Consider the following 113459-nt stretch of genomic DNA (forward strand, 5'->3'; position numbering starts at 1 on the left):
GGCCTTCCAGCCGTCCTGTCCGGCCACCACGGCGACGTCGTGAATGTGGGCGAACGACAGTGCGGCGGCGATGAGCGCCTGTACGAGCACCGCGTCGACGCGGGCCAGTTGGGCGCGCATGGTGGCTCCTTCCGGGTTCAGGCATGGGAGGGGTAGGGACGTGGCGCGAGGCGGTCACGCCGACCGTGGAAGCGGGGTGTCAGTCCGTGACGGGGCGCGCTGGACGACAGGGGCCGAGGTCTCGACAGGCGGTACGGGGACGTCGGGCCGGAAGGGCTTCAGCGCGGGCAGCTCGGGCACCAGGTGAGCCGTCTCCCAGCAGACGTCGGCGGCGTCGCCGAGGGAGAGGTACGGGGTGCGGATACGCGACCAGCCGCCGGAGGTGTCCCCCGCGACGGCGAGACCGGGACGCTCAGGGGCGATGGCGCAGGCGGCCAGCACCGCTTCCGGCGCGATGTCGCCGAGGGCCATCTTCGCGGAGGCTTCGTCATTGACGCGGTGGCAGACGCGGCCGGTCAACTGGGCCCGGAGCATGGTCGCGCCCTTGCCCAGCTCAGCGCCGAAGCGCTGCCCGCACACCTCCAGGTAGATACCGGCCGCGCGGCCGAGCTGGGCGAGGCGGATGAGCTGGGTGACCATCTCGTCGCGCCGTTCCTCGTCCTTGCGGGTGGCGGTCAGGAAGAGCTCTGCCACCTCGTCGACGAACAGGACGATGGGCACGGGCCGTTCGCTCTCGGGCAGACCCCAGATGTCGGAGGTGATCTCTTCGTCAGGGAGATCGGGGGCGATGCCTTGCCTGGCCTTGATCAGGTCGTATCGGTCCTCCATTTCCTTGATCAGGACGGGCAGCAGTTCGGCGGCTTCGTCGGGATCGGTGGCGAGGGCCGACAGACGCGGGGCGAACGGGGCGAGCTCGACCCCGCGCTTGCAGTCGATGCCGACGAGAGCGACGTTCTGACGGGCGAGTCCGGTGACCAGGTGCCGGAGGTACATGGACTTGCCCGACAGCGTCGCGCCGAGGGTGAGTTGGTGGGGAACAGTCCGGTAGTCGCGTACGAAGGGCATGGCGTCCTCCCGCAGTGCGACCGGCACTTTGAGGAAGCCGCCCTCGACCTTGTGGGGCATCCGTACCTTGCGCAGGACGTCGAAGCCGACGAGCCGCAGTTCGACGACACCCGGCTTGACGGTGGAGACGTACACGGCGTGGACGCCCCAGACATGCCGCAGCCGCTCGGCCGAGGCGGCGACGCCGGCCGGTTCCTGCCCCGGAGCGAGGCGGAGCCGGAGCCGTAAGCCGGTGGTGGTCGGCCGGATGATGCCCCCACGGGGAGGCACCGGCCGGACCTCACGGCGGGTGGTGGCTTTGACGGCGAGGATCCGCAGCCGGGAGGGGGCGACGGTCAGGCCGCACGCTTCCATGACCGAGGCGTACGAGCTGAGGAGGCGGACTGTCGATATCGGACCACCGACCGCCGACCAGTAGAGACCCGGGTGGTTGGCCCGGGCGTAGGCAGCCCCGCCGCCGAGCGCGGCGACAGGACCACCCACCTCCAGGAGCGTCGTCAGGTCGGACATCAGGCCGAGGCCCCCATGGCGGCCGGGAAGGCGGCCGGTGTGACGGCGGCGGCGCGGTAGGCGATGCCGTGACGCTGCTGCCCGTTGAACACGGACTCCCACGGCCGGGCGATGAGCCCCGGCAGCGAGACCGGCGCCCCAAGGTTCAGCCCCTCGGAGACACCGCCTTCCGGGACGGTGACCTTGATGAGCGAGGACTCCCCGTCCTCGATGTAGACGACGCCGATGGTCATCAGCGCCTCACCGCTGACGGCGTCTTTGGCGATCTCGCCGGTCTGACGGTCGCGGACCTTCGGCTCAGGGGCTTCCGTCAGGAGGACGGTCGCGGCGGAGGTCTCAACACGGACGCAAGGTTGCGTTCCTGTCTACTCGTCTATACGAGATGCGATCTGCGAACCCATTCCTCGGGCTCACGACGATCACCTTGCCACACGGCTTGCCCACTCGTCTATACGAGTAAGCGAGTTGGGGTGTACGAGTTCGAGAAGCGTGCCGGCCACTGTCAGACCCATCCGTCAGAATCCCGCCATGCTGATAGCGACAAACGCCAACGGCCTCGTGGTGAAGCGCCCCTCGAAGCCGGCCATCGGGACGATGCTCGCCAACTTGCAACGCGGCATGGAGCACATGGTGCTTGAGCGGCAGGAAGAGGACCTCACGGGAGACTGGTACATCCAGGTCCTGTTCCGCGCCAACAACACCTACCAGCTGGAGTACAGGGACGGCGTCCCTGCCGAGCACTACCAGACGCAGACCGTCTCGCAGGAGAAGGTGCGGGAGGCGCTCATCGGCTGGGCGACCGGCAAGCCGGACTGGCGCGAGGGCTTCATGTGGAGCAACGTCGGCGACATGTTCACGCCGGAGGCCTAGCACCCCACCGACACCGGTCACGCGATCACGTCGCCGGGAGCTGGTACGCCAGGACGTAGGCGTCCGCCGCCATGACCGTGTCGCAGACCTCGACGGGTCGCTTTTCGGTGTCGAAGGCGGTCCGGATCAGGTGGATCACGGGCACGCCGGCCGCCAGTCGTAGCGTGCGCACCTCGTCCGGCGAGGGCATCCGAGCGCGGATCTCTTCCTCGAAGTGGTCGAGGCGGTGGCCCAGCTCTTCGAGTCGGGCATAGATGCCGCCGGGGCCGGGGTTGGGTTCGGCGATCTGCGTGCCGCGGGCGATGTCGAGCGGCAGGTAAGACGTGGCGAACTCGACCGGACGCCCGTCGAGGAGGTAGCGGCGCCGACGTGCGAGGACCCGCCGCACGGACCCGAGCTGCGTGGAGATGTCCTGGCTGGCCTTCTCCTCCTTCACCTCAAGGCTGTCGACCTGGGGGTGGCTGCCGGCCGCGTCGGCTTCGACGATGAACGCGGACTTCCCCTGCTCCCGATGACGACGGGCGAACCGGTCCGAGGCGAGACGCCGCACGGGAGGACGGGGCCGGACAAAGACGCCCTTGCCGTGCTCGGCGTGGACGAGGCCTTCCCCCTGGAGGATGGAGAAGGAGTTGCGGACCGTCATCCGGGAGACCCCGTAGTGGTCGACGAGCTCCGCTTCCGAGGGCAGCTTCTCGCCCTCCCGGAATCGCCCACGGTCGATGGCCTCACGCAGCTGGTCGGCGATCTGCCGGAAGACCGCACGATCACTCGTGGGGTCGAGATCACCGAGCAGGCCCGAAGAAAGAGGGCTCACGTGTGTACTCCTTTAGGTATCTAGACGAGTGGGCGAGTGCTTGTTGCTACGGTGGAGAGCCTAGCCATCCGAGAGGGCCGAGGAACGTGAGCACAGAACGCCCGCACTCCGTGAGCGTGGCCGGGGTCGTCGTCGACGCCCAGGGCCGGGCCCTCCTGATCCAGCGCCGGGACAACGGTCACTGGGAACCGCCGGGCGGCATCCTCGAACGCGAGGAGACCGTTCCCGAAGCCCTTCAGCGCGAAGTCCTCGAAGAGACCGGCATCAAGATCGCGCTTCCCGCGACCCTCACCGGCGTCTACAAGAACATGACGGGCCTGATCGTCTCGCTGGTCTTCCGCTGCGAGGCAGCCGACGGCACGCCGACCACCGGCGACGAGACGCGCGCCCTGCGTTGGGTAACCCGTGAAGAAGTCTCCGAACTCGCCGACGAGGCGTACGCGATCCGCGTCATAGACGCACTCCACGCAGCGTCCCCGCCGGCCATCCGCGCCCACGACGGCGTGAAACTCGTCTAGTCCGCACCCGCTGCACATGGCGGCCTACCAGCATGAAGAACTTGTATGCACGAGTATACGAGTACTACCCGGGTCTGGGGACTGTCTTGCCCAGGTTTCCCGGAAGAGGTCAGCCGTGCCCGGCGCTGGACACGCGACATCCTGCGCGGCTCCCCTTTTGCCGAAGACGCCGAACTGATCGTGAGCGAGCTGAGCGCAAACGCGATCCTCCACACGGCCAGCGGCCTGGAGTTCGGCAGCTTCCACCTGGCCGTCGCCGTCTCGGCCCAGGTGGTCGCGGTCTCGGTCACGGATGACGGAGGCACGGGCACAGCCCCCAAGGTCGAGCACCAGGACCAGGACGCTGAGCATGGCCGGGGTCTGGGCATGGTCAGCGCGATCGCGCACCGGGTCGTGATCCACGACAGCGACGGCGGCCATACAGTCACCGCGGAGCTCTTCACGGACGTACGCCGAGGAGGCCACCCATGCTGAGGACGACGACCAGCCCGGGCTTCTGGTGCGAGTGCTGGACGGAGAAGCTCGGCGGGCAGCATCCGCCGGCGCTCTTCGGATCCTTCGACGCCTACTCGGCGGTCGAGGCGAACAACTGGGTGGCGACGATCCTGCGCACCATCTCACCGGCCCTCAACACGGCAGCTTCCACAGAAGCGTGGACGCGACTCCACGACGACCGCATCGACACGAGACGAGCCCTCTTGCGCCGGGAGCCCTGGACTGTGTCCATCACCCACGTCAGCACGCGCATCACATGGACGGTCCGACCAGCGCTCTTCCTGCCGATGGCACACCGCAGAATCAGTGAACTTCCCTCGTGCGCGTACGACTTCAAGCCTCATAGCTCCCGGGCGGCTGACTGAGTTACAACTTTCTCTACTGGTTCAAGGCGGCTCGCTCCGCTCCCCGCACGCGGCCCGGCCCCCGGCCGGGCCTGCGCTCCTGCCTCCGTCCCGCTCCAGCCCGGCCGGCGCCCGTGCCGCGCACACAGCAATCAGCCACCTGATGCCAGAGAAGGGGTACGTCGTGGCTGAGGCGGTCGGTTCCACGGCTTTCGGCAGCCACTTTGGCGCGATCCTCGAAGCCGCTCCACCGACCTCAGGGACTGCCGCACACCGAACTACGGGCTAACGGTGCAGGCTGCGATCAAAGACAACCTTGCTGGTCAAGTTCGAGACAGCACCGCCATGGAAGTTATATATTGCGTCAGCCTAAGCGTTGTCCCGTAAATGATCTTTGACGTGCCGGATGACCTGCGGTTCCTCCGTCACCCGGCAAGGGTGAGGTTGTGCAGGCGGGCAATGCCGAGCATGGCGTGGTGGACGCCGTCGCCCTTGAGGCGGCAGTCACGCAGGATCTTCCAGGTCTTCATGCGGGCGAAGGCGTGCTCGACACGGGCGCGGACTTTGCGGTGGGAGGCGTTGTGTTCCTCTTTCCAGTCGGGGAGTTCGGCCTGGCCGCGTTCGCGGCGGTGTGGGATGACCAGGCCGGTGCCGCGGTAGCCGCCGTCCGCGATGACGGTGGTCTTGCCGACGGCGTCCTTCGCGCCGGACAGTTCCCATGCCTTGCAGTCGTTGCGGTTGCCGGGCAACGGGCGGCCGACGGCGACGACGAGCCGGGTGTCGGCGTCGATGACGACCTGGTGGTTGGTGGAGTAGCGGTAGTTCTTCGACTGCTCGGCGATGCTGTGGTCGCGGGTGGGGACCAGGGTGCCGTCCACGATCAGCACGGTGTCCTTGCGGAACCGTGTGCGCGGCTGGAGGGCGAGCGCGGGTCCGAGGTGGTCGATGATGCGGTCGGCTGCGGACTTGGACACCCCGAACAGCGGCGCCAGTTGGCGCAGCGTGAGGTTGGTCCGCCAGTAGGCGGCGACCAGGAGCACCCGGTCCTCCAGCGGCAGGCTCCACGGCCGGCCCTTGCGCACCGGGTCGGCGCCCTCGCGCCGCAACGCTGTGATCAGCTTGCCGAACTGACGCGGGCTCAGCCCGGTGAACGGGGCTATCCAAGACGGCTCCGACGCCGTGATCACACCAGACACACCAAGATCATCTCACCCGTGACCAGCAGTTACGGGACAAGTCTTAGCAGTGAGGGAGCATCATGAGCGGTCAAGATTCCGTCGAGAATTCAGAACGCAAGCTTATCAGCATTGAGGTAAGCCAGCTACTTGGCCGTTTTGATCATAAGGTTGACTTTCCACCAGATCGCGACTTTGTAATTCTTCACGGGCCGAACGGAATTGGCAAAACTAAGCTTCTTGAGCTAATTGCAGCAACTTTCTCTCTGGATCTTCACACTATCGCCGAAACTCCCTTCCGTTCGGCAATTTTCACCTTCAGTGACGGCAGCATCCTATGTGTCGAACGGCTGGGGCAAGAGGCACTTCCGGGGCTTGCAGAAGAGGAAGCAAGTGGCGATGTATTCATCATGCGACTTTTGCAGTCCGGGAGGGGGGAAATTGTATGGAATGCTTCCGAGTCTCTTACTCAGGCCGATTCGCCAAACCTTTCTCTATACATCGAGAGATCAGATATCCCTGTGAGAAAGATGCGGTCCGGTAGATGGACGGACCTATCGGATGGGGATATTATCTCGACGCGCGAGGTGATCTCACGCTACCCAGATCTACTACCTTCTCGTCTACTTGCCCTTAGGGCGGAGAGCATCCCAGAGGAGGTCACTAAGCTTCTTTCATCTGCCACCGTGCATCTCATCGAAACTCAGCGACTCATCAATGTGGCTCCTGGGCGCAATAAGGCGGAGCGACGTCAACCCACTGTCTCAGAATTCAGTCGCGATTTTTCTAGGCGGCTCGATGATGCCCTTGCGCAGAATTCACGAGTTTCCCAAGGGCTCGACCGGTCATTTCCGCGGCGCCTCCTGTCTGAGACTGAATTGGCCCCGGAGATCACCGAGGAGGCGATTCGTTCACGCTACTCTGCCCAGAGCGAGATTCGTCGACGATTGACAGCAATTTCAGTACTGGACGCTTCAGGTGAGCTTCCCTTGCCGGATCGAACGCTGGAGCCCTGGGAAAAACGTGTCCTCTGGACTTATCTTGACGATACAGAAGAGAAGCTAAGCACCTTTCAATACCTCCTTGACCGGGTAGCACTTTTGCGAGAAATCGTTAATTCACGATTCCTGTACAAAGAGCTTGTTCTGGATCGCGAAGGCTTTAAGGTGGTCACTGCAGCTGGAAAAGAAATCAAACCCAGCCAGCTCTCTTCAGGGGAGCAGCATGAACTGGTACTGACTTACGATCTACTTTTTAACGCACAGAAAAATAGCCTCATTCTAATCGATGAGCCCGAGATCTCTCTCCATGTGGCCTGGCAAAAAGAATTCTTGAATGACATCGTGCGAATCGCTGCAATCAATTCCTCTCGTTTTATTGTCGCAACCCACTCACCGCAGATCATCAACAAATATTGGTCGAATACTGTGGGACTGGAGCCGGGTTACGAGAACGAGAGCCTGTGGACGTGACGATGCAAAATGACTTGACTGGGGATGACCTTTTTTCCTACGTTCTACTGCTCCGCTCTGGGCCCACTGCGAGGAAGTACATTCTTTGCGAGGGGGACTCCGATTGCGCAGTGCTGGATCCGCACTTGGAAGAGGATCTCTGTGAAACACTCCCGGGGTACGGAAAGAGCTCCGTTCTCGACGCTATTAAGATCGTCGAACAGCAGCAGATGCGTGGGGTGGCAGCCCTAATAGATCGCGACTGGGAGAAAGATGAAATATCTATTCCCGTCGTGGCCGTGCAAACCGATCACTACGACATCGATGCGACCGTCTTCTACTCAGGAGATGTGTGTCGACGGGTCGTCTATTCATTTTGCGACCGAGCCAGTGTGCGGAATTTCCTGCAAGTAGGCGGGTGGGCCTCCCCAGTAGAGCCAGCGACCCTTCTGGCCTTTCCTATCGGCGTTTTGCGGAAACTCAACTATGAGCACGGTTGGGGCCTGAGATTCTCGGATACACCTTTTTCCGAGGTTGCTTTGCCCGACGCTACAGGAGTGGATCTAGTAAAGACGGTTTCATCGGCACTTGCCCGAGCGAAGAAAGCCCGCATAATGCCGAGCGATATCCCTGCCGTCGCAGCTCTCGCGAATAGCGAAATGAAAAGTGTCACGGATCCTACTGCTTACTGTTGCGGGCATGACTTGAACGCCTCCCTAGCCTACTTGATGAGCCAGAAGTGGCGAGGTCGAATAAACCGTAAGACCCTGGAGAAGGCAATGCGAGCTGCTTTCTCATGCAAAGAAATCGCCGTAACCAAGATGCGCGCGGGGTTGCCGGTCGCACTTCGGTGCTCACCAGAGGACCTCTACGTGTGCGGGTGACTCTCACGCAAGACAAGCCGAAGACGTCGGCAACAGGAACGGCACCAGAGGCTCAGCCTCGCGACCGATCCAAGTGCTGGGTTCCCGCTGTTCAGCGGTAACCACGAGCGTCGACCCAGGGGCGTCCGCATGCTCGACCACGAACATCGGCGACCAGGAGCTGGCCCGGGAAGTACTTCGGCCTGTTTCGCAGCCGCCCGCGGTACCGGCCCAGTGCAGTGACAGTCCAGCCATTCGTACAGGTCAGCGTCGGAAGCGACCCTAAATGCTCGCCGCTTCCCAAGCTGAGGGCTCGTCGTTACGGGACGGCCGTCGCGACTTGCTCTGGTCGACGGCAGCGGCAGCGTGGCGGAGGCCCGTAGGGGTGCAGCGAGGCACACGCGCGCCTAGTCGGCTGGCGCGCCCGCCGTCGTGGCTGGCTGTCGCCGGCTGAGGTCCGTGCCACTGCCGTGCCAGATGCAGCGGTCAGCCACGGCCAACAAGAGTGTCTGGCAGTCGGGTTCCCGGACATCTCACCAGGCATCGAAGCCGCAGGTCACCGGCCCGGCGCACCAGCCTCTCTCCTAAGACGTCGTCTCATTTGGAGTGCTGGGTAGTCTGCACCGTGTGGTGATGGTTGAGCGCATGGTGCCGGACGAGTTGTGGGAACTGTTCCAGCGGGTGGTCCCACCCGCTCCATCGCGGCCGCAGGGCGGCGGTCGGCGCCGGTACGGGGATCGCGAGGTGCTGGCCGCGATCATTTTCGTGGCGACGACGGGCTGCACCTGGCGGCAGTTGCCGCCGGTCTTCGGCCCGTCGGGGCCGACTGCGCACCGGCGCTTCACCGAGTGGACCGCCGCCCGGGTCTGGGCGAAGCTGCACCGCGTCATCCTCGACGAACTGGGTTTGCGCGGAGACCTGGACTGGTCGCGCTGCGCGATCGACTCGGCGAACATGCGGGCCCTGAAAGGGGGGACCTGACAGGTCCGAATCCTGTAGACCGGGGCAAGAAGGGCTCAAAGGTCCACTTGATCACCGAGCGGACCGGTTTACCCCTCTCGATCGGCATCTCCGGCGCGAACCTGCACGACAGCCAGGCACTCGAGCCGCTCGTGCGCGGCATCCCGCCGATCCGCTCCCGCCGCGGCCCGCGCAGACGACGGCCCGCCAAGCTGCACGCGGACAAGGGCTATGACTACGACCACCTGCGCCGATGGCTACGCAAGCGAGGCATCCGGCACCGCATCGCCCGCAAGGGCATCGAGTCCTCCACCCGGCTGGGCCGGCATCGCTGGACGATCGAGCGCACGATGTCCTGGCTGGGCGGCTGCCGCCGTTTGCACCGCCGCTACGAACGCAAGGCCGAGCACTTCCTGGCCTTCACCGCCATCGCCTGCAGCCTCATCTGCTACCGCCGACTCGCCAAATGAGACGACGTCTTAGATGGGAGGCGGGTGATTTCCCTGTCGCTCGACGGTCGGGGCCAAGCCGGATGAAATCCTCTCACAACGTATGACGCAGGGAAGGCCGATGGAGATTTTACCGTCTCATTGCAACGCGGTCTGATGCTGCGCCGTCTACCCAGCCGATCCGCTTCCGACTGTGAGGACCCTGTGATGACACGCTCGATCGGCCGCCGCCTTCTCCTGGCCGGTGCAGCCACCACGGCACTGCTGACCCTCAGCGTCTTCTCCGGCAGTGCCATCGCGTCTGCCGCCCCCGCTCCCGCCACCACCGCAGCGGCCTCCAAGCCGTGCGGGGATCCTTTGACCGCGCACAACTTCGGGTTGATCCTTGACGGCGCCTGCGTCGAGTTCCTCAATGGAGCCAATGGCCTAAGTGCAAATCAGATAACCCTGTACCGGGGCGTGGCCGGCAGCCAGGCCTTCAGCGAATTCATCTTTACCAGTGCGTGGAATCCTGGTGTGCGTAAGAACATCAGCGTCGTGCTTCTTGATTACCAGAGTAACGAGGTCAAACGCTACAGTCTCCGCAATGCGCATGCCATTAGCTACGACACCAATGGGACCGTCAAGTTGCAATTCGACGAGGTCATCGTGTCGTAGGGCAGTTCGCTGAGGATCTCCGGCACCGCGTCAGCCGCCGGGCGATTCCAAAGTCGCAGTGACCTTATGAGTGCGATGGTCGCCGCGGCGCAATGAGCAGGGCTGTTTCAAATTCCGAGTGACGCCGCGAAGTCGTAGTTCGCGGCGGCGTGACGACTGTCGGTCGGCCCGTCTCGCGCACAACGAAGCTCCGGTTGGAGCGGGTGACCTCTCAAGGCGCCTTCTCGTCAGCACCGCGCACTCCCGGGGCTGCCGCAGCGGCTGGCCACGCTGGCCGATCTGCGGCCCCCGGGGCGGGAAACGTCACCCGTTCGTGAGCGTGCTGCTGATCGCATGCTCGGCCGTGCTGAGCGGGGCGCGTTCGTTCGCCGCGATCGGCCAGCGGGCTAAGACGTCGTCTCATTTGGAGTGCTGGGTAGTCTGCACCGTGTGGTGATGGTTGAGCGCATGGTGCCGGACGAGTTGTGGGAACTGTTCCAGCGGGTGGTCCCACCCGCTCCATCGCGGCCGCAGGGCGGCGGTCGGCGCCGGTACGGGGATCGCGAGGTGCTGGCCGCGATCATTTTCGTGGCGACGACGGGCTGCACCTGGCGGCAGTTGCCGCCGGTCTTCGGCCCGTCGGGGCCGACTGCGCACCGGCGCTTCACCGAGTGGACCGCCGCCCGGGTCTGGGCGAAGCTGCACCGCGTCATCCTCGACGAACTGGGTTTGCGCGGAGACCTGGACTGGTCGCGCTGCGCGATCGACTCGGCGAACATGCGGGCCCTGAAAGGGGGGACCTGACAGGTCCGAATCCTGTAGACCGGGGCAAGAAGGGCTCAAAGGTCCACTTGATCACCGAGCGGACCGGTTTACCCCTCTCGATCGGCATCTCCGGCGCGAACCTGCACGACAGCCAGGCACTCGAGCCGCTCGTGCGCGGCATCCCGCCGATCCGCTCCCGCCGCGGCCCGCGCAGACGACGGCCCGCCAAGCTGCACGCGGACAAGGGCTATGACTACGACCACCTGCGCCGATGGCTACGCAAGCGAGGCATCCGGCACCGCATCGCCCGCAAGGGCATCGAGTCCTCCACCCGGCTGGGCCGGCATCGCTGGACGATCGAGCGCACGATGTCCTGGCTGGGCGGCTGCCGCCGTTTGCACCGCCGCTACGAACGCAAGGCCGAGCACTTCCTGGCCTTCACCGCCATCGCCTGCAGCCTCATCTGCTACCGCCGACTCGCCAAATGAGACGACGTCTAAAGCGGGTGTCGCAGGTTCGAATCCTGCCGGGGGCACCAGGGAAAAGGCCACCTAGGAACGTTCCTAGGTGGCCTTTGACATCTACTTCTGACATCAACGCGGGCGGTCACGCCCGACCGGGACGCCTCTTCCTGAGCAGCCGGTCCATGTGGCTCACGGCTTCGCGCTGGGTGTCCTGGACGACGTGGGTGTAGACGTTCATGGTGATGCTGATCTGCGAGTGACCCGGCCGCCTTCATGGCCTGAGCCGAGGTAGCGACCTTCCCCGGGTCGCGACCCCCTCCACCGGGCATCGGGTTGTGGTGCAGGAAGCGGCCCGCGTACTGCTCGGCCGGCCTGGGAGGTTCGACGACGAGGCGGGGAGCGGCGCAGGACGCACAGGGACACTTCCGCCCCTGCGGACCGGCTAGTGGTCGTTGACGTAATAGTGCGTGGTCACGCTGCCGTAGTCCGGGCCCAGCCAGACAGCGACGCTGATCGAAGTGTCCTCGGGGAGGTCGTAAATGCCCCCCTGCGAAGCACGAGCCGAGGCGCATGCGCCCTCTCCGCCCGAGGCGGTGAGTGTGTAGCGGATGTGATAAGCGCCGCTCGGGTACTGGACGGCGATCTGGCCGGGGCGAGACTCTGTCGGCGTCCGTGTCGCAGACCGAGACGATGTCGCCGTACTCGGCGATGTAGGCCGTGCCACCCGGGTTGGAGTCCGAGGTGGTCCACGTGTGGTCCCAACCACCGCTGGGCGGATCAACAGTCGCCGACGCCGACGTCGCGTTGGCGAGTGCCCCGCCGGCAAGAAGAACCGTTGCGACCAAGGCCGCAATCTTGGCGCATCGTGTACCCCCTGTTTGTACCCACTCGGGTAGTCCGGCGAGCCGTAGTGACCCTACGTCAGGTGGGCATACTGTTCGATCCTATTTTTACCGCGCCATCGCGGGCCATCTCGTTTCCGCTGTCCAACTCGTCTCCCGTGCTGTTCCGTGCTTTGGCACGGCTTTCATGGCGTCCAGGTGGAGCGCCCTGCCGGACGTACGACCTGGACGCCATGGGTTGCGTCTGCTCGGCTTTGCCTGGGTCGACGGCGTACGGGACGGGAGCACCCCAAAGACACTGCGCCCGCCTGCGTCCTCACAGGCGGGCACTGGCACGTTCGTTGTCCTGGTCTTTGTCCAGTGCGCCGACGGCCGCCGCCGTCCACCTACGTGCACCCACGTCGTCTGACCTGCCACGCGAACGCCGCGGACGCCCCCGTACAGCCACGCGGACAGTTGGAAAGCGTGCGTCCGCCCCCGCGAGAGGGGGTGCGCGGCCGGCGCTGGCAGGTCACCTCGTGGCCATCGACGAAGCCCGGCCGTCGGTTAGGTCCCGGACGAGTCTCCGGGCCGCCCCCAGACAGGCCGGGGATGAAGCCATCCCTTCAGAGCTGGAACCCCCGGAAGCCGACCGCGCGCTTGAGACCATAGGCGCAAGCACTGACAACGCACCTGTCGGCGACCGACCGTTGAGCGGGTAAGTGTTCAACTGCGTGACAACGCAGACGCACACCGGCGGACGCCCACGAACCTCTGCGGACCATCAGAGCAGGCCCAAGACCCACCAGCTCAAGGCCCAGCTCCCACCCGAGTTGCTTCGGGTCGAAGAGGTCACGTGCTGCAGTCCGGGTTGCGCCGGCCGGCGACGACTCTTCGTTGTCCTACAGCCCTGGACGCCGCATCCTCGGCGTATGCCGATCTCTCCTGACGCCCGCGACCTCTGCCAGTCAGTCTTCGCGCCGGGCGCGGTAGAGCTGGCCGTCATGGCTCTGGAGACCTATGCCGGGCCGGATGAGGTGTGGGTCCACCAGGCCGCGATCAGGCTGAGCGAAGGGCAGCTTCACCGTCTGGCCCACTGGCTGAACTCCGCCGAACGAGAACTGGGCACCTTCCGCTGGTACGCCGACGAACCCGCAGACGTATCACCCGAATCGCACCGGTTCGCAGTCGAGTTCATCAACGGGCTGATCGACAAGGATGCCCCCAGGCCACCGGAGCCACCGTAAGCCGCGTGCCAGATCGTGCGGGGAACCACGGGGAACCACGGGGAACGGCGGGGACCGGCCACGGGTGTGCCCCGGTCTTCGACACCGCTCCGCCGCAGGTCAGCCCAGCCAGCGCCGCCAAGAAACCCCGGCTTCCCAAGCTGAGGTCCCCGAGACGTCGGCACAGCCGGCACCCGTGGAGTCGCTGCATGGTGACTGCGACTGTCCGTGAGCGGCACGACGAGGAAGGGTGGGGGTACTCAACTCTCCGCAGAAATCTGGCGGTTGTTGGGGCGGGTGTCGCAGGTTCGGATCCTGTCGGGGGCACCAGGGAAAAGGCCCCGGACCGATCGGCGGGGCGGTTTCTGTGGGCCTTTGGCATCCAGGAGGGTGGCGGTGCTGTTGCGGGTGGCGAAGACGTAGTCCGGCCCCTGCCACCGCTCCCCCACTCCCTCGCTCCCTCGCTCTGGTGCGAGCGCCGGCATCGCGCTCCTCGAGGGCGCATCGCTCCGGCGTGCGCGCTTGTGAGCATTCGTGTGTGCACGCCTTAGCGCCCGTGTGGAGCGCCCCCGCACGCTCTCTCCGGGTGCTGTCGGCGTCGATAGTGTCGGCACTTCACCAAACGCGAGGGGGATGGTGATGAGTCCTATGGCCAGGGTGCGGAGCACACTGACGGGGATACTGGGGGCATCTGTTCTGCTGGCGGGAGCACTTGTCGGGGCGTCGGCAACCCCGGCCTCTGCGACCGAGCACTGCCAGAACAACGTCGACGAGGCGCGGGCCTGGGCTGCAAGCGGGCAGTTCGAAACCCGGGGCACAAACGCGTGGTACACCTCGGTATGGGTGTCTGCACCTGGAGGTGGCCTCATCAAGAAGCGTTACCTGAACAAGGTGGAGCTCCGGTACAACCGTCCGTCGCGCTGTGTGTGGGGACTCTGGAACGGGGCCAGCAGGGCACGGGTCTACCTGGACATCAGTTCCAACGGTGGTCGGGGTTGGGCCGGCCCGCTTGGACAGTCGAAAAATGCCACTTCGGCCTACACCGGGACGTTCAACGATCGGGGCCTCGTCGCCCGCGCATGTGTACAGGTGAGCGGCGACTTCCGCTGCACCCCGTGGTGGTAGTTGCCGAAGGTGCATCAGGCGACTGATCGCTGTGCGCGCGGCACAAGCGCCGGCCAGGCTGGAGCGGGGCAGAGACTCGAGCGCAGGGTGCGCGACTTTACGGCAGTCCTGACGGCAGTCCTGACGGCAGTCCTGACGGCAGCGACTGCAACGACGGCAGCGAGGGCATACAGACGCACATGATCGTCAACCTGTGTGCGGTGCGATGGAGTTGGTGACGGTAGACCGCCCCGGCGTCAGGAGGCGCCGGGGCGGGGCGCTGTAACCGGGTCTCAGCGCCTGGCGGCTGAATGAGCGGAGCTGTGTGACGCCCGTCCGGCCGCTTCGGGGTCAGGTGGTAGCCCAGTACGGGCCGGTGGCGGTGCGGTGCAGGAGTGTGACCGGGCTGGCGTCGGCCGTCTTCACCCGGAGCTGGAAGCGCAGGTGCTTTCCGGCCGGGACGGTGCCCGACAGGGCGAACTGGTGGCCACCGCCGCCGTAGCGGGTGACGGTCTGGAAGGCCGACGGGTGCTTGCCCGAGGTGTCCGTGAGGTAGAAGCGGCCCTCGACGAGCGCGTCGTCCGGGGCCTTCTCTTCGAGTGAGACGTGGACCAGGGTGTTGTGCAGGCGCGGCCCGGAGTGGACGACCGGGTCCGTGAACGCCAGGCCGACCCACTCGCCGGAGGGCAGTTCGACATCGGTGGGGTTCGACTCGTTCAGCATCGAGGGGTTGGGCACAGTGTCCTCCTGGCTCGGGGTGGTCGGGGTGGGGATCGGGCTGTCGGCGCCGGGGGTCTTGCGCAGCCGGGACGCGACCCTGGCGCGGAGGTCGGCCATGGTGAAGCCGCGTGGGTCTGTCTTCGTGTTCGTCCACTCCTTGTGGCCGATCACGGAGGCTGCGGACCAGCCGTGGGCCCGGCACAGCGCGGCGGAGGCGCGGACCATGGCTTCCAGCTGGACCGCCGGCCAGGGGTCCTTGCCGTCACCGAGGTTGACGCACTCGAAGCCGTAGAAGCGGGCGTTGCCGTCCGTGTCGTTCTCGTTCGGCGCGGGCAGCGACTTCTCGGCGATGACCGCTTTCAGCACGTCGCCGTCGCCGCTGCCGGCGTGGTTGGCACGGCCCCAACCGACGAGGTGCACGACGCCCCGCTTGTCGATGACGCCGTGACACAGCGGTCCGGGGAGACCGGCGTATCCGTCCCGGCATATCGCCACGGAGGCGGCCGTCCCGGACGTCACGGTGTGGTGGACGACCACTCCCGCGACCGGGCCCCACGCGCCGTGCCCTGCCCGGTTGTGGGTGCGCCAGCCGCCGACCTCGACGACGGTGACGCCCTCCGCTCTGAGGGCGGCCAGAACCCTGGCTGCGGTCAGGGGAGTTGCCATGGTGGTTCCTTTCTGAGAAGCCGTGCTTATCCGGGTTCCCCGCCGATCGGTTCGCCACCGTCGCAATTGCCGCCGCTGCCCGGCGTCCGACGTCCGCAGGGGCGGTTCATCCCGCTCCCGGCCCTCCCGCGACAAATGAGAACGGCGCGGCGGGGCCGCTGACATCGGCTCATGACGACCGATCAGGCGGTTGCCGTGTAGGTCCCCGCGCGAGATACGGGCCGGCGTGCCCGGCGGGCGGAGCGAGGGTGCGGTGGCACGCGGCTCATCGGCGCGAATCCGGGGCTCCGGCGTGTGCCGCCGTTCACACGTACCTCTTCGTCGATGCCTCGACGTGGTCGCGCGCAGCGACAGCAGAGTGGCGGGCCTCGATCCGAGGCGACTGCTACGGCCGGGCGGTCCCCTCTATCCGACGGACATGCCGTGCGAGGTGGCTGTGGCGACCCAGGAGCGGCCCGAGCCAGGACCGGACGGAATGACGTTCCGGGTCCGGGTCCCGGTCCGGGTCCGGGTCCGGGTCCGGGTCCGGGTCCGGGTCCCGGTCCCGGTACGGGTCCGGGTCCGGGTCCGGGTCCGGGGCGGGACGGGACGGTCATCTGGTCCGGCCTGGAGTACCCGGGCCTCGATGGCCGGCCCGTCGAGGGGGTTCGCTTCCGTCTGGAGCAGTACCTGGGCGAGGTCGGGCGAGCGCACGCGGCGTCGGGGGGACGGTCCTGGTCGAGGGAACGGTCCTGATCGCCCATGGGCTTCCATCGGTGCGTGAACTCATGCGTGCGCACGGGCGGCCGTTCCTGCATTCCATCGGGCCCATCGGGCGCGTCGGGCCCCCTGGGTGTCCCGGCGCGGGCGTGCCCGGCCGCGCCGGGGCCCCGGGCGGGGGAATGCCGGATCGTGCGGTTGTTCGCGTACGGCGGCGTCTAGGGTCGTCCGGTGACGAGTAGCAGTGTGCGGCGCTCCCCCGTTCTCGACGTCGGCCGTCCGACGAAGGCGCCCGACGACTGGCGGGGCCGGCTGCGCCTGTTCGGGTACGCCGGGCGCTCCCGGGCCGATGTCCGGGAACGCCTGGTTCCGCCGTTTCCGGGGCCGTCGACCCGCTGGTGGGAGCTCATACGTCTCGGTCCGGCCGGGGCGTACCGCGTCGCGAAGGTGATGGACTGGCTGGGGCCGGTGCTCGTCGCCGTGCTGGCCGGAGCGATCCGGTTCCGGCGGCTCGGGCAGCCGCGGGGCCTCGTCTTCGACGAGACCTACTACGCCAAGGACGCCTGGGCGCTGCTGCGGCTCGGCTACGAGGGCACCTGGCCCGACCGCAAGATCGCCGACCCGCAGATCCTCGCGGATCCTCAGGTGATCCCGCTCTCCGGCACCGGGGCGTTCGTCGCCCATCCGCCGACGGGCAAGTGGGTGATCGCCCTCGGCGAGTGGATGTTCGGCCTCACACCGTTCGGCTGGCGCTTCATGACCGCGGTCCTGGGCACGCTGTCGGTGCTGATGCTGTGCCGCATCGGGCGCCGCCTGTTCCGGTCGACGGCGCTGGGCTGTCTGGCCGGTGCGCTGATGGCGCTGGACGGTCTGCATGTGGTGATGAGCCGTTCCGCGCTGCTGGACCTCGTCGTCATGTTCTTCGTGCTGGCGGCGTTCGGCTGTCTGCTGCTCGACCGGGACCAGGCGCGGGCCCGGCTCGCGGCGGCCCTCCCGGTGGACGGGGACGGCCACGCGCGCCCGGACCGGGTCATGGCTGACCGTGCCGGGACGGGACCGCGTCCGTGGCGGCTCGCGGCCGGCGGCTTCCTGGGGCTGGCGGCCTCGACCAAGTGGAACGGCCTGTACTTCCTGGCCTTCTTCGTGGTCCTCACCCTGCTGTGGGACGTCGGCTCGCGCCGCGTGGCCGGGGCGGGCCGCCCGTACCGGGCGGTGCTGCGCAAGGATCTCGGCTGGTCGGTGCTGTCCGTCGTGCCGGTCGCCGTGGTGACCTATCTGGTGACGTGGACCGGCTGGTTCCGGTCGGACGACGGCTACGGGCGGCACTGGGCGGACGGCCGCGGCGGCACCTGGTCGTGGATACCGGCCCCGCTCCGCAGCCTGTGGCACTACGAGTACGGGGTCTACCGGTTCAATGTGGGGCTCGACACCTGGCACCGGTACGAGTCCAACCCGTGGAGCTGGCTGGTTCTCGGCCGCCCGGTGCTGTTCGACTACCAGTCGCCGAAGGCCGGGCGGGACGGGTGTCACGCCGCGGCCGGCTGCTCGCAGGCGGTCCTCGCGCTCGGCACGCCGCTGCTGTGGTGGTCGGCTTGCTGCGCACTGGCCTATCTGCTCTACCGGTGGGCGCTGCGCCGCGACTGGCGGGCAGGCGCCGTCCTGTGCGCGGTGGCGGCCGGCTATCTGCCCTGGTTCCTCTACCAGGACCGCACGATCTTCTCCTTCTACGCGGTCGCCTTCGTGCCGTATCTGTGCCTGGCCGTCGCGATGATGCTGGGCGCGCTCCTGGGTCCGCCGGGGGCGGGTGCCAGACGCCGGACGCTGGGCGCGGTCGCCGCGGGCGGGCTCGTGCTGCTCATCGCCTGGAACTTCATCTATTTCTGGCCCGTATACACCGGTCAGGTGATCCCGGTCGGCGACTGGCGGTCGCGGATGTGGCTGGACACGTGGATCTAGCCGGGATCCAGCCGGCCGGGCGGACGCACCGCGACAGCCGCAATGACCCCGACGACCCCGACGACCCCGGCGACCACGCCGACCCCGCGGTCGGCGTGGTCGGCGTGGCCGGCGTCGGTCGCGGTCGGCGTGGCCGGCGTCGGTCGTGGTCGGCGTCGGTCGTGGCCGGCGCCGACGGACCCGGGCCTCGGCTACTTGAGTTCGGCGTCGGTGTAGTACCCGCCCGCGACCAGGACGTACTCGTAGTTGGTCTTGTCGACGGTCGTCGGCTGCAGCAAGTAGGCGGGCACGGCCTTGACTCCGTTGTCGTAGGCCCTTCTGTTGTTCACCTTCGGCGTCTTGTCGTTGAGTATGTCGTCGGCCATCTCCGCGGCGACGCCCGCGAGTTGGCGGAGGTCCTTGTAGACGGTCTGCGACTGCTCACCCGCGATGATCGACTTCACCGAGGCGAGTTCGGCGTCCTGGCCGGTGACGATCGGCAGGGGCTTGTTGCCGGAGCCGTAGCCGTCCGCCTTGAGCGCGTTCAGGACGCCGATGGAGATGCCGTCGTACGGCGAGAGGACCGCGTCGATCTTCTTGCTCCCGTACGACTCGGTGAGGATGCCGTCCAGGCGCTTCTGCGCGGTGGGCCCGTCCCAGCGCAGGGTGGTGACGTCCTTGAGCGCGGTCTGGCCGGACCGGACCACCAACTGCTTGGTGTCCAGGTACGGCTGGAGGAGGTGCATCGCGCCGTCGAAGAAGAACTTGGTGTTGTTGTCGTCGGGGGAACCGGCGAACAGCTCGATGTTGAACGGGCCCGCGCCGTCCTCCAGGCCGAGCTTGTCGATGATGTAGCGGGCCTGGAACCGGCCGACCTGCTCGTTGTCGAAGGAGACGTAGTAGTCGACGTTCTCGGTGCCGAGGATGAGCCGGTCGTAGGAGATCACCGGGATGTCCGCGTCGGCGGCCTGCTGCAGCACGCCGTTCAGCGACTTGTTGTCGATGGCGGCGATGATCAGCGCGTCGACGCCCTGCTTGATCAGGGCCTCGATCTGTGAGACCTGCGTCTTCGGGTCGTCCTTGCCGTACACCAGTTTGGTCTGGTAGCCGTCGGCCTTCAGGTCGTCGACGACGCTCTTGCCGTCGGTGAGCCACCGCTCGGAGGCCTGGGTCGGCATGGCGATGCCGATGGTGCCCTCCCCTGAGCTTCCCTCGGAGCTGTCGCCGATGCTCTGGCCGCAGCCGGACAGGGTGAGGGCGAGAGAGGCGGCTCCGGCGGTGGCGGCGAGGGCAGCTCTTCGGTTGCGCATGGTGATCGTTCCTCGTTCTTCTCGTCGTTGAGAGGATGGGGGGTGTCGGATGGCTGTGGGGAACCGGTGGAGCGGGCCGGGCAGCCGGCGGGCGGGGGCGGGCGGTCCGGGGGTGGGACGCGCCGTGTCCGCTTCCGCGCTGTCGGTGCGGGGTCGGGCCCCGACCCCTCAGGGGGGCGCCGTGCGGGTGGGTTTCGGGGGCCGTGTACCGACCGGGCTTCCGGTGGAGCGGTACGCCCCGCGGCGCGGATCCGCTCGGCGATCTCCTGGATCGGCGTGCGGCCGCGAGGCCGTCGGGGGTCTGGCGCGCCTGTTCATGGACGGCGAACAGGCGGAGGGTCACGCTGAACTGACTGACGATCGGATCGCCCGGCGCGTCGCCCGGGCCGGCGCTCGAGCGCCTCGGTGTCCGGTGGATCGTCGATCAGTGCGACGGTACGGCCGGTACGGCCGGTACGGCCGGTACGGCCCTGTAAGCAGGTCTCGCCGGCGCCCGCGATCGCGTCACCGGGGCGCACCTGTACATACGCCAGGCCGCGCCGGGGCGCGCCTGCCACGTATGTACTCATTTCGGTGGCGCGCAGGGCACTTGCCTTTCAGGCGTTCGAAATATCGTCACGTGGTCGGAATGGTGGCGTGACAATAAGAGGGGGTGTGCGGGGTGTCAACGCTACGAACAGAAACGGTTCCGGAAAGTGGTGGAGATCGCTTTCTGTCTACCGCGGAAGTCTGTGAAAACGCCATGAACCACGGCCCGGGGAAGCCGAGTTGGGCCGGCCGCCGCACCTTCCGGGGCCGCCACCGCCGTGGTCAGCGCAGGGTGAGCGGGGTCTCGAACTCGACCCGGGTCAGCTTCTCGGGGTTGCGGACGTAGTAGAGGCCGGTGATGCGGGCGTCCTCGACGCGGATCGCCATGACGCCGTCGTTCTCGCCGCCGAGCCGTACGAGGAGTGCCGGGCTGCCGTTGACGAGCGTGGGGTGGCCGGTGAGGACGGCCTCGTGCCTGGCCGCGGTGCCGATGATGAAGCGGGCCACCTTGTCGGCGCCGATGACGGGCCGTCGCGCGGCCTGTTTGACGCCGCCGCCGTCGTTCAGCATGACGACCTCGGGCGCGAGCACGTCGAGGAGACCCTGGAGGTCCCCGGTGGCGAGCGCGCGCCGGAACGACTCCAGCACCGCCCGGGTCTCGCGCGGGGAGACCACCTCGCGAGGACGGCGGGCGTCGACGTGCTTGCGGGCGCGGTGCGCGATCTGGCGGACGGCCGCGGGGCTCTTGTCGACCGCGGCCGCGATCTCGTCGTAGCTGACGTCGAAGGCCTCGCGCAGCACGAAGACGGCGCGCTCCGTCGGCGACAGGGTCTCGAGGACGAGCATCAGCGCCATCGACACGCTCTCGGCGAGCTCGGCGTCCTGGGCCACGTCCGAGGCGGTGAGCAGCGGCTCGGGCAGCCAGGGGCCGATGTAGGCCTCCTTGCGGCGCGTCATGGTGCGCAGCCGGTTGAGCGCCTGGCGGGTCGTGATCCGGACCAGGTAGGCGCGCCGGTCGCGCACCTGCGCCAGGTCGACCCCGACCCAGCGCAGCCAGGTCTCCTGGAGGACGTCCTCGGCGTCCGCCGCCGATCCGAGCATCTCGTACGCGACCGTGAAGAGGAGGTTGCGGTGGGCGACGAACGTGTCGGTCGCCGGGTCGTCGGCGTCGTCGCCCATGGCTCGGCCCTTTCCTCTTGCACACGGTCAGCCCCGGCTGCCGAGGGCCTTCAGGGGTGCGTCCGCACCAAGGTCCATTCTCCCCCGTGCGGGCGCGCCCGCCTCGCTAGGCCGCCCGGTCGGCGGTGTCGGGCGCCTCGCCGTGCTTCGCCCGGAGCAGCTGCCGGCGCTTGCCGTCCTTGACCCACCAGGTGCGCACTCCGGGTTTGCGCGCTTCGTACGCCAGTTGCCAGACGGTGCTCCTGCACACGAACTCCTTGAGCCTCCCGCCCAGGCGTCCGCCGAGGTAGAGGCTGATCGCGAGGTCGTTCCTGCGGGCGAACTGGAAGACGCCGGAGCGCCGCCCGAGGCTCATGCACTGGCCGACGAACCCCACGTCGATGGGCGTGGGACGCTCGCAGGCGATCCGGCTGAGCACGGTCTCGGTGGCCTGCGGGCCGAGCTGGACCGCGGACTGGCAGCCCAGCCGGAACGGCAGGTCCGACGGTGCCGCGCAGTCCCCGGCCGCGACGATGCGCGGGTCGTCCACGCTGGTCAGGGTCTCGTCCGTGCGCAGGCGGCCCAGGGCGTCGGTGCTCAGTCCGCTGCGCGCGGCCAGGTCCGGCACGCCGAACCCGGCGGTCCAGATGGTCACCTCGCTCGACAGCTCGCGGCCGTCGGCGAGCCGCACGGCCGCGCGGGTCACCTCCGTCACCTGGGTGTCGGGGCCGTCGAGGACGCTCACCCCGAGCCGGGCCAGCCGCCGGGCGACCGCGCGTCGGCCCCGGGGGTGCAGATACGGGCCGAGCACGCCGCCGCAGACCAGGGTGACGCCGCGGCCCGCCTCCGCCAGTTCGGCGGCCGTCTCGATGCCGGCCGGGCCGGCACCGACGACCACCACCGCGGCCGTGGCGGGCGCGGCGGCGACGACCGGCCGCAGCCGCTCGGCCTCCTCCAGGTCGGCGAGGGGGTAGGCGTGCTCCGCGGCCCCGGGGACCCGCGGGTCGGCGCTGCCGCTGCCCACCGCGTAGATCAGGTAGTCGTAGTCGACCGTGCCGCCCGAGGCCAGCTCCACGCGGCGCCCGGCCGCGTCGATCCGGGTGACGGTGTCGACCGTCAGCCGGACGCGGTCGGCCAGGATCTTCGCGTAGTCGACGACCGCGTCGTCGGACCCGCCCACCAGTTGGTGCAGGCGGATCCGCTCGACGAAGGTCCGGCGGGGGTTGATCAGCGTCACGGTCACGTCGTCGCGCTGCGTCAGGCGGTTGGCGGCCATGACGCCGGCGTATCCGCCGCCGATCACGACAACATCGGTGTTCTCAGCCATGACGTCTCCTCCATGTTCGGTGGTTCGGCCTCAAGACACCGCGTCGTCGATCCCTGTGACAGCATGTGAGGCAGATCACTCCGCTTAGCCCTGAGATAGCCCGGCGAGGGCCACGCGAAGGCCGGAGGAAGGCCGGAGGAAGGCCGGAGGAAGGCCCGGACGGTCTAGAGGTCCGCCGCCGGGGTGCCCGTCCCCGGGGTGATCAGGCCGGTCTCGTAGGCCACGACGACGGCCTGGGCGCGGTCCCGCAGCCGGAGCTTGGCGAGGATCCGGGCCACGTGGGTCTTCACGGTGGCCTCGCTGAGACGGAAGCGGGCGGCGAGTTCGGCGTTGCTCAGGCCGGTGCCGAGCGAGCGGAGGACCTCGAGTTCGCGAGGGGTGAGCACCGCCAGGTCGCGGTGCAGGGCGACGGAGGCCGCTGTCTCGCGGGCGACGAAGCGTTCGACCAGGCGCCGGGTGATGGCCGGCGCGAGCAGCGCGTCACCGGTACGGGCGAGACGGACGGCGGCGACCAGGTGTTCGGGGGTGACGTCCTTGAGGAGGAAGCCGCTCGCGCCGGCGGCGAGGGCCGCGTACACGTAGCGGTCGAGGTCGAAGGTGGTCAGCATGATGACGCGGGGCGGGTCGGGCGGCACGGCGCCGGAGAGGATCCGCCGGGTGGCTTCCAGGCCGTCGGTCCCGGGCATCCGGATGTCCATGAGGACCAGGTCGGGGTGGGTGCGGCGGACCGCGTCGACGGCCTGGTCCCCGTCGCAGGCCTCGGCGACGACGTCGATGCCGTCGGCCGCCAGGATCATGCTGAAGCCGGTGCGGACCAGCGCCTGGTCGTCGGCGATCACCACGCGCGGCGGCTGCCCGGTCACGCGAGCTCCTCCACGGGGATGACGGCGCGGACCTCGAAGCCGCCGGTGGGGCGTTCGCCCGCGCGGAGGGTGGCGCCGTAGACGGCGAGGCGTTCGCGCAGGCCGATCAGTCCGCGGCCGCCTCCCGTACCGTCCGGTGCCGCGGACGTGCCGCCGGTGTCGGACACCTCGATGTGCACCGCGCCGGGGACGTGGTCGACGGCGACCCGCACCCGGCTGCCGACGGCGTGCCTGACCGTGTTGGTCAGCGCCTCCTGGACCACGCGGTACGCGGCCAGGTCGGCGCCGGCGGCGAGCGGGGCCGGGGTGCCGGTGACGGTCAGCTCGACGGGCACGCCCGTCTCGCGTACCCGGTCGGTGAGGGCGGGCACCTGGGCGAGGCCCGGCTGCGGCGCCAGATCGGCCCCGGCGGCCGGGTCGGCGCCGGCGGCCCCCTCCGGTTCTCCGCCCCCGTCCTCCCCGCCACCGGCCATGGTGAGCAGGCCCATGACGTGGCGCAGCTCGGCCATCGCCGTGCGTCCGCCCGCCTCGACGGCCAGCAGCGCCTGCCGGGCCCGGTCGGGCGCGGTGTCCATCACCTTGCGGGCCGCGCCCGCCTGGATCACCATCACGCTCACGTTGTGGGTGACGACATCGTGCAGTTCGCGCGCGATCCGGGAACGCTCGCGGTCGACGGCCAGCCGCATGGCGGCCTCGTGCTCCTCCTCCAGAGCGGTCAGCCGCTGCTTCCAGATGTGGACCGCGTTGGCTCCCAGTCCCACCCCCAGCAGCGCGAGGAACGGCACGAGGCCGGGAGCGAACGAGGGGAGGTTCTCGTCGCGCAGTACGGCGAGCAGGGCGGCGCCGGCCACCAGACCGGCCAGCGCCCGCGCCCGGTACGGGCTGTACACGGCCGCACTGTAGGCGGCGACCACGCAGGACAGGAACGTGTACCGGGTCGGGTCGCCGCCGCGCAGGTGCTGGTTGAACAGCAGGCTCGCGACGATCACCGCCCAGAACGCGGACAGCGGAAACCGGCGGCGCACCACCAAAGGCAACGCGGTCATGGCGGCCAGCACCAGCTGCCAGGGCTGGACGGCTCCGGCGAACTGCGCCACGCCCACGCCCATGTCCGGGAACGGACCGACCTGGGGGACGCCGGGCGCGGGCACCCGCGGCGGCATCGGCACGAGCACCGGCGTGACCGGCGCGGCGCCGTCGCCCTGCCGGTAGGCGGCCCCCACGGTGCAGGCGGCGAGGACGAAGGCGAGGATCGCGTCGGCCGTCCACATCCACCGGGACGGGCGGGGCAGCGGGCTCCGGCGCAGCAGGGCGGCCGCTCCCGTCCGCCACCGCTCCACGATCTCCGCCCGCACAGCCCCGCCCGCCCCGCCCGCCCCGCTCATGCGCACAGTGTGGCAACCCGCGTGTCCTCCCACATCCGTCGCGCTGCGGACGGCGGCGCGGCGGGCTACATCCGCCGCGTACATCGCAGGGATGACGTGTCCGGCGGGTCATCCCGGGGTGGCAGCCGGTCTCGCCGTCACGGGCGACGCCCCGGACCGGGGCCCGCCCCTAGCTTCGGAGCGAACCGTCGGCCGCCGAACCGTCGGCCGCCGACCGCCGAACCTGGAGGCACCGTGACAGCGACCGCGCCCGTCATCGACATGCGGGCTGTGAGCAGGACGTACGGGGAGGGGCCGCCGGCCCTCGCCGACGTGACGCTGAGCGTGGCCGCCGGAGAGGCACTCGCCGTTCTCGGGCCGTCCGGCAGCGGCAAGTCCACGCTGCTCAACCTGATCGCGGGGCTCGACCGGCCGAGTGCGGGCAGCGTCACGGTGGACGGGCTGCGGGTGGACGAGCTGGGCGAGGCCGGGTCGGCGCGGTACCGGCGCACCAAGGTCGGCATGGTCTTCCAGTTCTTCAATCTGCTGGACGACCTGACGGTGACCGACAACGTGCTGCTGCCGGCCCAGCTGGCGGGGATGCCCCGGGCCGAGGCCCGCGCGCGGGCCGCCGCTCTGCTGGCGGACCTCCGCATCGACCGGCACGCGGACGCGTACCCCGGCAGGCTGTCCGGCGGGGAGCGGCAACGGGTCGCGGTCGCGCGGGCCCTGATGAACCGTCCGGCCCTGCTGCTGGCCGACGAGCCCACCGGCGCGCTGGACACCGCCTCCGGCGCGGACGTACGGGAACTGCTCGCCGAACTCAACGCGTCGGGGCAGACGATCGTGCTGGTCACCCACGATCTGAGCCTCGCCGCGTCCTGCGCGACCCGGACCGTCGAGCTGGTCGACGGCCGCGTCGTCCGGGACACCAGGAGCGCCAGGGGCGCGGCGGCGGTGGCCCGATGAGCGCCCTCGGCCGGGTGGTGCGCGCCGGGGTCGGGCGGCGGCGGGTACAGACCGCCGTGATGATCATGACGACACTGATGGCCGTCACCGCGTCGGTGCTCGCCGCCGGGCTGCTCGTCGCGTCCCAGGCCCCCTTCGACCACGCCTTCGCCCGGCAGCACGGCGCCCATCTGACCGCGCGGTTCGACGGCGCGAAGGTGACGGCCGCGGAACTCACGGCGACCTCCCACACGTCGGGTGTGACCGCCGCGGCCGGCCCCTTCCTGACCGTCTCGGTACGCGCGCGTACCGCCTCGTCCTCGGACGTCCTCCCGGAAGGCGTCGATCTGCCGCCGGTGACCCTCGCCGGCCGGGCGGACGCCGGGGGCGGGGTCGACCGGGTCGACCTCGCCTCCGGCACCTGGCTCACCGGACCCGGCCAGATCGTGGTGGCCCACGGGAGGCTGCCGGTCGAACCGGGCGCGCGGCTGACGTTCCCCGACGCGCCGGGCAGCCCCACGCTGACCGTGGTCGGGGTCGCCCGGTCGGTGACCGACTCCGCGGACGCCTGGGTGGCCCCCGCACAGGCCGGGGCGCTGGCCGCGAAGGGCGGCACCCCCTCGTACGAGATGCTCTACCGCTTCGGCCACGCGGGGACGGACGCCCAGGTGGCCGCCGGCCGGGCCGCGATCACCGCGGCGGTGCCGAAGGGCGCGCTGACCGGGTCGCAGTCCTATCTGACCGTCAAGCAGGAGGAGACCGCCAACGCGATGGCGTTCGTGCCGTTCCTGGCCGCCTTCGGTGTCCTCGGGCTGCTCCTGTCGGTCCTGGTCATCGGCATCGTCGTCAGCGGCGCGGTGGGTGCCGCGACCCGGCGCATCGGCATCCTCAAGTCCCTCGGCTTCACCCCGGCGCAGGTCGTACGGGCCTACGTCGGGCAGGCGCTGGTCCCCGCGGCGGTCGGCTGCGCCCTGGGGCTGGTGGTGGGCAATCTGCTGGCCCTCCCCGTGCTCGACGAGGTGGGCGAGGCCTTCGACGGGCCGTCGGAGTCGATCCCGCTGTGGATCGACGTCGCCGTGCCCGCCGCGGCCCTCGCCCTGGTCGCCTGCGCCGCTCTGGTGCCCGCGCTGCGCGCCGGACGGCTGCGCACCGTGGCGGCGATCACCGCCGGACGTACACCCGGCTCCGGCCGGGGGCGCCTGGCGCGGCGGCTCACGGGACGGCTCGCGGTGCCGCGCGCGGTCAGCCTCGGGCTGGCGGGCCCCTTCGCCCGGCCGGCGCGTTCGGCGACGATGGCCGCCGCGGTGGTCTTCGGCGCCGCCGCCGTCACCTTCGGGGTCGGGCTCGCCCTCACGCTCGGAGCCGTCCAGTCGGGCCGCATGCTCGACTCCGGCGGATCGGTCATCGTCGGTACGGGCGGCGGGCAGGCGCCGCCCGGCGCGCAGGCCGTCCACGTGGGCGGGCCCGAGGAGCCGAAGGCCGACCCGGCCGAGATCGCCGCCGCGCTCGGCGCGCAGCGGGGGACCGGCCGCTTCTACGGCACGACCCAGGCGGAGGTGAGCGCGTCCGGCATCACCGGCGCCACCACCGTGGTGGCGTACCAGGGCGACGCCTCGTGGGCCGGCCCCCCGATGGTCTCGGGCGACTGGCTGCACGGGCCGGGCCAGGCCGTGGTCACCACCCGGTTCCTGAAAGCCGCCGGGATCCGGGTCGGCGACACGGTGACCCTGACGGAGCAGGGGCGGAACGTCCCGGTACGGATCGTCGGCGAGGCGTTCTTCACCGAGGGCGAGGGCATGGAGCTCCTGACCCCGGCCTCGACCCTCACCGCGCTCGGGCTCGACGCGACACCGGGCCGGTACAACGTGGAGACGAAACCGGGCACGGATCTGCCGCGCTATCTGACCGCGCTCGGCGACAGGCTCGATCCGCTCGGTGCCGTCGCCCTGGCGAACACCGACAACGAATCCAGCGTGATCGTCGCCATGGACGCGCTGATCGGGACCCTCACCCTCATGCTCGTCGTGGTCGCCGGCCTGGGCGTGCTCAACACGGTCGTCCTCGACACCCGCGACCGTGTCCACGACCTCGGCGTCCTCAAGGCCCTGGGCATGGCCCCCCGCCAGACCCTGACCATGGTCGTCACCTCGGTCGCCGGGATCGGCCTGGTGGCCGGCGCGGTGGCGGTGCCGGCCGGCGTGGCCCTGCACCACTACGTCACACCGTTCATGGGCGACGCCGTCGGCATGACCCTGCCCGCCTCGCACCTCGCCGTCTACGACCCGTCCGAGCTGGCCCTGCTCGCCCTGGGCGGGCTGGTCATCGCGGTGGCGGGTGCCCTGCTCCCGGCGAGCTGGGCCGCCAGGACGACCACCGCCACCGCCCTGCGCACCGAGTGACCGTGCAGATGCTCTTCGGCCGGCCGCGCGACCGGCCACGCGGTGAGCGGCAGCACCGGCGGCAGAAAGACGAAGACCCCCATGAGAGACGTCAGCCCTCGCCCGTGTCCGTCTCTGCCGGTGTCTTTGCCGTCGCGTCTGCCGTCGGGTCCGCCTCTGCCTCTGCCTCTTCGTCTTCGTCTTCGTCTTCGTCTTCGTCTTCGTCGCGGGGCTGTCCCAGGAGTTCGCGCAGCAGCCGTTCGTCGGCGGGGCCGAGGCCGGTGACGAAACTGGCCAGCACGGCCTCGCGGTCCCGCTCGGCGTCCAGCACCCTGCGCATGCGATGGGCGGCGAGCCCCGCCTCGTCGGACGCGGGCAGCCATACGAACGACCGTCCGCCGCGCTCGCGGGTGACCGCGCCCTTGGCCAGCAGCCGGGTGAGGATCGTGATCACCGTCGTATAGGCGAGGCCGCCGCCCAGGCGTTCCTGCACCCACCCGGCGGTGGCCGGACCGTCCGCCTCCCGCAGCGCCGACAGGACCAACGCCTCCAGCTCACCCTGTCCCCGCCGCCGGGGGCGCCGCCGGTGATCCGTCACGCCCTGCCTCCTCTCCGCCGCCGTCCGTTTCCCGGGCCGACATCGTATAGACGCCGCTGGCCGCACTCGCCCCGCGCCGCCCGGACGGCCCTTGCCCAACATACCCCTAGGGGGTATACAGAAGGCATGGACCACGACCAGCACCACCACGATCACACCTCTCCGGCGGGGCACGGGGGCGTCTCCTGGGCGATGGCGGCGAAGGCGACACTGCACTGCCTCACCGGGTGCGCCATCGGCGAGATCCTCGGGATGGTCATCGGTACCGCCCTCGGCTGGGGCAATGTGCCGACCATGGTCGTCGCGATCGTTCTCGCGTTCCTGTTCGGCTACTCCTTCACCCTGTTCGCCGTTCGCCGGGCCGGCCTGGGTCTCAGGGCCGCGGTCAAGGTGGCGCTGGCCGCCGACACCGTGTCGATCGCCGTGATGGAACTGGTCGACAACGCCGTCGTCGCCCTCACCCCGGGCGCGATGGAGGCCCAGCTGTCGGACGGGCTCTTCTGGGCGGCCCTCCTGGGCGGCTTCGCTATCGCCTTCCTGATCACCACGCCCGTGAACAAGTGGATGATCGGCCGCGGCAAGGGCCACGCCGTCGCCCACGCCCAGCACGCCTGACGCCCCCGCTCCTCCCCCTCGCCGCTCCCTCGCCGCTCCCCCTCGCTCCTCCCCCGGGTTCGCTCACAGCCTGCCGAACGCCACCCCGCGCCAGATCCAGCCCGCCGCCAGCACCGCCTCCCGCAGCGGATCCTTCATCTCCGCCGGGTCGAAGCGGTACGTCTCCCGGAGGCGCCGGCGGCCGTCGGGACCACGCTCGACCGCCCATTGGCGGGAGACCGCGGTCACCTGGCCGCGGCCGAACTCCCGCGCCACGGCCAGCCGGGGAGGGTTGCCCACCCACGTGACCTCACGCCACTCGTCGACGCTGCGCACCTCGTGGGTCCCCGGCAGCAGACGCATCCGCGTCTTGAGCGTCTGCCGCATCCGCACCCGGACGAAGTACGTGTGCCAGGAGGGCTCCCGGACCCGCCACTCCGCCACCAGATCGGCACGCTCCTCGGGCAGCGCGTCGCGTATCCGGTACGGAACCTCCGGGCCGTTGATCGCGGACAGCGCGGCCCGGACCTCCTCGGCGGAGCGCGGCACGAGACCGCTCTCGGGGTGTCTGGTTCCGGTCAACTTGTCGAAAAAACCCATCCGATCAACCTAGGGCACGGGCGAGTACGACCATCCGGGCCGCCCGGACATCTCGTCCGACAGAGGGTCGAGCCGTCTCCGCGCCCGCCGCTAGTCTTTCCCCTCATGGGGAAAACCGCAGGTGAGCAGATGGCGGTCGTGGCCGCGTTGGTGCGGTCGGCGTTCCTCGTGAACGCCGTGTACGCCGAGTCGAGCCGCGCCCACGGCATCACTCCGCAGCAGGGCCAACTGCTGTGCGTGCTCATGCTGCAGCCGTACGGCATGAGCGAACTCGGCGAGATGCTCGGGCTCGCCAAGTCGAGCCTGACGGGGCTGGTGGACCGGACGGTCCAGCGCGGACTGGTCCGACGCGAGCCGGATCCGCGGGACGGGCGGGCCGTCCGCGTCGGACTCACCGAGGAAGGCGACCGGCTCGCGCACGGGTTCTACGACGAGACGTGCCGCCGCCTCGAGAACCTGCCCTCGGGGCTGAACACGAGCGAACGCGACCGGCTCGCCGCGCTGCTCGCCCGCGTCGTCGTCGACAACAAGGTGCCCGAGGTCTTCACCGGCCGTTCCTAAAAACTGAGCGGGAGTGAGTCCTGTTGCCAGGAGCCATGCTCAGCCGCGTGTCCCGAACGGTGTTGGGCACGCTGGTTCCCCGCTGTGACCGCACGGCCGGTCGCCGCCCTCTGGGGGCTGGTTCCGTTCCGTGTCCGGCGGAGTCCCTCACGCCCCCCGAGTACCACGATCGGCCTGGACGCTCCGATGCCCGTCACCATCGCTCTGGTGGTGGCGGGGCGGTTTCGTCCGTCGCCGGACCGGGTGCCCGAGGGCGCGCCTTCCAATCGCGATGCCCGCCGCGTCGTGGCGAGTCATCGCACGCTTGCTGCTGTTCAGGGGTGTCTTCCAGTGCTCGGCGCCCCACTTGGAGGTGTACGCCGCGTCGACGGCGACCAGCGCGAGGCCGTGCTCGGCGGCCATGTTCACCAGCCGGGCCTTGACCTTGCCGGTGGGGATGCCGTGGATGAGCTGCCGGAAGCGCTTCCTGCGGCCGAACTTCTCGCGGCTCTTCCCGTCGGAGAAGTCGAGGTCTTCGACGGCGATCGCGGTGACGCCGGTCCGGGTGGCCCAGCGCAGCAGCCGACTGAGCGCGTGGCGTAGCTGCGCGTCGCGGTGGTCCGCCGAGCCGGTGAGGTCGTAGGTGAACCGTCGCGGGTCACCTACCGGGTTGCCGTGCTGGTCGAGGCGGTACGCGGCGAAGTGGTCGGCGTTCGTGTCCACACCGATCAGCCCGCCCGCCCGCGCCGCCTCCAACGGGATGCTCTGCACGGCGGGGCGCTTCCACGAGGCTGTCAGGTACCAGCGGCCCCTGGCCACGTCGTAGTGGATCTCGTACGCGACCGCACGGTGGTGGGCGATGCGGTCGGCCCACTCCTTCCCTCGGTGCTGGAACACTACGCGGCTGGTCAGGACGTACCGGCCACGCGGGCTGTTCGCCAGGTACTCCAACGGCTTGGGCAGCTTGATCGAGACCTCGCCGTCCGGGGCGACGCGGATCGTCTCGTTCCCGAACCGCTTCCCCGACTCGCCGTCCGCGCTCAGAAACCAGCGGGTGGCCTCCCAGCGTTCCCGCCATCCGGTCTCGGTGAGTCCGGCGGCGGCCAGGTTGTGCCGGTTGCTCGCGAGCCTCCTCCCGCCGCGCACGACGTGCACCCGACCGGTCGCGATGTCCTTCGAGACGGCCGCGAGACGGGCCTCGAGGATGTGGAGCCGGCGGGACTTGCGGAACCACTCCGCCTGCGACCGGTACCCACCCGGCCTGCCCTTCGTGCCCTTCTCCCCGACCGGCAGGGACAGGCGGTGCCGAAGCATGCGGATGCCGTCGGTGAGCTTGTCGCGGTACGCGAACTGGCCGCGCCGGGCCAGGGCGTACTGGTCGTGGGTGGCCTTGGTGACGGCGCCGGCCCAACGCGACGACGACTGGGCGGTCAGGCCCTGCTTGCGGGTGGCCCAGGTCCGGTTGGTGCGCTCGAAGCCGGCCCGCGAGTACAGGGCGAGGTCAGCGGCTGCGAGAGAGCCGAGGTGGGCGCCGACCAGGCGCAGGACCTCCTGACCCCGACCTGACCCCGCCGCCCGGCCCCCACTACCGTCCCGGTCACCCAGTCATCTCCCGCTCACTCACTCGCCCGCGCGCTCACCCGCTCACCCGGCCGAAGCCGTTCGCCTCGCGCTCCGTGCCGGCTCGTGCGGCGATCCTCAAGGTCAGGGTCACGGCGATCGACGCGAGCGCCATCGCGCTCATCGCCGTCGCGGGTGAGGTGAGTTGGGCCACCGCCCCGGCCAGCGTCGCGCTCACGCCCTGCATCGTGAGCATTCCGGCCGAGTGCAACCCCAGTGCGTGGCCGCTGAGTTCGGGCGGGGTGAGGGCCATCAGCCGCTCCTGCTGGACCAGGCTCGCGCCGAAGCCGACGGAGGCGAGGGCGGCGCAGGCCGCGGCGAGCGGGAGGGCCGGGCGCAGGGCGAAGAAGGCGTAGGGGGTGGCCAGGAGCAGGAGGAGGGGAGTGGCCAGACGGGGGCGCAGGGCCGGCGGGACGAGGCGGCCCACGGTCACGTCCCCGGCCAGCATGCCCAACGCCCCGCACGCGAACAACGTGCCCGCCGCGTCGGGGTCGTAGGACACGAAGAGCGCCTCGCAGCCGACGACCAGGCCGTTGGGGAGCCACAGGCCCAGATAGGTGAGGCGGCGGGGGCGGGAGGACCACAGGACGGCGTTGGTGCGCCGGGTCGCCGCGACCGAGGGACGGCCGGAGGCCCGCGGGGGGCGGACGGTCAGGCCGAGGCGGGTGACCACGGCGGCGGTCGTGTGGAGCAGGGCGGCGAGCAGCAGGACGGCGCGCGGGGAGAACGCGGTCACCAGGGCGCCGCCACCGGCGAATCCGATGATCTGCATCAGCCCGCTCAGCATGTTGAAGAGCGAACGCCCCGGCAGATAGCCGTCCTTGGTGAGGATCTCGTTCAGCAGGCCCCAGCGGACGCCCCCGCCGAGCGAGGCGATCAGCCCCTGGAGGAGCACGACCGCGAAGACCCCCCACACCGGCAGCCCGGGCAGCGCCATGACGGCCGTCGCGGCGGCGAAGGCGAGGGAGAGGCCGGTCAGCGCCGACCTCGGGGGCAGCCGGTCGGCGCCCGAGAGGAAGAAGGTCGCGCCCAGCACCTGCGCGAGTGACGGGCCGAACATGCTCACCGCCGACAGCAGCGGGGAGTCGGTGGCCCGGTAGACGAGCGTGCCGAGGGCGAGCCCGCTCACCGTCCCGGCGGCGGTCTGAGCGGCGGCGGAGAGGAAGAGGGGCGTGAACTCGGGGGTGCGGAAGAGCTGTCGGTAAGTGTGGCCGGTCATGGGCGGAGTCTGCGACGGGCCGGCGAGGGGTGGTTATTGTTTCGCGGGACCGCGAAACCTCGCATGTCCCACGGGCGCGCGCTCGGGCTCGGGCGCGCGCTCGGGCACGGGCTCGGGTCGGGCACGGGTCGGGCACGGGCTCGGGTCGGGCACGGGCTCGGGTCGGGCACGGGCTCGGGTCGGGCACGGGCTCGGGTCGGGCGCGCGCTCGGGTCGGGCGCGCGCTCGGGCGCGGGTCGGGCACGGCTCGGGTCAGGCACGGGCACGGGTCGGGCACGTGTGAGGGTGAGGGGTGCAGGGGCATGGGCTGGTGGCAGGTGAACGCGGACACCCTGGCGCGCAGCCGGTTCGTGCTCTCGCCGCTCGCCGAGACCTTCGCGAGCCTGAAGCTGCTGCACGCGGGCGTGGGCACGCATCCCGGCGAGCGCGACTGGCTGCGCGACCGTCTCCCCGGCTACCGCGCCGTCTTGGCGGCCGACCCGGTGACCGCGCTGCTGGTGCGGGCCGGGCTCGGGCGGAGCTGGGTCGCCGACTTCCTGACGCCCACGCCGAGGGACGGCGAGAGCTTCGAGGAGGGCGTGGCCCGCATCCGGGCGGCCCACCCGGCGGAGGCCCGTGCCCATCTGCGGACGTCCCTGGCCGGCCCGCTCCCCGCCGACCTGGACCGGGACGACCTTCCGGAGCGGGCGGCCGGGCTGCTGGAGCACGTCTGGGAGACGGGCGTACGGCCGCACTGGGAGCGGCGACGGCGCGTCCTGGAGGCCGATGTCGTCGCGCGGACAGCGCAGGTCAGCCGGGGCGGCTGGGCCGCCGTACTGGACTCGCTGCGGCCGGGGACGCGGTGGCTCGGCGAGAGTCGTTTTCAGGTCAACCTGCACGAGTATCCGCCCCGCGAGATCTCCGGCGCCGAGCTGGTGTTCGTGCCGGTCACACCGAAGACGGGGTGGGTGTCGTGGGACGAGCGGGAGCGGTACGCCGTCGTCTATCCCTGTACGGGGGCGCTCGCCGAGGACCACCGGGACCGGGCCCGTGCCGTACCGGCCGCGCTGGGCACCCTGCTGGGGCCGGGGCGGGCCGCGGTGCTGGTCCTCCTCGCCGGCCCTCTGAGCACCACCCAGCTGGTCGCCCTGACCGGGCAGGGCCTCGGCTCGGTCGGCCGCCATCTGCGGGTGCTGCTGGACGCGGGGCTGGTGGAGCGACGGCGCGCGGGGCGGTCGGTGCTGTACTCGCGGACCGCGGCGGGCGAGGTCCTGGCCAGGGCCGCCGCCGGGTAGGTGTCCCGCAGGTCCGAGGGGGGGGCGGGGCGGGGCAGCAGCGGTGACGGGCCGGAACCGGAAGCGGGGGGTGGCCCCGGAAGGGGTGGGTTCACCGCCCGGGGCTAGCATCCGAAGCATGACTACTGATGCCGGTGCCTCTCCCCTCGACGTTCGGATCGATGCCCTCAAGGGCGGTTCCGCGGAGCTCTCCCAGTACGCGGGCAAGGCCGTGCTCGTGGTGAACGTGGCCTCCAAGTGCGGTCTGACCCCGCAGTACACGGGCCTGGAGAAGCTCCAGGAGCGGTACGCCGCCCAGGGCTTCACCGTGCTCGGCGTGCCCTGCAACCAGTTCCTCGGGCAGGAGCCCGGCACCGCCGAGGAGATCGCCGAGTTCTGCTCGGCCACCTATGGCGTGTCCTTCCCGCTGACCGAGAAGGTCGAGGTCAACGGCGCGGAGCGGCACCCGCTGTACGAGCGGCTCGTCGGGTTCGCGGACGGCGAGGGCCACGACGGCGACATCCGCTGGAACTTCGAGAAGTTCCTCATCGGGCGGGACGGGTCCGTCGTCGCCCGCTTCTCCCCGCAGACCGAGCCCGAGGCCGCGGAGGTCGTCGCGGCCATCGAGAGCCAGCTGGGCTAGTCGGGCCGGACCGGTCGGCCGGACCTGGCGGGCGGACCGGTCGGCCGGACCTGGCGGGCGGACCTGGCGGGCGGACCTGGCGGGCTGACCGGTCGGCCGGACCTGGCGGGCGGACCTGGCGGGCGGACCGGTCGGCCGGACCTGGCGGGCGGACCGTCCGGCTTGACCTTGCCCCTGGGGCAGGGCGGAGCCTCCTCGTCGCCGGGCGCGAAGGCCGCCCGGCGACAGAGGACGACGAGGGGGCGTGGTGGACATGGGCGACGACGGCGCGCTGCTCACGATCGGCGCGTTCGCCGCGCGGGCCCGGCTCTCGGCCAAGGCGCTGCGGCTGTACGACCGGCTCGGGCTGCTCGCCCCGGCGCACATCGACGAGGCCAGCGGTTACCGCTACTACCGGGCCGGCCAGGTGGAAAGGGCCCGGCTGGTGGCCATGCTGCGCCAGCTCGACATGCCGCTCGCGCGGATCGCCGAGGTGGTGGAGACCACTGACGGGCCCGCGTCCGGGGAACTGCTCGCCGCCTACTGGGGCGATGTCGAGACCCGGTTCGCCGCCCAGCGCACCCTCGCCGCCTACCTCCGTGCACGGTTGTCGGGGAGGAGCTCAGAGATGTACGAGAAGTTCGAGGTCCGGTTGGTGGACGTGCCCGAGCAGGTGACCGTCACCGAGACACGGCACACGCTCGCGGACGAGCTGCCCACGTGGATCCCCGCCTCGCTGGGGCGGTTGGAGGAGGCGGCCGGAGAGTGCGGGGGCGTCGTCGGGGCGCCGTACGTCGTCTACTACTCCGCGGTGTCCATGGAGAGCGACGGGCCGGTCGAGTCGTGCGTACCGGTCGCCGACGAGGCCGGGGCCCGGGCCTGGGCGGCGGCCGCACAGGGCCGGGGCCGGCGGTTCCAGGCGCGGATGGAGCCCGCCCGGCGGCTCGCGTACACGAGGATCACCAAGGCGCAGGTGGCACACCCGCAGATCCTCGCCCCGTACGAGGCGGTGGAGGCGTGGATGAAGCGGGAGGGCTGGGAGTACGACGGGCCCTGCCGGGAGATCTACTTCGCCGACTGGGACACGGCGGGAGCCGAGGACCCGGTGTGCGACGTGGCGTTCCCGGTGAAGCGGGGCTAGCGGGTCCGGTTCGCCGGGCGGGTCAGCCAGCTGGCGGGGTCGCTCGGCGGAGCGGGTCAGCGGCCGGTCGGCGGGCCCGCGCCGGGGATGTGCCGAGCCCCCTCGGCAAGGACGGCGATCTGGTCGAGGGGGCTCTTGGGTCGTACTGGTGAAGCTGGTCGTACTGGTGACGCTGGTGAAGCTGGTCCTGCTGGTAGGGCTGGTGGGGCTGTCTCAGGGGATCGTCCCCTTAGGCCTTGACCGATGCCACGAAGGTGTTCCACGCGTCGGCGGGGAAGGCCAGGGTCGGGCCCTCGGTGACCTTGGAGTCACGGACGGCCATGGCCGCACGGAGGGGGGACTTGATCTCGACGCACGCGCCGTTGCCCTGGGAGTAGGAGGACTTGACCCACTCGTTCGCGGCGCCCTGCTGGATTGCCATGTTCGCTCCGGTAGTCAGTTGCTGAGTTGCTGTCACCACGCCGTGCGCAGATCTCCGTCTGCACGGCATGGTTTGCGCCACCGTTGTTGCTTGATGGCGTGATCGACGCTACTCGCCAACATCGTGATACGGAGCGACTATTCACCCGTCCGGATGGCATATTCCATAGGGACTTCCCCCCGGTCCGGCCGAAGGTGTACCTTGCCGCGCCTCATGGAGCGACCTCTCTGGCGTAGTCCTTCGCCACCTTCGCGATGAACTCCCGGGTCTGGTCCGCGTTCAGGGCCTGGGCCCGCAGATGCTCGTACATCACGCTGTACTTCTGGACGTCCTGCGGCTTCTCCAGGTACAGGTCGCTGGTGACTCCCTCGATGTAGACCACGCTGGAGTCGGCGGCGTCCGGGAACTCGAGGATCGCGTACTGGCCGCTCACCCCCGGATGCGCGCCCATGGTGAACGGGATCAACTGCACGGTCACGTGCGGCAGCTGGGACATCTCCAGCAGGTAGTCCAGCTGCTCGATCATCACCTGCCGGTTGCCGACCTGGCGACGCAGCGCCGCCTCGTCCAGGACCGCCCACAGACGCAACGGGTTGTCGGCTGTGGAAATACGTTCCTGTCGGCGAAGCCGCACCTGGATCCGCTTCTCGATGTCCGCCGGCGGGGCCTCCGGCAGCGCGCCCGAGATCAGCGCCTCCGCGTACTGACGGGTCTGGAGCAGCCCGGGCACGACCTGCGGGTCGTACACGCGCAGGCTCGCCGCGTCCGTCTCCAGACCGATGTAGACGCTGTACGGAACATCGCCGAAGGCATGCCACCAGCCCTGCTGGCGGGAGTCCTTGGCCATCTCCATCAGCGAGTCGACCATCCGCTGGTCCTCGACCTCGTACACCCCGCACAGGTCACGGACGTCACGCTGGCTGATGCTGCGCCGGCCGTTCTCCAGCCGGCTGATCTTCGACTGGGACACCAGCAGGCGCTCGGCCACCTCTTCGGCCGTCATGCCCTTGAGCTCACGGAGCCGACGCAGCTCCTGGCCCAGCCGGCGTCGCCTGACAGTGGGATTGACATTGGACGCCACGGGACGTGCACCTCCGGCTGCGTGTCTGCAACTGACACTTTGCGTATCTGCTGTTGAGCAGACTGCCACCAAGGCGCTTTCTACCGCTGGAAAACGGTGGATATGCGGCGGGTACACGCCAGTTCGGGTCGGTCCCCGACATGCGTCCGCGCGGGGCGGCGGGTCGATACGTCCCACCACCCCGCGCGGCCGCTGCGGCTCCCGGACGGGTCCTGGGTCCGACGGGTCCAACCGGCCCTGCGGTTCTTACGTCTTGCGGTTCCCCGGTCCTGCCGGCGCGCTGTCGTGGAACTGCGGCTCAGTGAGCCACGACACGCGCCATCGGACCGCGGTGCGGCTGCGCCGGAACGCCACGGGCGGGTTCCGGAGCGGGCCTGGCACCGGGTCCGGCCTGCCGGCCGGGTGGCGCCTGGTTGCGACGCGGCTGTGCCACCGCGCCGTTCTGGACGTCCATCACGGCGTGCGCCACGAGTCCGCCCATCGGGTCGTGTCTGATCAGATCCCGCAGCCGGGAGCGGGACGAGCGTCCCTCGTTGCCCGGATACAGGTGCTTGCCGAGGCCGACCGCGTGCGCCAGTGCGGCGAGCGCCGCGGTCCGCGGGTCCGGCGGTACGCCGGTGCGGATCGCGGAGTCCAGCCGGGCCTTGATCTCCCGGCTGATGTCGGTGTCCGTCGCCTGGTAGCGAGTCGTCGGCAGCACTCCGCACATCTGACCCGCCACGGCATGAACCATGCCGCACCGCTCCAGATGCGAGAGGTAGATCTGGCGTAGCCCGAGACGCGGCCCGCCGATCCAGTGGACGGCACGTACAGGAGCGCCACGCCTTCGCAGCAACTCCAACGCGCAGTCCAGCGTTGGGTCTCCAGTCGGCCGTGGGGACACCACGGCGATACGATCCCCGTCAGGGGCTATCCGTCCGGCCAGCGCCAGCTCCACTAGCTGCGCTCCGGCCAGACCGAGGTCGAGCGACTGCGGCTGTGCGGTGGTACCCGTGGTCGGGTCCAGCGCCAGCAACAAAAGCTCTTCCGGAATTGTTCTGCGGCTCCTGCCCATCCATGCCTCCCCGCGTGGATGAGTGACAGGGTGACCCCTCTCACAATGGTCTGTCGAGGGTGCGTGACCTGTTTGTAGTGGAACCAGTAGGTATGTCGTTCTCGTCTACCACTGGAGCCAAGCCCTCTACACAGGACACTGGTACATGGTTCGGACACGCTGTGAGGCGTGTTCCGGGCGGGCGGTTCACGGTTCGGCACGAGCGCGCGGTGGGCGTGCGGCACAGGAGGAGGCATCGGTGGCGGGCGAGTCCCCCGACAGGTCGAAGCAGCGCGAGTCGTCGGCAGAACCGACGTCGGGGAGCGCGAGCACGGTTCCCGAGGCGCGTGAGCCTCGCGAAGTCCGCGATCCGCGGATGGCCGTGGCACGGGAGGCCGAGCCGTCGGCGTCACGGGGCGGAGTGGACACGGCGACGCGAGTGTTCTCGGTACGGGACCTGAAGACCGCGGAGTCCGAACAGCCCGAGGCCGAGGCGCCCGGGGAGGGCGAGGAGCGCGAGGAGCGCGAGGAACCCACGGGGGCCGAGGACGGCGGCGAGTCCACGGCGAGCGAGTCCACCGGGGACGCCGAGGAGGCCGAGGACGCCGGGAAGACCGGGACCGACGCCGAGGAGGCCGCCGAGGAGGCCGCAGGGGCCGAGGACAGCGGCACGGCCACGAAGGCGGGGTCCGTCGAGGCCGAGGACGCCGAGAGTGGCTCCGAAGACGCCCAGGACGGCCCTGAGGGCACCGCGACGGCCGCGAGCGCCTCCGGGACCGCCGAGGGCGCCTCCGGGGGCGGTGACGAGCGCCTGCGGGAGGCTGTGGCCCAGTGGGTGGCCTCGGCGGACGACAAGGGCTCCACGGAAGAGCCCGCGACGGACTCCGCGGTGGACGGGAACGCCTCGGACGGGAACGCCTCGGACGAAGACAGCTCGGACGAAGACACCTCGGACGAAGACACCGGCGCCGAGGCGGAGGAACGTTCCGCGAGCGACGCCGCGCAAGCCGACGCAACCGACGAAGGCGACGCAACGGACGAGCCCGCCGACGCGAAGCCGGAGGCCGAGCCCCAGGCCGAGGCCGAGCCCGCCGCCAGGTCCGCGTCCAAGCCCGCGCCGAAGTGGGCGTCGGGCGCCGGCCGGGCCGACGCCGACGCCGACGAGGGAGCCGCCCCGGACGCCAAGGCCGGTCAGGCCGGGGACGCAGACGCCGACAAGCCCGACGACTCCCCCGTCGACCAGCCCACGGCCGTCTTCAAGGCCCCCCGGCCCAAGCCCGCCGTCGACCAGCCGACCACCATGCTGAAGCTGGGCGGCGCCACCAAGCCCAGGCCCAAGCCGGACGAGGACGAGGCCGACCCGAAGCCCGGCGAGAAGGCCGGCCGGAAGGCCGGGCCCGAGGCCCCCGCGGAGCGGACCAGCAGGTTCGTCGCGCTCAAGCCGCTCGACGAGCCCCGCCCGCCGAAGCCGGCCGACGTCACCGCCCTCGTCCCGCAGGTCGGCCCCGAGCGCACCACCCAGCAGCCGCTGCCGCCGCGGCCGCCGCTTGATCTGCTGGCGGAGCTGACGAACACCCCGCCGCCCCCGCCCACCCCGCTGCGCACGCTCGGACGACGGCTCAAGATCTGGACGCCTCTGGTCATCCTGCTGCTGGTCGCGTTTGCGATCGCGCAGGCCGTGCGGCCGCTGCCGGAGACCGCGCTGACCCTCACCGCGAAGGACTCGTACACCTTCGAGGGCGGCAAGACGCAGCTGCCCTGGCCGAGTGAGGGACAGGGCTGGATGGACGCCGACGGTGTCGGCACGATGGGCAGCTTCGGCAAGCAGACGCCCGTGGCCATCGGCTCGGTCGCCAAGACCATGACGGCGTACATCATCCTCAAGGACCACCCGATGAAGGCCGGGGAGGAGGGCCCGGAGATCGAGGTCGACGCGACGGCGGAGAAGGAGGGCGGCTACGACGTCTCCGGCGACGAGTCGACGCTCAACACCGTCAAGGCCGGCGACAAGCTCACCGAGAAGCAGGCCCTGTCGGCCGTCCTGATCCCCTCCGCCAACAACATCGCGCGACTGCTCGCGCGCTGGGACGCGGGCTCGGAGGCGGCGTTCGTGAAGAAGATGAACGCCACCGCCAAGGAACTGGGGATGACGAACACGACGTACACCGACCCCTCGGGCCTGAAGGAGACCACCGTCTCCACGGCCGAGGACCAGGTGAAGCTCGGCCGCGCGTTCGTGAACGTCCCGGCCCTGGTCTCCATCTCCAGCGCGGCCAGCTGGACCGACCCGTCCGGCAAGTACTGGAACAACTACAACGAGCTGCCGTACAAGATCGGCGCGATCGGCATCAAGACCGGCAGCACCACCGCGGCCGGCGGCAACCTGCTCTTCGCCTCCCGCAAGCAGGTCGACGGGCAGACGGTGACCCTCGTCGGCGCGGTCCTCGGCCAGCACAAGCCGAAGATCCTCGAGACGGTCAACGCGGTCAGCCAGACGGCGCTGCTCGCCGCCCAGGACGCGCTCACCTCGGCGAAGATCCTCAAGAAGGGCGACGTCGTCGGGTATGTGGACGACAAGCTGGGCGGCCGTACGCCCGTCGTCATCACCAAGGACGTCCCCGCGCTCGGCTGGGCGGGCATGACGGTGAAGCTGTCCTTCACCGCCGACGCCGTGCCGCACAAGGCGAAGGCCGGCACCCAGGTGGGCACGCTCACCGTCGGGGACGGCTCCAGCAGTGCCGTGAAGGTGCCGGTCGCCCTTCAGACGGACCTGGTCGAGCCGGGCTTCTCGGACAAGCTGACGCGCATCGGCTGACCCGCGACCCCGCTCGTACGCCTGCGTCACCCCGTCGGGCAGCCGCCCGGCGGGGTGCGTGCTAGCGTCGCGAAACGGGACAGGTCGCCGGTCGCAAGGACGCAGCCGTGAAGCGGACGCGAACGGCATGCGGCCGAGAGCAGAAGACGGGACACGGGGAGTGCCTTCAGGTGGCCACTGCGGAGCCGACACGCGCCGACGACACCGGTCCGGACCCGGACGCCGGCCCGCGACCGAGGGTGCCCGCCCCACAGTCGGGCGACCACGACCGTGACGACCGTGACGCGGTGGTAGAGCTCGAGCGGGACCAGGTTCCGGACCGTACGGCGGCGGACGGCCCCGCGGGCGATCGCGCGGACGGCCGTACCGACGGCGCGGGCCCCGCCGGTGAGCCGTCCCGGATGAGATCCGCGCTCGACCGGCTGGGCGGCCGGCTGCGACGCCACCCCGTGCTGGCCATGACGGGACTGTCCGGTGCCCTGCACCTCGTCTGGTTCTTCACGTTCGCGAACAGTGGCGGCGACCTCGCGGCGCAGGACGCCTGGGCCGAGTTCGTCGGCCGGCACCCCGACTCCGCGTACAACCTCGCCTGGTACGGCGGCATGCACCCGGTGTCGTACAGCATGGTGTCGCCGTATCTGATGTCCCTGCTCGGCGTCCGGACGACGATGATGATCGCCGGGACGCTCTCGGCGGGCCTGCTCACCCTGATCCTGTTGCGCTGCCGGCCGGTGAAGAACCCGCTGTGGCCGGCGCTGGCCGGGGTCTTCGCCCTGTTGTGCAACGCGGCTTCCGGGCGGGTGACCTTCGGGCTCGGCAACACGTTCGCGCTGGGCGCGGTCGCCGTCGTCTTCTGCTGGCCGTACCGCTGGCGCTACAAACGGTGGGCGAAGGCGCTGTGCGCCGCCCCGCTGGCCGCGCTCGCCACCATGGGATCGCCGGTGGCGGGGCTCTTCGTGGGGCTCGTCGCCGCCGCGCTGTTCCTCCAGAAGCGGCGGCCGGGCGCGTGGGCGCTGGGGCTCGCCCCGACGGCCGTGGTCGCCCTGTCCGCCTGGCTGTTCCCGTTCTCCGGCACCCAGCCGATGTCCTTCGGCTCGGCGTCCCTGCCGCTGCTGTCCGCGGTGGCCGTCTTCGCGGTCGTCCCGCGCGACTGGAAGACGGTACGGATCACCTCGGCGGTGTACGGGCTCGGGGTCCTGATGGTGTGGCTGATCAGCTCGCAGATCGGGTCCAACATCACGCGGCTCGCCATGCTGTTCACGGGTGTGGTGCTGATGGCGGCGCTGCCGTTCGCCGTGCCGCGCAGCCGCAAGTGGTACGTGATCGTCCTGGCGTTCCTCGGGTTCGTGGGCTGGATCGGCTTCAAGTCGGTCGACGACGTCCTGCGGACGACCCCGGCGGCCTCCTGGGCGCGTGAGCTGGCGCCGCTCGTCAACGAACTCCAGGAGATCGAAGCGGAGAAGGGGCGGGTGGAGGTCGTACCGGCCCGCTCGCACCGCGAGGCGTCCGCGCTCGCGCCGTACGTCAATCTCGCCCGGGGCTGGAACCGCCAGGCCGACATGGAGCGCAACCCCCTCTTCTACGACGACACCCTCAACTCGGCGAACTACCACGAGTGGCTCCAGCGGTGGGCCGTGCACTTCGTCGTCGTCCCGAAGGAGGCGCTGGACGGGGACGGCGGCGAACGGGAGCGGGTACTGGTGCAGCGCGGGCTGCCGTATCTGACGCAGATCTGGGGCGACGCCAACTGGCAGCTGTTCAAGGTCACCGACCCCGCCTCGCTCGCCGAGCCGAACGCGGTGGTGCAGCGGGCCAAGCAGGACGAGATGACGATCGACGTGAAGAAGGCGGGGCGGATCCTGATCCGGATCCCGTACTCGCCGTGGCTGAGCGTCGTCGACGCGGAGGGCAAGAGCCTGAAGCCGCCGCAGGAGACGAACGCGTCCAAGAACCGGGCAGAGGGGGAGCCGAAGACGTACGACAACGTCGACGGGTGCCTGTTCGAGACCGAGGAGGACACGGACGGGGACAAGTGGACGATGCTGGTCGCTCCTCGGGCGGGGGTGTACCGGCTTGCCGCGCCCTATCAGCTGCCGCGGGGCACGCCGTGTCCGGACGAGCTCAAGCAGCCGTGATCAGCGCAGGTCGGTCACATACCGGTCCGTGCCCGGCACCGTCGGGATGAAGGGCGCGATGAGTTCCATCCTGCCCAGGCCCGACTCCGTCACCGCCTCCCCCAGGCCGGTGAAGTGCGGGTCCCAGCAGTGCCTCGGGTCCGATTCCAGGAACCAGAGCAGGGTCAGGCGGGTGTCGACGCCCTCGACCTGCTTGACGTAGGTCATGCGGTCGCCGGGGAGGGGGGTGGGGCGGAAGACGGTGACCATGGCCGTCGGGGAGCCGGCCACCCGCTCGGGGAGGTGGCGGGCGCGCAGCCACTCCAGGAGTTCGGCGCGCTGCTGCGCCGAGTCGGTGTCGATCACCTCGAGCACCAGGCCCGCGTACGGGTGGTCCAGGGCGTGGAAGTCGCGGGGTCCTGCGGCGCCGTCCCGGTACACGGTCGCCTCGTGGTCCTGGAACGCCGTGAAGACGTGGGTGCGGTCCTGGTGGACGCGGGCGTCCCGGTTGAGGCGCTTGTTGATGGCGACCGTCCACTTCATGTGGTCGTCGTAGCGTCCCTCGGTGATCCAGTAGGTGGAGAGATAGCAGCCGGCGGTGACCGGCTGGGCGACCGCCGACTTCTCCGGGTGGCGCAGCAGCTGGAGGTCTCGGGTCGCCACCCACCTGCGGCCCGCGTACATCCAGGGCATCGCCATCGCGCCGGCGTAGTAGTGGTCGTCCTCGTACCAGCGGTTGTAGGCGTACTCGTGGCCGGGGTGCGGTTCGACCATGGTGATCAGGGCGTGGCCGGGGCGCACCCCGTAGGGGCCGACGGCGGCCAGTTCGGCGTACGTCTCGCTGTGTGTGTCGTCGTGCTCGTCGCTGTGCTTGTCGCCGTGTGTCTCCTCGCGCATGCTCTTCCCCATCCTCCGTGACTGGCCCATACTCTGACGCTCCGTCAGATAATGCGCCAGAGGCCAGGGGGTCCCGATGTCACTGCTCACCGGCAAGACCGTCGTCGTCTCGGGAGTCGGCGCCGGGCTCGGTCACCAGGTCGCCGCCGCGGTCGTCCGGGACGGCGGGAACGCCGTGCTGGGGGCGCGGACCGAGGCGAATCTCGCGAAGAGCGCGGCCGGGATCGATCCCGAGGGGGCGCGTACGGCGTACCGGGTCACCGACATCACCGACGAGGGGCAGTGCGAGGCGCTGGCCGAGCTGGCGCGCGAGCGGTTCGGGGGGATCGACGCCGTGGTGAACGTGGCGGCCTGGGACTCCTGCTTCGGCGGGGTCGAGGACGCCGACTTCACGACCTGGCAGTCGGTGATCGACGTGAACCTGCTGGGGTCGCTGCGGATGACGCGGGCGTGTCTGGCCGGGCTGCGGGTGCGGGGCGGGTCGGTGGTGTTCATCGGGACGCAGTCCGCCGTGGCGGCCCCCTCGCAGGTGCGGCAGGCGGCGTACGCGGCCTCGAAGGGCGCGCTGACCAGCGCCATGTACTCGCTCGCGCGGGAGTGGGGGCCGCACCGGATCCGGGTCAACACCGTGCTGCCGGGCTGGATGTGGGGGCCGCCGGTGCAGGCCTACGTCCAGTTCGCCGCGCAGACCGAGGGAGTGCCCGAGGAGGAGGTGCTGGGGCGGCTCACCGAGCGGATGGCGTTGCCCGAGCTGGCGACGGACGGGGATGTGGCCGACGCGGCGGCGTTCCTGGCGTCGGACCGGGCGCGGGCGATTACGGGACAGTCGTTGCTGGTCAACGCCGGGGAGCTGATGCGTTGAGTTCATGTAGGTGAACGCGAACCACCATACCGAATTCCTTTACCTCCCTTTGACCTTACGGTTACTTGTCGTGTTCACGCGGCAGCGCCCACGATGAGCGCCGGGCCGAACGCCGGGCTGAACTCTGGGAGGGCGCACATGAACGGTCTCGACTGGACCGTGCTCATCGGCTATTTCGGCGTGATGGTCGCGATCGGCGTCTGGTCGCACAAGCGCGTCGACGACGTGAGCGACTTCTTCACCGCCGGCGGCAAGATGCCCTGGTGGCTGTCCGGCATCTCGCACCACATGTCGGGCTACAGCGCGGTGATGTTCACCGGGTACGCGGGCATCGCCTACACCTACGGCGTGACCTCCTTCGTCACCTGGTCCTTCCCCATCGCGCTCGGTATCGCCATCGGCTCGAAGCTGTTCGCGCCGCGCATCAACCGGCTGCGGTCGCGACTCCACGTGGCTTCCCCGCTGGAGTATCTGAAGAACCGCTACGACCTCAAGACCCAGCAGGCGCTGGCCTGGTCGGGGATGCTGCTGAAGATCGTGGACGTCGGCGCGAAGTGGGCCGCCATCGCCACCCTGCTGTCCGTCTTCACCGGCATCTCCCTCAACCAGGGCATCCTCATCACCGGCGCGATCACCGCCGTCTACTGCACGATCGGCGGTCTGTGGGCGGACGCGCTGACCGAACTCGGCCAGTTCGTCATCCAGTTGCTGGCCGGCATCGCGATGTTCGTCGCCGTCGTGCTGAAGCTGAACGACAAGGGCATCGGATTCCTGGACGCCTGGGACCAGCCGGCGCTCCAGGGCCACGACAAACCCCTGGTCGCCCAGTACGGCACGGTGTTCCTGCTCGCGTTCCTGTTCATCAAGCTCTTCGAGTACAACGGCGGCATGCTCAACCAGGCCCAGCGGTACATGGCCACGGGCAGCCCGAAGGAGGCCGAGCGGTCGGCGCGGCTGTCGGCGGCGCTGTGGCTGGTCTGGCCGCTGGTGCTGTTCTTCCCGATGTGGATGTCGCCGCTGCTGGTGACGTCGAACAAGCCGGACGGCTCCGACTCCTACGCCCTGATGACCGAACAGCTGCTGCCACACGGTCTGTTGGGGCTCGTCATCGTCGGCTTCTTCTCCCACACGATGGCCATGTGCTCGTCCGACGCCAACGCCATCGCCGCCGTCTTCACCCGGGACTGCGCGCCGGTCATCTGGGCGCGGGCCCGGGAGTGGAACCAGCGGTCGGGGCTGATCGCGGCGCGCGTGGCGACCGTGGTCTTCCTCGGCCTTTCCATGGCGGCGGCCACGCAGGTCAACTCCGCCGCCTTCAAGGACATCATCACGGTCGTCATCAAGTGGGTGGCGGGACTGATGGGCCCGATGGCGATCCCGATGATGCTGGGCCTGCTGCGCCCGTTCCGCCGCTCCGGCCCGACGGCCGCGCTGACCAGCTGGTCGATGGGTCTGCTGGCCTTCTGGCTGGTCAACTACCCGATCAACTGGAATGTCGACGGCGGAGTGCCGCTCCAGTACCAGGTGTCGATCCCGCTGTTCGTGTCGCTGGTCCTCTACATCCTCATCGGCTTCGTCAAGCCCGAGGACACCCCGGAACGCCTCGCGATCATCGAACAGATCAACACGGACGGGGACGGCGGCGCCTCGGCCGCCGCGCGGGTGCCGCGGCCCAAGGACGGGGTCTCCACGACCGTGTCGGACTAACTCCCCCTGGGGTACCTGGCCATCCAGCCGGGTGACGCCCCGGCGGGACCGTGCAGGGCCGGCCCCTGGGTCATCTCCATGGCGAAGTCGTCGGCCAGTTCCAGGATCGTGGGACGGCCCTCCAGCTCGGCCAGCCAGGCCGGCGGGAGGGCCGTCTCGCCGTGCAGGGCGCCGAGCAGACCGCCGGTGAGCGCGGCGGTCGGCCCCGAGGGCGCGCCGTGGTTCACCGCGAGCCGCAGCCCGTGCCGGACGTCCTCCGCGACGAGGGCGCAGTAGACGGCGCCCGACAGCACGGCCTCCGCGGTCCCCGCCCCGGCGAGCTCCTCCACCCGCGCGGGGCCCGGCAACCCCTGCCGTACGGCGCCCAGCGCGTGCTGCAGCGCCTCCGACACCGCCTCGTGCCCCGGCCGCGCGGCCAGCAGGGCGAGCGCCCGCTGCACCGCGCCGTCCAGACTCTCGCCGCAGGCCAGCGCGTGCACGGTGACGGCGTACGCGGCCGCCGCGAGGTACGCCGTGGGGTGGCCGTGGGTCTGGGCGGCGCACTCGACGGCGAGCTGGGCGACGAGTTGCGGCTCCCAGCCGACGAGCAGCCCGAAGGGCACCGAGCGGGGAACCACCTCGGGCCCGGCCGCGCCGGGGCTCTTGGGCGAGTCCAGGGTGCCCATGACCTCGTCGCCGAGCCCGAGCAGCAGCGTCCGGGTCGGATCGCGCCGGGCGTACAGCCACTCCTCGCGGGCCAGCCAGCCGTCGTCCTTGCGGCGCAGGTCGGGCCCCCAGTCGCGTTGGGTGGCCGCCCATCTCAGATACGCCCGGTGCAGATCCGTCGGCGGATGCCAGGCGCCGGTGTCCCGGCGCACCTGGGCGCGGATCAGCCCGTCCACGGTGAACAGGGTCAGCTGGGTGAGATGCGTGACCGCGCCGCGCCGCCCGTGGGCGGGGGCCAGGTCCACGACCCCCTCGGGCCCGTGGGCCTGCCGGATCTCCTCGGTCCCGAGCCCGTCGACGGGCGCCCCGAGGGCGTCCCCGACGGCCGCGCCGAGCAGCGTGCCACGCACCCGGCCGCGGAAGTCCTGCTGTTCGGCACGGCCCCAGACGGGCCCGGCAGTCGCACCCACCCAGCCCTCCCGCACCGTGCGTACATACGACGTCCGTCACTGTAATCGAACAGCGCTCTGTTCCGGCCCTGTGTACGGGCGTTCGGGTGGAGGGGTGATGAAGACCTGGTGGGGTAAGGACACCGGCATGACCACCCCCACCACACGTATCCCACACGCGTCACGCGTGCTTCCGCTCACCGCCACCCTCCTCACCGGGACGGTCGCGCTCTACATGCTTCTCGTCGCCTTCGGGAACATCACCGACTTCGGCACCAACCAGCAGTTCGTGCGTCATGTGCTGGCGATGGACACGACGTTCAAGGACGACGACGTGATGTGGCGGGCGGTGACGAGCAAGGGGCTTCAGGACGCCGCCTATGTCGTGATCATCGCGTGGGAGACCGTCGCGGGGGTGGTGCTGGCCGCCGGGACGTGGTTCTGGGCGCGGCGCGACCACATACGCGGTCGGGCGCTGTCCACGTACGGGCTGGTCATGCTGATGCTGCTGTTCGGCGCCGGGTTCATCGCGATCGGCGGTGAGTGGTTCGCGATGTGGCAGTCGGACACCTGGAACGGGCTGGACGCGGCCACCCGGGCGTTCCTGTTCGGCGGGGTCGTGCTCCTCGTCAACCATCTGCCGCTCGGACAGGCGCGGGACGACTCCCAGGCGTGACGTCAGGGCGTGCCGTCAGGGCGTGCCGTCAGCGTGACGGCCGGACCTCCGGGGTCTAGTCGACGACCCTGACCTTCGTCCCCGTCTCGCCGAACGCCCACAGCGCCGTCCCGTCCGCCTTGGCCATCCGGATGCCGCCGGTCTGCGTACCGGCGGCGGCCGGGGGCGGGGAGGAGCCGTCGACGGCGTTGGAGAAGGCGATGTTGACGCCGGACGTGGCGGAGAAGTACACGATGTGCTCGATCGCCACGCCGTCGGAGCCCGTGGTGGCGTCCTTGCGGAGCGACACCGTGAAGCTGCCGACGGCCGGGTCCACCGTGCCGGGCCAGACCGTGAAGGTGCGGCGGGCCGTGTCGTCCGCGTCGACCAGCCAGACCCGGTGCTGCCCCAGCGAGTAGACGATGCGCCGGCCGGTGCCCGAACTGCCGGGCACCGCCGCCGCCTTGGGGGTGGCCGACGGTTTCGGCGAGGCCGAGGGCTGCGCGCCCGCCGACGCCGAGGCGCTCGGGCGGCCGGCCGCCGACGCCGTCGGGTGCGGGCCCTGCTCGGCTCGCGCCGTCAGGAAGACGACCGCGGCGATCGCGCCGGTCGTCAGGCCGGTGACCCAAACCCAGGAGGGAAGCCGTCGGGCAGGCACGGGCACGCATCTCCTCAGCTACGGGACCCCTCCGGTCGGGGCCCGATCATCGTACTGCGAGGGGCCCGCTCCCCGGTCCCACCGTGGTCCCTCAGTCCAGCACCGGCAGCAGTTCCGGCAGATGCCCGTCCGACGCCGAAGCCGCCCGCTGCCGTTCCTCGGGCACCTCGCCGTACAGCGTCGTCCGCGGCCTCGCCGGGCGGCCCGCCGCGTCCGCTACCGCGATCAGGTCCTTGACCGACTTGTAGGAGCCGTACGACGAGCCCGCCATCCGCGAGATCGTCTCCTCCATCAGCGTGCCGCCGAGGTCGTTCGCTCCCGAGCGGAGCATCTCCGCGGCCCCCTCCGAGCCCAGCTTCACCCAGCTGGTCTGGATGTTGGGGATGTGCGGGTGCAGGAGCAGCCGGGCCATCGCCGTCACCGCCCGGTTGTCCCGCATCGTCGGACCGGGGCGGGAGATGCCCGCCAGGTACACCGGCGCGTTCGTGTGGATGAACGGGAGGGTGACGAACTCCGTGAAGCCGCCGGTGCGCTGCTGGATCCCGGCCAGGGTCCGCAGGTGGCCCAGCCAGTGCCTGGGCTGGTCGACATGGCCGTACATCATCGTCGAGGACGACCGGATCCCGAGCTCGTGCGCGGTGGTGACGACCTCGATCCAGGTCGCGGCCGGCAGTTTGCCCTTGGTCAGCACCCAGCGGACCTCGTCGTCCAGGATCTCGGCCGCCGTGCCGGGGATGGAGTCGAGCCCGGCCTCCTTCGCCGCCGTCAGCCACTCGCGGATCGACAGGCCGGTGCGGGTCGCGCCGTTGACCACCTCCATCGGCGAGAAGGCGTGCACATGCATGCCGGGGACCCGTTCCTTCACCGCCTTCGCGATGTCGAAGTAGGCCGTGCCGGGCAGGTCCGGGTGGATGCCGCCCTGCATGCAGACCTCCACCGCGCCCAGTTCCCAGGCCTGTTGGGCGCGGTCGGCGACCTGGTCGAGGGAGAGCGTGTACGCGTCGGCGTCGGTGCGGCGCTGCGCGAAGGCGCAGAAACGGCAGCCGGTGTAGCAGACGTTGGTGAAGTTGATGTTCCGCGTGACGATGTACGTGACGTCGTCGCCGACGGTCGCGCGGCGCACGTCGTCCGCGATACGGGTCAGGGCGTCCAGGGCCGGGCCGTCCGCGTGGAGCAGGGCGAGGGCCTCGTCGTCGGTGAGCTTCGTCGGATCGTCGGCGGCCGTCGCGAGGGCCTGCCGTACGTCCGTGTCGATGCGCTCGGGCGCCATGCCGGGGGCGGCCGCCTCACGCAGGGCGCCCCAGTCGCCGTACACCTCGTCGAAGTCGTCGCGCCGGTCGGAGGTCCGGCCGTCGGTGTCGATGGTGCGGTGCAGGTCGGTACGGCCGGACGGCACGAACACCTCCTCCGGCTCCTGCCACGGGCGGCCCTCGACGACCGCGTCCGGCACGGCCAGTCCCGTCTCCGGGTCGGCCAGCGCGCGCACGTGCGGCAGCAGCCGCGGGTCGAGCCACGGCTCGCCGCGCCGCACGAACTCCGGGTAGACGCAGAGACGTTCCCGCAGCTCGAAACCGGCCGCCGCCGACTTCTCGGCGAGCTCGTCGATCTGCGGCCAGGGGCGCTCGGGGTTGACGTGGTCGATGGTGAGCGGGGACACCCCGCCCCAGTCGTCGACACCGGCCCCGATCAGCCGCTCGTACTCGCTGTCGACGAGGTTGGGCGGGGCCTGGAGGCAGGCGGCCGGGCCCATGATGTGGCGGGCCACGGCCACGGTCGCGACCAGCTCGTCGAGTTCCGCGTCCGGCATCCCGCGCATCGCGGTGTCCGGCTTGGCGCGGAAGTTCTGGATGATCAGCTCCTGGATGCCGTGGTAGGCGCGGGAGACCTTGCGGAGGGCGAACAGCGACTCGGCGCGCTCCTCGTACGTCTCGCCGATGCCGATCAGCAGCCCGGAGGTGAACGGGACGGAGGAGCGGCCGGCGTCCTCCAGGACCCGGAGCCGGACGGCGGGCTCCTTGTCCGGGGAGCCGTGGTGCGGACCGCCGGGCTCGGACCACAGCCGGGTGGCGGTGGTCTCCAGCATCATGCCCATGCTGGGCGCGACGGGCTTCAGCCGCTGGAAGTCGGTCCAGCTCATCACCCCCGGGTTGAGGTGCGGCAGCAGCCCCGTCTCCTCCAGGATGCGGATGGAGATGGCGCGGACGTAGGCGATGGTGTCGTCGTAGCCGTGCGCGTCGAGCCATTCCCTGGCCTCGGGCCACCGCTCCTCCGGCTTGTCGCCGAGGGTGATGAGGGCTTCCTTGCAGCCGAGGGCGGCACCGCGCCGGGCGATGTCGAGCACCTCGTCCGGCGACATGAACATCCCGTGTCCGGCCCGGCGCAGCTTGCCGGGGACGGTGACGAAGGTGCAGTAGTGGCACTTGTCACGGCAGAGCCGGGTGAGGGGGATGAAGACGCTCTTCGAGTACGTGATGACGCCGGGCCGGCCGGCCGCCTCCAGGCCGGCGTCCCGCACCCGGGCGGCGGAGGCGGTGAGGTCCTCCAGCGCCGCACCGCGCGCCTGGAGCAGCACGGCCGCCTCGCCGACGTCCAGGGCGACGCCGTCACGAGCCCGTTTGAGAGCGCGACGCATGGAGTTCTCGGTGGGGCCGGGGGTCGGGCCGGGGCCGGTTCCGGAGGTCGCGGAAGTCGTCATCCTTCGAGCATACGATCACGTTTTCCAAGCTTGGGACTCTGAGTACGCGTACCCATCCCGCGCCCGCAGCCGTACCGATGCCCCGCGCGCCCCGGCCGACCTACGGTCGCCGTATGCCCGAGGAGATCGCCACCGCACCCGCCACCGCCCACGCACCCGCCACCGCGCCCGTCCCGGCCGGCCGCACCGCCGCGCAGGCCTTCGGTATCGGCTGCGCGGTGCTCGTCGCCGTTCCGCTGCTCCTCGTCGTCGCCTTCTTCGGCTGGATCGCCGTGGTGACGAAGGACGCGTCGGACTACCCGCGCGTCACGCCCGAGGAGATGGTGGACCGCGCCGTCGACCGCTCCCGGGAGGCGTACGACGTCCTCGGGTTCACCCGCACCATCAGGCCCGGCGTCGAGAAGATCGGGGTCTCCACCGAGAACACGGTCGGCTCGAACTACTGCTACCGGGGCGGTCTGACCGACGAGACCGTCGACGGCGTCTACAGCGTCAGCCACGACTGGGCGCTCGACCACGTCCCCGCCGAGCAGGCGATCCCCGGTCTGCGCCGGCTGCGCGACCATCTCGAGGACACCGGCTGGGACATCACCTCCTACCGGGAGAACGTCTCCGGCGACTACTGGGATCTGTACGCCTCCCGCTCGGACGGCGACGAGCGCGTGTCCTTCCAGTGGTTCGCGGACCGCGACTACTTCACCGGCGGCACGTCCACACCCTGTGCCACGGACCCGGGTTGGCGGCAGGGCGACGACGAGCCCGCCGGGGACCAGCTGTGGCCGCCCGACTTCGGACCGTCGGCGAAAAGCGGCTCCTAGAGGTACGGCGTGAACTCGTCGAGTGCGCGCAGCGCCTCCGCCTCCCCCACCGGCGGCAGCTGCACCACGGCCTCCTCGATGCCCAGCTCGGCGTAGTACGCGAGCTTGCCGGGGGACGGCTGGACGGCGTACGGCACGACCTGGAGGGCGTCCGGCTCGCGGCCCGCGTCCGCCCACGCCGAGCGCAGCACGGGGAGCGCCTCGGACAGGCCACGGCCGCCGATCGGCAGCCAGCCGTCGGCGTACTCGCTGATGTGCGAGAACAGCTTCGGTCCGGCGGCGCCGCCGACGAGGGTGCGGGGGCCGACGACCGGCCCGCGCGGCTTCTGTACGGGCTTGGGGTACGCCGTGCTGGCGCGGACGCTGCCGTACTCGCCCTCGTACGCGGTCGGCTCCTGCGCCCACAGGGCCTGCATCAGCCGCATCCGGTCCCGGACCAGTTCACGACGGGTACGCCAGTCGACGCCGTGGTCGGCGGCCTCCTCCACGTTCCAGCCGTAACCGAGGCCGAGGGTGAGGCGGCCGCCCGACAGGTGATCGACGGTGGCGATCTGTTTGGCGAGGTCGATCGGGTCGTGCTGGGCGACGAGCGTGATGCCGGTGCCGAGGCCCAGCGTCCGCGTCACCGCCGCCGCCTGACCGAGGGCGACGAAGGGGTCGAGGGTGCGGCCGTACTCGCGGGGCAGGTCGCCGCCGGCCGGGTAGGGGCTGGTGCGCTCGACGGGGATGTGCGTGTGCTCGGGCAGATAGAGCCCGGCGAACCCACGCTCCTCCAGCTCACGGGCGAGGCGGGTGGGGGTGATCGTCTCGTCGGTGAGGAAGATCGTGACGGCGATGCGCATGGGGGGCCTTTCGCTGCGTACGGCTCTTTCGACGGCGTCGTCGCGGGTGACGTCCTCATCTGTACCGGGAGAGGGGGCGGGTGTCCATACCGACTGGTCGGCATTGGCATCAGAACGCGCCCGGGGTGTCCAGCGGCCGCCTGTCCGGCTCCGACGTCCGGCTCCGACGGAGGGCTGCGGGCCGTGGCCCGGCCGAGCTGTTCTCTGAAGGCGACGACGCCTCCGCCGCCCGGCCCGCCGGCGGCCTTCACGAACCCGGTTTTCCCGGGCGGGCGTAGCGGCGGCTGAAGGGGACTTGCGAGACTGCCCGGATGACTCGCACGACTCGCCTCCCGGCCGTACGACTGCACCCGCGCCGAGGTCGGCCGGGCCCGCGCGACAGTCACATCGGGGGCCCGCTGTGGTGGCCGGCGGACGAGCCGTGGCCGCGCTGCGCCGAGCACCGCGACGTGAACCGCAGACAACTGGGCCCGTATCACCTGGTCCCGGTGGCCCAGTTGACGGCGGCGGACTTTCCGGAGATCCGTTTCCCGGAGGGCGCGGACCTGGTGCAGCTCCTGTGGTGCCCGGACTGGCACGACCAGCCGCACCCGGAGGGCTGGGGCCAGGCGTGTCGGCTGTTCTGGCGAACGGCGGCGGACGTTCTGAACCCGCTTCCCGAGGGCGAGCAACCGGAGCCGGACACCCACTGGGACGGGGACATGATCCCCCTGCCGTGCGTCCTGCACCCCGAACGCGTGACGGAGCACTCCTGGGACGAGGAGCTCCCGGACGAGCTGTCACCGACTCCCGGTTACAAGGTCGGCGGCAGCATGAGCTGGGGTGTGACGGACCGCCCCGAGTCGATGGACTGCGGCGAGGACGGATGCGGGGCACCACTGGAGCTGTTCCTCCAGCTCGACTCGTACGAGTACGAAGACGGGGGCCGGTTCCAGCCGCTGGGGGAACGCGGCTTGGACCCGACGAGCGAGGCGGGACGAGCCGCACGGGAGCCGGTGGGCATGACCGTGGGACGCGGTGGCCACGCAGGCCTGTTCGTGTGTACGGCGGACCCCCGTCATCCGGTGTCGTTCTTCACCCAGTGAGGAACGGAGCGAGCGGTGCGGGGGATGACGTCCGCGTCGCCGTCCGACCCCTCGGGGGCGCGTACTGCATCCAGGCCGCTCCAGAGCCCGGCACCTTCTCACCGGAAGCTCTGACCGCGCTGCACGAAGCCGTCGAAGGTCTGGGCGGGCTGGTCGAGTCCCCTGCCACCCTGCGCTTCGCCGTGATCACGATCGAGCGCGCCACGGATCCAGCTGCCCTCGAGCACGCGTTGGACGCCTGGGCCGGTCACGGCCAAGTGGCCTGGTGGTACGGCAACGGTGAGGTCGCCCAGTAGCGGCCGTAGGGCGGCTCGGGCGCCCTGCCGGGCCGGGCACCGCGTACTCACCACTTCGCCTCTCCCCCGCAGTCCGCCCACAGCAGCTTCCCGCCCTTCGACGCGCCGAGGTAGCGGAGTACCGACACCCCCACATCGTCCGCGCACGCCTTTACGAGGTGCAGGCCCCGGCCGTGTTCCGACTCGTACGGCGGGGCGGCGCCCAGGGCATCCCCCTTGAAGCCGGGAGGGACGCGCGGGTCCGTGTCCCAGACGGCCACGCGGACTCCGCCCGGCCGGGTCGACATCAGGCGCAGGGCGTACGGGCCCTCGGTGTGCAGGTGCGAGTTCGCCAGCAGCTCGGCCGCGAGGAGCTCCGCGGTGGGGGTGAGTCCGGGCAGCTCGTGAGCGGCGAGGATCAGTCTCAGGGCGCCCCTCGCGATACCCGGTGCGCGTGGATCGCGGGGAAGGTGCAGGGTGTAGTTCCAGGACGGGGATACGGTGGCCATCGGAAGTCTCCGGTCACTGAGGGGAGTTGAACGGGTGCCTGGTGTCGATGCCGTGGCGTCCCACGGTGCGCTTCCGGGCGGGGCGCCTGAGCAAGAAGATAGGGCTCAGCAAATGTAATTTGCGAACCTTCGAGATACTTCTGCTTATATCTCCCTCGTGTGAGCGACCGACAGAACACGTGTCCAGGAGGATCTACGTGCCCCCACGACCCCCGCTGACGGCCCGCCGCCTTCGGCTCGCCGTGGAGTTGCGCAAGTTGCGCGAGCGCGCGGGCATGACAGCGACCGAAGCCGCGCGCACGCTTGGAACGAGCCAGGGGCAGCTGAGCAACGTGGAGTCAGGCCGGTTCGGCGTGAGTCCCGAGCGCGTGAGGGCACTGGCCCGCGCGTACACGTGCTCGGACCCCGCGTTCATCGAGGCCTTGGTCGGCATGGCGGCCGACAAGACACGCGGATGGTGGGAGACGTTCCGGGATGTGCTTCCGCCGGCGCTCCTGAACATCGCGGAACTGGAGCATCACGCCACCGCGCTGCGGTCCGCCAACACCGCGCACATCCCGGGGCTGCTCCAGACCACCGACCACGCCCGCGAGATCTTCCGGCAGGTCGTACCCGAATTCTCACGATCGGACATCGAACTCCGCGTGAGCCACCGGCTCCAGCGCCAGGCGCTCCTGGACAGGAACGACCCGGTCCCGTTCCGCGCCGTCATTCACGAAGCCGCCCTTCGCGTACCCGTCGGCGGCCCATCCGCCGCCAAGCGACAGCTTGAGCACCTCCTGGAGCAGAGCGAACGCGAGCACATCACCGTCCAGGTGATCCCGTTCGCCATCGGCGCCTACCCCGGATCCGGACAGAACATCCACTACGCGTCCGGCCTCATGCCCCAGCTCGACACGGTCTCACTCGACCAGTCCCATGGGCCCGTACTCCTCGACGCGGAGGCACAGTTGGAGATGTACCGCATCCTGCTGGACCGCATGGAGCGCGTGGCACTGGAGCCATCGAAGTCCCGCGACTTCATCCACGACCTCATCCACGACCTGTAAGGGGAGCCGATGCCCACCCACACCTGGCAGAAGTCGTCCTACTGCGGGCAAGGCGAATCCTGCGTCCATATATCCGCCGACCCCGGCCCCGGCGCCATCCACCTCACCGAATCCGCCGACCCCACCCACTCCGTCCTCACCACCACCCCCCGCGCCTTCGCCGCCCTGCTCGACGCGGTCAGCGCACGTCGACCCGGTAGGTGACCCGCTCCGGCTCGGTCGTCGGGGTCGGGGACGGGGACGGGGTCGGACTGGCGCCGCCTCCGCAGGCCGCGGTCTGCGCCGTGGGGAACGTGCAGTGCAGCAGCACGATCCGGGTGCTGCCCTTGCCGGTGGCCTCGAAGGTGAAGACAAGGGTGCCGCCGCCGCCGACCGACTTGCCGTCGTCGGCCGACTCGTAGCTGCGGTCGGCGGCGCGGACCACCGACGCGTCCGGCTGCGGGGCGACCACGAACCAGTGCTCGCGGGTGGACGCGTTCTCCGGGACGGAGAGCGTGAAGCGCTCGCCGACCTCGGCGGTGATGCTCAGGTCCTGCGTGGGGTGACTCGTGGGCTCGTCCGCGCCGGAGCCCGACGCGCAGCCCGCCACCAGCGTGACTGTGCAGAGTGCCGCCGCGACGGCCCCGGTGCCCCTGCTCGACCTGGCCGCCATCGGCTCCCCCGTTTCGATCTTGAACGCCGGGAGGGTAGCACCCTCCCGGCGGACCATTCCTAGCCGCCTACCTCGTACCGCCCGGCCTCCAGGAAGTACCGCAGCTCCTCCGGCGTCCCGTCGATGACCCTTTCGGCGGCCGCGCGCAGGGCGGCGCTGATCTTCGGGTCGGCCAGGATGCGGGCCACGGCGACGCGGTCGTCCTCGGCCCGGGCGAGACGGTAGCCGGTCTCCAGGAAGGCGCGCAGAGCCTCCGGGGTGCCGGTGTCGAGGGCCTTGTTGGCCTCCCGGACGACCCCCTTGCCGGAGTTCTTGTCCGCCAAATTGCGACCGATGGCGACGGCGTCGTCCTCGGCCTGGGCGAGGCGGTAGCCGGTCTTCAGGAAGGTGCGCATGTCCCCTGCCGCCCGGCGGGACGCACAACTCCCTTTGCGAGGAGGACGGTTACGTCGGAGGTAATCGCTCCGAGCCGTCTCCGCCGGAGATGATGGCGGCCTCGTCGCGTCAGTGGGACGCGGCTTCCGCACCGGAGGGATCCACCGTGTCCTCAGCCACCCCCACGACTCCTCGCGCCGTGGTCCAAGAACTGCTGCGCCGGATCGGCGAAGGGGACCCCGAGCGCATCGCGGAGCTGTACGCCGAGCGGAGCGACTGGAGGCTGGACTGGCCGCAGGACGAGCACGGTCGTGCGCGGAGCGCCACCCCGTGGATCCGTCACCGGGCCACCCGTGCCGACGCCGCCGCCCACTACCGCGAGCTCGCCGAGCACCATGTGCCCGGGCAGGCGGCCACCGGGATCGAACGCGTCCTCGTCGACGGCGACGACGCGGTCGTGCTCGGCGAGATCCGGCAGACCGCCCGCTCCACCGGGCGGGCCTATCGCGCCCGGTTCGCGCTGCACCTCACGATCGAGGGCGGCCTGGTCACCCGGCACCACGTGTACGAGGACAGCCTCGCCGTCGCCCGGGCCTTCGGGACGGAGGGGACGGGTGAGAAGGGGGAGAAGGGTGAGACGGCTTAGATGATCGCCGTCTCCTCCTCCGCCAGGTCCGCGACCACTGCCGCGTGGTCCGAGGGCCAGACGCCGTCCACGGGGCCGTGGCCCGCCCGGCGGACGTGCCGGACGTGGCCCTCGCCGATCGGGCCGGGTGGGCCCACGTGGATGTAGTCGATGCGGACGGCGGGTTCCGGCAGGCGGGCCGCGAAGGGGTTTTCGGGGGTCCAGGTGGCGGCGGGGGCGGTCGGGTCGGCGTAGTCCCAGGCGTCGTGGAGGACCAGGCCGGGGACGGCCGGCGCGGTCCTCGTCCCGCCGAAGAGGCGCACCTCGCCGGAGTCCGGCCGGGCGTTGAAGTCGCCGGTGACGACGGGCGGGAAGGGCGTGCCGTCGCGGTGCCGGGCGACGAGTTCCGCGAGGGCGGTGACCTGGGCGCGGCGCACCTCCGAGGCGTGCGCGGCGGAGGTGAGGTGGGTGGTGAAGAAGGGGATGTCGAAGGCGGGGGCGGCCACGCGGGCGTAGAGGGCCGCTCGGCCGTCGGCCAGTTCGGGGGGCGCGGGCAGCAGCAGCGTCTCCCGCTCCACCACCGGCCAGCGGCTCAGCACCGCGTTGCCGATGTCGACCGAGCCGGCGTCGGGTTCGGCGATCCGCTTCCGCCAGCGTTCAGGGGCCGGTGAGGGGGCCCAGGTGCAGTGCAGGCCCAGCTCGTCGGCCAGCCACTCGGCGAGGTTCTCGGCGCCGGCCGCCCACACCTCCTGGAGGCCGACCACGTCGGGGTCCAGCTCGCGCAGTACGGCCAGGATGGCCTTCCGCCGTTCCCGCCAGGGGCCGAACCGCCACCACAGGTTCCAGGTCACGAAGCGCATGTGCAGCCCCCGCTCTCGTCACGCCGACGGCGTCGGGGACCATTCAAGCAACAGCGCCTCGTGTGAAGGAGCCCAACGGACGATGTCCCGCCCCGCCGACCTCCGTTTCCGCGCGACCACCGCCGTCCAGCGGTACCTCGCCAACCCGCTCATGCGCCGCCTGCCGTTCCACACGCTCCTGGAGACCACCGGCCGCGTCTCCGGCCTGCCCCGGCGCACTCCGTTGGGCGGCCGCCGGGTCGGCAACACGTTCTGGCTGGTCTCGGAGTTCGGGGAGCGGTCGCAGTACGTCCGCAACATCCGGGCCGATCCCCGGGTGCGGGTGCGGGTGGGCGGTCGATGGCACTCCGGTACGGCCCACCCGATGCCCGACGACGACCCGGTCGCCCGGCTGCGCACCCTGCCCAAGGGCAACAGCGCGGCGGTACGGGCCCTGGGAACGGCGCTGCTCACCGTGCGGGTGGACCTGGCGGACTGACGGCGACGTCAGCCCGGCCAGACGATCGACTGCACCTCGCTGTACGCGTGCAGCGCGTACGAGCCGACGTCCCGTCCGACGCCGCTCCGCTTGAAGCCCCCGAACGGCGCCTCCATGTTGCGGCCCACGGTGTTGACGCCGACGCCGCCGGCCCGGAGCCGGCGGGCGACGCGGAAGGCCCGGGCCACGTCGGCCGACCAGACGTAGTCGATCAGGCCGTAGTCGCTGTCGTTGGCCAGGGCGATTCCCTCTTCCTCCTCGTCGAAGGGGATGACCGTGACCACCGGGCCGAAGATCTCCTCCCGGGCCACCCGCATGTCGTTCGTGCAGTCGGCGAGGAGGGTGGGGGCGACGAAGAAACCCCGTTCCAGCGGCGGGCGTTCACCGCCCGCGACGACCACCGCCCCCTCCTTCCGGCCGAGTTCGACGTACGACTCCACCCGGTCCCGATGGGCGGCCGAGATCACCGGGCCGACCACCGTGTCCGGCTCCCGGGGATCGCCCACGGTCAACCTGCCCGCGTACGCGGCGAGTTGTTCCACCAGTCGGTCGTACACCCCGCGCTGCGCCAGCACCCGCGTCGGGGCGGTGCAGATCTGGCCGCTGTAGAAGGAGAAGGTGGTGCCGATGCCGGCCACCGCCGAGGCGAGGTCCGCGTCGTCGAGGACGACCGCCGCGCCCTTCCCGCCCAGCTCCATCAACTGGCGTCTCATGTCCCGGCCGCACACCTCGGCGATGCGCTGCCCGACCGCCGTCGAACCGGTGAAGCTGACCATGTCGACGTCCGGCGACGACACCACCGTCTCGCCGATCTCGACGGCGCGCCCCGAGACGACGTTCACCACGCCGCGCGGCACGCCCGCCGCCTCCAGCGCCTCCGCCATCCGGTAGACGGACAGGGGGTCCTGCGGGGCCGGTTTCACGACCACCGTGTTGCCCATGGCGAGGGCGGGGGCGACCTTTCCGGCCGGGTTCGCCCACGGGTTGTTGTAGGAGGTGACGCAGGTGACGACCCCGACCGGATGCCGTACGGCGACCGCGCCCATCACGCCCGCCCTCCCCATCGGCCCGGCCTCGTTGACCTGCGGCGCGATCGGCCACTCGGCGGGCTCCACGCGCGCGTAGCGCCGGAAGCGGGCCACCCCCACCCCGACCTGCATCCCGCGCGCGGTACCGGTCGTGGCGCCGGTCTCCGCCTGGGCCAGCTCGGCGTACGGCAGCAGCCGGGCGCGCATGATGTCGGCCGCCCGGGCCAGGGTCGCCGCCCGTTCCTCCGGCGGGGTGCGCGACCACGGCCCGAAGGCCTCGCCGGCCGCCGCGCAGGCCGCGCGCGCCTGGTCCCTGGAGGCCTCCGGGGCCCAGCCGACGGTTGCCTCGGTCGCCGGGTCGACGACCTCGTAGTGGCCGCCGTCGGGCTCCACCCAGACGCCGCCGACGAACAGCTTCTGCCCGCCGGCACCGCCGCTGCCACCGGTCCCACCGCTACCACGGGTCCCACCGCTACCACGGGTCCCGCCGCTGCCACCGGTCCCGCCGCTGCCACCGGTCCCGTCGGTCACCTGGTGCTCACCGTCCTGGTGTCCCGCCCCGAGCGCAGCACCCGGCCCGGCACGGCGCCCGTCACGACGTCGTCCCGGATGGCCGCCACCCCGTTGACCCAGACCGCCCGCACGCCGATCGCCCTGGAGTCCAGCCGCGGGCTGTCGCCCGGCAGGTCGTGCACCAGGGTGGCCTTGCCCGCGTCGATCCGCTCCGGGTCGAAGAGGACCAGGTCCGCGTGCCAGCCCTCCTGGATCCGGCCCCGCTCCCGGAGGCCGAACAGCCGCGCCGGGTCGTCCGTCAGCATCTTCACCGCCTGCTCCAGGCCCGCCAGCTTCCGGCCGCGCAGACAGTCGCCGAGGAAGCGCGTGGTGTACGGCGCCCCGCACATCCGGTCCAGGTGCGCGCCCGCGTCGGAGCCGCCGAGCAGGACGTCCTCGTGGCTCCAGGTGTCCGCCCGCAGGGCCCAGGAGTCCGGGTCGTTGTCCGTCGGCATGGGCCACAGCACCGTACGCAGTTCGTCGGCGGCGCAGATCTCGACCAGACAGGCGAAGGGGTCCAGGCCGCGTTCGGCGGCGATGTCGCGGACGACCCGCCCGGTGAGGCCCTCGTTCACCGCGCTGTAGGTGTCGCCGATGACGTACCGCCCGAAGTTCGCCAGCCGCCGGAAGACGCCCGCCTCCTTGGAGGTCGCCCGCCTCAGCAGCTCCGCCCGCACCTCCGGGTCCCGCAGCCGCCCGATCCGTTCCGGGACCGGCAGGCCGAGGACCGGCCCCCACCCCGGGATCAGGTTCAGCGCGCAGAACGTGCCCAGGGACATGTTCATCGGCGTGAGGATCGGCATGGTCAGCGCGACGACCCGGCCGCCGGCCTTCCGCGCCCGTTCGCTCGCCATGAGCTGCCGGGGCACGCGTTCCGGGACGGCCGCGTCGACGGTGAGGACGTTCCAGTTCAGAGGGCGTCCGGCGGCCGCGCTCATCTCCACGAACAGATCGATCTCGGCGTCGCTGAACTGGTCCAGGCAGCCCGCCACGATCGCCTCGATCTGGGTGCCCTCGTGCTCGCCGACGGCCCGGGACAGCGCGAGCAGCTCCTCCGGCCGGGCGTGCCGGGAGGCGACCGGCCGGCCGTCCCCGTCGGAGTGGGTCGAGGACTGCGTGGTGGAGAATCCCCACGCGCCCGCGTCCATGGCCTCGTGCAGCAGCCGGACGATGCCGGCCAGCTGCTCCTCGCTCGGCTGCCCGCCCACCGCGTCCGCGCCCATCACGTACCGGCGCAGCGCGCAGTGCCCCACCATGAACCCGGCGTTGACGGCGATCCGTCCCTCCAGCGCGTCCAGGTACTCCCCGAAGCCGTTCCAGCTCCAGGGCGCCCCCTCCTCCAGGGCGACCAGGGACATGCCCTCCACCTTGGACATCATCCGACGTGTGTAGTCGGCGTCCTCGGGACGGTCCGGATGCAACGGCGCGAGCGTGAACCCGCAGTTTCCGGCGGCGACCGTGGTCACCCCGTGGTTCAGGGACGGGGTGGCGTACGGATCCCAGAACAACTGGGCGTCGTAGTGCGTGTGCGGATCGACGAACCCGGGAGCGAGGACGAGCCCGGACGCGTCCTCACTCGTCCGGGAGACCTCGGTGACCGACCCGATGACGGCGATCTTCCCGTCCCGGATCCCGACGTCGGCGACGAACCCGGGCGCGCCCGTCCCATCGACGACGGTCGCCCCTTTGATGACGTGATCGAGCATGCGGGCTCCTTCTCAACTCCGATGCGATGGGCGCCCCGAAGGGGCGCGGGGCTGTACCGCTGTGCGGCTCCGCCGCGTGGGCGCGACCAGCCACGACGGACCCGCAGCCGCCAGGCGACCCGCACCCCCCGGGGCGACGACGCGCCCGCAAGTCCGCGACGGCGGCTACGCGCCCTGCCGGAACCGCGTGGTCCGATGGACCGGATCCGTGTCGATCTTCGGAATGACCTGCTCACCGATCAGCCGGATCGTCTGGAGCGTCTCCTCCTTCGGCACCCCCACCGGCAGCCCGAAGGACAGCTGATCCGCCCCCGCCTGCTCCCAGCGCTTGCACTGGCGCAGCACCTCGTCCGGATCGCCGCAGATCAACAGCTCCTCCTCGACGAGGAGTTCGACGAACTCGGCGTTGTACTCGGGCAGCGTCTCCGGCCAGACCGGGAAGCCCTCGGGCCGGGGGAAGGTGTCGTGGTACCGGAACACCAGCGACGGCAGATAGTGCAGCCCGCCGTTGACGGCGATCCGGATCGCCTCGTCGTGCGTCGGCGCGCAGATCGCCGTCGTCGTCACCATCACGTTGTCGTTGACGAAGTCGCCGATCGGCTCGGCGTTCACCACCGCCGTCTTGTACTGCTCCAGCACCCACTCCATGTCGGACACCTTCTGGATGCTGAAGCCGAGCACCCCGAGCCCCTTGCGGGCGGCCATCGCGTACGAGGGCGGCGAGCCGGCCGCGTACCACATCGCCGGGTGCGACTTCCCGTACGGCTTCGGCAGGATCTTGCGCGGCGGCAGCTGCCAGTGCTTGCCCTGGAAGCCGACGTACTCGTCCTGGAGCCACATCTTCGGGAACTCGGCGATGGTCTCCTCCCAGATCTCCTTCGTGTAGTTCATGTCGGTGATGCCGGGGAGGAAGCCGAGGATCTCGTGCGAGCCGGCGCCGCGTCCGCTGCCGAACTCGAAGCGGTTCTCGGTGAGATGGTCGAGCATGGCGACCTTCTCGGCGACCTTCACCGGGTGGTTGACCTGGGCGAGCGGGTTGAAGATGCCCGAGCCGAGGTGGATGCGGTCGGTCGCGTGGGCGAGGTAGCCGAGGAAGACGTCGTTGGCGGAGAGGTGCGAGTACTCCTCCAGGAAGTGGTGCTCGGACGCCCAGGCGTACTTGAAGCCGGACTTGTCCGCCTGGATGACGTACTCGGTCTCCTCCATCAGCGCCTTGTGCTCGGCGAGCGGATCGGTCTCGGCCCGCTTGCCCACGTATCCCTGTACAAAGAGCCCGAATTCCACGGAGGTTCACCGTCCCGGTTCCTGGATCTCGATTAACTGACGGTTCGTCAGATTCAGCGGATGCCGCCGACTGTGGCACCGGGCACCTGGATGGTCAATAGCCGACGAACGGTCAGATGACCGAAACGCCCGCCAGCCATCCCCCGTCGATCACGAACGGCTGCCCGGTGATGTAGGACGAGTCCTCCGAGGTGAGGAAGAGGGCGAGCCGGGCCACCTCGTCCGCGCGACCGATCCGGCCCAGGGGCACGAGCTTGCGGTAGAGGGAGTCCAGGGCGCGGGTCGTCTCCTCGGGGTCGGAGTCCGGCTCCAGCCGGGACGGGTTGGACATCGCGGTGTCGACGGCTCCGGGACACACCGCGTTGACCCGGATACGGCGGGGCGCCAGCTCCAGGGCGGCGACCCGGGTGAGGCCGAGTACGGCGTGCTTGGTCGCCGCGTAGGCGCCGACGGCGGCCATGCCGGTGAGCCCGGTGTAGGAGGCGGTGTTGACGATGGTGCCCCCGTCGGACAGCTCCGGCGCGGCGGTCCGGATGCCCAGGAAGCAGCCGACCTGGTTGACCCGCACGACCTGCATGAACTCGTCGAGTGGGGTGTCGACGAGGGCGTTGAAGCGCAGGATGCCCGCGTTGTTGACGAGGCCGTCGAGATGGCCGTACGCCCGCTTGGCCGCGCGGACGGCCCCGGTCCAGTCTTCCTCGCGGCCCACGTCGAGGTGGACGTACAGCGCGCCGATCTCGTCGGCGAGCGCCTTCCCCTGCTCGTCGAGCACGTCGGCGACGACCACCTCGGCGCCCTCCTCCCGGAACAGCCGCGCCTCCTGTTCGCCCTGGCCGCGCGCCGATCCGGTGACGAGGACCACCCGTCCGTCGAGCTTGCCCATGCCGGCTCCCTTCGCATCGGTGGAGCTCGGCATCGTATCGCCGTAGCTGACGGATCGTCAGATACGTGCGTCAGGAGAAGGAGGTCTGTCCTATTCGAACTTCAAGCGGCGCTGCCGAGCAGGGATCCCACCTCGGCTCCGAACAGGCCTATCTGGTCGGTGAGTTCGGTGCGGCTCCGGCAGCGGAAGCGCACCTGGATCTGGTCGACGCCCATCGCCCCGTAGGCCCGCAGCGACTCGGCGAGGGCCTGCGGGGACCCGGTGAGGGTGCGGCGGCCGACATCCCAGCCGGGGGTGCCGACGTACAGGGGCTCGGTGATGGCGCCGATCGTGAACGGCGTGTCCTCGTCGCTCCGGAGCCGTCTGACGGTCTCGATCTGCGCGGGCAGCCGGTCCCGCGGGTCGCCCTGGGGCAGCCAGCCGTCGCCCTTGAGGGCGGCCCGGCGGACGGCGGCCGGGGAGGATCCGCCGACCCAGAGCGGCACCCGCGCCTGGGCCGGTCTGGGCCGCTGCCCCAGCCCCTCGAAGTCGTACGCCTTGCCGTGGTGGGAGGGGAACTCGTCCGGCCCGAGCGCGGCGCGCAGCGCGTCGATCGTCTCGTCGAGGACCGCTCCCCGCCGTTCGAAGTCCATCCCCAGCGCCTCGAACTCCTCCCGTACGTGACCGGCGCCGACGCCGAGGATCAGCCGGCCGCCGCTGAGGTGGTCCAGGGTCGCGTACTGCTTGGCGGTGAGCAGGGGGTGGCGCAGGCCGACGACGGCGACGTGCGCGAGCAGCCGGACGTGTTCGGTCACGGCGGCGAGGTGGGCGAGGGTGGCCACGGGGTCGTACCAGACCGTGCTCATGGCCTCGGCCAGCCGGTGCGGGATCGCCACGTGGTCGCAGGCGGCGACATAGGCGAATCCGGCGCGGTCGGCGGCGCGGGCGACCGCCACGAGGTCGGCGGGGCCCGCGTCGGCCTCCCAGGGTTCGGCGTAGAGCGTGGACTGGGACTGGACCGGGAGCTGGATGCCGTAGTCGAGGCTCACCGCGGGCTCCAGAGGCCGTCCGGGGTCAGCCCCAGCAGGTCGATCGCGTTGCCTCGCACGATCCGCTCCACGACGTCCGGCGCCAGGTGGCCCATCTGCGCCTCGCCGACCTCGCGCGACTTCGGCCAGGTGGAGTCGGAGTGCGGGTAGTCGGTCTCGTAGAGGACGTTCCCGACGCCGATGGAGTCGAGGTTCCTGAGGCCGAAGGCGTCGTCGAAGAAGCAGCCGTAGACGTGGTCGGCGAACAGCTCCGACGGGGGACGGTGGACCTTGTCCGCGACCCCGCCCCAGCCCCGGTTCTCCTCCCACACCACGTCGGCGCGCTCCAGGATGTAGGGGATCCAGCCGATCTGGCCCTCCGCGTACATCACCTTGAGGTTCGGGAAGCGCTCGAACTTGCCGCTCATCAGCCAGTCGACCATCGAGAAGCAGCAGTTGGCGAAAGTGATGGTGGAGCCGACGGCGGGCGGGGCGTCGGCGGAGGTGGAGGGCATCCGGCTCGAGGAGCCGATGTGCATGGCCACGACCGTGCCGGTCTCGTCGCAGGCGGCGAGGAAGGGGTCCCAGTCGTCGGTGTGGACGGAGGGCAGGCCCAGGTGCGGGGGTATCTCGGAGAAGGCGACCGCGCGGACCCCGCGGGCGGCGTTGCGCCGGACCTCCGCCGCCGCCAGTTCGGCGTCCCAGAGCGGGATGAGGGTGAGCGGGATCAGCCGGCCGCGCGCCTGCGGGCCGCACCACTCCTCCACCATCCAGTCGTTGTAGGCGCGCACGCACAGCAGGCCCAGTTCGTGGTCGGCGGCCTCGGTGAAGGTCTGGCCGCAGAAGCGGGGGAAGGTGGGGAAGCAGACGGCGGACTGGACGTGGTTGACGTCCATGTCGGCGAGGCGGGACGGGACGTCGTAGGACCCCGGGCGCATCTGCTCGTAGGTGATGACCTCCAGCTTGATCTCGTCCCGGCTGAAGCCGACGGCGGTGTCCAGGCGGGTGAGGGGGCGGTGCAGGTCCTCGTAGATCCACCAGTCGCCGATCGGGCCGTCGTCGCCGGGTTCGCCCATGACGGGCTTGAAGCGGCCGCCGAGGAAGGTCATCTCCTTCAGCGGGGCCCGGACGACGCGGGGTCCGGTGTCGAGGTACTTCTTCGGGAGGCGGTCCTGCCAGACGGTGCTCGGCTCCACGGTGTGGTCGTCGACGGAGATGATCAGCGGGAGGTTCTCGGTGGCCTTCGCGGTCTCCAATGCGTTCTCCATGGGGGCACGGTAGCGCCGATCTGACGGATCGTCAGCTAGTGGGCGGGTGCCGGAGTCGATCGGCTCTGTGGGGATGTGTGCACATCGGATGTGTGGGGCGTGTGGACTCCCGGGCACCTCCCGGGGAAGCTGACGGTTCCGGCATGGACAGGGCAAACTGGGCCTGGACCTTTCCGGCCGATCACGCCGCAGGAGAGTGACGGTGCCGAATCGGTGCCGGTGAGCGGGATCCGGCGCCTGCGGCTGCAAGGCGGAGGAGGGCGTCGACGCGGAGCGTCGGCAACCGACGACGACGCCGCGGACGCGCGTGCCGGATCCCGCGTCTGCGGCGTGATCGGCTGGACAGGTCCTTGATTCGGATGCCTAAGGGGAGCCCTGATGGACGACCGGGTAGGACACCGCGACCCGCGTGTGCCGGAGCAGAGACGTCCCGCTCCCCCCGAGGAGCCGGCGACGCTGCGCTTCGACGTGCTCGGCCCGGTGCGCGCACGTCGCGGCGACGAGCGGCTGGCCACCGGTTCGCCGCAGCAACGTGCCCTGTTGGCGGCCCTGTTGCTGCGTGAGGGCCGCACAGCGACGGCCGCCGAGCTGATCGACGCGCTGTGGGGCGAGGATCCTCCGTCGCAGGCGCTGGCGGCGGTACGGACCTACGCCTCCCGGCTGCGCAAGGTGCTCGACCCGGGCGTCCTGGTGAGCGAGTCGGGCGGCTACGCGGTGCGCGTGCCGGCCGCGGGCGCGCTGGACCTGGCGGTGGCACAGGAGTGGGCGGCACACGCGGAGAAGGCACGGACCGCCGGTGACCTGTCCCACGCGCGCGAGGTGCTGAACCGGACGCTGGGGCTGTGGGACGGGGAGGCCCTGGCCGGCGTCCCCGGACCGTACGCGGAGGCGCAGCGCGTCCGGCTGGAGGAATGGCGGCTGGGGCTGCTGGAATCCCGGCTGGACATGGACCTGGAGCAGGGCTGCCACGCGGAGGCGGTCTCCGAACTCACCGCGCTCACCGCGGCGTACCCGCTGCGCGAGCGACTGCGCGAACTGCTGATGCTGGCGCTGTACCGCAGCGGCCGGCAGGCGGAGGCGCTCGCGGTGTACGCGGACACCCGGCGGCTGCTGGCGGAGGAGCTGGGGGTGGATCCGCGGGCCGGGCTGCGGCAGTTGCAGCGCCGCATCCTGCAGGCCGACCCGGAGCTGGCGGAGCCGTCGGCGCCGGCGGCGGAACCTGCGGTCGTGCGGGTACGGCCCGCACAGCTTCCCGCCACCGTGCCCGACTTCACCGGCCGCACCTCCTTCGTGCGGGAACTGAGCGAGGTGCTGGCGCGGGCCGGTGACGGCACGGGCGCGGGCGGCCGGGTGATGGCGGTGTCCGCGCTCGCGGGCATCGGGGGCGTGGGCAAGACGACCCTCGCCGTGCACGTGGCCCACCAGGCCCGTCCGGCCTTCCCCGACGGGCAGCTGTACGTCGATCTCCAGGGCGCGGGACCGCGGTCGGCGGAGCCGGAGACGGTCCTCGGATCGTTCCTGCGCGCCCTGGGCACGGCGGACTCGGCGATCCCCGACTCCCTGGAGGAGCGGGCGGCGCTGTACCGCTCGGTGCTGGACGGCCGCCGGGTCCTGGTGCTGCTGGACAACGCGAAGGACGCGGCCCAGGTACGCCCCCTGCTGCCGGGCACGGAGGGCTGCGCGGCGCTGGTCACCTCACGGGTGCGGATGGTGGACCTGGCGGGAGCGCATCTCGTCGACCTGGACGTGATGTCCCCCGAGGAGGCCCTCGCCCTCTTCACCCGGATCGTCGGCGAGGAGCGGGTCGCGGCGGAGCGGAAGGCGGCGCTGGACGTGGTGGCCGCGTGCGGTTTCCTGCCGCTGGCGATCCGTATCGCGGCCTCCCGGCTGGCCGCCCGCCGCACCTGGACGGTGTCCGTGCTGGCCGCCAAGCTGGCGGACGAACGGCGCCGGCTGGACGAGCTCCAGGCGGGCGACCTGGCGGTGAAGGCGACCTTCGAACTCGGCTACGGCGCCCTGGAGCCCGCCCAGGCCCGCGCGTTCCGGCTGCTGGGCCTGGCGGACGGCCCGGACACCTCCCTGGCGGCGGCCGCGGCGGTCCTGGACCTGCCGGTGGAGGACACCGAGGACCTGCTGGAGTCCCTGGTGGACACCTCCCTGCTGGAGTCGGCGGCCCCCGGCCGCTACCGGTTCCACGACCTGGTGCGCCTCTACGCGCGTGCCTGCGCCGACCGCGACGAATGGCCGCCCAGCGAGCGCGACGCGGCGCTCTCGCGGCTGCTGGACTTCTATCTGGCGACGGCCGCCGGGGTCTACGCCATCGAGCGGCCCGGCGACCGCACGGTCGTCCACCTGGAGCCCACGTCGTACCGCGGGCTCTCCTTCGGCGAGCGGACGCAGGCCCTCGACTGGCTCTTCGCGGAGGCGCAGTGCCTGCTGGCCTGCGCGCGGCAGCAGCAGACGGGCAGTGGGCTGCGCCGTGCCGTCGACCTCCTCTGGGCCGCCAAGGACCTGGCGGAGTCGGGGGCGAACGCGAAGCAGTACGAGTGGGCGGCCACGGCCCTGCGGGACGCCGCGCAGGACGCCGCCGACGTCCGCGCGGAGAGCCGCGCCCGGACCGCGCTGTCCAACGTCCATCTGGCCGCCGGACGTTACTCCGAGGCGGACGAGGAGGCCCGGCGCGCGATCGAACTCGCCACGGCGGCGGACGACGCGACGCCGGTCAGCTGGGCGGCGACGGACCGGGGGATCATCGCCCTGGGCCAGGGCCGCTACGAAGAGGCCGAGAAGTTCCTCACCACCGCCAGGGACGGCTACCGGGCGGACGGGAACCGGCCGGGAGAGGCCAACGCGCTGTGCAACCTCTCGCGGCTCTACGAGCGGATGAACCGCCCGCCCGACGCGGTCACCCTGGCCCGGCAGGGCGTCGACATCTACCAGCAACTCGGTCTCACCCTGCGCCTCGCGAACGGCCGTTACGCCCTCGGCGTCGCGCTGATCAGCGCCGGCCGGCTCGCCGAGGGCCTGGTGCAGCTGTCCGACGCGCTGGAGATGTTCGGCAGCAACCGGCAGCGCCTGTGGGAGGGCACGACGCACTTCCGCATCGCCCAACTGCACCTGGCCGACCGGCGTCCGGCCCAGGCCGCGCAGCACGCCGAACAGGCGCTGGCGATCGGGTTCATCGGCGGTGACCTCATCCGGGGCAGTGTGCTGACCGCGCTGGGCCGGAGCCTGCACGCACTCGGCCAGTCGGACCGGGCCCGAGCCTGCTGGCACGAGGCGCTGGCCCTGCTGGAGCGGTCCGGAGCGCCCGAGGCGGCCGAGGTACGCCGTCTGCTCACCCCCCTGGACGCGTCATGAAACATCCCGTCGGCGGCGTTCATCGAACGTTTATGACCGCCTGACAGGCTCTGCTCAACGGTCCGTCGCCTCGGGGGGCAGACGGGCCGTTCGAGCCCGCTGGGGGGTGGGCTCAGGCACATGCCGCTGTCCGGCGATACTCGGGGGAATCGCCGGACAGAGGCGCCTCACTCACTTGAACACTCCCAGGGGGAGCCGAACATGAGCAGCACCGAGAAGCAGCCGACGGCCGTCGCGGCGGACATCACCACGATGGAGAACCACGCTCCGATCCTGCCGGCCCTGGACAGGCCGGCGACGCCGGACGCCGAGGCGGCCACACCGGTCGCCACACCGGTCGTCACGCCGGCAGCCACTCCGGCAGCGACTCCGGCCGCCACTCCGGCCGCCGAGGACAAGATCGTCACGCTCGAGAACCACGCGCCCGCCCCGCCCGCCCTGGACCTGGGCGGCAAGTAGGCATCTCTTTCGGCGCCGTTACGACGGGGACCGGCCGCGGTGGCGCGGAGGGGGAGCCACCGCGGCCGAGGCATGTCCGGGGGCGCGGTCACCGGGCCCGCAGCTCCCCCTTCAGCACCTTGCCGCTCGCGTTGCGGGGCAGGGCGGTCACGAACTCGACGGCCCTCGGCACCTTGTAGTTGGCCATCTCCCGCCGGGCCCAGGCGATCAGGTCGTCGGCCGTGGACACCGCGCCCGGCCGCCGGACCACGTACGCCTTGCCCACCTCGCCCAGGCGGGGATCCGGGACGCCGATCACGGCCACGTCGGCCACGTCCGGGTGCAGGCCGAGGCGCTGCTCTATCTCCGCCGGGTAGGCGTTGAAGCCGCCGACGATGAACATGTCCTTGAGACGGTCGGTGATCCGCAGGTTGCCGGCGGCGTCCAGGACGCCCACGTCGCCGGTGCGCAGCCAGCCGTCCTCCGTCAGGGCCTCCGCCGTCGCCGTCTCGTCCTCGTAGTAGCCGCGCATCACGTTGAAGCCCCGGACCAGGACCTCCCCGGGCCGGCCCGGCGCCGCGTCCACCCGCACCTCGGTGCCGGGGATCGCGCGGCCCGACGTCGAGGCGATGACGGTGGGATCGTCCCCGCGACGGCACATGGTGACGACGCCGCTCGCCTCCGAGAGGCCGTACGCCGTCAGGACGGTCTCCACGCCCAGTTCGCCCCGCAGGCGTTCGACGAGCCGCAGCGGCACCACGGCCGCACCCGTCACCACCAGCCGCAGCGCCGACAGGTCGTGCTTGTCCCGGGACGCGTGGTCCAGGAGCGACTGGTGGAGGGTCGGCGGTCCGGGGAGGACCGACACCCGTTCCGACGCCACGTTCGCGAGGACCGTGTCCACGCTGAACACCGGCTGGGGGATCATCGTCGCGCCCCGCATCAGACAGGCGATCACGCCCGCCTTGTAGCCGAAGGTGTGGAAGAAGGGGTTCACGATCAGGTAGCGGTCGCCCTGCCGCAGTCCCGCCAGGTCGGTCCAGATCTCGTACGCCCGCAGCGTCTGCGCGTGGGTGATCACCGCGCCCTTGGGGCGGCCCGTCGTGCCCGAGGTGAAGACGATGTCCGAGGGCCACTCCCCCGCCACCCGGTCCGCCCGCGCCCGGACCTCCGCCGTCCCGATGCCCTCCCCGCTCGCCAGGAAGTCCTTCCAGGTCCGGAAGTCCGCCGGGGCGTCGTCCGAGAGCACCACCGCCTGCTCCAGCGCGGGAAGCCCCGGCAGCGGGCCGGTCCCGGCGCCCTCCGCCGTCGCCCGCCGCAGCGACGCCACGTACGACGTCCCCAGGAAGGTGCCCGTCACGAACAGCAGACGCGTCCCGCTGCGGCGCAGTACGTCCGCCGCCTCCGTGCCCTTGAAGCGGGTGTTCAGCGGCACGAGCACCGCTCCCGCCCCCACCGCGCCCAGCGCCGCCACCATCCAGTCCAGGGAGTTCGGGGCCCAGATGGCGACGCGGTCGCCCGCCCGCACCCCGTTCGCCAGACAGGCCGCCGCCGCGCGTTCGACCCGGGCGCCGAGTTCGGCGTACGAGATCCGGGTACGGCCCTCCACCACCGCCTCGGTCGTCGCGTACCGCTCGGCCGACCAGCGGACCAGGGCGGGGATCGTCCCCCACTCCATGTCACCACGCATGAGCGGTCTCCCCACTGGCCCACGAGCCCGGTAGCTGACTGACCGTCAGATTAGCGGTAACCTGACGCACTGTCAGCAGCACTGTCGCCGTGTGGAGGTGGGTGCGGCATGCCCGCAGTGACCGGAATCAAGGACGCCACGGCCATCGTCGGTATCGGGCAGACGTCCTTCGCCAAGCACCTCCCCGAGGACGAGCGGACCCTCGCCTGCCGGGCCGTCCTGGCCGCCCTCGACGACGCCGGGATCGCCCCCGGCGAGGTCGACGCGCTCGCCTCCTACACCATGGAGGAGACGGACGAGGTCGAGCTCGCGAAGGCCGTCGGGTTCGGTGACCTGAGCTTCTTCAGCAAGATCGGGTTCGGCGGCGGCGGTTCGTGCGCCACCGTCGCCCACCTCGCCGCCGCCATCGCCTCGGGGCAGGCCACGGTGGGTGTCGCCTGGCGGTCGCGGAAGAGGGGCTCCGGGCCGCGTCCGTGGACCAACACGGCCGTCCAGCTCCCCACCCCCGCCCAGTGGACCCGGCCCTTCGGGCTGCTGCGGCCCGCCGACGAGATAGCCCTGCTCGCCCGCCGCTACCTGCACGAGTACGGCGCCACCCGCGACCACCTCTTCAACGTCGCCCTCGCCTGCCGCAACCGCGCCAACCAGAACCCGGCCGCCGTGATGTACGAACGGCCCCTCACCCGCGAGATGTACATGTCGTCCCGGTGGATCAGCGAGCCCCTGTGCCTGTACGACAACTGCCTCGAGACGGACGGGGCGTTGGCCTGCGTGGTCGTGAGCCGCGAGCGGGCCCGGGACTGCCGCCGGGCACCCGTGTACGTCCACTCCGCCGCCCAGGGCCTGCCCGCCCAGCACCACGGCATGGTCAACTACTGGAACGACGACCCGCTCACCGGCCCCGCCTGGGCGGCCGCCCGGCACCTGTGGAAACACGCCGACTTCACCCCGCCCGACGTCGACGTCGCGCAGATCTACGACGCCTTCACCCCCCTCGTGCCGCTCTCCCTGGAGGGGTACGGGTTCTGCGGCCGCGGAGAGGGCGGGGCGTTCACCGAGGGAGGCGCCCTGGAGACCGGCGGACGGCTGCCCCTCAACACCGGCGGGGGCGGGCTAAGCGAGGCCTACGTCCACGGCTTCAACCTCATCAACGAGGGCGTCAAGCAGCTGCGCGGGACCAGCACCGCCCAGGTGCCGGGCGCCGCGACCTGCCTCGTCACCGCGGGCGAGGGCGTCCCGACCTCCGCCCTGCTGCTCCGCAACTGAACGCACCGAGGAGTTGATCGCGATGCTCACCCCCGTCACCGACGCCGACGGCGCCCCCTTCTGGCGGTACGCCGCCCAGGGCGAACTCCGTGTCCAGGCCTGCGCCGACTGCGGCGAACCCCGCTTCCCGCCCCGCCCCTGCTGCCCGCACTGCCAGTCCTTCGCGAGCGAGTGGCGGCGGACCTCGGGACGCGGCCGGATCTGGTCCTACGTCGTCCCGCATCCGCCCCTGCTGCCCGACTACGCGGCCCAGGCCCCCTACAACGTGATCCTCGTCGAGCTGGCCGAGGCGCCCCGCATCCGGCTGGTGGGCAACCTGGTGAGCGAACCGGGGGCGCGGCTCGACTCCTTCCCCCCCGACCGCATCCGCATCGGCGCCCGCGTCCAGGTCGTCTTCGACGGCGCCGGGCTTCCGCAGTGGGTCCTGGAGCGGCCGTGAGTGTGCGGCTGGACATCGACAAGGACACCGGGGTCGCCGTCGTCACCCTCGACCGGCCGGCCCGGCTGAACGCCCTGGACCTCGAGGCCGTCCGCGAACTGAAGCATGTCTGGCGGGAGTTGCGGTTCGACGACTCGGTACGGGCCGTCGTCCTCACCGGGGCCGGGCGGCGGGCGTTCTGCACCGGCCTCGACCGGGACGCCGTCGTGCCTCAGCCCAACTCCCCCTACATGCAGGACGATCCGCTGCTCACCGTCGGCCCCAAGGCGAACGACCTGTGGAAGCCGGTCGTCGCCGCCGTGGAGGGAATGGCCTGCGGGGGCGCCTTCTACCTGCTCGGGGAGTGCGAGTTCGTCGTCGCCGGCGCCGACGCCGTGTTCTTCGACCCGCACACCACGTACGGGATGGTCAGCGCGTACGAGTCGGTGCTCCTGGCGCAGCGGATGCCGTACGGGGAGGTCGCGCGGATGATGCTCATGGGGACGGCGGAACGGATCTCCGCCCGGCGCGCCTTCGACGTCGGGCTGGTGTCCGAACTCACCGACACCGGCGGCGCGTCGGCCGCCGCGACGACCTGCGCGACCGTCATCGCCGGATACCCCACCGCCGGGATCCAGGGCACGGTACGGGCCCTGTGGGCGGCGAAGGAGACAGCCCGCACGACGGGCTTCGCGCAGGCCCCGCATCTCATCTCCCTGGGAAACCTGCCGAGCGAGGAACAGGCGAGACTCTTCACCGGCCGCTCGCCGCAGCAGCCCCGGATCCGCTGAGCCCACCCCGGAGTCCTGTCCATGGGCAGGTACGGTGGAGTCCGGCCCCGGCGCGCGGATCGCTCCGTCACGGCCAAGTGCGCTCAATGCGATCGCTTCTCACCGCGTAGGCAGCCGGGCCGCCCTTCTCGACGGCCCGGTGGATCGCGTCACGGTGTGCCACGAGACGCTCGATCATCTCGGCGGCGCGAAGCTGCTGGTTGTCGAGATAGAAGAGCACTGCCTCACGCTCCAGGACGGGTTGGATCTCCAGGTCCCGCGTTTTGATCCGCCCGTCCTTCGAAAGCGGGACCCACGATCGGTCGAGACCGTGAGCGATCCACTCCTCGTCGGCGACGTCCTGCCCGTCATCGGGGAAGGCGTCGCCGATGCGGTGAACGGTCCACCCGCAAGCTCGCAGTCCCTCGGCGACACGGCGACCGAGATTCCGGTCTAGGAAGAACTCAGGCGGCAAGGCGCACCACTGCCTGGCAGAGAGCGTCCACCTGCTCCGGCGTCATGGCGTAGTCGTATGCGATGTCCTCGACGCTCTCCCCGGCCTCCCACAGGTCGGTGATCGCCTTCACCGAGACGCGATTGGCCGCCACCACGGGAAGTCCCTGGCCGAACCTGGGGTCGATCACAACGGGGACGGAGTCCGGGTACTGCCTCAGCCGCAGGCTGGAGGGAAAGTCGTCACCGGCGTCCCAGTTCAGGTACCGGAGATAGCTGGAGACCACTTCCTGGATAGGGGCCTGGCCGTCCCGGGCTCTGCGGAGATCTCCGAGGCCGTGTTCGACGAAGATGTCCACACCGTCTGTCGCAATGCGTTTCGACACGAGGCCGTAAGGAGTGTCGAAGGCGTCCCGTACGGCGGCGGCGGCTTCCTTGATCTCACTCATGCGGAGCCCGAGGGAACGCAGGGAGCGGAGCACGTGTGCCTCGGCCACCGCGATGAACGGCACCGAAGGCTGCCCCTTCCGCACCGGCTCGACCTGGTGGACCAGTGGCGCTCCGGCGGCCCTGCCCTTCAGCCACGAGGTGAGGGTCGACTGCGGAATCTCAAGGCAGGAGGCCGTTTCGGTGGGCGTCAGAAGCCCGTCCTGGAACCTGTCGACCATGTCCCACCTCCTCTTGGCACCGGATTTCGCATCGTGCCACATCAAGCCTCCCACCTGCGGGTGGACCGCACACCGGGTCATCGGGGTCATCGGGGTCATCGGCTCAGCCGGCCGCGCGGAATTGGTCGCGGGCCCGGCAGTCGCGGCAGCGGCCGGGTTCCGTCGTACGGAATCCGCGGTCGCAGCCGTCGCAGTTCCGCATGCGCACGACCGCCGGGGGCCCGGGGGTTTCCGTGCTTCGGGCCGGTGCGGAGAGAGGCAGGGGTGTCTCCTTGAGCCGGTAGGCGAGGATGCCGGCCGGGCGGACCAGCAACCGGTCCGGGAGCCTTGCGGTGAGGTGGTCCGTGATGTGCGTGGGCAGGAGACCTGCGGCGAGCCACCGGGTGACGGCGGGGGCGAGGCGGGCGGCTTCCCGCGCGGACAGGACGAGGCGGGGGTCGACCCGGCGCAGGGCGGTGAGTACGGCGACGGCTCGGGGGTCGGCGTCGGTGCCATCGGCAAGATCGGCGACATCGGTGAGCGGGGCCGGGATCCCCACCTCGGGCTGGGCCGGCGGCCGCAGCGGTCCGCGTACGGCGGCGGGCTGCCTGCGGGGGCGACGGGGCTTCGGCGGCTCGGGAGGCCCGTCCGGATGCGGCGCGCCGTCGGGTACGTCGTAGAAGTATGTTCGGGTACGGACCTGCCCGGTGGGCGTTCGCTCGCGGCGGCGCTCCAGGTATCCGGCCGCCTCCAACTCCCTGAGCGCCCGCGAGATCAGGATCTCCCCCTCGCTGAAGTGCTCGCACAGTGCGGTGATCGTCACGGGGGCACCGTCAGGCAGGGAGGAGATGTACGCCGCGACGCCGACCGTGACCGCGCTGCCGCGTCGCTGGGCGAGCGCGTTGGAGATCACCGCGAAGTCGGCGGTGAGCCGGGTGCGGACATGGATCACGCCGGAGGGCGGAGCTCCGGCGTCGGCGCGCAGGGGCGCGTTAGACTGCGAATCAGCCATTGGGAAGGTTGGTGCTTCCTGATCGGTCAGGCCCTCGTTCGGGATTGCCGTCCCGGCGGGGGCCGTCTCTGTCTGCGGTTGTCGCGGCGAACGTAGCCGCCCGTATCCCGCGCCTGCAAGCCGGTCACTCGGACGGGTGACGCGGGCTTTCCGGCGGGGAGGGTGGGTGGGCGGGTAGTTCTTTCCCCCGGTTCTTTCAGGAGGTCAGCGGCGCGCCGGACCCTCGCGGGCGAGGGTCCGGTGAACCGGAACGACGGGCGGGGGCCGGGGCCCGGCTGACTCAGGGGCGGTGGCGCGCGGCCTTCAACTCGCCTATGAACGCGGCCCAGGAGGCTGCTTCGAAGCACAGCGCCGAACCGTACGGGGCCTTGCTGTCACGGACCGGGACGACGGCCCGGAACCCGTCGGCCACCTCCACGCAGTCGCCCCCCGCCTGATTGCTGTAGCTGCTCTTGCGCCAAGCGGCGCCGTTCAGATCGGGACGGGAGATTCGAGCCACGGTAGTTGCCCTCCATCGTGGACCGGATCATGTCGAGTGACATGAGCGGGGGCAGGGCTGCCGCCCGCAGCCGATCGTAAATCACCTTGCAGCGGGTGACGTTGGCTGGTTCCTCGATCAGTTGGCCGTAGTCCGAACCCTCCGTGTAGGCCACCTCTGAGCCGTCCGGCAGGGTCAGGATCGTCAGCGAGCCACCCATGGCCTCGTGTCCGCCTTGGTCGAACGGCAATACCTGCACGGTGATGTGGCGTTCTGCTGCCGCGCCGAGAAGCCGCGCCAACTGCTTGCGCATCACCGCATCGCCACCGATCGGACGCCTCAGTACCGCCTCGTCCAGGATGACCCACAGCTCCGGCCGGTCGGGCGAGCTCAGGCGTCCCTGCCGTCCCATTCGGGCTGTGACGCGCTCTTCCAGCTGCTCTTCGTCGTCCAACAGAGCGTCCAGGCTGAGCACCGCCCGCGCGTAGTCCTCCGTCTGCAACAGACCCGGCACCACATGAGCCGCGTACTGCCTGATGGCCACCGCCCGCGCCGAGTACTCCATGAACTTCCGGGACCAGTCCGGGAACGCCTCCCGGTACACGTACGGCCACAGCTCCACGAGCAGGTCGTCTGCGCCGAGGGCTGCGTCCAGCGCACGCGCCAGTTCCAGCGTCGGCTTCGCTCCGGACGCCCGCTCGATCTGGGTGATCCGCGTGCTCACCACGTGCGTCCTGTCGCCGAGCTCGGCCTGGGTCAGTCCGGCCGCCGTACGGAGTCTGCGTACCCGCGCGCCGAAGAGGGCCGCCATCGACGCACTGGGGTCAATTCCGTTGGCCAAAGCGTCACTTCCGTTCCTTACGGGATGAAAAGTAAGGCTGTGTCACCTGTCGAGCGTAGGGCGACCGGTCGACTCTTGAGCACAGAACGTGACGACTCATGTACGTCACGGGATGTCTCAGGTTCGACAGACCTCGACAGAAGACAAGGACGGACGAGCCGTGCTGACAGGAAAGACCACCTCGGACAACGCGCCATGCGAACTCCCCTCGTTCGCGGAGCAGTTCGCCTCCACCCCGCGAGGTGCGCGGCTCGCCCGGCGGCTCGCCGTCCGGCGCATGGAGGAGTGGGGCCACCCGCCGGCGTCGGACGCGTCCTGCGCGGTCGCCCTCGTCGTCGGCGAACTCGCGGCGAACGCCGTGCGGCACGGGCGGGTCCCCGGGCGGGACTTCGGCCTCCGGCTGGCCCTCGACGCGGCCGCGGGCGTGATCCGTGTCGAGGTCTCCGACGCCGCCTCAGCGAAGCGGCCGCCCGCGGTCCCGCCCTCGGCGTGCCCCGAGGGCGAGTCCGGTCGAGGACTGCTCCTGGTGGATGTCCTGGCCGTGCGGTGGGGGTCCGCTCCTCGTCGGCCCGTGGGCAAGACGGTGTGGGCGGAGGTGCCTGTGGAGGCGTCGGGCCGTTGAGAGGCGACCGGTCAGTTCGCCGGTGCGTACTGCTCCGGCTCGCAGTGGTCGACCTTCGCCGCGATGCCCGGGGCGGACAGGTCCACCTGCACCGTGGCCGTGTCGTTCGCGGCGACGTACTCGTCGGTGGTGCGCTGCTCCACCCGCCGGGAACCGGCGTCGAGGAAATCGACCGTGACGGTGAAGTAGCCGCCGGTCGCGTTCGGGTTGGTGACCTCGACCGTCGCGTACGCCTCGCTCGGCGTCGCGCAGTCGACCAGCTCCACCGTGGCGTCCCGCTGCGCCGTGGACGTGCTCGAGGAGCCGCCGTCGCCGTAGGTGTCGTCCGTGTAGTCGTCATCGTCGTCGTAGTCGTGGTACGTGCTGCCGGACGAGCCGCTGGACGTCGAACCCGACGTCGACGACGAGCTGTCGTGGTTCTGGCTGGAGCTGCTGCATCCACCGCCCCCGCCGCCGCTGTGACTGCTGCGACCGTGCCCCTTGCTCGTCGAGAAACCGGTCAGCGCCAGTACGACGAGCACCGCCACCGTTGTGAACTTGAGTTTCCGCCCCCGTCGATCCATTCGGACAGCCTAGGCAACAGCTGTCACGGCCATGTCACCGCGTGGCGACCGACCGGTCCCCGGCGTAGCGTCTGCGGTGACGGCCGCCGTCCGGATCCCTTCCGTGCACCCGGCACGACGGCCGTTCGGGTACTCGGCCGTTCGGGTACCGGGTCGGCCGGCTCAGGCCGTTCTCGCCGTGCCCGTGCCCTTCTCCGCGTCCAGCGCGTACACACAGCGGTCCTTGCTGGACGCGTACACGACGCCGTCGCGGACGACCGGGGAGCCGGTGATCTCGCCACCGGTCGCCAGCTTCCAGCGCAGCCGGCCGTCGTCGGCCTTCAGGGTGTACAGCAGGTGGTCCGTGGAGCCGAAGTGGATACGGCCCTCGGCGACCGCCGGGGCGCCCACGATGTCGCCGCCCGCCTGGAAGCGCCACTTGGGCGTGCCGGTGACCGCGTCCAGGGTGTAGAGCCCCTTGCCGCTGCCGACGTGGACATGGCCGGCGGCCACCAGCACCGGGTCGACCGACGCCCGGGCCTCGGTGGCGATGCGCCAGCGGTCGCGCCCGTCGGTGGCGTCGATGGCGTACACGGTGCCGAGGTAGTCGGCGAGATAGACGCCGCCGCCGGTCACCGCCGGGCCGGACACGAAGGTCGGCGGGGACAGGAACACCGCCGGGGCCTCGAAGTGCCAGCGCACCATGCCGCTCGCGACGTCGACGGCGAGGACGCGGGTGCCTGCGGAGAGGTAGACATAGCCGTCGGGGGCGGGGGTGACGCGGACCGGGACACCGCCGCAGGAGGCCGTGTCGCCGATGGGGTACGACCAGCGTTCCTCGCCCGTGCGGGCGTCCAGGGCCTTGAGCCGGGCGTCCTGCCAGACATAGACCGTGCCCTCGTGCAGGACCGGGCCGGCCTCCGGGGACTCGAAGTCGGTCTGGCAGCCGGTGATCTCCCAGAGCTTCTGCCCGGCCGAGGCCTCCCAGGCCTGGACGCCGCCACCGCGCGTGCCGGTGATGACCGTGCCCCGGTCGGCCTTGAGCGAGTACACCCAGGCGTCCGTCGACAGCCGCCACAGGTCGCCGCCCTCGCGGGCGTCCAGGGCGAACAGGGTGGGGCCGTCGGAGGCGTGCACCCGGCCGTCCGCGACCGCCATCGACCAGGCCACGTCCCGTGTCTTGAAGCGACGGCGACCGGTGGCCACGTCCAGGGCGTGCACCTCGAAGGAGGTGACGTAGACGAGGTCCCCGGCGACGGACGGCGTGCCCCACACATCGTTCGACATGCGAAAACGCCAGGGCCGCCAGCCCGCCGGGGTCTCCGAGGGCGCGCTCTGGGGGGCCGGCACGGTCGTGTCGGCGCCGTTGACGCCGGGCTGCGGGCGGGACCAGCTGGCGACCAGGCCGGGCTCGGCCACCGGCGCCTTCACGGCGGCCGTGGCACGGACGTCGGCGACGCGCGGGCCCGGCCCGATCGGCACGGCGGCGCCCGCCAGCCGGACGGGACCGACGTCGGGGGCGCCGACGGCCACGGGCGCCGGGCGGGAGAGGACCACGGGCGCGTGGGACGGCGGGGGCGGTACGGCGGGCCGGGCCATGCCCACGCCGCCTCCGCCGCCGCTGCGGGGGCTCGGGGGCGCCGGTTTCGCCGCACGGCCGCCACGGCGCGTCTCGATGAGGGTGACCGCCTTCTCGGGCAGCCACGCCGACGCCGTACCGCTGTCGTCGGAGCCGGAGCCGAAGAGGTGGGGGGCGAGCTGGGCCTGGAGGTCGGCCGGGTTGGGCCGGGCCGTGGCCTCCATCTGCATACAGGACTCGATGAGCGGACGCAGCTCGTCCGGCAGGCCCTCAAGGTCCGGTCCCTCGCGCAGCAGCATGAAGACCGTCTCGACCGGGTTCGCGCCGTGGAAGGGCGGATGGCCGGTGGCGGCGAACACGAGCATCGAGCCGAGCGAGAAGACATCGCTCGCGCCGGTCACGCTGCGCGAGTCCTTCGCCTGCTCGGGGGACATGTAGGCGGGGGTGCCGACGGCCACGTTCGTCATCGTCAAACGCGTGTTCGAAACGCCGGACGCGATTCCGAAGTCGATCACCCGGGGCCCGTCCTCGACGACGAGCACGTTGGACGGCTTGAGGTCACGGTGGACCAGCCCGGCGCCGTGGATCGACTGGAGCGCCTCGGCGACGCCCGCCGCCAGCCAGCGCACCGCCTGGGCCGGCATCGGCCCGCAGTCGTTCACTATTTCCTCGAGGGAGGGTGCGGGCACGTACGCGGTGGCCAGCCAGGGCACGGCGGCACGGGGATCGGCGTCGACGACGGCGGCCGTGTAGAACCCGGAGACCGCCCGGGCCGCCTCCACCTCGCGCGTGAAACGCACCCGGAAGAGCTGGTCCTCGGCGAGCTCGGTCCGGACCGTCTTGATCGCCACGCGCCGGCCCGAGGCCGAACGGGCCAGGTAGACCAGCCCCATGCCGCCGGCCCCCAGCCGTCCCAGCACCTCGAACGGCCCGATCCGCCGCGGATCGTGCTGCGTCAGCTGATCCACCACTTGCCTGCCACCTCCCCGTACGAACCGCGTCACCCACTTGTGTACACGGCCCCCGTGCAGCGTCTCACCACCGCACCGCCATGGCGGCACGCACCCTGATTCTTCCTGGCCGGACGGCCGGTTGCGAACCCGGGGGCAATCGGGGTGTCTCATTTCATATACGCGCATACAGCCCGCATACGGCGCCTGTCAGCGCTGGAGAAGCGCGAACGACGCCCCTTGATTGTCCGTGACGACCGCCACGATTCCGTACGAGGCGGTGAACGGACCCGCCTGTACCCGCCCGCCGAGCCGGGTCACCGCGCCGAGCGCGGCCGCGCAGTCCCGCACGCCGAAGTGGACGAGGAAATGCGGCGGCATGACCTCCGGGAAGACATCGCCGACCGGCGCCCGTCCGAAGTCGGGTGCGGCGCCCGGGCCGAACAGCGCCTCGTGGAAGAGGTGCCCGTAGAACGTGTTGGCGGCCTCGGTGTCCCGGGCGTAGAGCTGTGCCCAGGCGAAGGTGCCGGGTCGGTGCCGCACACCGAAGCCGGGGTGGCCGTCCGGCTGCCACAGGCCGAACACCGCGCCCTCCGGGTCGGCGGCGAGCACGGCGGTGCCCTCCCGGCCGACCGGCAGCGGCCCCATGACGACCTGCCCGCCGGCGTTGCGGATGCGGTGGACGGTCTTCTGCGCGTCCGGGGTCGCGAAGTACACCGTCCAGACGGTGGGCATCCGGCCGTCCGACTTGTGGGCGAGCGCCGCCACCGGCGCGCCCTCCAGCCGGGCCCACACGGAGGAGCCGTACGCCTCCTCGAAACCCCACCCGAAGAGCTCCCCGTAGAACCGCTTGCCCGCGTCCACGTCGGGGAGCTGCGCGTCCACCCAGCAGGGGACGCCCTCTGCGTACACCGATGCCCTGTTTTCGGCCATGCAGCCAAACTAACGGCGCCGCACGCAAGCCGCAGACCAGGCACACCCGCCTCCGCACCCCCGCGCACCCCATTTGCAGTCGGCCGAATCGCGCTCCGATCACCCCTCGGTAAGCTGACGGCATGACAGGACAAGTGCGTACCGTCGACGGCCGCGTGGCCGGTCGGCGCGGGCAGGCGACGCGGCAGAAGCTGCTCGACTGCCTCAGCGAGATGCTCAGCTCCTCTCCGTACCGCGACGTCAAGGTCATCGACGTCGCCCGGAAGGCAGGCACTTCGCCCGCGACCTTCTACCAGTACTTCCCGGACGTCGAAGGCGCCGTCCTGGAGATCGCCGAGCAAATGGCCACCGAGGGAGCCGAGTTGACCGGCCTCGTCCAGGGGCGGTCGTGGGTCGGCAAGGCGGGCTGGCAGACGGCGCAGGAACTCGTGGACGGCTTCCTGGAGTTCTGGCGGAGGAACGACGCGATCCTCCGGGTCGTCGACCTCGGCGCGGCGGAGGGCGACAAGCGCTTCTACAAACTCCGCATGAAGATCCTCAACTCGGTGAACAACTCCCTTTCGGACGCGGTCGCCGAGCTGCAGTCCAAGGGCAAGGTCGACAAGGACGTGAACCCGGCCGCGGTCGCCGGCGCCCTCGTCGCGATGCTCGCGGCGGTCGCCTCGCACCAGAAGGGCTTCCAGACGTGGGGCGTCAAGCAGGCTGAACTCAAGCCGAACCTGGCCCTGTTGGTGCACCTGGGCATCACCGGCAAGAAGCCGACGAAGTAGCCCGCCCCCACTGTCCTTACCGTCACGTCCTGTCTGTCAGGCGGCAGCTCACCCGGGTGAGCTGCCGCCTGCCGCGCTGTCGGCCTCAGGCGGGCAGCGGCCGGTCCTTCACCACGTGCTTCATCACCAGCGTCGACGTCAGCCGCTGCACCCCCGGCAGGGTGGCGAGGCGCTCGTCGTACAGCCGCTGGAAGGCCGCGAGGTCGGCGGTGGCCACCCGCAGCAGGTAGTCGGGCTCCCCGAACAGCCGCTGCGCGTCGAGGACGTGCTCCACCTCGCCCACCGCCCGCTCGAACTCGGCGACCGTGTCCCGGTCCTCCTGCCGCATCGAGACGAAGACCAGCGCCTCGAAGGTCAGCCCGACGGCGGACGGCTCCACCGCCGCCCGGTAGCCGCTGATCGCCCCGGACCGCTCCAGCTCCCGCAGCCGCCGGTGACAGGGCGAGACGCTCAGCCGCACCCGCGCGGCCAGCTCGGTCACGGTCAGCCGCCCGTCCTGCTGAAGCTCGGCAAGAATCTTCCGGTCCACGTCATCCATGGGGTAGATCTTCCCCCAGAACACCCTGATCTGCGAAAACTTCGGGAACACTTTCGGCCGCATCGCGCCTAATGTCCCCGGTATGAACTCCGGGACGCTGATTTCCTTCCTCGCCGTCGACCTGCTGCTGGTGTGCGTGCCGGGCGCCGACTGGGCGTACGTGATCTCCGCCGGGCTGCGCGGACGTTCGGTGGGCGCGGCGGTGGGCGGCCTGGTGAGCGGGTACGCCCTGCACACGGTGCTGGCCGCGGCGGGCCTCGCCGTGCTGGTCGCGGGGTCGCCGACGCTGCTCGCCGGGCTGACGGTGGCGGGCGCGGCGTACCTGGTGTGGCTGGGGTGGGCCGTGCTGCGGCGGCCGGGGACGCCGGGCGCGGGAGAGGAGGTCGCGGCGGGCGGCGCGCGGGTGTTCCTGCGCGGGGCCACGATCAGCGGCCTGAACCCCAAGGGCCTGCTGCTCTACCTCTCGGTCCTGCCGCAGTTCCTCACCACGGGGGACGGGCAGGTTCCGGTGGCCGTCCAGACGACCGTCCTCGGGCTGCTGCACATGGCGTGCTGCGCCGCCGTCTATCTGACGGTGGGCGTCCTGGCCCGCAGGCTGCTGGGCGCCCGCCCGGCGGCGGCCCGGGCGGTGACCCGCACGTCCGGCGCGGCGATGCTGGGAATCGGCACGTTCCTGCTGATCCAACACGCCTTCTAGCCCTCCTGGCTGACCCACCCCCGGTCCGCCAGGCCCGCCGGTCCCCCTGGGCCGTCCAGGTCCTCTACATTCCCTGGCCCCCTAGGCCCTCCAGGTCCGGCCCCCTAGGCCCCCTAGGCCCTCCAGGTCCGGTCCCCTAGGTCCTCCAGGCCCTCGGGGTGAGCCGGAACAGCCTGATCTCCCGCTCCACCCGTGCCTGATACGTCGCGTACGGCGGCCAGAACGCCAGCAGGGCCTTCCAGACGGCCGCCCGCTCCTCCCCCGTCAGCAGCACGGCCGTCACCGGGATGTCCGTGCCCTTCCAGTTGATCTCGGCGTCCGGGTGGGCCAGGAGATTGCCGGTCCAGGCGGGGTGCCCGGTGCGGCCGAAGTTGGAGCCGATCAGGATCCAGCTGCCGCCCCTCTCCCCGGGCATGCAGGCCAGCGGCGCGCGACGCGGCAGTCCGCTTCTCGCCCCGGTGGACGTCAGGATCACCCCGGGCAGCATCTGGGCGCTGAGCAGCACCTTTCCCCGGGTGAGACGGTGGACGGCCCGGTCGAGGGCGGGGATGACATGCGGCGCGACCTTCGCGAAGGTCCGCGTCGAGGAGATCTTCTGCACCGCCCGGACGCCGATCACACCGACACCTCCGTCCGCTCGAAGAGCCGGGCCTCCTCGGCCGCGTGCGCGCGCAGCCGGTGCACGGGCCCGAACAGCAGGTCGTCGCCGGCGGCCCGCTTGAAGAACAGGTGCGCCTCGTGCTCCCAGGTGAAGCCGATGCCGCCGTGCAGCTGAATGCCCTCGGCAGCCGCACGGCGCAGGGCCTCCAGCGCCTGGGCAAGAGCAAGCCCACCGACCCGCTCACCACGACCGCCGCTTTGGTCGCCCGCCGCCCAGGCGGCGTAGTACGCGGCGGACCTGGCCGCCTGGATCCGCACGTATACGTCGGCCAGTCGGTGCTGGACCGCCTGGAAGGAGCCGATCACCCGCCCGAACTGTTCCCGCCGGCCGAGGTACTCGACGGTCCGCTCCAGCGCGCGGTCGGCCGCCCCGACGGCCTCGCAGGCGAGGAAGGCGGCCGCGAGGTCACCGGCGCGGGAGAGGGCATCCGGCACGCCCGTCTCCTCAGTCCCGAGCAACTCGGCCCGTACATCGCGAAGTTGGACCCGTGCCTGCGGGCGGGTCGCGTCCAGGGCCGTCTGCCGGGTGCGGACGAGCCCGACGGCGTCCCCCGCCACGACGAACAGCAGGGTGCGCGACCGTACGAACCCGCCGGTGTGCGCCGCGACCACCAGCGCGCCGGCACTGTGCCCGTCGAGCACCTGCGCGGCCTCCCCGTACAGCCGCCAGACGCCCTGGGCCGGCCGGGCCTGGATCCCGCCCGCGCGCCCGCCGCCTGACCAGTCGCCGTCCCCGGGACCGGTCAGGGCGAGGGCGGTGGCCAGGGCAGGCGCGGGCACGGCGAGGGCGGCGGTCAGGGTGCCGTCGGAGATCCGGGGCAGCAGGTCGGCGCGCTGGGCGTCGGTGCCGAGGGCGAGGATCAGCGGCGCGGCGAGGACCGAGGTCGCGAGGAGCGGGGTGGGGGCGAGCGCCCGGCCGGTCTCCTCGGCGGCGAGGGCGAGGTCGGTTACCTGGCAGCCGACACCGCCGTACGCCTCGGGGAGCGCGAGGCCGGGCAGCCCGAGCTGCTCGGCGAGGGCGGTCCAGAGCGCGGGGTCGTGGCCGCCGGGGGTGTCCAGGGCGGCGCGCAGCTCTTCGGGGCCGCAGCGTTTGTGGAGCAGTTCGCGCAACGTGCGGCGGATCCCGTCCTGTTCGGCGGTGAAGCCGGGGTCCATGGCCACCCACCCCTCTCATCCGGATCTGACGGTGCGTCATATTAGGGCGGGGGGACGGGAATGCCCAGAGAGGCGGCACCTGTCAGGGCAGCCGGTGCCTGATGTACCGTCAGATTTATGCCCTCCGCATCCGGTACCCGGAAAGTGGCCGTGGTCGGCGTCGCCCTCTCCGACTGCGGCCGAGTGGAAGACGCCACCCCCTACGCCCTGCACGCCCAGGCGGCCCGGCGGGCGCTGGCGGACGCGGGGCTCGACCGGTCGCGGGTGGACGGCTTCGCGTCCGCCGGGCTCGGCACGCTGGCCCCCGTCGAGGTGGCGGACTACCTCGGCCTGCGGCCCAGCTGGGTCGACTCCACCTCCGTAGGCGGTTCGACCTGGGAGGTCATGGCCGCGCACGCTGCCGACGCGATCGCCGCCGGGCACGCGAACGCGGTCCTGCTGGCGTACGGCTCGACGGCCCGCGCGGACGTGAAGGCGGGCCGCCGCACCGGCACCTTCGCCTTCGGCGGCCGCGGCCCGCTCCAGTTCGAGGTCCCCTACGGCCACACCCTGATCGCCAAGTACGCGATGGCCGCCCGCCGCCACATGCTCCAGTACGGCACGACGATCGAGCAGTTGGCGGAGGTGGCGGTCCAGGCGAGAGCGAACGCGGCCCTGAACCCCGACGCGATGTTCCGCGACCCGGTGACGGTGGACGACGTCCTGTCCGGCCCGATGGTCGCCGACCCCTTCACGAAACTGCACTGCTGTCTGCGCTCCGACGGCGGCGCGGCGGTGCTCCTGGCGGCCGAGGAGTACGTACGCGACTGCCGCACGGCCCCGGTGTGGATCCTCGGGACGGGGGAGCACGTCTCGCACGCCTCGATGTCCGAGTGGGACGACTTCACCGTCTCGCCCGCGGCGGTGAGCGGCCGGCTGGCGTTCGAGCGGGCGGGGCTGCGTCCGCGGGAGATGGACTTCGCCGAGATCTACGACGCGTTCACCTACATGACGCTGGTGACCCTCGAGGACCTGGGCTTCTGCGCGAAGGGCGAGGGCGGCGCGTTCGTGGAGAAGGGGCGGCTGACCCTGTCCGGCGCTCTGCCGGTGAACACGGACGGGGGCGGGCTCTCGGCCCAGCATCCGGGCATGCGGGGGCTGTTCCTGCTGGTGGAGGCGGTACGGCAGCTGCGGGGCGAGTGCGGGGAGCGACAGGTGAGGACACCGGACGGGGACGTGCCCCGGCTGGGCGTCGCCTCCGGGACCGGCGGCTGGTTCTGCTCGTCGGGCACGGTGGTCCTGGGCCGGGACTGAGACCCACCGCGCCCGGCAGGTCACGCACGGCGGCTCGGCCCCTCGCGGGTCGATGGGGGTCCGCGCGGGACCGGCAGGACGGCAGAACCGGCCGGACCGGCCGGACCGGCCGGACCGGCCGGACCAGCAGAACGGCAGGACGTCGGTGCGAGGCACGGGACCGAAACCGCCGCCGCCTCGGTCAGGTCACTCGCGGCCCGGCCGCCGACGAGGGTCAGCTCAGGACCAGCAGGACCGCCAGTGCGACAAGAGTTGAGTCGATCCGGTCCAGGAGGCCGCCGGAGCCCGGGAGCCAACGGCCGGCGTCCTTCGTCCCCGCACCCCGTTTGACCATGGATTCGAGAAGGTCCCCGGCCGGGCCGCCGACCGCGACGGCGATCGCCATCGGCCAGCTCAGCGCGGACAGCACAGCGAGCACCCCGAGCCCGGCCGTGGCCCCCGCCAGGGTCCCGCTCCACCGCTTGGCCGGTGACAGCGGCGACAGCCGCGGCCCGCCCAGCCGCCGACCGGCGAAGTACGCCACGATGTCGGCGATCGAGACCGCCACGAACAGCGCGAGCGCGCTCGCCCCGAGCGGCACCAGCGCGGCCAGCACACTCAGCCAGGCCAGTCCGAGCAGCCCCGCGCCGAGCCGGTGCAGGCCGCGGTCGGCGTCGCCGGTCAGCAGCGGCACCGCGGCCACCGCGAGCGCCCCGACCGCCACCACCCGGAGCACCTGCCCGGGCGCCAGCCAGGCGGCCAGCACCACGCCCGCCACCGCCGCGGCCAGCACCACCCGGTCCGGCCGGCCCAGCCGCAGCAGCCCGCCGAACTCCGCCACCGCGATGACCCCTGCCACCAGGGCGACGAGGGCGGCGCCCGGCCGGCCCCACCAGAACGCACCGGTGACCAGGGGTACTCCGACCGCCCAGGCGCACCACCGGATCAGCAGCTCACGGCGCCGGGTCGCCGCGACCGCGACACCACCCAGCGCCAGCGCCCCACCGAGGTAGGGCGCCAGCGAGGCCACGGTGATCACCGGGCGGTCCCGGCGGCGGTCCCGGCCGTGGAAACCGCCGCGGGCAGCGCGCCGCGCGGGGCCGGATCAGGCCGCAGCGCGTCCAGGGCGGCCCGGCACCCGGCCACGATGCGGGCGTTCTCGGCGGTGTCCCTGACCGCGACGCGCACCGTGCGCCCCTGGTACTGCGACGACAACGGCGACAGATCGCGCAGGTACACGTCGTGGCGGCGGCACTCGTTCACCAGTTGGGCGGCACTCGGCCCGCCGGACGGCAGGGTCAGGTTGAGGAAGTTCGCGACGCCTTCCTCGACCACCACGGTCTCGTCCAGCCCGGCCAGGTCGGCGGCCAGCCGTCGGCGCAGCGCGTGGGTGCGCAGCCGGCAGTCGACGTAGTGCTCCGGGTCGCGCAGGGCCGCCACCGCGGCGAGCTGCGCCGGGAGACTGACCGGCCAGGGCGGTGTCCACAGGCGCAGCCGCGCCGCGGTGGCCGGCTCGGCCACCAGATAGGCGGCCCGCATCCCGGACAGCGCGTACATCTTGGACAGTGAGGTGCAGACCACCACCCGGGGGTCCGTCGCGGCGAGGCCCGCGAGCGACTCGGCCGGGTCGACGTAGCCCAGGTACGCCTCGTCGATCCACCAGCGGGTCCGGGCCGGCGCGCCGGCCATCACCGCGCGCAGCTCGGCGGCCGGTGCGTGACGTCCGGTCGGGTTGTTCGGGTTGACCACCACCACGAGGTCGTAGCCGCCGGACCCGACGGCGGCGGACAGCCGGTCCGGGTCGATCCGCCAGCCGTCCTCCCGGCGCAGCCGGAACCGGTCCACCCGGCAGCCGATCACCCGCTCCGTGACGTGGGCGTACTCGCCGTAGCCCGGGTCCATGAGCAGCACCCTGCTGTCCGGGGTCAGCCACCGGCCGAACGCCCTGAAGATCAGGTCGGACGAACCGGCGCCGACCGCGAGTGTCTCCACCGGCAGCCCGCGGGCCGTGGCGATCTCCGCCAGCAGGCCCTCGGCGCCGGTCGGCGGCGAGGTCCGGGCGGCCCAGGCCGGATCCTCCGTGAGCGCCGCCCGCGCCCCCGGGGCCGGCGGGAACCATGCGTCCAGCACATCGGCCGCGACGATCCGATGGCGCCGGTGCAGGCTGCGGAAGTCCGTACCGATGGCGGTGAACGAGGCACCTCCGTGTTCGCAGCCGTCCGGCCGGGGGGCGAACGGCATGTCCAGCCGCCAGTCCACCGTGGACTCGAGACGCCTCAGCAGGGCGCGGTAGCGGTCCATCGTGCCTGTGGCCAGCTCGGTCACGCCGCCGGTCAGCACCTCGAACGTGACCGCGCCGCTGTGGACGGTACGGCCGACGGGGCGCAGCCCGGCGGCCAGGTACATGTCGAGCAGCTCGGTGCGGCCCATCGCCACCACCCGGTGGCCGCCCCTGGAGGCGATCCAGCGCAGGGCCGCGTACATCAGCAGCGGTGCCGCCGCGGTGGCCCGCCAGCGCGGCTCGACGGTGAGGATGCGCACCTCGAACAGGTCACCGTCGTTCAGCAGCGGCAGTTCGTCGCGGGTCAGGTACTTGTCCAGTCCGTACCGCTCCAGCCAGGGCGGGGTCAGGCTGACGAAGCCGATCCGGACCGCTCCCCGTGCCGCGACCAGGTAGACGTTGTCGCCGTCCAGCCCGTCGCGGAGCCGTCCGGCGGGATCCGGCGCGTGCTGGCCCAGCTCCTGCGCGTACACCCGGTGACGCAACACGTGGATCCACTCGAGATCCTCCGAAGTGGCGGTACGCAGCTGAAGGTCACGGCCCATGAGCACCTCTCTCGACACAGGGGACACCCATCGTCGCGAGCGCGGACCGGCCGCGTCAGGGCCGAGGGACCCAACCTCGCTGAGTACGTGTACTCAGGCGCGGCCGGGTTCTTCCGCCGGGAGCGGCAACCTTTGCGGGTCCGGCGGCGACTGACGAGTCGAACGCTTTCCAGGACATGCTCAGCCGAACCGCGTAAGGATTCATCCGTGGCACCCTCCTCGCACCGCCGATCCCGCCCCGAGGGGCGCACGCGCCGCGTCCCCGTCGTCACGGTGGTCGCCGTGGCGGCCGTCGCGCTCGTCGTGTCCCTGGTCGTGGCCTTCCGTCCCGACGGCGGGGCCGATGCCGGGGCCGCCGGCGGGGCGCGCACGGTCGAGCCCGCCGCCGGGGCCGGGGTGAGCGGTTCGCCGACGGCGACCGGGGCCGGCGTGTCACCGTCGCCGAAGCCGAAGCCGTCCACGACGTCCACCGCGTCCCCGAGTGCGACGGCCGGCGAGGCCGCCACGCCCGCCGCCACCCCGACCGGCGCGTCCGGCTCGTCGAGCGGGCGCTCGGCCGCGCCCGCCGCGCGGACGGCGTCCGGCGCGGCACCGCAGGCGGGGCGGATCGCGCCCGGGACCGCCTACCGGGGCGTCGCCACCGCCTACGACGTCGGGAACGGCGGCGGCGCCTGCTCCTACGGCCCGACCTCCGACGTCATGACCGCGGCGATGAACACCGCCGACTACGAGACGTCCAAGGCGTGCGGCGCGTACGTCCTCGTCCGGGCCGGGAGCGGAGCGTCGATCACGGTCCGGATCACCAACGAGTGCCCGGCGCCCTGCGAGGCCGGCCAACTCGACCTCAGCCAACAGGCCTTCGCGAAGCTGGCTCCCCTCTCGGCGGGCCGGATCCCGATCACGTGGAGCCTGCTGAGCCCCGCCACGTCCGACACGGTCTCGATCCGCTACAAGACCGGGTCCAGCCAGTACTGGTGCGGCATCCAGGCGATCGGCCACCGCAATCCGCTGGCCCGGCTGGAGGTCCGCACGAGCGCCGGCTGGACCAGTCTGGCGCGCACCGAGTACAACTACTTCCTCTCCGAGCAGGGCACCGGCTGCGGCGGCGCGCTCCGGCTCACCGACATCTACGGGGAGCGGCTGACGGTCGAGGGGATCGCCGTGCGGGCGGACGTGGTGCAGTCGACGCGGGTCCAGTTCGCCCGGCACTGACCGCATACTCTCGCTGCCGCATACTCTCGCTGCATGGCCAAGGATCTTCATGAGCTGCTGAGGTCGCTGCGGGTGTGGGACCCGGAGGTGACCGCGCTGCCGCCGTTCGCCCCGGAGGCGGCGCCCGCCGAGCCGCTGTCCCTCTTCACCGACTGGTTCGCGGAGGCGGTGGCGGCGGGCGAGCGGGAGCCGCACACGACGACCCTCGCCACCGTCGGCGAGGACGGCCTTCCGGACGCCCGCATCGTGATGCTGCACGGCGCCGACGCGGACGGCTGGGCCTTCGCGACCCACGCCACCAGCCGGAAGGGCCGCCAGCTCGCCGCCCGCCCGTACGCGGCCCTGACCTTCTACTGGCCGGTGCTGGGCCGCCAGGTCCGGGTACGCGGACCGGTCGCCTCCGCCCCCTCCGAGGAGGCCCAGGCCGACCTGCACGCCCGCTCGACAGGCGCCCTGGCCGCCGCCCTGACCGGACGGCAGAGCGAGGTCCTGGCCTCGACGGAGGAACTGACGAGCGCGTCCCAGGCGGCCTGGGAACACGCCCGCGAGCACCCGACTGCCAAGTCCCCGACCTGGACCCTGTACCGACTGCGTCCGGACGAGGTGGAGTTCTTCCAGGGGGACAGCGCCCGCCGTCACGCGCGGCTGAGATACCGCCGGTCGGGCGAGTCCTGGTCCAGGGAACAGCTGTGGCCCTGAGAACACCCCTCAGAAACGGTCCGTGGCACGAGGGTGCCCTGTCCCGGCGAAGGTGATCCAACAGGTGGCACGGGACGTATCGAGGAGATACCAGACCCGCCCGCCCCCGGTCACCTCGATCTGCCACTGCCGGCAGGTCCGCCCCCGGTGCGTGCCGTGTGCCAGGCTGCCCTTGAGACGGTGGTGCCGAGGCGTCTCGGCTGCCGGTGCCGGCCGAAAGAGGAGGTGGCACGCCCCGCCCACGGCCTGTCGGTGTCCTGCCTCACGCCCACACGGGCTCCGGGTCCGTCGTCAGCCGGCCGTGCAGATGGAGGTCCCGGAAGGCGTCCCGGCGGCCCGCATCCCACATCGCGCCGCGCAGGGTCCCCTCGCACCGGAAGCCGCAGCGCTCGGCGATCCGGCAGGAGGCGTCGTGACCGAGCGCGTGGCCCAGCTCCAGCCGGTGCAGACCGGTCTCGGCGAACGCCCACCGGGCCGCGAGCAGCAGGGAGCGGGTGGCGACATGCCGGCCCCGCGCCTCCGGCAGGATCCAGTAGCCGACTCTGGCGAAGCTCAGCACCTGGTCGATCATGTTGACTCCGACCTGCCCGAGGATCGTGCCGTCGGCCGCGTCCGTGACGCAGAACGCCATGGCGCGTCCGGCGGCCATGTCCGCGCTCCTGCCCTCCAGGGAGGCCCGGGCGTCGGCGGTGTCGGTGATCGTGCGCAGCGGGGTGTTCCAGCGTACGAACTCCGGGTCGACGTGCCCGCGCAGCCAGGCCTGAACGTCGGTGGCGGACTCCGGGTCCCAGGGCCGCAGGGTCAGGCCATGACCGTGGAGACCGGGGGCGAGGGGGGTCGGGTGCTGCTCGCGCGTGTCGGTCATCGGGCCATTGAACACCGCCGGTCTTTCACGGCGCGGGCCGGAACACCGGCACCCCGTCCCGGAACGCGACCGCCAGCTCCAGCCCCGCCCGCAGCTCCGCCCCCGCCCCCACGATCTCCGTGGACATCCGCGGCCCCTCCGCCAGGTCGACCACCGCCGCGACGTACGGTGTCCGCCCCGCGAAGGGCGGCAGGTCGTTGCGGTGGACGACGGACCAGGTGTAGAGGGTGGCCAGGCCGCTCGCGTCCTCCCAGGTCACGTCCTCGCTCCAGCAGTGCGGGCAGAACTCCCGGGGGTAGTGGTGGGCCCGTGCGCAGGCCCCGCAGCGCCGGATCAGCAGCCGGCCCCCGGCGGCCGCGTCCCAGTACGCGCGGGTGAAGGCGTCGGCCTCGGGGACGTCGAAACGGTTGCCCATCTCCATGGATCTGACGGTACGTCAGCCAGTCGGATCCTGGAAGGCCGCGCCTTGCCCACGGCCGTCCCCGCGACACCCCTCACGGCCGTCCCCGCGACACCCCTCACGGCCGTCCCCGCGACACCCCTCACGGCCGTCCCGCGATGCCCCTCACGGCCGTCCCGCGATGTCCCTCACGACCGTCCCGCGATGCCCCTCACGACCGTCCCGCGATGCCCCTCACGACCGTCCCGCGATGTCCCTCATGAGAGATCGCTGTGTGTTCACCATGAAACTGTGCGTCGCCCGTGAATGTCCCGCAGATTGTTGACGATTTTGTTGGCTCCGAATTACGTTCACTATCGCAAGCCCGGAGAGCACGCAGTCACCACCCGGTTCATGGAGAGGCAGCATCGTGAAGCACAGGGCAGTCAAGCGCAGGTCGGTCGTCTTGGGTCTCGGCGCCACCGCGGGTGTCGCGGCAGTGGGCGGCATCGCCCTGAGCGCACAGGCGTCCGGCGGCACGTCGACGTCCTCGTCCTCGGACGCCGGTTCCCTGGCCTTCGACCCGGACGGCTACACGAAGCTCACGACGACCGTCACGGACACCGCCGGCGACGAGCACTCCGTGACGTACCACTTCTGGAAGGCGATCACCTACGTCGCCAAGCCGGTGGACGCCACCTACCAGTCGCTGAACGTGAGCGTGCCGGTCGAGATCGACGGCACGGCGGTCGACGCGAGCAACGCGCCGATCCTGTTCGCGAACTCCGTCGGCGGCTACATGCCGTCCTCCGTGGCGGACGCCACCGGAGTCGGCGCCGGCGGCATGGGCGGCGGGATGGGCGGCGGCGCGCCCAGCGGAGCACCCTCTGCCTCCGCCTCGGCCCCCGGCGCCAACGGCAACACCAACGCCACCGGCGGGGCCCTGGCCTCCAACCAGCTGCTGGCCCTGGCCGCCGGCTACGTCGTCGTCGAGCCCGGCGCCCGCGGCCGTACGCTCAAGAACTCCGCCGGCGAGTACTACGGCGTGGCCCCCGCCGCGATCGTCGACCTCAAGGCCGCCGTGCGGTACGTGCGGGCCAACAAGGGCGTCATCCCCGGCGACACCGACCGGATCGTGTCCGCCGGCACCAGCGCGGGCGGCGCGCTCTCCTCGCTGCTCGGCGCGTCCGGCGACAGCCCGCTCTACGCCAAGTACCTCAAGGAGCTCGGCGCGGCCGACGCCTCCGACGCGATCTTCGCGACCGGCGCCTGGTGCCCGATCACCGACCTGGAGCACGCCGACGGCTCCTACGAGTGGAACTGGGGCGCCAACGCCCTCGGCACCGGCAAGCAGGTCGACCAGACGGTGTCGAAGACGCTCCGGTCGCAGTTCGCCGAGTACCAGGCCGGCCTGAAGCTCAGGGGCCTGAACGGCTTCGGCACGCTGAACGCCCGCAACTACGACGAGTACCTGGTCGAGCAGTACCTGGAGCCGTCGGCCACCACCTACCTCGCGGCCCTCTCCGACACCGCCCGCGAGACGTACCTCGCCGCCAACACCTTCATCACCTGGAAGAACGGCAGGGCCACCTTCTCCTGGGCGGACTTCCTCACCCACGTCGGCGCCCGCAAGAAGGACACCCCGGCCTTCGACGCCTTCGACCTGTCGGCGGGCGAGAACAACGAGTTCGGCAAGGGCACGGTCATCTCCCGTCACTTCACGGCGTACAGCCTGAAGAACGACACCACCGGGCTCACCGCCAAGCGCCTCGACAGCGACATCCCCGAGATGCTGCGGCTGATGAACCCGATGTACTTCCTGGCCGACAAGCCCAACGCGGGCCGCAGCAAGCACTGGTGGATCCGGCTCGGCACCAAGGACTCCGACACCTCGCTGACGGTCTCCGCCAACATCGCCGCCGCCGCGAGCGGCCTCGGCGACGACGTCGACCACCTCTACTACTGGGACCAGGGCCACGGCGCCAACACCGACCCGGGCGACTTCATCACGTGGATCGCCAAGGTGACGGGCCACAAGGCGAAGGCCGGCGGCAAGGTCAAGAAGTAGTAGTTCCGCGCGCCCGCCGGCCACTTCGGGAGGCATCCTGGACGCGGCGGCGTCAGTTTCCCGTCATAGTCACCGACGCCGTCCGCACGCGACGCCTGGCCCGAGCGCACCTGGGCCAGGCGTCGCACCCTTTCCCCAGCGGTTCCGCCCCGCTTCCCACCGGCTCCGCCCCCGTCCCACCGGTTCCGCACCGCCACCCCCACGCGGATTCCCCACCGCCTCGCCCTGTCACGCACAACCGAGTGGCCTACGTCACGGGTCCTGCCCGCACTTCCCCCACACGTGATCGATCCGCAACCGATTCCGGTCTTGACCGAGACCCAACAACCGCCCGCGTGATTACGCTCGCGCTCATGGAAGACTCCGCACCGCGTCCCACCCCCCGGGCGATCACCACCGCGAACCCGGCCGACCGCCCCGTCTACGTCGTCGGCGGCGGTCCCGGCGGCCTCGCCACCGCGTACGCGCTGCGTGCCCAGGGCGTACGGGCCGTCGTCGTGGAGAAGTCCGACGGGGTCGGCGCGTCCTGGCGGCGCCATTACGACCGGCTGCATCTGCACACCACCCGGCGCCTTTCGGCCCTGCCCGGGCTGGCGATACCGCGCCGGTTCGGGCGATGGGTGGCACGCGACGACATGGTGCGCTACCTCGAGAAGTACGCCGAGGTCCATGAGCTGGAGATCGTCACGGGCGTCGAGGTCTCCCGCGTCGAGCGCACCCCGGACGGCACCGGCTGGCTGCTGCACGCCACCGGCGGGCGCGAGCTCGTCGGCTCGGCGGTGGTCGTCTCCACCGGGTACAACCACACCCCGCACCTCCCCGACTGGCCCGGCCGCGAGGCGTTCACGGGCGAACTGACACACGCCGCCGCCTACCGCAGCGGCAAGGAGTACGCCGGCCGGGACGTCCTCGTCGTCGGCGTCGGCAACACCGGCGCCGAGATCGCCGTCGACCTGGTGGAGAGCGGGGCCGGGCGGGTGCGGCTGGCGGTGCGCACGGTCCCGCACATCGTGCGCCGCTCGACGGCCGGCTGGGCCGCGCAGTACACGGCCGTGCTCGTCCGGCGGCTGCCGGTCCGCCTCGTGGACCGGCTCGCGCGGCCGATGGCGAGGCTCAGCGTGCCGGACCTGTCGGCGCACGGTCTGCCCCGCCCCGACAGCGGCCTCTACTCCCGCGTCAGGGAAGGCGCCATCCCGGTGCAGGACGTGGGCCTGATCGACGCCGTGCGCAAGGGCAGGGTGGAGATCGTGGCCGCCGTGGAGGGCTTCGAGGACGACGGGCGGGTCGTCCTCGCCGACGGCGCCCGGATCTCCCCGGACGCCGTCGTCGCCGCCACGGGGTACGGGCGCGCCCTGGAGGACCTGGTCGGCCACCTCGGCGTGCTCGACGACCGCGGCAGACCCGTCGGCCACGGCGCCCGCGCCCCGAAGGACACCCCCGGCCTGTACTTCACCGGCTTCACCACCCCCATCAGCGGCACGCTCCGCGAGCTGGCGATCGACGCCGAGAAGATCGCGAAGGCCGTACGCCGCCACCTCCGGTAACCCGCCCGGCCGACCCCGGTAGCCGGCCCCGGACAGCTCGGCAGCCGGCTACGGCCAACCCCGGCAGCCCGACCCGACCGACCTCGGCAGCCGGCCCCGGCCGACCTCGGCAGCCCGACCCGACCGACCTCGGCAGCCGGCCCCGGCCGACCCCGGCAGTCGGCGTCGGCGGCCAACTCCCCCCACCTCGCTGCCCGTTACACACGTGTCAGATGTGACGAGAGCGTTGTCCCGTGCCCTCTCACGGAGCCAGAATGTGAGCCCTGTTCATCTTTCTGGTTCCACCCCCGCTCGCTCTCGAAGCTCGACGGAGGACGCACGTGGCAAGTGAAAGACAGCACTCCCCAGGCATGTCCCGCCGTTCCCTGCTCGGCCGCACCGCCGCCGCGGCCGCCGGCGCCACCGCCCTGACCGCGACCGCCGCCGGTACGGCCGCCGCGGCCACCACCCGGGACGTGGACGTCGCGATCGTCGGCGGCGGTCTCGCCGGCCTCACCGCGGCCCGCGACCTCGTGGCCGCCGGCCGGACGGTCACCGTCCTGGAGGCCCGCGACCGGGTGGGGGGCAGGGTGGTCAACCTGCCCCTGGCCAACGGGGGAGTCACCGAGGGCGGCGGCGAGTTCATCGGCCCCACCCAGGACCGCGTCAAGGCGCTCGCCGACTCCCTGGGCGTGGCCACCTTCGCCACCTACAACACCGGCAAGAACCTCCTGTACAAGGACGGCAAGAAGACCCCGTACGCCACCGACGGCCTCCTCGGCTCGGTCCCGCCCGTCGACGTCGCCGGCCTCGCCAACGCCGCGATCGTGCAGGCCTCGCTGGACGACATGGCCAAGCAGGTGCCGGTCGACGCGCCCTGGACCGCCGCCAAGGCCGCCGAGTGGGACAAGCAGACCTTCGAGAGCTGGCTGAACGCCAACGCGGTGGTCCCGTCGGCGAAGTTCCTCCTCGACGTGGCCTGCACCTCGATCTTCTCGGCCGAACCCCGCGAACTCTCGCTCCTCTTCGTCCTCTTCTACATCGCGGCCGCCGGCAACGAATCGACCCCCGGCACCCTGGAACGCCTCACCGAGACCGCGAACGGCGCCCAGGAACTGCGCTTCGTCGGCGGCTCGCAGCTGGTGCCGGTCAAGCTCGCCGCCACCCTCGGCGACCGGGTGGTGCTGAACGCCCCGGTGCGCACGATCGTCCGGTCCGGCGGCAAGTACGTCGTCACCGCCGACGGGGTCACCGTCACCGCCAAGCGGGTCGTCGTCGCCGTGCCCCCGCCGCTCGCCGCCCGCATCACGTACGACCCGCTGCTGCCCGCCGCCCGCGACCAGCTCACCCAGCGGCTGCCGATGGCCTCGGTCGGCAAGGCGATCGCGATCTACGACACCCCCTTCTGGCGGGCGGACGGCCTCAACGGCCAGGTCGTCAGCGACACCGGGGTGATCAGCTCCACCTTCGACAACTCGCCGCCCGACGCCTCGTACGGCGCCCTGATGGGCTTCATCGAGGCCGACGAGGCCCGGAAGCTGGACGCGGCGAGCGAGGCGGAGGTCAGGGCGGCCGTACTGAAGGACTACGTGACGTATTTCGGCGAGAAAGCCGCCTCCCCTTCCTCCTTCGTCCTGCAACGCTGGAACAACGAGGCCTACACCCGCGGCGGCCCCGTCTCGATCGCCGCACCGGGTGTCCTGACGCAGTACGGCCCGGCCCTGCGCGCGCCGGTCGGCGGGATGCACTGGGCCGGGACGGAGACCTCCGTCCACTGGATGGGCTTCATGGACGGAGCCGTGCGGTCGGGCGAGCGGGTGGCGAAGGAGGTGCTGGCGGTGCTGTAGTCGCCGCCCGCCTCCACTCCCGCCCGCCCCTTTCTGTGTGCACGACCATTCCTGACGCTCCGTCAGGTATGTAACCTGACAGAGCGTCAGTTACTTGACGGTCACTCATGGCAGTCACACAGGAGCGGGCGGACCGATGCTTGGATCAACCCACGGCACTCTCACCACCGACTCCCGCCGGGCCAGGGTCATCGCGTGCGGCGAGCATCCCGGGCCCGCCGTCCACGGCCGGCCGGCCGAGGCGGACGACCTCGACGTCAGCGGCCGTCCGCTGTATGCGCACGTCCCCGATCTGGACCGGTTCTTCCGGCCGGAGTCGGTCGCGGTCATCGGCGCCTCGGACGCCGAAGGACGCCCGAACACCGGTGTCACCCGGCAACTGGTGGGCTGGGCCGAGCGGGTGGGGGCACGGCTGCATCCCGTGCACCCCACCCGCGGGAGCGTCTTCGGCCTGCCCTGCGCGCCGTCCGTGGCCGACCTGCCCGAACAGGTCGACCTGGCCGTGCTGCTGGTCGCCGACCCGCTGCCCGTCATCGAGCAACTCGCCGAGACGAAGGTGAAGTTCGCCGTCGTCTTCGCCTCCGGCTTCGCGGAGACGGGCGAGGAGGGCGCGGCCGCGCAGGCCCGCCTCGCGGCGGCGGTGGCCCGCTCGGGCATCCGCCTCCTCGGCCCCAACACCAACCTCAACGCCTTCGAGCGGTTCCGCGACGATCTCCCCGGCCCGTCGATCGCGCTGATCACCCAGTCCGGCCACCAGGGCCGCCCGGTCTTCGCCCTCCAGGAACTCGGCATCCGCCTCTCCCACTGGGCGCCGACCGGCAACGAGGCCGACCTGGAGACCGCCGACTTCCTCTCCTACTTCGCCGAGCGCCCCGAGGTCGGCGCGATCGCCTGTTACGTGGAGGGGCTGAAGGACGGCCGGTCCTTCCTCCTCGCCGCCGACCGGGCCGCCCGGCGCGGGGTGCCGGTCGTCGCGGTCAAGGTGGGCCGCACCGAGACCGGCGCCCGCACCGCGGCCTCCCACACCGGCAAGCTGACCGGCGCGGACGAGGTCGTCGACGCGGCGATGCGCCAGTACGGCGTGATCCGGGTGGACGGTCTCGACGAACTCCAGGACACCGCGGCCCTGTTGGCCCGCGCCCGGCCGCCACAGGCCGACGGGGTCGTCGTCTACTCGATCTCGGGCGGCACCGGCGCCCACGCGGCCGACCTGGCGACGGCGGCGGGCCTCACCCTGCCGACCCTGTCGGCGGACAGACAGGCCGAGCTGCACCAGTGGATCCCCGCGTACCTGAACGTGGCCAACCCGGTCGACAACGGCGGCCATCCGGTGGGCGACCACCGCGGCCGGAAGATCATCGACTCGATCCTCGACGACCCGGCCGTCGGCGTCCTGATCTGCCCGATCACCGGCCCGTTCCCTCCGCTCAGCGACCGCCTGGTCCAGGACCTGGTGGACGCGGCGGAACGGACGGACAAGCTGGTGTGCGTGGTCTGGGGCTCGCCGGTGGGCACCGAACCGGCGTACCGCGAAGTCCTGCTGGGCTCCTCCCGGGTGGCGACCTTCCGCACCCTCGCCAACTGCGTCTCGGCCGTCCGTGCCCACCTCGGGCACCACCGCTTCGTGAGCGACTACCACTCCCCCTTCGACCAGGCGCCGCGCACCCAGTCGCCGTCCTTCCGCAAGGCTCAGCTGCTGATGCGGCCGGGGCAGCAGCTGAGCGAGCACGGGGCGAAGCAGCTGCTGCGGGCGTACGGCATCCGGGTCCCGCGCGAGCAGCTGGTGACCAGCGCGGCGGCTTCGGTGCGGGCGGCGGGGCTGGTCGGCTACCCGGTGGTGATGAAGGCCTCCGGCGCGCAGATCGCCCACAAGACCGAGCTGGGTCTGGTGAAGGTCGGCCTGACCTCGGCCAGCCAGGTCCGGGACGCCTACCGCGAGCTGACCGACATCGCCCGCTACGAAGGGGTCTCGCTGGACGGCGTCCTGGTCTGCCAGATGGTCGAGCGGGGGGTGGAGATGGTGGTCGGCGTGACCCACGACGACCTGTTCGGCCCGACGGTGACGGTGGGCCTCGGCGGGGTGCTGGTGGAGGTCCTGCACGACGCCGCCGTGCGCGTGCCGCCGTTCGGCGAGGACGAGGCCCGCGACATGCTGGCCGAACTGCGCGGGAGAGCGCTGCTGGACGGCGTACGGGGCCGCCCCCCGGCCGATCTGGACGCGCTCGTCGAGGTGATCCTGCGCGTGCAGCGGATGGCCCTGGAGCTGGGCGACGGCCTCGCCGAGCTCGACATCAACCCCCTGGTGGTCCTGCCCTGGGGGCAGGGCGCGGTCGCGTTGGACGCACTGGCGGTGTGCCGGTGAGGGCCACCTCGTGGACGAACACCTCATGGACGACCGCCGCATGGACGACCGCCGCATGGACGACCGCCGCATGGACGAGAGCCGCATGGACGAGAGCCGCATGGACGAGAGCCGAGAACGGAGCCTGACCGTGCCCGAGCCGTCGATTCAGCACCGGACCGACCGCGAGGTCACCCATCTCACCCACATCACCCTCGACCGCCCCGAGACCCTGAACGCCCTCACTCCCGGTATGCGGGACCACCTGATCGACCTCCTCGGGGAAGCCTCGGCCGACCCGGAGGTCCGCGCTGTGGTCCTCACCGGCACCGGCCGCGGCTTCTGCGCGGGCGCGGATCTGCGGGGTGGCTCCACGGGCGGTGAGCGGGTGGCCGGCGATGTGAGCCGGACCCTCCGGCTCGGCGCCCAGCGCCTGGTCTGTGCCGTCCTCGACTGCGAGAAGCCGGTGATCGCCGCGGTGAACGGCACGGCGGCCGGCCTGGGCGCGCACCTCGCGTTCGCCTGCGACCTCGTACTGGCCGCGGAATCGGCGAGGTTCATCGAGGTGTTCGTCCGCCGGGGCCTGGTCCCGGACGGCGGCGGCGCCTATCTCCTCCCCCGTCTGATCGGGCCCCTGCGGGCCAAGGAGCTGATGTTCTTCGGCGACGCGCTCACCGCGCCGGACGCCGAACGTCTCGGCCTGGTCAACCGGGTGGTCCCGGACGGCGAGCTGGACAAGACGGCCCGCGAGTGGGCGGCACGTCTGGCCGCCGGTCCCACCCGCGCCCTGTCGCTCACCAAGCAACTGGTCAACAGCTCCCTGGACGCCGACCGGGCCACCGCCTTCGCCGCCGAGGCCGCCGCGCAGGAGATCAACATGACGACGGCGGACGCGCGGGAGGGCGTGACGAGCTTCGTGGAACGGCGCGAGCCGAGGTTCCGGGGCCGGTGACGGGTCCCGGCTGCCGCGGCCCTTCCTATCTGACATGCCGTCAGTTTCAATGGAAGACATGATGGGACATGTGGGAATGGCGGCCGCGGCCGTCCGTTACCTCAGGGCGGACCACCCGGTCGAGGCGCTGCCGCGCCCGGAGCTGCGCTGTGTCCGCGAGGACGAACGCGCACCGGTGGACCCGGGCGAGTTCCGGCGGGTGCTGGGCAGCTTCGCGTCGGGCGTGACGGTCGTGACGGCACCGGCCGTAGAGGGCGAGGACGGGGGCGCCGGCCCCGCCGGCTTCGCCTGCCAGTCCTTCTCCTCCCTCTCCCTCGATCCGCCCCTGGTCGCCTTCATGGTCGGCCGCACGTCCACGAGCTGGCCGCGCATCGCCCGCGCGGGCGTCTTCTGCGTCAACGTGCTGAGCGCCGGCCAGGCCGGCCTGTGCCGCGCCTTCGCGGCGAGCGGCACCGACAAGTTCGCGGGTGTCGCCCACGACGCGGCCCCGGTGTCGGGGGCGCCCCGCCTCACCGGCACCCTCGCCTGGATCGACTGCGCGGTCCACGCCGTCCACACCGGCGGCGACCACCTCGTCGTCGTGGGCCGGGTGAACGCGCTGGGGACGGGCGGGGGCGCGGACGAACCGCCCCTGCTCTTCCACCGTGGCCGCTTCCTCTGAGCGTCGGCCGGTGTGCCCCGCTCAGCGCACGTAGTCGACGATCTGCATCATGCCTTCGTCGCCGTGCTGGAGCTGGTGGCAGTGCAGCATCGAGCGGCCGGTGAAGTCCTCGGCGCGCAGCCGGAAGGTGATCGAGCCGTTCGGCGGGATGCTGACGGTGTCGTGCCAGACCGGGGTGGCCAGGCGGCGGTTGTCGACGGCGGTGAGCAGGAAGTGGTTGGTGTGCAGGTGGAAGGGGTGATGGCTGTGGGCGTGGGAGTCGTTGACGACCGTCCACTCCTCGACCTCGCCCAGCCGGACACGCTGGTTGACGAAGTCGGACGCGAGACGGCCCCAGGCGAGATCGTGGCGGCCGGCCAGCGGGTCGGCGGGCGGAGTCTCGCCGTCGCCCAGGATGCGGTAGGCGTTGGGGAAGGCGCCTGAGAAGACGTTCTCGTAGCTGCGGAAGGTCAGGGCCCGGGTGCGGGTGGGCTCGGGCAGCTCGGGGGGCCTGCCGGGCAGGCTGGCCGGCAGCGACATCGGGCGGGCGTCGCCGGTGACGACGAGCGTCAGCAGGGTCTGCGAGGGGCCCCCGCCGGACAGCTTGTAGGTACCGGGCCTGCCCCCGCGGATCAGCAGGTCGGCGCGCCCGCCCATCGGCAGCGTCAGTCCGGTGGTGGCGACGGGCTCCATGAAGGTGATGCCGTCGCAGGCGATCTGGTGCAGCTCGTGGCCGCGCAGGCTCAGGAAGTGAGCGGTGATCGCTCCGGCGTTGACGACCCGCCAGCGCTGGACCTCCCCCGGGGCGATGGTCAGCACCGGATTCTTCACGCCGTTGACCAGGAAGGTCGAGACGATGCCCTCGTAGGCGCCGTGCGAGGTCAGGTCCGGGACCCGCCCGCCGGACAGCTTGAGCTCGTTGATGCAGACGACGACGTCCTTGGCGGCGGCGATCTCGGGCACCTCGTCGACGTCCCCCTCGACGACGAGGAGGCCCCCCATGCCGTTCAGCAGCTGGGTCGACGTGGAGCCGTGACGGTGGGGGTGGTACCAGAACGTGCCGGCCGGATGATCCGCCGGGACGTCGACAACGCTGCGGTGGGTGGTGGTGGCCCCCGGCGTGTCGGAGGGCTCGAAGGCGCGGTAGATGTTGTCCGCCTCGCCCGTGGGGTCCACGTGCAGGCCGTGGGTGTGCAGGTTGAAGGTGTTGAAGTGGTGCGGGACGTTCATGCCCTGAGGCGTCTCCTCGGCATGCGCCGTCCCGGCGTTCGGCGGCAGCGCGTTGACCTGCGTGATCTCCAGCGTGTCCCCCGGACGCACCCGCAGCGTCGGCCCGGGGATCGTCCCCTCGTAGGTGCGTGTGGTCACCGTGCCGACGCCGGGGAGCGTCTGCTCGGTGAACCCGACGGTCAGCCGGGTCTCCAGCCGCCCCGTGTGCGGTGGCGTCCTGCGGGTCTGCGGCTGCGGGAAGGAGGGTTCGGCCTCGTCGGCCTCCTGTCGCGCCACCGCTCGCGGACTCGCCGCCATGCCGGTCAGGACCGCCCCGGCGGCGACCGGCAGGCACTTCAGCACGCCACGACGGGCCAGAGAAGTCACGTATCGCCTCCATGGGCAGAGAGCAGCAGACAGCAGCGGACGGGCAGAGCGACGACACGGAGGCCGCACAACGCAGCCATCCGTGTCGGAATGTGCCCATATGGTACGTAAAGGAGACCCGAAACCACCTTCGCCTCACCGGCCCGGACAGACACCGGCTCAGACAGGCGCCGCCTCGGACCGGCGCCGTCCGGACAGACACCGGCCCGGACAGGCACCGCCTCCGGCAGCCGTCGGTTCAGACGGTCACCGGTGCGGGGACCGCCGGCCGCCGCCGGATCACCAGCGCCATCAGCGCCGCCGCGGCGCACAGCGCCCCCGACGCGTACCAGACCGTGTCGTACGAGCCGAACGCGTCCCGCGCCAGGCCGCCCAGGAAGGCCACCAGGGCCGCGCCGACCTGGTGGGAGGCCAGGACCCAGCCGAAGACGATGGCACTGTCCTCGCCGTAGTGCTCGCGGCACAGCGCCAGCGTCGGCGGGACGGTGGCGACCCAGTCGAGGCCGTAGAAGACGATGAAGAAGATCATCGGCGGGTGCACGGAGGGGGCCAGCAGCATCGGCAGGAACAGCAGCGAGACGCCCCGCAGCGCGTAGTACACCGCCAGCAGGCGGCGCGGCTCGAAGCGGTCGGTGAACCAGCCGGAGGCGATCGTGCCGACCACGTCGAAGACGCCGATGACCGCGAGCAGCGAGGCCGCCGCCGTGATCGGCATGCCGTGGTCGTGGGCGGCGGGCACGAAGTGGGTCTGGACCAGGCCGTTCGTGGAGGCGCCGCAGATCGCGAAGGTGCCGGCCAGCAGCCAGAACGGGCCCGTGCGGACCGCCGAGAAGAGGACCCGCAGCGTGCGGCGCGCGGCGCCCCGCACCGGGTCCGGCTTCGGGACGAACTCCGTCGCGCCGTAAGGCTTCTGGCCCACGTCCGCCGGATGGTCCCGCAGCAGCAGCCACACGAAGGGGACGACGGCCAGCGCGGCCAGCGCGACCGTCACCGCCGCCGGGCGCCAGTCGTGCCGCGTGACCAGCCAGGACAGCAGCGGCAGGAAGATCAGCTGGCCGGAGGCGGAGGCCGCGGTCAGGATGCCGCTGACCAGACCCCGGCGCGTGGTGAACCAGCGGTTGGTGACCGTCGCGGCGAAGGCGAGCGCCATCGAGCCCGAGCCGAGGCCCACCAGCAGGCCCCAGTACAGCAGCAGCTGCCAGGCCGCCGTCATCCAGACCGTCAGGAGCGAGCCGACCGAGATCACGGTCAGGGCCACCGCGACCACCCGGCGGATGCCGAAGCGGTCCATCAGCGCCGCCGCGAACGGGGCGGTGAGGCCGTACAGCGCCAGGTTGATCGAGACCGCCGCGCCGATCGTGCCGCGCGACCAGCCGAACTCCTGGTGCAGCGGGTCGATGAGCAGACCGGGGAGCGAGCGGAAGGCCGCCGCGCCGATGATCGTGACGAAGGTGACGGCGGCGACGAACCAGGCGCGATGGACCCGGCCGCGGCGGCGGCCGGGAAAACGGCCGGGGACGCGGTCGGACACGGGCTTCTGTTCCTCGGCGGACGCCGGAGTATCGGTTGTCTGGGTCACGTCACAGAGCTTCCGATACCGGAAACTACCGGGCGAGTGGCCCGAGAGACAGCATTCGCTAGGATCGGGCCATGGCCGAACCGTACGCATCCTCCCGCCATCGCGTCGTCGTCCTCGCCCTCGACGGGCTGATGCCCTTCGAACTGGGCATTCCGCAGCGCATCTTCGGCAAGGCGCGCGACGCGGCGGGCCGCCGCCTGTACGACGTCGTCACCTGCTCCGTCCGGCCGCCGGGCCCCGTCGAGACGGACGCGGACTACGCCGTCCTGGTCGGCAACGGCCCCGAGGCGCTGGCCGGCGCCGACACCGTCGTCATCCCCACCTCCTACGAGCTGGGACCCGTCTACGAGGAGGGCGTGCTCACCCCCGAACTGGCCGCCGCCCTGGCCCTCCTCCGCCCCGGCACCCGCCTCGTCTCGATCTGCACCGGCGGATACGTCCTCGCCGCCGCGGGTTACCTGGACGGCCGCCCGGCCACCACGCACTGGATGCACGCCGAGCACTTCCAGCGGCTCTTCCCGAGGATCCGGGTCGACGCGGACGTGCTCTTCATCGACGACGGCGACGTCCTCACCTCCGCCGGTGTGGCGGCCGGGATCGACCTCTGCCTCCATCTCCTGCGCCGTGACCACGGCGCCGCGGTCGCCAACGAGGTGGCCCGCCGTACAGTCGTGCCGCCGCATCGCGACGGCGGCCAGGCGCAGTACATCGAGCGCCCCGTGCCGGACCCGCAGCAGGCGACCACGACCGCCGCCCGCGCATGGGCGCTCGGCCGCCTCCACGAGCCGATCCAACTGCGCGACATGGCCGAGCAGGAGGCCATGTCGGTACGGACGTTCACCCGCCGCTTCCGTGAGGAGGTGGGCATCAGCCCCGGCCAGTGGCTCACCCAGCAGCGGGTCGAGCGGGCCCGGCACCTGCTGGAGTCCAGCGACCGCTCCGTCGACCGGATCGCCCGGGACGCCGGTTTCGGCACCGCCCAGTCGATGCGGCAGCACCTACAGGCGGCCCTCGGAGTCACGCCGACCGCGTATCGCCGCACCTTCCGGACCGTCCGCACGGGGAGTGGCGAGAGCGGTGGTCACGACGCTGTCGACGCCGCCCTGCGGTGACCTCCCGGCGGTGCGCGCCTCGCCCCACCAGCCGACCACTGTGAGGAGCAGGGTCACCCCGACCCCGGCCAGAACCGCCGTCGACGGTGCGACCACCTTCAGGCCGCCAGCCCGACGGCCAGGTGGACGCGGGCGCGCCCGGGGCGCAGCCGCGTCCCGAGGACGGGGGCGCCCACGATCTCACCGACGACGTAGGCCGCCGCGAGGATCGCGCCCAGCGTGTAGCCGCCGGGGCGCTCGCGCACCAGGAACACCAGCGCCGGCGGCGCCATGGCGACGGGCATGCGGGCGCCGACTGCGGTGCAGCACCAGATCAGGACCTGTCGGGAGGCGACGTCGCGGTAGGTCATGCAAGGACCGTAGGGGGCGGCGCCGACACCGCCCCACGGGTTTTCCGGGCAGCCCGACGGCTTTCCGGCCGGCTCATGGCTCTTCCGGCCGGCCCACGGGCTCTCCGGCCGGCCCCCGGCCCTACCGGCCGGCCCCCAGGCTTCCCGGCCGGCCCCCCGGCCTTCCCGGTCAGAACGTGAGCACCGCCCGCGCCACCCTCCCCGCCTCCGCGTCCGCGGCCGCCTTCGCGAAGTCCTCCACCGGGTAGGTGTCCGTCACCAGTTCGTCGAGGAGCAGCCGGCCGGCCCGGTACAGCTCGGCGTACAGCGCGATGTCCCGCTGCGGGCGCGAGGAGCCGTACCGGCAGCCCAGGATCGACTTGTCCAGGTACATCGACGAGACCAGGAAGGACGCCTCGGCGGTGGCCGGCGGGACCCCGAGGAGCACCGCCTGGCCGTGCCGGTCCAGCAGGTCGATCGCCTGCCGGATCAGCTCGATGCGGCCGACGCACTCGAAGACGTGGTCCGCGCCCGTGGACAGCACCTCCCGCACCGCGTCCGTCGAGGTCAGGAAGTCGGTCGCGCCGAACCGCCGGGCCACCGCCTCCTTCGACGGGTTCGCGTCCACCGCCACGATCCGCGACGCGCCCGCGATCCGGGCGCCCTGCACCACGTTCAGCCCGATCCCGCCCGTCCCGATGACGACGACGCTCTCCCCGCACCCGACCCGCGCGCGGTTGAGCACGGCCCCGACACCGGTCAGCACCCCGCACCCGATCAGCGCGGCGGACGTCAGCGGGATGTCCTTCGGTATCCGGACCGCCTGTACGGCCTTCACCACCGTGCGCTCGGCGAAGGCGGAGTTGGACGCGAACTGGTACACCGCGCCTCCCGCGCGCGTGAACGGCTTCCGCGGCCGCCCGATGGCCTGCCGGCACATCGTCGGCCGGCCCCGGTCGCACTCCGCGCAGGTACCGCAGTTGGCGAGCGTGGACAGCGCGACATGGTCCCCCGGCACGACATGACCGACCCCCGCGCCGACCGCCTCGACGACCCCCGCGCCCTCATGGCCGAGGACCACCGGCGCCGGAAAGGGAATCGTCCCGTCGACGACCGAGAGATCGCTGTGGCACAGCCCGGCCGCCGAGATCGCGACGAGCACCTCCCCCGGCCCCGGATCGCGGACGGCCAGATCGTCGACGACCTCCGCCCGCTTCCCGTCGAACACCACGCCTCGCATCGCGTCCCCTCCGTCCGGTCCGCTATCCCTTGGGCTGCCTGGGCAGGCCGAGCACCCGCTCGGCGATGATCGTGCGCTGGATCTGGTCCGAGCCGCCGTAGATCGTGTCGGCCCGGGAGAACAGGAACAGGTGCTGCGCGTCGTCGAGTTCGTACGGTGAGGACGGCGACCAGTCCGCGGGCCCGGCACTCGCCGCCGCCCCCCGCACCTGCACCGCCGCCTCCCCCAGCCGCTGATGCCAGCCCGCCCACAGCAGCTTCGCCACGCTGGGCGCGCCCGGCCCGCCGGAGCCTCCCAGCGTCCGCAACGCGTTCCACCGCATGGTGCGCAGCTCGGCCCACAGCCGCACCAGCCGCTCGCGTACGACGGGGTCGTCGGCCGCGCCCGTCCGCACCGCCGTACGCACGACCCGCTCCAGCTCCTGGGCGAAGCCGATCTGCTGGGCGAGGGTCGACACCCCGCGTTCGAAACCGAGGAGGCTCATCGCCACCCGCCAGCCGTCGCCCGCCGCGCCGACGACGTGCTCCACGCGCGCGTGCGCCCCGTCGAAGAAGACCTCGTTGAAGTCGCTCGTGCCGGTCAGCTGCCGGATGGGCCGCACCTCGATCCGTCCCGGCTGGTCCATGGGGACGAGGAGGAAGGTCAGTCCGTGGTGCCGTCGGGACTTCGGATCGGTGCGGGCGAGCACGAAACACCAGTCGGCCTCCTGGGCGAGCGAGGTCCAGATCTTCTGCCCGGTGACGCGGTACGACCGTCCGTCGGAGGCGAGTTCGGCTTTCGTACGGACTCCGGCCAGGTCGGATCCGGCGTCCGGCTCGCTGTACCCCTGGCACCACAGCTCGGCGCCGGCGGCGACCGGCGGCAGGAAGCGCGCCTTCTGCTCCGCCGTGCCGTGCGCGAGGAGGGTCGGCGCGAGCAGGTTCTCCCCGATGTGCCCGGAGCGGGCCGGGGCCCCCGACCGGGCGTACTCCTCGGCCCAGGCGACCTGTTGCGTGAGGGTCGCGGTCCGGTTGCCGTACCCGCCCTCCCCCCAACCGATCCCGATCCACCCGGCCGCCCCGAGCGCCCGCTCCCAGGCCCGCCGATCGGCGGCTCGCGGAGCGTGTGCGGCCAACCAGTCACGTGCTTCGACGCGGAAGGAGTCGTCCGCCGGGGTGAAACCGAAATCCACGCTGACCTCCTCGAGAAGGGGTGACCGCAGGTACCTCAGGGGCGCGGGGAACTGCGCGACCAGCCCCGACGCACCCGCACCCGCCATCCACGCGCACCCCCGGGCTACTGGGCGTTGGGCCGGCTTCCCTCCCGCGCGGCTCGGGCCATCTCCTCCAGCCGCGCGAGCATCGGCATCGGATCGACCCCCACCGTCGTCGGCAACACCTCCGCGATCCGCTCAGGCGTCCAGGAACCCCCCTCCGCGTAAGCCGAACGCAGTTCACTGGGCTGCGCCCACACCGCGATCTTCGGCCCCGCGACGGTGTACACCTGCCCGGTGACCCCCGCCTCCCGCGCCCGGTCCGACAGCAGATAGACCACGAACGCGGCCACGTCCTCGGGTTCACCGATCTCCGCCAGCTCCATGGGCACGCCGGCGGACATCCGGGTACGGGCCACGGGGGCCACCGCGTTGGCGGTCACCCCGTACTTGTGCAGACCCAGCGCGGCGCTCCGTACCAGCGAGATGATCCCGCCCTTGGCGGCGCTGTAGTTGGCCTGCGAGACCGAGCCCTGGTGGTTGCCGCTGGTGAAGCCGACCAGCGTGCCGGAGCGCTGTCCGCGCATCACGGCCGACGCGGCCCGGAACACGGTGAACGTGCCCTTGAGATGGGTGGCGACGACCGGGTCCCACTCCGCCTCGGACATGTTGAACAGCATCCGCTCCCGCAGGATCCCGGCGACGCACACGACCCCGTCGAGCCGTCCGTACGACGCCAGCGCGGTGTCGACGACCCGCTGTCCGCCGGCCATCGTCGAGATGTCGTCGCCGACGGCGACCGCCTCCCCGCCCGCCGCCTCGATCTCCTTGACGACGGACTCGGCGACCTCGCTGGTGGGTGAGGCGCCGTCCACCGAGACCCCGTAGTCGTTGACGACGACCCGCGCGCCCTCGGCGGCGGCCGCGAGCGCCACCGCCCGCCCGATGCCTCGTCCCGCCCCCGTGACAGCGACGACCTTGCCGGTCAGGAAGTTCCCCACGTCCGGCCCCCTCCCACAGTTTCTGACGGACCGTTAGATTTGAGATTCGAGGTCTACATTGACCCGTCCGTCGGTCGGGGACAAGCCCCGGGGAGGCACGGAATGACACTGCCGGTCGAGTTCCACGACATCGCCGAGCGCGTCAACAACTGGGGGCGCTGGGGGGCCGACGACGAGATCGGCACCCTGAACCTCATCACCGACGACGTCGTCCGCGCGGCCGCCGCCGAGGTCCGCACCGGCCGCCGCGTCCCGCTCGCGCTGCCTCTGCGGGAGGACGGCGTCCAGACGGGGATGATCCCGGGGCGGGTCAACCCCCTGCACACCATGGTGCAGATCAACCAGGAGATCTTCGGTCCGGGCACCGTGGCGTGCAGCGACGACGCCGTGACCATGGGCCTCCAGGCCGGCACCCACTGGGACGCGCTGACCCATGTCTCGCACTCGGGGAAGCTCTACAACGGCCGCCCGGCCACCACCGTCACCCCGCACGGCGGCGCCGAGTTCAGCGGCATCGACAAAGCGCGGCACATCGTCTCGCGCGGGGTGCTTCTCGACGTGGCACGCGCGCGTGGCGTCGACCGGCTGGAGGGCGGGCACGCGGTCACCCCGGAGGACCTTGCGGCGGCCGAGGAACTGGCCGGCGTACGCGTGCGCGCCGGGGACATCGTGCTCGTACGCACCGGGCAGGTGCAGGTCTATCTGGCCGGCGACAAGCAGGGGTACGGCTATCCGTCACCGGGTCTTTCGGTCCGTACGCCGGAGTGGTTCCACGCGCGCGATGTGGCGGCGGTCGCCAACGACACCCTCACGTTCGAGATCTTCCCGCCCGAGATCGACGACCTGTGGCTGCCGGTACACGCGCTGGACCTGGTGGAGATGGGGATGCTCCAGGGCCAGAACTGGAATCTCGAAAAGTTGTCCACAGCCTGTGGACAAACGGGCCGCTACGCGTTCCTGCTGTCGGCGATGCCCGAGCCGTTCGTCGGCGGGACGGGTACCCCGGTGGCCCCCGTGGCGGTGCTG

The 113459-nt window shown here is 71.4% G+C and carries 101 protein-coding genes and 3 pseudogenes (2 of these 104 only partly in view); 49 read left to right on the forward strand and 55 right to left on the reverse strand.

All coding sequences use genetic code 11. From position 1 onward, the window contains the following. The 3 genes in view from ACFWBD_RS05560 to ACFWBD_RS05570 are tightly spaced (at most 54 nt apart) and all read right to left on the reverse strand, a layout consistent with a single transcriptional unit that may run on beyond the window. A protein-coding gene (locus ACFWBD_RS05560; RefSeq protein WP_385663048.1) for a DUF2637 domain-containing protein crosses the window boundary here: on the reverse strand, window positions 1-120 show its 5' end (the start). It extends 507 nt beyond the left edge of the window; 120 of the gene's 627 nt are visible here — the first part of the coding sequence; its start codon is at window positions 118-120; its stop codon lies off the left edge, out of view. Between the two features lie 54 nt (window positions 121-174). Then, complete coding sequence (locus ACFWBD_RS05565) at window positions 175-1575, reverse strand: FtsK/SpoIIIE domain-containing protein (protein WP_385663051.1); 1401 nt, start codon at window positions 1573-1575, stop codon at window positions 175-177. Then, the gene (locus tag ACFWBD_RS05570; protein WP_385663583.1) at window positions 1575-1889 is read right to left on the reverse strand and encodes a hypothetical protein; all 315 of its coding nucleotides are present in this window, start codon (window positions 1887-1889) and stop codon (window positions 1575-1577) included. Before ACFWBD_RS05570 ends, ACFWBD_RS05565 begins: the two co-directional genes overlap by 1 nt. Before the next feature lie 214 nt (window positions 1890-2103). Here ACFWBD_RS05570 and ACFWBD_RS05575 point away from each other — a divergent pair, with 214 nt between their 5' ends. Beyond that, the gene (locus ACFWBD_RS05575; RefSeq protein ID WP_385663054.1) at window positions 2104-2445 is read left to right on the forward strand and encodes a hypothetical protein; all 342 of its coding nucleotides are present in this window, start codon (window positions 2104-2106) and stop codon (window positions 2443-2445) included. A 25-nt stretch (window positions 2446-2470) separates the two neighbouring features. On the opposite strand, the gene ACFWBD_RS05580 is transcribed toward ACFWBD_RS05575, so the two are convergent. Beyond that, window positions 2471-3259, reverse strand: a complete 789-nt coding sequence (locus tag ACFWBD_RS05580) for a GntR family transcriptional regulator (protein ID WP_385663057.1) — start codon at window positions 3257-3259, stop codon at window positions 2471-2473. A 110-nt stretch (window positions 3260-3369) separates the two neighbouring features. Here ACFWBD_RS05580 and ACFWBD_RS05585 point away from each other — a divergent pair, with 110 nt between their 5' ends. Genes ACFWBD_RS05585 through ACFWBD_RS05595 form a run of 3 tightly spaced genes read left to right on the forward strand, consistent with a single transcriptional unit; the run spans window position 3370 to window position 4637 of the window. Continuing rightward, window positions 3370-3777, forward strand: coding sequence for an NUDIX hydrolase (locus ACFWBD_RS05585; protein WP_385663585.1), 408 nt, complete (start codon window positions 3370-3372; stop codon window positions 3775-3777). Window positions 3778-3822: 45 nt separating this feature from the next. Continuing rightward, on the forward strand, window positions 3823-4251 hold the full coding sequence (locus tag ACFWBD_RS05590; RefSeq protein WP_385663060.1) for an ATP-binding protein: 429 nt from the start codon (window positions 3823-3825) through the stop codon (window positions 4249-4251). Continuing rightward, a complete protein-coding gene (locus ACFWBD_RS05595; protein ID WP_385663063.1) occupies window positions 4245-4637 on the forward strand; it encodes a hypothetical protein in 393 nt (130 codons plus the stop codon). The genes ACFWBD_RS05590 and ACFWBD_RS05595 overlap by 7 nt, the downstream gene beginning before the upstream one ends. Before the next feature lie 404 nt (window positions 4638-5041). Here the strand turns inward: ACFWBD_RS05595 and ACFWBD_RS05600 are convergent, their stop codons facing one another. Further along, on the reverse strand, window positions 5042-5812 hold the full coding sequence (locus ACFWBD_RS05600) for a transposase (protein WP_385663066.1): 771 nt from the start codon (window positions 5810-5812) through the stop codon (window positions 5042-5044). A gap of 62 nt (window positions 5813-5874) precedes the next feature. Here ACFWBD_RS05600 and ACFWBD_RS05605 point away from each other — a divergent pair, with 62 nt between their 5' ends. The 6 genes from ACFWBD_RS05605 to ACFWBD_RS05630 all read left to right on the forward strand — a co-directional run bounded on the left by ACFWBD_RS05605 (window position 5875) and on the right by ACFWBD_RS05630 (window position 13447). Further along, on the forward strand, window positions 5875-7263 hold the full coding sequence (locus ACFWBD_RS05605; protein WP_385663069.1) for an AAA family ATPase: 1389 nt from the start codon (window positions 5875-5877) through the stop codon (window positions 7261-7263). After that, on the forward strand, window positions 7254-8126 hold the full coding sequence (locus ACFWBD_RS05610; RefSeq protein WP_385663072.1) for a hypothetical protein: 873 nt from the start codon (window positions 7254-7256) through the stop codon (window positions 8124-8126). The genes ACFWBD_RS05605 and ACFWBD_RS05610 overlap by 10 nt, the downstream gene beginning before the upstream one ends. Before the next feature lie 612 nt (window positions 8127-8738). Further along, window positions 8739-9535 (forward strand): IS5 family transposase gene (locus ACFWBD_RS05615; RefSeq protein WP_385663588.1). Its coding sequence is split into 2 segments (ribosomal slippage): window positions 8739-9074 and window positions 9077-9535, totalling 795 coding nucleotides; the frame shifts between segments, so codons are not numbered across the junction. Window positions 9536-9721: 186 nt separating this feature from the next. After that, window positions 9722-10171 (forward strand): phage tail protein, encoded by a 450-nt coding sequence (locus ACFWBD_RS05620; RefSeq protein ID WP_385663074.1) that lies wholly within the window; start codon window positions 9722-9724, stop codon window positions 10169-10171. A gap of 435 nt (window positions 10172-10606) precedes the next feature. After that, a protein-coding gene (locus tag ACFWBD_RS05625) for an IS5 family transposase (RefSeq protein WP_385663588.1) occupies window positions 10607-11403 on the forward strand; the annotation gives its coding sequence in 2 pieces (ribosomal slippage) (window positions 10607-10942 and window positions 10945-11403; 795 coding nt in all). Between the two features lie 1729 nt (window positions 11404-13132). After that, on the forward strand, window positions 13133-13447 hold the full coding sequence (locus ACFWBD_RS05630; protein ID WP_385663077.1) for a hypothetical protein: 315 nt from the start codon (window positions 13133-13135) through the stop codon (window positions 13445-13447). 1434 nt (window positions 13448-14881) lie between these two features. Here the strand turns inward: ACFWBD_RS05630 and ACFWBD_RS05635 are convergent. Further along, the gene (locus tag ACFWBD_RS05635; RefSeq protein ID WP_385663080.1) at window positions 14882-15916 is read right to left on the reverse strand and encodes an N-acetylmuramoyl-L-alanine amidase; all 1035 of its coding nucleotides are present in this window, start codon (window positions 15914-15916) and stop codon (window positions 14882-14884) included. Window positions 15917-16861: 945 nt separating this feature from the next. On the opposite strand from ACFWBD_RS05635, the gene ACFWBD_RS05640 reads away from it, so the two are divergent. Continuing rightward, entirely contained in the window at window positions 16862-18571 is a 1710-nt protein-coding gene (locus tag ACFWBD_RS05640; protein ID WP_385663591.1) for a dolichyl-phosphate-mannose--protein mannosyltransferase, read from the forward strand. 191 nt (window positions 18572-18762) lie between these two features. Here the strand turns inward: ACFWBD_RS05640 and chvE are convergent, their stop codons facing one another. The 5 genes from chvE to ACFWBD_RS05665 form a co-directional block, all read right to left on the reverse strand. Beyond that, entirely contained in the window at window positions 18763-19860 is a 1098-nt protein-coding gene (chvE, locus tag ACFWBD_RS05645) for a multiple monosaccharide ABC transporter substrate-binding protein (protein WP_385663083.1), read from the reverse strand. An 810-nt stretch (window positions 19861-20670) separates the two neighbouring features. Next, window positions 20671-21567 carry an RNA polymerase sigma-70 factor gene (locus tag ACFWBD_RS05650; RefSeq protein WP_385663085.1) on the reverse strand — a complete coding sequence of 299 codons (897 nt, stop codon included), beginning with the start codon at window positions 21565-21567 and terminating at the stop codon, window positions 20671-20673. 106 nt (window positions 21568-21673) lie between these two features. Then, window positions 21674-22873, reverse strand: a complete 1200-nt coding sequence (locus ACFWBD_RS05655) for an NAD(P)/FAD-dependent oxidoreductase (protein ID WP_385663088.1) — start codon at window positions 22871-22873, stop codon at window positions 21674-21676. A gap of 164 nt (window positions 22874-23037) precedes the next feature. Further along, complete coding sequence (locus tag ACFWBD_RS05660) at window positions 23038-23736, reverse strand: response regulator (RefSeq protein ID WP_385663090.1); 699 nt, start codon at window positions 23734-23736, stop codon at window positions 23038-23040. Then, window positions 23733-25121, reverse strand: a complete 1389-nt coding sequence (locus tag ACFWBD_RS05665; protein WP_385663093.1) for a sensor histidine kinase — start codon at window positions 25119-25121, stop codon at window positions 23733-23735. Before ACFWBD_RS05665 ends, ACFWBD_RS05660 begins: the two co-directional genes overlap by 4 nt. Window positions 25122-25382: 261 nt before the next feature. Between ACFWBD_RS05665 and ACFWBD_RS05670 the strand changes: the two genes are divergently transcribed. Together ACFWBD_RS05670 and ACFWBD_RS05675 are read left to right on the forward strand one after the other, a co-directional pair. After that, window positions 25383-26069, forward strand: a complete 687-nt coding sequence (locus ACFWBD_RS05670) for an ABC transporter ATP-binding protein (RefSeq protein WP_385663593.1) — start codon at window positions 25383-25385, stop codon at window positions 26067-26069. Then, window positions 26066-28447 carry an FtsX-like permease family protein gene (locus ACFWBD_RS05675; protein WP_385663096.1) on the forward strand — a complete coding sequence of 794 codons (2382 nt, stop codon included), beginning with the start codon at window positions 26066-26068 and terminating at the stop codon, window positions 28445-28447. Before ACFWBD_RS05670 ends, ACFWBD_RS05675 begins: the two co-directional genes overlap by 4 nt. A gap of 91 nt (window positions 28448-28538) precedes the next feature. Here the strand turns inward: ACFWBD_RS05675 and ACFWBD_RS05680 are convergent, their stop codons facing one another. Next, window positions 28539-29024: a BlaI/MecI/CopY family transcriptional regulator gene (locus tag ACFWBD_RS05680; protein WP_385663099.1), complete on the reverse strand. Its 486-nt coding sequence runs from the start codon at window positions 29022-29024 to the stop codon at window positions 28539-28541. Window positions 29025-29150: 126 nt separating this feature from the next. Between ACFWBD_RS05680 and ACFWBD_RS05685 the strand changes: the two genes are divergently transcribed. Further along, on the forward strand, window positions 29151-29639 hold the full coding sequence (locus ACFWBD_RS05685; RefSeq protein WP_385663101.1) for a DUF4396 domain-containing protein: 489 nt from the start codon (window positions 29151-29153) through the stop codon (window positions 29637-29639). Window positions 29640-29702: 63 nt separating this feature from the next. Here the strand turns inward: ACFWBD_RS05685 and ACFWBD_RS05690 are convergent, their stop codons facing one another. Then, window positions 29703-30218, reverse strand: coding sequence for a hypothetical protein (locus ACFWBD_RS05690; RefSeq protein ID WP_385663104.1), 516 nt, complete (start codon window positions 30216-30218; stop codon window positions 29703-29705). A 129-nt stretch (window positions 30219-30347) separates the two neighbouring features. Between ACFWBD_RS05690 and ACFWBD_RS05695 the strand changes: the two genes are divergently transcribed. Next, the gene (locus tag ACFWBD_RS05695; protein WP_385663596.1) at window positions 30348-30779 is read left to right on the forward strand and encodes a MarR family winged helix-turn-helix transcriptional regulator; all 432 of its coding nucleotides are present in this window, start codon (window positions 30348-30350) and stop codon (window positions 30777-30779) included. Here the strand turns inward: ACFWBD_RS05695 and ACFWBD_RS05700 are convergent. Beyond that, a pseudogene (locus ACFWBD_RS05700) lies at window positions 30776-32363 on the reverse strand (IS200/IS605 family accessory protein TnpB-related protein). The gene ACFWBD_RS05695 and the pseudogene ACFWBD_RS05700 sit on opposite strands and share 4 nt — an antisense overlap. Window positions 32364-32394: 31 nt before the next feature. Continuing rightward, the gene (locus tag ACFWBD_RS05705; RefSeq protein ID WP_385663106.1) at window positions 32395-33597 is read right to left on the reverse strand and encodes an MFS transporter; all 1203 of its coding nucleotides are present in this window, start codon (window positions 33595-33597) and stop codon (window positions 32395-32397) included. A gap of 302 nt (window positions 33598-33899) precedes the next feature. Between ACFWBD_RS05705 and ACFWBD_RS05710 the strand changes: the two genes are divergently transcribed. The 3 genes from ACFWBD_RS05710 (at window position 33900) to ACFWBD_RS05720 (ending at window position 36613) form a co-directional block, all read left to right on the forward strand. Next, a complete protein-coding gene (locus ACFWBD_RS05710) occupies window positions 33900-34871 on the forward strand; it encodes an ArsR/SmtB family transcription factor (RefSeq protein ID WP_385663109.1) in 972 nt (323 codons plus the stop codon). Window positions 34872-34989: 118 nt separating this feature from the next. Continuing rightward, the gene (locus tag ACFWBD_RS05715) at window positions 34990-35493 is read left to right on the forward strand and encodes a glutathione peroxidase (RefSeq protein WP_253267863.1); all 504 of its coding nucleotides are present in this window, start codon (window positions 34990-34992) and stop codon (window positions 35491-35493) included. A gap of 253 nt (window positions 35494-35746) precedes the next feature. Then, window positions 35747-36613, forward strand: coding sequence for a MerR family transcriptional regulator (locus tag ACFWBD_RS05720; RefSeq protein WP_385663599.1), 867 nt, complete (start codon window positions 35747-35749; stop codon window positions 36611-36613). Between the two features lie 229 nt (window positions 36614-36842). On the opposite strand, the gene ACFWBD_RS05725 is transcribed toward ACFWBD_RS05720, so the two are convergent. The 3 genes from ACFWBD_RS05725 to ACFWBD_RS05735 all read right to left on the reverse strand — a co-directional run bounded on the left by ACFWBD_RS05725 (window position 36843) and on the right by ACFWBD_RS05735 (window position 39169). Further along, window positions 36843-37034, reverse strand: a complete 192-nt coding sequence (locus ACFWBD_RS05725) for a DUF397 domain-containing protein (protein WP_020131958.1) — start codon at window positions 37032-37034, stop codon at window positions 36843-36845. A 211-nt stretch (window positions 37035-37245) separates the two neighbouring features. Continuing rightward, window positions 37246-38115, reverse strand: a complete 870-nt coding sequence (locus tag ACFWBD_RS05730) for a helix-turn-helix transcriptional regulator (protein WP_057600704.1) — start codon at window positions 38113-38115, stop codon at window positions 37246-37248. Between the two features lie 298 nt (window positions 38116-38413). Continuing rightward, window positions 38414-39169 (reverse strand): GPP34 family phosphoprotein, encoded by a 756-nt coding sequence (locus ACFWBD_RS05735; protein WP_351763262.1) that lies wholly within the window; start codon window positions 39167-39169, stop codon window positions 38414-38416. Between the two features lie 355 nt (window positions 39170-39524). Between ACFWBD_RS05735 and ACFWBD_RS05740 the strand changes: the two genes are divergently transcribed. Then, complete coding sequence (locus ACFWBD_RS05740) at window positions 39525-41963, forward strand: D-alanyl-D-alanine carboxypeptidase (protein WP_385663113.1); 2439 nt, start codon at window positions 39525-39527, stop codon at window positions 41961-41963. Between the two features lie 170 nt (window positions 41964-42133). Then, window positions 42134-44098, forward strand: a complete 1965-nt coding sequence (locus ACFWBD_RS05745; protein WP_385663116.1) for an MFS transporter — start codon at window positions 42134-42136, stop codon at window positions 44096-44098. Here ACFWBD_RS05745 and ACFWBD_RS05750 read toward each other — a convergent pair whose 3' ends face one another. Further along, window positions 44099-44974, reverse strand: a complete 876-nt coding sequence (locus tag ACFWBD_RS05750; protein ID WP_385663119.1) for a hypothetical protein — start codon at window positions 44972-44974, stop codon at window positions 44099-44101. Window positions 44975-45050: 76 nt separating this feature from the next. Here ACFWBD_RS05750 and ACFWBD_RS05755 point away from each other — a divergent pair, with 76 nt between their 5' ends. After that, window positions 45051-45836: an SDR family oxidoreductase gene (locus ACFWBD_RS05755; protein WP_385663121.1), complete on the forward strand. Its 786-nt coding sequence runs from the start codon at window positions 45051-45053 to the stop codon at window positions 45834-45836. Window positions 45837-45974: 138 nt separating this feature from the next. Beyond that, window positions 45975-47543, forward strand: coding sequence for a sodium:solute symporter family protein (locus ACFWBD_RS05760; protein ID WP_385663124.1), 1569 nt, complete (start codon window positions 45975-45977; stop codon window positions 47541-47543). Here the strand turns inward: ACFWBD_RS05760 and ACFWBD_RS05765 are convergent. Next, the gene (locus ACFWBD_RS05765) at window positions 47540-48658 is read right to left on the reverse strand and encodes an ADP-ribosylglycohydrolase family protein (RefSeq protein ID WP_385663126.1); all 1119 of its coding nucleotides are present in this window, start codon (window positions 48656-48658) and stop codon (window positions 47540-47542) included. The genes ACFWBD_RS05760 and ACFWBD_RS05765 overlap by 4 nt on opposite strands. 127 nt (window positions 48659-48785) lie before the next feature. On the opposite strand from ACFWBD_RS05765, the gene ACFWBD_RS05770 reads away from it, so the two are divergent. Further along, the gene (locus ACFWBD_RS05770; RefSeq protein ID WP_385663128.1) at window positions 48786-49313 is read left to right on the forward strand and encodes a DUF2165 domain-containing protein; all 528 of its coding nucleotides are present in this window, start codon (window positions 48786-48788) and stop codon (window positions 49311-49313) included. Between the two features lie 55 nt (window positions 49314-49368). Here the strand turns inward: ACFWBD_RS05770 and ACFWBD_RS05775 are convergent, their stop codons facing one another. Continuing rightward, entirely contained in the window at window positions 49369-49956 is a 588-nt protein-coding gene (locus ACFWBD_RS05775; RefSeq protein ID WP_385663130.1) for a hypothetical protein, read from the reverse strand. An 85-nt stretch (window positions 49957-50041) separates the two neighbouring features. Then, complete coding sequence (locus ACFWBD_RS05780; protein WP_385663133.1) at window positions 50042-52645, reverse strand: bifunctional FO biosynthesis protein CofGH; 2604 nt, start codon at window positions 52643-52645, stop codon at window positions 50042-50044. A gap of 113 nt (window positions 52646-52758) precedes the next feature. Here ACFWBD_RS05780 and ACFWBD_RS05785 point away from each other — a divergent pair, with 113 nt between their 5' ends. After that, window positions 52759-53463, forward strand: a complete 705-nt coding sequence (locus ACFWBD_RS05785; RefSeq protein WP_385663135.1) for a hypothetical protein — start codon at window positions 52759-52761, stop codon at window positions 53461-53463. On the opposite strand, the gene ACFWBD_RS05790 is transcribed toward ACFWBD_RS05785, so the two are convergent. Then, the gene (locus ACFWBD_RS05790; RefSeq protein WP_385663138.1) at window positions 53460-54305 is read right to left on the reverse strand and encodes an LLM class F420-dependent oxidoreductase; all 846 of its coding nucleotides are present in this window, start codon (window positions 54303-54305) and stop codon (window positions 53460-53462) included. The genes ACFWBD_RS05785 and ACFWBD_RS05790 overlap by 4 nt on opposite strands. 311 nt (window positions 54306-54616) lie before the next feature. On the opposite strand from ACFWBD_RS05790, the gene ACFWBD_RS05795 reads away from it, so the two are divergent. Together ACFWBD_RS05795 and ACFWBD_RS05800 are read left to right on the forward strand one after the other, a co-directional pair. After that, complete coding sequence (locus ACFWBD_RS05795; protein WP_385663141.1) at window positions 54617-55390, forward strand: hypothetical protein; 774 nt, start codon at window positions 54617-54619, stop codon at window positions 55388-55390. Then, entirely contained in the window at window positions 55387-55686 is a 300-nt protein-coding gene (locus ACFWBD_RS05800) for a hypothetical protein (RefSeq protein ID WP_385663143.1), read from the forward strand. Before ACFWBD_RS05795 ends, ACFWBD_RS05800 begins: the two co-directional genes overlap by 4 nt. Window positions 55687-55733: 47 nt before the next feature. Here the strand turns inward: ACFWBD_RS05800 and ACFWBD_RS05805 are convergent, their stop codons facing one another. Continuing rightward, complete coding sequence (locus ACFWBD_RS05805) at window positions 55734-56174, reverse strand: ATP-binding protein (RefSeq protein ID WP_385663146.1); 441 nt, start codon at window positions 56172-56174, stop codon at window positions 55734-55736. Between the two features lie 197 nt (window positions 56175-56371). Here ACFWBD_RS05805 and ACFWBD_RS05810 point away from each other — a divergent pair, with 197 nt between their 5' ends. Together ACFWBD_RS05810 and ACFWBD_RS05815 are read left to right on the forward strand one after the other, a co-directional pair. Further along, window positions 56372-57223 (forward strand): helix-turn-helix transcriptional regulator, encoded by an 852-nt coding sequence (locus ACFWBD_RS05810; protein WP_385663148.1) that lies wholly within the window; start codon window positions 56372-56374, stop codon window positions 57221-57223. A gap of 9 nt (window positions 57224-57232) precedes the next feature. Further along, window positions 57233-57427, forward strand: coding sequence for a DUF397 domain-containing protein (locus tag ACFWBD_RS05815; protein WP_385663151.1), 195 nt, complete (start codon window positions 57233-57235; stop codon window positions 57425-57427). Here ACFWBD_RS05815 and ACFWBD_RS05820 read toward each other — a convergent pair. Both ACFWBD_RS05820 and ACFWBD_RS05825 read right to left on the reverse strand, forming a co-directional pair. Further along, window positions 57402-57875 (reverse strand): protease inhibitor I42 family protein, encoded by a 474-nt coding sequence (locus ACFWBD_RS05820; RefSeq protein WP_385663153.1) that lies wholly within the window; start codon window positions 57873-57875, stop codon window positions 57402-57404. The two genes, ACFWBD_RS05815 and ACFWBD_RS05820, sit on opposite strands and share 26 nt — an antisense overlap. A 59-nt stretch (window positions 57876-57934) precedes the next feature. Continuing rightward, window positions 57935-58273 (reverse strand): annotated as a pseudogene (locus ACFWBD_RS05825) (ALF repeat-containing protein); the annotation flags it as partial. A 143-nt stretch (window positions 58274-58416) separates the two neighbouring features. On the opposite strand from ACFWBD_RS05825, the gene ACFWBD_RS05830 reads away from it, so the two are divergent. Then, window positions 58417-58896 (forward strand): nuclear transport factor 2 family protein, encoded by a 480-nt coding sequence (locus ACFWBD_RS05830; RefSeq protein ID WP_385663156.1) that lies wholly within the window; start codon window positions 58417-58419, stop codon window positions 58894-58896. Here ACFWBD_RS05830 and ACFWBD_RS05835 read toward each other — a convergent pair. Then, on the reverse strand, window positions 58893-59735 hold the full coding sequence (locus ACFWBD_RS05835) for an endonuclease/exonuclease/phosphatase family protein (protein ID WP_385663158.1): 843 nt from the start codon (window positions 59733-59735) through the stop codon (window positions 58893-58895). The genes ACFWBD_RS05830 and ACFWBD_RS05835 overlap by 4 nt on opposite strands. Before the next feature lie 82 nt (window positions 59736-59817). Between ACFWBD_RS05835 and ACFWBD_RS05840 the strand changes: the two genes are divergently transcribed. Beyond that, entirely contained in the window at window positions 59818-60213 is a 396-nt protein-coding gene (locus ACFWBD_RS05840; RefSeq protein WP_385663161.1) for a nitroreductase/quinone reductase family protein, read from the forward strand. An 8-nt stretch (window positions 60214-60221) separates the two neighbouring features. Here the strand turns inward: ACFWBD_RS05840 and ACFWBD_RS05845 are convergent, their stop codons facing one another. The 6 genes from ACFWBD_RS05845 to ACFWBD_RS05870 all read right to left on the reverse strand — a co-directional run bounded on the left by ACFWBD_RS05845 (window position 60222) and on the right by ACFWBD_RS05870 (window position 67941). Then, complete coding sequence (locus ACFWBD_RS05845) at window positions 60222-61655, reverse strand: aldehyde dehydrogenase family protein (RefSeq protein ID WP_385663602.1); 1434 nt, start codon at window positions 61653-61655, stop codon at window positions 60222-60224. Between the two features lie 113 nt (window positions 61656-61768). Continuing rightward, window positions 61769-63499, reverse strand: coding sequence for an amidohydrolase family protein (locus ACFWBD_RS05850; protein ID WP_385663164.1), 1731 nt, complete (start codon window positions 63497-63499; stop codon window positions 61769-61771). A 165-nt stretch (window positions 63500-63664) separates the two neighbouring features. After that, complete coding sequence (locus ACFWBD_RS05855; protein ID WP_385663167.1) at window positions 63665-64783, reverse strand: LLM class flavin-dependent oxidoreductase; 1119 nt, start codon at window positions 64781-64783, stop codon at window positions 63665-63667. A gap of 112 nt (window positions 64784-64895) precedes the next feature. After that, window positions 64896-65666 carry an SDR family NAD(P)-dependent oxidoreductase gene (locus ACFWBD_RS05860; protein WP_385663169.1) on the reverse strand — a complete coding sequence of 257 codons (771 nt, stop codon included), beginning with the start codon at window positions 65664-65666 and terminating at the stop codon, window positions 64896-64898. Between the two features lie 101 nt (window positions 65667-65767). Continuing rightward, the gene (locus ACFWBD_RS05865; RefSeq protein WP_385663173.1) at window positions 65768-66694 is read right to left on the reverse strand and encodes a TIGR03619 family F420-dependent LLM class oxidoreductase; all 927 of its coding nucleotides are present in this window, start codon (window positions 66692-66694) and stop codon (window positions 65768-65770) included. Next, a complete protein-coding gene (locus ACFWBD_RS05870; RefSeq protein WP_351763216.1) occupies window positions 66691-67941 on the reverse strand; it encodes an amidohydrolase family protein in 1251 nt (416 codons plus the stop codon). The genes ACFWBD_RS05865 and ACFWBD_RS05870 overlap by 4 nt, the downstream gene beginning before the upstream one ends. 378 nt (window positions 67942-68319) lie before the next feature. On the opposite strand from ACFWBD_RS05870, the gene ACFWBD_RS05875 reads away from it, so the two are divergent. Together ACFWBD_RS05875 and ACFWBD_RS05880 are read left to right on the forward strand one after the other, a co-directional pair. Beyond that, window positions 68320-71301 (forward strand): BTAD domain-containing putative transcriptional regulator, encoded by a 2982-nt coding sequence (locus ACFWBD_RS05875; protein WP_385663177.1) that lies wholly within the window; start codon window positions 68320-68322, stop codon window positions 71299-71301. Between the two features lie 201 nt (window positions 71302-71502). Next, window positions 71503-71760 carry a hypothetical protein gene (locus ACFWBD_RS05880; RefSeq protein ID WP_385663180.1) on the forward strand — a complete coding sequence of 86 codons (258 nt, stop codon included), beginning with the start codon at window positions 71503-71505 and terminating at the stop codon, window positions 71758-71760. An 88-nt stretch (window positions 71761-71848) separates the two neighbouring features. Here the strand turns inward: ACFWBD_RS05880 and ACFWBD_RS05885 are convergent, their stop codons facing one another. Then, complete coding sequence (locus ACFWBD_RS05885) at window positions 71849-73429, reverse strand: FadD3 family acyl-CoA ligase (RefSeq protein ID WP_385663181.1); 1581 nt, start codon at window positions 73427-73429, stop codon at window positions 71849-71851. Window positions 73430-73537: 108 nt separating this feature from the next. Between ACFWBD_RS05885 and ACFWBD_RS05890 the strand changes: the two genes are divergently transcribed. The 3 genes from ACFWBD_RS05890 to ACFWBD_RS05900 are packed head-to-tail and all read left to right on the forward strand — an operon-like array spanning window position 73538 to window position 75904. After that, window positions 73538-74695 (forward strand): lipid-transfer protein, encoded by a 1158-nt coding sequence (locus tag ACFWBD_RS05890; protein WP_385663183.1) that lies wholly within the window; start codon window positions 73538-73540, stop codon window positions 74693-74695. A 22-nt stretch (window positions 74696-74717) separates the two neighbouring features. Beyond that, entirely contained in the window at window positions 74718-75134 is a 417-nt protein-coding gene (locus ACFWBD_RS05895; RefSeq protein ID WP_385663185.1) for a Zn-ribbon domain-containing OB-fold protein, read from the forward strand. After that, entirely contained in the window at window positions 75131-75904 is a 774-nt protein-coding gene (locus ACFWBD_RS05900; RefSeq protein WP_385663188.1) for an enoyl-CoA hydratase/isomerase family protein, read from the forward strand. The genes ACFWBD_RS05895 and ACFWBD_RS05900 overlap by 4 nt, the downstream gene beginning before the upstream one ends. A gap of 67 nt (window positions 75905-75971) precedes the next feature. On the opposite strand, the gene ACFWBD_RS05905 is transcribed toward ACFWBD_RS05900, so the two are convergent. The 5 genes from ACFWBD_RS05905 to ACFWBD_RS05925 all read right to left on the reverse strand — a co-directional run bounded on the left by ACFWBD_RS05905 (window position 75972) and on the right by ACFWBD_RS05925 (window position 79284). Continuing rightward, window positions 75972-76358, reverse strand: a complete 387-nt coding sequence (locus ACFWBD_RS05905; RefSeq protein WP_385554200.1) for a toxin-antitoxin system, toxin component, PIN family protein — start codon at window positions 76356-76358, stop codon at window positions 75972-75974. Beyond that, window positions 76348-77004: a DUF433 domain-containing protein gene (locus tag ACFWBD_RS05910; protein WP_385554453.1), complete on the reverse strand. Its 657-nt coding sequence runs from the start codon at window positions 77002-77004 to the stop codon at window positions 76348-76350. The genes ACFWBD_RS05905 and ACFWBD_RS05910 overlap by 11 nt, the downstream gene beginning before the upstream one ends. Before the next feature lie 103 nt (window positions 77005-77107). Continuing rightward, window positions 77108-77995, reverse strand: coding sequence for a hypothetical protein (locus ACFWBD_RS05915; RefSeq protein ID WP_385663191.1), 888 nt, complete (start codon window positions 77993-77995; stop codon window positions 77108-77110). Between the two features lie 280 nt (window positions 77996-78275). Next, window positions 78276-78413, reverse strand: coding sequence for a DUF397 domain-containing protein (locus ACFWBD_RS05920; RefSeq protein ID WP_385663193.1), 138 nt, complete (start codon window positions 78411-78413; stop codon window positions 78276-78278). Next, complete coding sequence (locus ACFWBD_RS05925; protein ID WP_385663196.1) at window positions 78370-79284, reverse strand: Scr1 family TA system antitoxin-like transcriptional regulator; 915 nt, start codon at window positions 79282-79284, stop codon at window positions 78370-78372. The genes ACFWBD_RS05920 and ACFWBD_RS05925 overlap by 44 nt, the downstream gene beginning before the upstream one ends. 142 nt (window positions 79285-79426) lie before the next feature. Here ACFWBD_RS05925 and ACFWBD_RS05930 point away from each other — a divergent pair, with 142 nt between their 5' ends. Then, window positions 79427-79936, forward strand: coding sequence for an ATP-binding protein (locus tag ACFWBD_RS05930; RefSeq protein WP_385663200.1), 510 nt, complete (start codon window positions 79427-79429; stop codon window positions 79934-79936). Window positions 79937-79947: 11 nt separating this feature from the next. On the opposite strand, the gene ACFWBD_RS05935 is transcribed toward ACFWBD_RS05930, so the two are convergent. From ACFWBD_RS05935 to ACFWBD_RS05945, 3 genes are all read right to left on the reverse strand, one after another. Further along, entirely contained in the window at window positions 79948-80499 is a 552-nt protein-coding gene (locus ACFWBD_RS05935) for a hypothetical protein (RefSeq protein WP_385663203.1), read from the reverse strand. A gap of 162 nt (window positions 80500-80661) precedes the next feature. Further along, the gene (locus ACFWBD_RS05940) at window positions 80662-83028 is read right to left on the reverse strand and encodes a PQQ-binding-like beta-propeller repeat protein (protein WP_385663206.1); all 2367 of its coding nucleotides are present in this window, start codon (window positions 83026-83028) and stop codon (window positions 80662-80664) included. 189 nt (window positions 83029-83217) lie between these two features. Then, the gene (locus tag ACFWBD_RS05945; protein ID WP_385663209.1) at window positions 83218-83940 is read right to left on the reverse strand and encodes a VOC family protein; all 723 of its coding nucleotides are present in this window, start codon (window positions 83938-83940) and stop codon (window positions 83218-83220) included. A gap of 134 nt (window positions 83941-84074) precedes the next feature. Between ACFWBD_RS05945 and ACFWBD_RS05950 the strand changes: the two genes are divergently transcribed. Further along, window positions 84075-84710: a TetR family transcriptional regulator gene (locus tag ACFWBD_RS05950; RefSeq protein ID WP_351763377.1), complete on the forward strand. Its 636-nt coding sequence runs from the start codon at window positions 84075-84077 to the stop codon at window positions 84708-84710. An 85-nt stretch (window positions 84711-84795) separates the two neighbouring features. Here ACFWBD_RS05950 and ACFWBD_RS05955 read toward each other — a convergent pair whose 3' ends face one another. Next, complete coding sequence (locus ACFWBD_RS05955; RefSeq protein ID WP_385663212.1) at window positions 84796-85248, reverse strand: Lrp/AsnC family transcriptional regulator; 453 nt, start codon at window positions 85246-85248, stop codon at window positions 84796-84798. Window positions 85249-85330: 82 nt separating this feature from the next. On the opposite strand from ACFWBD_RS05955, the gene ACFWBD_RS05960 reads away from it, so the two are divergent. Next, on the forward strand, window positions 85331-85945 hold the full coding sequence (locus ACFWBD_RS05960; RefSeq protein ID WP_385663216.1) for a LysE family translocator: 615 nt from the start codon (window positions 85331-85333) through the stop codon (window positions 85943-85945). 136 nt (window positions 85946-86081) lie between these two features. On the opposite strand, the gene ACFWBD_RS05965 is transcribed toward ACFWBD_RS05960, so the two are convergent. Continuing rightward, a complete protein-coding gene (locus ACFWBD_RS05965) occupies window positions 86082-86564 on the reverse strand; it encodes a nitroreductase/quinone reductase family protein (protein WP_385663220.1) in 483 nt (160 codons plus the stop codon). Then, window positions 86561-87760, reverse strand: a complete 1200-nt coding sequence (locus ACFWBD_RS05970) for an acyl-CoA dehydrogenase family protein (protein WP_385663606.1) — start codon at window positions 87758-87760, stop codon at window positions 86561-86563. Before ACFWBD_RS05970 ends, ACFWBD_RS05965 begins: the two co-directional genes overlap by 4 nt. A gap of 117 nt (window positions 87761-87877) precedes the next feature. On the opposite strand from ACFWBD_RS05970, the gene ACFWBD_RS05975 reads away from it, so the two are divergent. Continuing rightward, on the forward strand, window positions 87878-89053 hold the full coding sequence (locus ACFWBD_RS05975; RefSeq protein ID WP_385663223.1) for an acetyl-CoA acetyltransferase: 1176 nt from the start codon (window positions 87878-87880) through the stop codon (window positions 89051-89053). A gap of 214 nt (window positions 89054-89267) precedes the next feature. On the opposite strand, the gene ACFWBD_RS05980 is transcribed toward ACFWBD_RS05975, so the two are convergent. Then, on the reverse strand, window positions 89268-90071 hold the full coding sequence (locus tag ACFWBD_RS05980) for a phosphatidate cytidylyltransferase (protein ID WP_385663226.1): 804 nt from the start codon (window positions 90069-90071) through the stop codon (window positions 89268-89270). Next, window positions 90068-91858 carry an aminotransferase class I/II-fold pyridoxal phosphate-dependent enzyme gene (locus ACFWBD_RS05985; RefSeq protein WP_385663228.1) on the reverse strand — a complete coding sequence of 597 codons (1791 nt, stop codon included), beginning with the start codon at window positions 91856-91858 and terminating at the stop codon, window positions 90068-90070. The genes ACFWBD_RS05980 and ACFWBD_RS05985 overlap by 4 nt, the downstream gene beginning before the upstream one ends. 207 nt (window positions 91859-92065) lie before the next feature. On the opposite strand from ACFWBD_RS05985, the gene ACFWBD_RS05990 reads away from it, so the two are divergent. Then, on the forward strand, window positions 92066-93070 hold the full coding sequence (locus tag ACFWBD_RS05990) for an expansin EXLX1 family cellulose-binding protein (protein ID WP_385663230.1): 1005 nt from the start codon (window positions 92066-92068) through the stop codon (window positions 93068-93070). 33 nt (window positions 93071-93103) lie between these two features. Then, window positions 93104-93769: a pyridoxal 5'-phosphate synthase gene (locus tag ACFWBD_RS05995; protein ID WP_385663232.1), complete on the forward strand. Its 666-nt coding sequence runs from the start codon at window positions 93104-93106 to the stop codon at window positions 93767-93769. A gap of 262 nt (window positions 93770-94031) precedes the next feature. On the opposite strand, the gene ACFWBD_RS06000 is transcribed toward ACFWBD_RS05995, so the two are convergent. After that, a complete protein-coding gene (locus ACFWBD_RS06000) occupies window positions 94032-94634 on the reverse strand; it encodes a GNAT family N-acetyltransferase (protein WP_385663235.1) in 603 nt (200 codons plus the stop codon). A 25-nt stretch (window positions 94635-94659) separates the two neighbouring features. Continuing rightward, window positions 94660-95049 carry a Zn-ribbon domain-containing OB-fold protein gene (locus tag ACFWBD_RS06005; RefSeq protein ID WP_385663609.1) on the reverse strand — a complete coding sequence of 130 codons (390 nt, stop codon included), beginning with the start codon at window positions 95047-95049 and terminating at the stop codon, window positions 94660-94662. 394 nt (window positions 95050-95443) lie between these two features. Between ACFWBD_RS06005 and ACFWBD_RS06010 the strand changes: the two genes are divergently transcribed. The 6 genes from ACFWBD_RS06010 (at window position 95444) to ACFWBD_RS06035 (ending at window position 104405) form a co-directional block, all read left to right on the forward strand. Then, on the forward strand, window positions 95444-97081 hold the full coding sequence (locus ACFWBD_RS06010) for a subtype B tannase (protein WP_385663238.1): 1638 nt from the start codon (window positions 95444-95446) through the stop codon (window positions 97079-97081). 353 nt (window positions 97082-97434) lie between these two features. Then, window positions 97435-98625 (forward strand): flavin-containing monooxygenase, encoded by a 1191-nt coding sequence (locus tag ACFWBD_RS06015; RefSeq protein ID WP_385663241.1) that lies wholly within the window; start codon window positions 97435-97437, stop codon window positions 98623-98625. A 350-nt stretch (window positions 98626-98975) separates the two neighbouring features. Further along, entirely contained in the window at window positions 98976-100451 is a 1476-nt protein-coding gene (locus ACFWBD_RS06020; protein WP_385663244.1) for a flavin monoamine oxidase family protein, read from the forward strand. A 136-nt stretch (window positions 100452-100587) separates the two neighbouring features. Beyond that, on the forward strand, window positions 100588-102813 hold the full coding sequence (locus ACFWBD_RS06025) for an acetate--CoA ligase family protein (RefSeq protein ID WP_385663247.1): 2226 nt from the start codon (window positions 100588-100590) through the stop codon (window positions 102811-102813). A gap of 100 nt (window positions 102814-102913) precedes the next feature. Beyond that, window positions 102914-103744 carry an enoyl-CoA hydratase/isomerase family protein gene (locus ACFWBD_RS06030; RefSeq protein ID WP_385663612.1) on the forward strand — a complete coding sequence of 277 codons (831 nt, stop codon included), beginning with the start codon at window positions 102914-102916 and terminating at the stop codon, window positions 103742-103744. Window positions 103745-103805: 61 nt separating this feature from the next. Continuing rightward, window positions 103806-104405: a flavin reductase family protein gene (locus ACFWBD_RS06035; RefSeq protein WP_385663615.1), complete on the forward strand. Its 600-nt coding sequence runs from the start codon at window positions 103806-103808 to the stop codon at window positions 104403-104405. A gap of 21 nt (window positions 104406-104426) precedes the next feature. Here ACFWBD_RS06035 and ACFWBD_RS06040 read toward each other — a convergent pair whose 3' ends face one another. Beyond that, window positions 104427-105980 (reverse strand): multicopper oxidase family protein, encoded by a 1554-nt coding sequence (locus tag ACFWBD_RS06040; protein ID WP_385663250.1) that lies wholly within the window; start codon window positions 105978-105980, stop codon window positions 104427-104429. Between the two features lie 238 nt (window positions 105981-106218). Then, window positions 106219-107559 (reverse strand): MFS transporter, encoded by a 1341-nt coding sequence (locus ACFWBD_RS06045; RefSeq protein WP_385663253.1) that lies wholly within the window; start codon window positions 107557-107559, stop codon window positions 106219-106221. A gap of 71 nt (window positions 107560-107630) precedes the next feature. On the opposite strand from ACFWBD_RS06045, the gene ACFWBD_RS06050 reads away from it, so the two are divergent. Further along, entirely contained in the window at window positions 107631-108671 is a 1041-nt protein-coding gene (locus ACFWBD_RS06050; protein ID WP_385663256.1) for a GlxA family transcriptional regulator, read from the forward strand. 104 nt (window positions 108672-108775) lie between these two features. Here the strand turns inward: ACFWBD_RS06050 and ACFWBD_RS06055 are convergent. From ACFWBD_RS06055 to ACFWBD_RS06070, 4 genes and pseudogenes are all read right to left on the reverse strand, one after another. Then, window positions 108776-109021: pseudogene (locus tag ACFWBD_RS06055) on the reverse strand (MFS transporter); the annotation flags it as partial. Window positions 109022-109190: 169 nt separating this feature from the next. Continuing rightward, on the reverse strand, window positions 109191-110240 hold the full coding sequence (locus ACFWBD_RS06060) for a Zn-dependent alcohol dehydrogenase (protein ID WP_385663260.1): 1050 nt from the start codon (window positions 110238-110240) through the stop codon (window positions 109191-109193). A gap of 22 nt (window positions 110241-110262) precedes the next feature. Beyond that, the gene (locus ACFWBD_RS06065; RefSeq protein WP_385663263.1) at window positions 110263-111411 is read right to left on the reverse strand and encodes an acyl-CoA dehydrogenase family protein; all 1149 of its coding nucleotides are present in this window, start codon (window positions 111409-111411) and stop codon (window positions 110263-110265) included. 104 nt (window positions 111412-111515) lie between these two features. Beyond that, the gene (locus tag ACFWBD_RS06070) at window positions 111516-112433 is read right to left on the reverse strand and encodes an SDR family NAD(P)-dependent oxidoreductase (RefSeq protein ID WP_385663266.1); all 918 of its coding nucleotides are present in this window, start codon (window positions 112431-112433) and stop codon (window positions 111516-111518) included. Window positions 112434-112535: 102 nt separating this feature from the next. On the opposite strand from ACFWBD_RS06070, the gene ACFWBD_RS06075 reads away from it, so the two are divergent. Further along, window positions 112536-113459 carry the 5' portion of a cyclase family protein gene (locus tag ACFWBD_RS06075; RefSeq protein WP_385663269.1) on the forward strand. Its footprint extends 3 nt past the window's final position, so the window shows 924 of its 927 coding nt (coding positions 1-924); the start codon lies at window positions 112536-112538; its stop codon lies beyond the right edge, outside the window.

The sequence above is a fragment of the Streptomyces sp. NPDC060002 genome (assembly GCF_042737245.1).
Lineage (GTDB): Bacteria > Actinomycetota > Actinomycetes > Streptomycetales > Streptomycetaceae > Streptomyces.

Coding starts and splice junctions, on each gene's coding strand:
- ACFWBD_RS05960 (WP_385663216.1), top strand. CDS start 85,331: ATGAACTCCGGGACGCTGATTTCCTTCCTCGCCGTCGACCTGCTGCTG.
- ACFWBD_RS05840 (WP_385663161.1), top strand. CDS start 59,818: ATGTCCCGCCCCGCCGACCTCCGTTTCCGCGCGACCACCGCCGTCCAG.
- ACFWBD_RS05795 (WP_385663141.1), top strand. CDS start 54,617: ATGACTCGCACGACTCGCCTCCCGGCCGTACGACTGCACCCGCGCCGA.
- ACFWBD_RS05590 (WP_385663060.1), top strand. CDS start 3,823: ATGCACGAGTATACGAGTACTACCCGGGTCTGGGGACTGTCTTGCCCA.
- ACFWBD_RS05785 (WP_385663135.1), top strand. CDS start 52,759: ATGCCCGAGGAGATCGCCACCGCACCCGCCACCGCCCACGCACCCGCC.
- ACFWBD_RS05725 (WP_020131958.1), bottom strand. CDS start 37,034: ATGGCAATCCAGCAGGGCGCCGCGAACGAGTGGGTCAAGTCCTCCTAC.
- ACFWBD_RS05670 (WP_385663593.1), top strand. CDS start 25,383: ATGCGGGCTGTGAGCAGGACGTACGGGGAGGGGCCGCCGGCCCTCGCC.
- ACFWBD_RS05890 (WP_385663183.1), top strand. CDS start 73,538: ATGCCCGCAGTGACCGGAATCAAGGACGCCACGGCCATCGTCGGTATC.
- ACFWBD_RS05565 (WP_385663051.1), bottom strand. CDS start 1,575: ATGTCCGACCTGACGACGCTCCTGGAGGTGGGTGGTCCTGTCGCCGCG.
- ACFWBD_RS06060 (WP_385663260.1), bottom strand. CDS start 110,240: ATGCGAGGCGTGGTGTTCGACGGGAAGCGGGCGGAGGTCGTCGACGAT.
- ACFWBD_RS05860 (WP_385663169.1), bottom strand. CDS start 65,666: ATGGGCAAGCTCGACGGACGGGTGGTCCTCGTCACCGGATCGGCGCGC.
- ACFWBD_RS05820 (WP_385663153.1), bottom strand. CDS start 57,875: ATGGCGGCCAGGTCGAGCAGGGGCACCGGGGCCGTCGCGGCGGCACTC.
- ACFWBD_RS05690 (WP_385663104.1), bottom strand. CDS start 30,218: ATGGGTTTTTTCGACAAGTTGACCGGAACCAGACACCCCGAGAGCGGT.
- ACFWBD_RS05805 (WP_385663146.1), bottom strand. CDS start 56,174: ATGGCCACCGTATCCCCGTCCTGGAACTACACCCTGCACCTTCCCCGC.
- ACFWBD_RS06020 (WP_385663244.1), top strand. CDS start 98,976: ATGTCCCGCCGTTCCCTGCTCGGCCGCACCGCCGCCGCGGCCGCCGGC.
- ACFWBD_RS05850 (WP_385663164.1), bottom strand. CDS start 63,499: ATGCTCGATCACGTCATCAAAGGGGCGACCGTCGTCGATGGGACGGGC.
- ACFWBD_RS05705 (WP_385663106.1), bottom strand. CDS start 33,597: ATGACCGGCCACACTTACCGACAGCTCTTCCGCACCCCCGAGTTCACG.
- ACFWBD_RS06035 (WP_385663615.1), top strand. CDS start 103,806: ATGGGACATGTGGGAATGGCGGCCGCGGCCGTCCGTTACCTCAGGGCG.
- ACFWBD_RS05605 (WP_385663069.1), top strand. CDS start 5,875: ATGAGCGGTCAAGATTCCGTCGAGAATTCAGAACGCAAGCTTATCAGC.
- ACFWBD_RS05885 (WP_385663181.1), bottom strand. CDS start 73,429: ATGCGTGGTGACATGGAGTGGGGGACGATCCCCGCCCTGGTCCGCTGG.
- ACFWBD_RS05675 (WP_385663096.1), top strand. CDS start 26,066: ATGAGCGCCCTCGGCCGGGTGGTGCGCGCCGGGGTCGGGCGGCGGCGG.
- ACFWBD_RS05635 (WP_385663080.1), bottom strand. CDS start 15,916: ATGGCAACTCCCCTGACCGCAGCCAGGGTTCTGGCCGCCCTCAGAGCG.
- ACFWBD_RS05760 (WP_385663124.1), top strand. CDS start 45,975: ATGAACGGTCTCGACTGGACCGTGCTCATCGGCTATTTCGGCGTGATG.
- ACFWBD_RS06030 (WP_385663612.1), top strand. CDS start 102,914: ATGGACGAGAGCCGAGAACGGAGCCTGACCGTGCCCGAGCCGTCGATT.
- ACFWBD_RS06025 (WP_385663247.1), top strand. CDS start 100,588: ATGCTTGGATCAACCCACGGCACTCTCACCACCGACTCCCGCCGGGCC.
- ACFWBD_RS05720 (WP_385663599.1), top strand. CDS start 35,747: ATGGGCGACGACGGCGCGCTGCTCACGATCGGCGCGTTCGCCGCGCGG.
- ACFWBD_RS06000 (WP_385663235.1), bottom strand. CDS start 94,634: ATGACCGACACGCGCGAGCAGCACCCGACCCCCCTCGCCCCCGGTCTC.
- chvE (WP_385663083.1), bottom strand. CDS start 19,860: ATGCGCAACCGAAGAGCTGCCCTCGCCGCCACCGCCGGAGCCGCCTCT.
- ACFWBD_RS05685 (WP_385663101.1), top strand. CDS start 29,151: ATGGACCACGACCAGCACCACCACGATCACACCTCTCCGGCGGGGCAC.
- ACFWBD_RS05710 (WP_385663109.1), top strand. CDS start 33,900: ATGGGCTGGTGGCAGGTGAACGCGGACACCCTGGCGCGCAGCCGGTTC.
- ACFWBD_RS05620 (WP_385663074.1), top strand. CDS start 9,722: ATGACACGCTCGATCGGCCGCCGCCTTCTCCTGGCCGGTGCAGCCACC.
- ACFWBD_RS05790 (WP_385663138.1), bottom strand. CDS start 54,305: ATGCGCATCGCCGTCACGATCTTCCTCACCGACGAGACGATCACCCCC.
- ACFWBD_RS05595 (WP_385663063.1), top strand. CDS start 4,245: ATGCTGAGGACGACGACCAGCCCGGGCTTCTGGTGCGAGTGCTGGACG.
- ACFWBD_RS05630 (WP_385663077.1), top strand. CDS start 13,133: ATGCCGATCTCTCCTGACGCCCGCGACCTCTGCCAGTCAGTCTTCGCG.
- ACFWBD_RS05780 (WP_385663133.1), bottom strand. CDS start 52,645: ATGACGACTTCCGCGACCTCCGGAACCGGCCCCGGCCCGACCCCCGGC.
- ACFWBD_RS05910 (WP_385554453.1), bottom strand. CDS start 77,004: ATGGTCGACAGGTTCCAGGACGGGCTTCTGACGCCCACCGAAACGGCC.
- ACFWBD_RS05755 (WP_385663121.1), top strand. CDS start 45,051: ATGTCACTGCTCACCGGCAAGACCGTCGTCGTCTCGGGAGTCGGCGCC.
- ACFWBD_RS05915 (WP_385663191.1), bottom strand. CDS start 77,995: ATGGCTGATTCGCAGTCTAACGCGCCCCTGCGCGCCGACGCCGGAGCT.
- ACFWBD_RS05750 (WP_385663119.1), bottom strand. CDS start 44,974: ATGCGCGAGGAGACACACGGCGACAAGCACAGCGACGAGCACGACGAC.
- ACFWBD_RS05770 (WP_385663128.1), top strand. CDS start 48,786: ATGACCACCCCCACCACACGTATCCCACACGCGTCACGCGTGCTTCCG.
- ACFWBD_RS05970 (WP_385663606.1), bottom strand. CDS start 87,760: ATGGACCCCGGCTTCACCGCCGAACAGGACGGGATCCGCCGCACGTTG.
- ACFWBD_RS05815 (WP_385663151.1), top strand. CDS start 57,233: ATGCCCACCCACACCTGGCAGAAGTCGTCCTACTGCGGGCAAGGCGAA.
- ACFWBD_RS05875 (WP_385663177.1), top strand. CDS start 68,320: ATGGACGACCGGGTAGGACACCGCGACCCGCGTGTGCCGGAGCAGAGA.
- ACFWBD_RS05655 (WP_385663088.1), bottom strand. CDS start 22,873: ATGGCTGAGAACACCGATGTTGTCGTGATCGGCGGCGGATACGCCGGC.
- ACFWBD_RS05985 (WP_385663228.1), bottom strand. CDS start 91,858: ATGGGCCGTGACCTTCAGCTGCGTACCGCCACTTCGGAGGATCTCGAG.
- ACFWBD_RS05955 (WP_385663212.1), bottom strand. CDS start 85,248: ATGGATGACGTGGACCGGAAGATTCTTGCCGAGCTTCAGCAGGACGGG.
- ACFWBD_RS06015 (WP_385663241.1), top strand. CDS start 97,435: ATGGAAGACTCCGCACCGCGTCCCACCCCCCGGGCGATCACCACCGCG.
- ACFWBD_RS05930 (WP_385663200.1), top strand. CDS start 79,427: ATGTCTCAGGTTCGACAGACCTCGACAGAAGACAAGGACGGACGAGCC.
- ACFWBD_RS05575 (WP_385663054.1), top strand. CDS start 2,104: ATGCTGATAGCGACAAACGCCAACGGCCTCGTGGTGAAGCGCCCCTCG.
- ACFWBD_RS05870 (WP_351763216.1), bottom strand. CDS start 67,941: ATGGAGAACGCATTGGAGACCGCGAAGGCCACCGAGAACCTCCCGCTG.
- ACFWBD_RS05975 (WP_385663223.1), top strand. CDS start 87,878: ATGCCCTCCGCATCCGGTACCCGGAAAGTGGCCGTGGTCGGCGTCGCC.
- ACFWBD_RS05665 (WP_385663093.1), bottom strand. CDS start 25,121: ATGAGCGGGGCGGGCGGGGCGGGCGGGGCTGTGCGGGCGGAGATCGTG.
- ACFWBD_RS05715 (WP_253267863.1), top strand. CDS start 34,990: ATGACTACTGATGCCGGTGCCTCTCCCCTCGACGTTCGGATCGATGCC.
- ACFWBD_RS05925 (WP_385663196.1), bottom strand. CDS start 79,284: ATGGCGGCCCTCTTCGGCGCGCGGGTACGCAGACTCCGTACGGCGGCC.
- ACFWBD_RS05740 (WP_385663113.1), top strand. CDS start 39,525: ATGGCCGTGGCACGGGAGGCCGAGCCGTCGGCGTCACGGGGCGGAGTG.
- ACFWBD_RS05895 (WP_385663185.1), top strand. CDS start 74,718: ATGCTCACCCCCGTCACCGACGCCGACGGCGCCCCCTTCTGGCGGTAC.
- ACFWBD_RS05650 (WP_385663085.1), bottom strand. CDS start 21,567: ATGGGCGACGACGCCGACGACCCGGCGACCGACACGTTCGTCGCCCAC.
- ACFWBD_RS06005 (WP_385663609.1), bottom strand. CDS start 95,049: ATGGGCAACCGTTTCGACGTCCCCGAGGCCGACGCCTTCACCCGCGCG.
- ACFWBD_RS05935 (WP_385663203.1), bottom strand. CDS start 80,499: ATGGATCGACGGGGGCGGAAACTCAAGTTCACAACGGTGGCGGTGCTC.
- ACFWBD_RS05945 (WP_385663209.1), bottom strand. CDS start 83,940: ATGGCCGAAAACAGGGCATCGGTGTACGCAGAGGGCGTCCCCTGCTGG.
- ACFWBD_RS05735 (WP_351763262.1), bottom strand. CDS start 39,169: ATGGGCAGGAGCCGCAGAACAATTCCGGAAGAGCTTTTGTTGCTGGCG.
- ACFWBD_RS06050 (WP_385663256.1), top strand. CDS start 107,631: ATGGCCGAACCGTACGCATCCTCCCGCCATCGCGTCGTCGTCCTCGCC.
- ACFWBD_RS05995 (WP_385663232.1), top strand. CDS start 93,104: ATGGCCAAGGATCTTCATGAGCTGCTGAGGTCGCTGCGGGTGTGGGAC.
- ACFWBD_RS05835 (WP_385663158.1), bottom strand. CDS start 59,735: ATGCGCTTCGTGACCTGGAACCTGTGGTGGCGGTTCGGCCCCTGGCGG.
- ACFWBD_RS05695 (WP_385663596.1), top strand. CDS start 30,348: ATGGCGGTCGTGGCCGCGTTGGTGCGGTCGGCGTTCCTCGTGAACGCC.
- ACFWBD_RS05880 (WP_385663180.1), top strand. CDS start 71,503: ATGAGCAGCACCGAGAAGCAGCCGACGGCCGTCGCGGCGGACATCACC.